Genomic DNA, 115,343 nt, shown 5'->3' on the forward strand with positions numbered 1-115,343 from the left:
AAGATAAATAAATGTAACAAACATATTAATTTTGCGATACACCCTCTTTCGTAAGAAAGAGACAGGGCTTTGAGCGAGAGCGAAAAGACCAGCACTGTGCAATTTTCAGAGAATATTTATATTCTCAATCTGGTGATTATGGCATGAAGGTAACACCCGTTCCCATACCGAACACGACGGTTAAGCTTCAATGCGCCGATGGTACTGCAGGGGTAACCTTGTGGAAGAGTAGGTTGTCGCCAGGTAACAAAAAAACACTAAGTTTATCTTAGTGTTTTTTATTTTGCATAAAAGTACACAAAACAAACATCTTATTGACACTTATCTGACATTGTTATTGGTTATAATTAGAACTTAGATATAATTAAAATAAATTAATGAGGTGACGATAAATTGAAAAATGCATCTATAAAAATTAAAATATTAACAGCATTATTAACAGCAGGTATATATTTATCTTCTGTTAGTACAACTTTTACTGCAACAGCTAATCCATTGTATATCAATGCAAAGGCACCTTTAGTAAATGAATATAAAGAAATTGGGACTAGAATACAACAGAGTTTACAACCAAACTCTGATATTATAATTACTAATACTTTAACGAAAGATCAAGCCAATAGAATTAAAGCTGTTTTAAATAAATCAGAAGTAGTAAAAGAAGTAAATACTGAGATTACTAAAACTTTAACTAAACAAGAAGATAAAATATATAATACTAGCAAGAGCCAATATATAAACCCTATAATTTCACTTTTAGATAATGGTACTATAACTGAGCCTCAAGCTGAAAAAATCCTTATGAAACAGTTACATCTATATCATGACAGAATGGTTATATAAGAATAGCTTATTCATTAGATGCAAGAAAGCCAGCAAAGGGATAGAACGAGTATGAGTACTATGGAACTAGTGGATCAAACATCAACTATAGGAGGCGTTCTAGAGGCTATTTTTATTATAATGAAATGTAAAAAACACATACTAAATTGGCACATTATCAAAATTATCTCCACTTAATACTAATATGTCACCATTTTTAATAAGTGTTGCTCCCTTAGGATGGATTATTTTTCGTTTACGTTTTATCATTACAACAAGAACCTCATCAGGTATATTAGCAGCCAATATTGTTTTATTAACCCAAAAACTTTCAGGAGAAATTTGCAATTCATATAATCTTGTGTTTAATTCTTCCTGATAATCATTAAATGTTTTTAATACAACTGAAGTATCATCAACAAGACCTAGTTTCTTTGCAATTGGTGCTATTAAAGTCCCTTGAAGTGATACAGAAAATAATGCTATAAAAAATACTATGTGGAAAATGTCAGATTGCATAACCGCTTGACTTGTTACGGCCAGTATAGCAAAAACAATAGATGAAGCACCTCTGATTCCAACCCAGGATATAAACAATTTATGTTTTAAAGGAATCTTGAAGAAACCAAGTATTCCAAATGCCGCAATAGGTCTTGCTATAAAAATAAGAAATAATGAAATTAAAATTCCTGGCACTAAAAGTGATTGCAAATGTGAGGGGAAAGATAGCAGTCCTAATATAAAGAAGAGCATTATTTGCATTAGCCATGAGACCCCATCTAAAAATTTAACCAAACTTCTTTTATTTTTGATTTTACTATTTCCAATTATAATACCTGCAATATATACACTTAGGTATCCATTGCCACCAATCCACGAACTTACTGAGTATGCTAAAACAGCTATTGCCATGACGAATACGGGATATAGTCCTTCTATTTCGAAGTTAACATTTTTTAATATCCATGCACTTATTTTTGCTAGGACAACACCGATAAGTAATCCCAATAATATTTGAAATACTAGAAGGTGTAGTATAGATTGGATTCCTCCATTTTTCATTAAACTTAAAATTGTTATCGTAAGCATATATGCAAATGGATCATTACTTCCACTCTCAATTTCTAGCATTGAGGCTAGTCCACCTTTCAAATTAAGTTTTTGAGAACGTAGAATAGAGAAAACTGAGGCAGCGTCGGTAGACGATACTATAGATCCAATAAGTAATCCTTCTAAAACTGATACTTTAAGAACTAAGGTGCAAAATAATCCTGTAAGACCTGCAGTTACAACAACCCCTAAAGTTGACATTGCTACAGCTTTACTGGCAACTGGTTTTGCTATTTTCCAATTCGCACAAAAACCTCCATAAAAAATTATAAGTATTAGTCCAAATGAGCCCACCTGTTCTGCCATACGGTAATCTTCAAAGTTAATTCCGACAATTCCCTCCGAACCAAATAACATACCTAGTAGAATAAATATAAGTAGCGAGGGAACTCCAAATCTATATAAAACTTTGCTTGAAAAAACACAAATTAGTACAACAACTGATGCTATAATTAGTGGCATTATCATATGTTAATCACTCCCTTTCTGTAGCTTATAATTTGATTAGGATTATTAGAAAAAAAAATAAGGATACTAATCCTCATTTATGCCTAAAGATAAGCATTCATTTAATAAATTTAAACCGTCGACAATTCTATTTTTTTTGTATTCATCTATCTTATTTAACGTTGGAATAATGTTGTCAGCAAGTGACTTCGATACTTCATTCATTATGTTTTTAGCATATTGGGTCATTTTAATATTTACACAACGCTCATCTTTTGAGTTTCTAACACGTTCTATAAATCCACTCTTTTCCATGCGTTTGCATAATGGAGAGAGATTACTTTTTCCCACGTAAAGATGTTTACATAAATCAGTAATATTTTGTTCTCCATTTTTATTTAATTCTAGAAGTACGCTAGCTTGTACTGATGTTAGACCGTATGGTTCATAAAAATCATGCAGAATCCCATTAAGCTTTCCATTAACTGATTTTAATACATCAATAAGTTTTTCTTGAAATTCAACATCAATCATAATTATCTCCTTAAAAAATATACTTAACATATGAACTATTCACATGTTAAGTATACCATAATATGACTACTTTATCAATTATACTTAATGTAATACACGGTAGGAGCAGTATATATAAAATTAATATATAGCTACAACAAAGTCTATATTATACATTTTACTTTTAAAGTGGGTGTTATTTTGGTAGAATGAAAATAGCGTATAACTGGTCTATTGGAACTGAGGGAAGATTTGAAAATAATGATTTTGGATGATAGAGTTAAATATTTAAATAGTAAAAAAGTAATTGATAATCCATATGTTATTTATTGGATGCAAAGTTCTCAAAGAATAGAGTATAATCATGCCGTAGAGTATGCGATAATACAGGCAAACGAACTTAAAAAGCCTTTGATTGTGTATTTTGGATTAACTGATAACTTTCCGGAAGCCAGTGAAAGACATTACTACTTTATGTTAGAGGGATTAAAAGAAGTAAAAATAGAGTTAATGAAAAGAAATATTAATATGCTAATTAGAAAAATATCTCCTGAGATAGGAGCAATGGATATATCATCTATAGCAGCTGTGATGGTTGTTGATAGAGGGTATTTAAAATAGAGAGGTTAGAGTGATCTGCTGGCGCAGAATGCGAAATGCCAAGTAGTACAGGTAGAGACTAATGTTATTGTACCTATAGAAACAGCTTCTATAAAAGAGGAATACACTGCTGCTACACTTAGAAACAAGATAAGTAAAAGGCTTGAGGAATATACAGTGCCTCTTAACGTTAGAGTGTGCGATTTGTTTTCTATTAATTTAAATGTTCCATATGATGAGTATGATATAGATGATATAGATAAAGTCATGTTTAATAACAGTTAAGAGAGTTTCGTGTTTTGTGGGAGGTACTAGCAAGGCTAAGCTATTACTAGAGGATTTTATTTCTAATAAATTATCTGATTATTGTGAACTTAAAAACGAACCTTCAGAGGGATATTCATCTAATTTGAGTCCATATCTATATTTTGGTCAGATTTCACCATTGTACATATATAGAAGATTAATAGATGTATATGTAGAAGATAAAAAAGCTTTTCTAGAAAAATTAATAATTAGAAGAGAATTGAGCATGAATTTTGTTTATTATAATAATGAATATGACACCTATAATTCACTTCCCAACTGGGCAAAAAACACTCTTGAAAAACACTCGTTGGATGAGCGAGAGTTTATTTATTCACGAGAACAATTAGAACAAGCTAAAACTCATGATCCATATTGGAATGCAGCTCAAAAAGAGATGAGTTTCACAGGTAAGATGCATGGTTACATGAGAATGTATTGGGGGAAAAAAATATTAGAATGGAGTAAAACACCAGAAGAAGCTTTTAGTACGGCAATTTATTTGAATAATAAGTATCTTTTAGATGGGAGAGATGCAAATGGTTTTGCTGGAGTAGCTTGGTGTTTTGGAAAGCACGATAGAGCATGGGGTGAAAGGTCTATATTTGGTTCGGTTAGATTTATGAATGATAAGGGATTAAAAGAAAGTTTGATATGGAAAGATATCTTAAAAAAATCAAATCAATTTGATTAAATATTTTGCCAAGTACTGATTCAGAAAAAACCGAGCAAATGTCATTGTTTCAAAATTAAATCAGCTGTAGACTATATTTTTTTATAATAGTTAGTTTTTTTAAAAAAACAGTGGATAAATATTGAAAAAATTAGTATAATCTAAATAGAAATGAATTAAATGTCTAAAGTGTGAATGAGAGGAATATATATGATTGAACCACTACTCCTAGCCCTTATTTTTGCGAAAGTAAAAGGGTACAAAGTAAGACCACTTTTTAAGGAGTGGGCAATGTATCCTTTGTTTGCATTTGTAATAATGTATGTAATTTTAGAGGTTATGCTATTTCAAGGTAATTATAGATTTATAAAATATGCTGGTACTTTTCACTATATATATCTTTTAACATTTTTGGGTTTGATTATTAAATATAAACTTAATGTTAGCGCAATTATAGGGTCAGTATTTATTCTTATTGGAACTGTCTTAAATAACACTGTTATAGCAGCTAATAATGGTAAAATGCCTGTATTTCCGACTTTATCATACTTAACTGGTTATGCAAAACCAGATTCTTTTATGAAAGTGAATGATATACATATTTTGGGAAGTGATGAAACTAAACTTAAGTTTTTAACAGATATATTTGATGTTGGTTACAGTATTATGAGTATTGGGGATATATGTATAAGGGTTTTTGTTTTTATTCTTATTTTTAATACTATAAAGGTTATTAATAAAACAACGATACTAAAAGTTGAAGTCTAACAAGAAGAGTAAACAATATTTTAATTGGTTATTTTTAAAAATATATCTTATTTTGTGATAATAATGATATAATTGTAAATAAAAACATATATATATAGATATTTAGAAGAATATAGGGGAGAAATAGAATATGCTAAAACTAACGTTGATAGAGTTTTTTTTTAGAGGTCTGCCGGAAGGCTTTTTATTTATGTTTGGAGTCTATGTTTTTTCAAAGACAGTTATTAATTTAAAAAGATATATACTATCAAGTATAATTTTAGTTGGTGCAATTTATCTAATAAGATTATTACCAATTCAATATGGTGTACACACTATTCTTAATATTATAATGCTTATTATATTAACAGTTAATATAAATAAAATTGGTATAATTAAATCCATACAAACAAGTCTTATGGTAATGATTCTGGAATTTATATGTGAAGGGATTAATGTTTTTATAATACAGTATATATTTAAAGCAAATATTATATATCTTTTAAGTGAACCTACATTAAAGATACTATATGGTATTCCATCGTTATTGATTTTTACAGCTATAGTAGTAACGTACCATTTTTATGTTGCTAGAAAGAAAAAGTTAAGCGAGGTATTAAATGGAAAAGTTATCTAATAAGATTGCCAATAAAGTAGCAGCAGAATTATCTCTTGATGAGGATAATACACAAGTGATTGCTTATGGGACTTTTGCTTTAATGCAGATGTGCTTTTCTATAATTCTTGTATTTATATTTGGATTATTGTTTCATGTAGCTTTTGAAGCTCTAATAATTTCCTTTACAGCTGCTATTCTTAGAAAATATTCTGGAGGGGTTCATGCAAGCTCACCAGGAATTTGTAATTTTATAGGTATAATTACATGCGTAGGTCAAGCGGTATTAATATCACATTTAATAAATTCAGTGGTTAATTTAAAATTAATTATAATACTGGGAATTATAATTTTTATATGGTCCTATTATATAATTTGCAAATTGGCCCCAGTGGACAGCATTTCAAAACCAATAGTTAAAGAAGGAAAAAGAAAGCGGATGAAGAAAGGATCTATAATACTTTTAGGTGTATATTTAATCATCATAGTATTTTTTATCCTGTTATATATAAATAGTGGTAAAAGAAAATTTCTTTTTTATACTCTATGCTTATATTCAGGGATATTATGGCAAGCGTTTTCGCTTACAGCTAAAGGACACTTATTAATAGGGAAAGTAGATACCTTTTTAAATCATAAATATTAAGAAAAAGGGGGGAAGTATTATGAGAAATTTAAAAAAACATCTATTCACATTAATTGCAGTAGTAACTACTCTTGTAGCAACATCTGTTGCATCTTCAGCATGTTGGTGGTATTTCTATCAACCAGAAGAACCAAAATGTCTAAGAGAAAAGTAATAAAAAGATGAGGTCAGTTTTACTGATCTCATTTCTTGATTATAATGAATTTGATGAGGTAGTGATATTATGGGCAATTTAGTAAATGATAAACAGAAAAAAATTGATGAAATAGTATCAATAATAAAATTAGCATCAATATTATTTTCAGGTATAATATTTTTTAGATATGTTTTTAATGGAAATAACTTAATGCAAATCACGGAAATAGCCTATTTTAATCCTTTGTCGTATTTTGGCGTAATATTGGTATTGATAATAGTTTTAGTATATTTTTTATGGTCCTTTTCGATTGTTAAAAAAATAGATGATAAATATAGTAAAATAGTACAAGTTTCTGAAAATTGTTTTTTTATTTTGATGTTTATTATTCTTATACTTTATTCAGGTAAAAATACAAGTGATTATAAATTTATATTTTTATTTATTATAATTGCGTCTACTATACAACAAGGTATGAAACAAGGTATGATATTGGCATGTATATCTTCAGTATTTATTTTAGGATTAGACCTTATATATGCACCTAATGAAGTAATTAATCAAGTCTTTCAAAATGATTTGATTTTAGCTGGAGTATTCATTCTTACAGCATGGCCATTAGGATTTTATGTGAGGATTGAAAATGAACATATAAAAGTACTTGAGGGTATGGCAAATGTAGATAGTCTAACAGGAACTTATAATCATAGGTTTTTTTATGATGCTCTAGAGGAAATAATGAATAAATGTGAGAAAGAAACGAAGCCTGTTGCAATGATGTTAATGGATATAGATTATTTCAAAATCTATAATGAAGTTAATGGACATCAAATGGGTGATGAAGTACTTAAACTTATGGGAGCTATACTTAAGAATAGCTTTAGAGAAAATGATATAGTGGCAAGATATGGTGGAGAAGAATTTGCAATAGTTCTTCCAAATACTTCTGAGTCGGATTCTATTAGGCTCGCAGAAAAATTGCGAAGGAATATAGAAAAAACTTATTTTCTTGGTGAAGAAAACCAGCCAAATGGTAAACTTACAGTCTCAATTGGGATATCAAGTTATCCTGATAAAGCTAAAAATGATATTGAACTTTTTAAAAGTGCGTATGATGCGCTTTATAGGGCTAAGTTTTTTGATAAAAATAGAGTGGAAACTTATACTTCTATATTAGATGAATTAAAAGTTGATATAGAAGATGAACATATAGATATTATTACCTCAATAAAAACTCTGATAAGTGTTATCAATGCTAAGGATAAATATACATATGGTCATGTTGAAAGGGTAGTTACTTATAGTAGGTTACTGGCGGATAAACTTGAACTAAAAGGGAAAGATAAAAAGGATTTAATATATGGGGCTTATATGCACGATATTGGAAAAATCAATATTCCAAAAGAAATATTAAATAAGAATATGCCATTAACATCAGAAGAGTGGGAAATAATGAAGCAACACTCAATAAATGGAGTAGAAATTATAAAATCAGTTGATTCCCTTAAGGAAATTATTCCTCTAATATTGCATCATCATGAAAGATATGATGGGAATGGGTATCCAGATCATTTAACAGGCGAGAATATACCTTATCTTGTGAGGATTCTCACGGTAGCAGACAGTTTTGATGCAATGACTTCAAGTAGACCTTACAATAGAAGAAAAACTTATAAAGAAGCTGTTGAGGAACTTAAGAGATGTAGTGGTATTCAGTTCGATAAAGATATTGCTGATGCATTTATCCAGGTTATCATGGAAAGTAAGAATATTTTTGGTAATATTAGTGATTAAAAATTTAAAATAATTATATATTAGCTCCTCAGGAGATGATTTAACACAACTTTTACATAACAAAAATTGTTATATGATACAATACTCCTATTAAGTAAGTTATATTGGAGGTATTTATATGATAATTAATTATGCTCATAGGGGTGCTAGTGGCTATTTTCCAGAGAACACAATGCTTTCATTTGAAAAAGCACTAGAACTTGGGGCGAATGGAATTGAGACTGATGTTCAAATGACTTCAGATGGAGTTCTTGTTCTAATTCATGATGAATATGTTAATAGAACTACCAATGGGGTAGGACTTGTAAAAGATTTCACTTATGATGAGTTAAATAATTTGGATGCAGGGTCTTGGTTTGATAAAAAATATAGTAGTGAAAAAATACCTACTGCTGAGGAATTAATTATTTTTGCAAAAGAAAACGATATATTATTAAATTTAGAGATTAAAAATGGTGTGATTATATATCCTGGTATTGAGGAAAAACTTATAGAAATGTTGCATGAATACAAATATCAGGATAAAGTAATATTATCTAGCTTTAACCATTATTCTATGGTGACTTGTAAAGAGATTTCTAAAGAAATAAAAACGGGACTTTTATACATGGCTGGCCTTTATCAGCCGGAATTGTATTGCAAACATACTGGAGCAGACGCTTTACACCCTCTTTTTTATTCAATTAATAAAGAGATTATTGATAACGCTAAAAAAGAAGGAATTTTAGTAAATCCGTTTACTGTAAATGAAGAAATTCATATGAAAAATTTGATTGCGGCTGGAGTTAATGGTCTAATTACTAATTATCCAGATAAATTAAAGCGAGTATTAATGGATATTAAAAAATAAATATTTATTTCATTTTACACTAAGAGTCCTCTTGTTTATCCAAACAAGAGGGCTTTTTTTAATTATTTTAGCTCCGTAGGAGATATTTTAACTTAAAGTTAACAGTAGTTACATTTGTCCTTAACACAAATTAAATATACTAGTAACCGTAGTGAGTTTTTATATTAAATTTAAAAATTCTACGAGGGGGATTATAGTGAGTGAAACTATCTTAAAAAAACAAGGGACATCTAAGCTACAATCTGAAAATATTAAGACAAGCCTAAGTACAAAATTAGAACCATATTTATTTTTACTACCAAGTCTATTATTGTTTGGTCTGTTTGTTTATTATCCATTTTTCAAAACTTTATATATGAGTTTGGGACTAACAAATGCTCATGGAAAATTTCAAGAATTTGTTGGACTTCAAAACTACATAGAAATATTATCTTCACAGGATTTTATAAACAGTTTAATTGTTACAATGAAATTTGTTATATTTACAACAATCCCATCTTTAATAATAGGACTTTCATTAGCACTTCTTGCTAATAATAAAGTGAAAGGTCTTAATATATCAAAGGTAATGTTTGCAGTTCCTATAGCAGTATCTTCAGCGTCTGCATCAATTATTTGGGGAATAATCTTTCATCCAAGTATTGGTATGCTAAATACTATTTTAAAAACTAATATTGGATGGTTAGTAGATCCAAATTGGGCTCTACTATCTGTATCTTTTGTAACCATTTGGATGAATATTGGAGTTAATTTTATATTTATTTTAGCAGGTTTAAAAAATATTCCAAAGGAAATACTCGAAAGCTCATCTATAGATGGAGCAAGTTACTTTAAAAAAATATTTAATGTCATAATTCCCATGATATCACCTACATTATTTTTTATGATTTTTATGGATATTATGAATGCATTTCAATCATTTGGACAAGTAAATATATTAACAAGTGGTGGACCTGGAAATTCTACAAATGTGTTGGTGTTTTCTATCTATAGAGAGGCATTTTTTAATGGAAGATTTGATACTGCGTCTGCACAGTCAATTATATTATTTATATTTATGTTTATTATAGCAATGCTTCAATTCGGATATGAGAAGAAGGGAGTGCATTATTCATAATGCTAGATAAAAAAAGTAACATAATTTTGCTTATTTCCAATCTGGTCGTTGGATTAATTATAATTTCACCGATTTTATATGCACTGTCAGTTACATTTATGACGCCAGATCGGATGTTCACAATGCCTCCGAAGTTATTACCTAAGAGCTTTTATCTTGGGAACTATAAGGCTGTAATTGATACAGTACCTATATTTAGATTTATTATTAATAGCTTTATAGTATCTATTGCTGTAACTATTGGTCAAATTATAACATCTAGTCTTAGCGCTTACGCCTTCTCATTTTATGAATTTAAGGGGAAAAAACTTTTATTCATTGTTATAATAGCTACGATTCTGATACCAGGGGAAGCTATTATTATTTCAAATTATTTGACTATAGGGTCTTTAAAATTATTGGATACATATGCCGGACTAGTATTACCTTATTTAACTTCGGCCATGGGGATTTTTATGATGAGACAATATTTTTTAACGGTTCCTAACGAATTAAGAGAAGCTTCTATATTAGATGGATGTACTGGATTCCAGTTTTTAACTCGAATTTTTATGCCTATATCAAGGCCTATAATTGGGTCTTTAGGAATTTATATATTTTTATCAACATGGAACCAATATATGTGGCCTCTACTTATCACAAGTAAACCAGAAATGAGGACAGTACAAATTGGCATGAGCATGCTTCAATCTGCAGAAACACAATCATTTGGAATGATGCTCGCAGGAATTATAATAATTATCATTCCAGCTATATTTATATTTATAGTTGGGCAAAAACAGTTAATCGATGGAATGACATCAGGGTCTGTTAAAGGTTAAAGAATCATACGTATTTTAAGGGGGAGTTATTAATGAGGAAAAGATTGATTTCAGCAGTACTTGCAATGGTATTAGGAGCTTCAATGATCAGTGGTTGCGGTAGCACTGCTAAACAAGAAAAGGTTAAAGAAGGGCCAGTTGCAATAACATTTTGGCACGGCATGGGTGGTAACCTAGGGGTCGCACTTGATAAATTAGTAAAAGATTTTAATGATTCACAAACAGACATTATTGTTACAGCTCAATTCCAAGGAGATTATGATGCTGCACTTAATAAATTAAAAAGTTCACAAGTTAGTAATTCTGGCCCAGATGTTATGCAGGCTTATGATATTGGGACTAGATATATGATTGATAGCAAAGCTATAGTTCCAGTACAAGATTTTATTGATAAAGAAAAATATGATATTTCAAGCTTAGAGCCAAACTTGCTTGCTTATTATACAGTAGATAAAAAATTGAACTCTATGCCTTTTAACTCATCAACACCAATACTTTACTACAATAAAACTGCCTTTAAAGAAGCGGGATTAGATCCAAATACTCCACCTGAATCTTTAACTGATGTCTACAACATGGCAGAAAAGCTTGTAAAAAAGGATGCTTCGGGTAAAGTAACTCAGTATGGATACTCGATGCCTATATACGCTTGGTTATTTGAACAGTTTATGATTAAACAAGGTAAAGATTATGCTAATAATGGTAATGGAAGAGATGGAGCTGCAACTTCAGTGATGTACGATAAGAATGGCGGTGGACTAACTTTACTAAATCAATGGAAAAAGCTAGTTGATTCTGGAAATGTAGGAAACTTTGGAAGGAAGACTGTAGATACTCAGAATGCATTTATGGCCGGAAATACAGCAATGTATTTAGATTCAACAGCATCTCTAAGTGCAGTTTTAGGTGGAGTAAAGGGTAAGTTTGAAGTGGGAACAGGATTTTTACCTAAAGTTAGTGATTCTGACAAGGGTGGCGTTTCTATAGGTGGAGCTTCCCTTTGGGTAATGGACAAAGAGGATGAAGTAAAGCAACAGGCTTCTTGGGAATTTTTAAAGTTCATGGTATCTCCAGAGGAACAAGCATATTGGAATGCCAATACCGGATATTTCCTAGTTAATAAAAAGGCTTATGATCTTAAAGAAGTTAAAGATAATTTGGTTAAATATCCACAGTTTCAAACAGCTATAGATCAATTACATGCATCTAGTCCAGAATCAAGTGGAGCGTTACTTGGCATATTCCCAGAAGCAAGAGCTGCAACTGAAACAAATATTGAATCAATGCTTGCAGGGCAACAGTCACCACAAGAAGCATTGGACAATGCAGCAAAAACAGTTAATACTGCAATTGATAAATATAATAGAACTAATAAATAAATCAATGATTTGGATTATAATATAGATTCATACAAGATGTAAATTTTATTAAAAATATAATTAACGACAAAGGAAAGCTACTGAATATAAATTTCGGTAGTTTTTCTAGTTAAAATTAAAATAAATTTGTAAATTGTTATCAAAGCGCATAGAAAAATGGTTAATATTTTATAGAATAATAAACATTTTTGTAGAGATAATAATAATGGATAGTTTATTAAATAAAACAAAAGGGGATATGAAATTATGAAAAACAAACGGGACGACAGAAGCGATAATGTAGATAAAATTCAAGAAAATATTTGTAATACTATTGAAAATTTTAACATTACTGAGGAAACTATTTCAAAAACAGAAAATGAAGAAAGCAAAAAAACACTAGAAGCAAAGAATGATAGAAGAGAACAATCTATTGATGGCATGAGATCAGAAATTAGAGATGAGGCAATAGATAAGAAAAACGGATATAGATAGAGTAGAAATGGAACCTTAAGATAAAACCTGTAGACTAGAGATTTTGAGAAAATGTTTAGTCTATAGGTTTTTTTTAATATCAGATATAATTTCTTTAATTATATCTTTTATTTGCAGATTCCTTGTACCTGGTATATAGATACCATGTTTTTGTAGTGGAATTATATATTTAGTACATTCCATATTAAATACTGACATAGCAATAATAGGGGTAATTTCTCCGTTTATACCACCACTGCATATTATCCCAATTGGGCCAATTATACTATCAACTTTATTTGTTTTACAGAATGATAAAATCGATTTTTCACCAATTATACCTTCATTTGCGCCAGATTTTATCATAGTTGAGGTGGCAAATTTATTTGTACCAAGTGCAATGATATAAACATCAATGCCAATTTCTTTACGAATTTTTTTTATGATTGTTTGACCAAGACCTGCGCCTTGTGCATCTATAACAGCAATTTTCAAAAGTATACCTCCAAAATATATAATTTATAATAAGGTTATTATTATTTCTATATACATATTTATTATACTATAATAAATATGTATATAGTATTTTTATGTTAAACAAAATAATAACTAGGTAAAATAATATGATTATGGAATTGTAATATAAATCAAACGCTAGAAAATGGAAAGTTGTTTAATGAAATTTATATATACAATTTACAAATAATATGATATTATGGAATCGTATACTACGAGGGTGTACAATGTATTTTAAAATTAAATATACAAATTTTATTAATAACCACGAAGGTTGATTTCTGTAGAACAGTTATCAATTTTTGTGGTTTCATTTTTTTTAATAAATTAATAGGGGGAGTTAAAATGCACATTCCAGACAATTATTTGAGTCCAGCAACTTGCGCTGTAATGGCAGTAGTTATGGTTCCAATATGGAAAACTAGTGTAAAAAAAGTTAAGAATGAATTAACAAAAAAAAGAATACCATTAATGGGTGTAGGAGCAGCGTTTTCATTTATGGTTATGATGTTTAATATTCCACTTCCAGGCGGAACTACAGGGCATGCTGTGGGAGCGACATTGGTAGCTCTTCTTTTGGGGCCGTGGGCAGCTTGCATATCAGTAACCATTGCACTACTGGTGCAGGCAGTTATTTTTGGTGATGGTGGCATATTAGCTTTTGGTGCAAATTCTTTTAATATGGCATTTATAGCGCCTTTTATAGGTTATTATACCTATAATTTAATAGCTCAAAGAGTTAAAAGCGATAAAGGAAGATATGTAGCAATTTTTATTTCGTCATATATAGCAATAAATACTGCTGCATTATTTGCATCCATAGAATTTGGTATTCAGCCTTTATTGTTTAAGGATGCTTTAGGCATGCCACTTTATTCTCCATATCCATTGAATATATCAATTCCAGCAATGGTGTTGCCACATTTAGCCGTTGCAGGGGTTTTAGAAGGAATTATTACGGCAGGTGTATATGGATTTGTTAAAAAAGTTTCACCAGGAATTATTGTTGATGGTTTAAAATTAAAGATGAAACCTATATATGGATTGCTCATAGGGATGATATGCATTTCTCCACTTGGACTACTAGCAACAGGGACAGCATGGGGAGAATGGGGAACTGATGAAATTGATTCTGTATTAACTAATGGTAATGCCTTAGGGTTTATTCCAAAAGGAATGCAAAATGGATTTAATTTTAAGACAATAATACCAGATTATTCAGTTAGCGGAATTTCAGAAATTATGGGTTATATATTATCAGCTATAGGTGGAGTTGCTATTATAATAATTCTATTCAAGTTAATTAGCGGCATTAAAAGAAGCCAGCAAAAGAGTGAGTTTTAATTATTATTTCAATACAAGTGGTATAATAACTTAAAGATATAAGTGTAAGATTTATATTATTAAGGGAGTGATTTTTTTGATAAAACTTGTATTAATAAGACATGGTGAAAGCGTTTGGAATAAGGAAAATAGATTTACAGGTTGGACAGATGTAGATTTATCAGAGAATGGCTTAATTGAAGCAAGAAAAGCTGGCGAAATACTTAAGAAAAATGCTTATATATTTGACTTAGCATATACGTCTGTATTAAAAAGGGCAATTAGAACACTTTGGATTGTATTACATGAGATGGATTTAATGTGGATACCTGTATATAAGTCATGGAAACTTAATGAAAGACATTATGGCGCATTACAAGGTTTAAATAAGGCGGAAACAGCGCTTAAATATGGAGAAGAACAAGTTTATAAATGGAGAAGATACGTAGATGTAAGACCACCAGAACTTTTAAAAACTGATGATAGATATCCTGCAACTGAGCTAAAATATAAAGAATTAAGAGATGAGGAGATCCCTACCACGGAAAATTTAGATGACACTATAAAGAGAGTAATGGTTGAATGGTTTCAATATATAGTACCTCAAATTAAGAAAGGCAAGAAGGTTATAATTTCTGCACATGGAAATACATTAAGAGCCTTAGTGAAGCATCTTGATGACATATCAAGTGACAATATCGTAAGCCTTAATATACCTACTGGAATTCCTCTTGTATATGAGTTAGATGATGATTTAAAACCTATTAGGCATTATTATCTAAGGATGGATGGTGAATTGCCTCAAGATGAAATTTCTAAAAACTTTTAGACTCCATTAATTAAAAAGGTATAGCAAAATTTTGCTATACCTTTTGTGATGTAAGGCGATTTATAGCTTTTATAAAAATTATCTATTAAATAAATTCATTATAATATTTTTTAGTAAAAGTGATGAAATATTGGCTACTTAAGAATGTCTGCGTGTATACTATAAGGAAAAAATAAGAATACTAATAGTTGGTTTCTTAAATATTGTCTAATGTCTTAAAGGAGGAAATGACATGGAAAGAGGTAATTCAAAATTAGGTTATTTTTTATCTTCATTTATAGGTATATTAGTAGGCGCTGGATTAATTTTAGTAATGATTCGATTTACTCCAGTTGTAAAAGGTGCAAGCACGGACCAAAAGATAAGCGCTAAACCTTCAGTAGTGCAGCAATCTACTATTCAAAAAACAGGTACTTCAACTATAAGTATAGTTGCCAAAAATTTAATGCCAGCTGTAGTAGGTGTAACGTCTACAATCAATCCAACTCGAACTTCAAAAGGGGAAACAGGGGTTGGTTCTGGAATAATAGTAGATAAAAAAGGGTATATACTTACTAATAATCATGTAGCGAGTAAACAAGCAAATGATATCTCGGTTTCTTTATTCGATGGAAGAGATTTAAAAGGAAAGGTTGTATGGTTTGATGAAAGTCTAGACTTATCAATTTTGAAAATAACTGGAGAAAACTTAATCGTTGCATCACTTGGTGATTCTAAATTACTTACTGTTGGTGATACCGCAATTGCTATCGGAAACCCACTTGGACTTACATTTCAAAGAACAGTTACTTCAGGAATCATAAGCGCTATAAATAGAACTATTGGTGAAGAAGGCGGATTATTTATGGAGGACTTACTTCAGACTGATGCTTCAATTAATCCTGGGAATAGTGGCGGACCACTAATTAATATTAACAGTCAAGTAGTTGGGATTAATACTGCAAAAGTAACGAGTGCTGAAGGGATGGGGTTTGCTATACCTATAAATATAGTAAAACCTATCTTAAAGAGCATAGTAGAAAAAGGAACTTTTGTAACTCCTATAGTAGGAATTCAAGGAATAGATAAACAAATGGCAGGTTTTGTCGCAGATATTAAAGTTGAAAATGGTATATATGTTTATGCAGTTAAAAGTGGAGGTGCCGCTGATCTTCAAGGAATAAAAAAAGGTGATATAATTTTAGCTGTCAGTGGAACTCCTGTAAATACTATGGTAGAATTCAGAACAATTCTTTATAGTATTGGAGTTGGCAATACTGTAACCCTAAAAGTTAAAGCGAGTGATCAAAAGGAAAGAGATGTAACTATAAAACTTGTAGGTGAAAAATAATAATAACTATTCACTAATAACTATTGACTAACAATAAATATGTGTTATAATTTAGGTAATAAGAGATAACCATAAGAACATATTAAATAAAAAATGTTTTTACTTAAAAATAACAATATAAGTTTAAATAAGTTAATATACAAAATGGAGGGATAATAAATGACAATATACGATTTTAAAGCAATTACAATAGATGGTGAGGAAGTTTCATTAAATCAATACAAAGGAAAGGTCCTAGTTATAGTTAATACTGCAAGTAAGTGTGGGTTTACACCACAATACGAAGGGTTAGAGAAACTTTATGAGAAATACAACAAGGAAGATTTTGAAATACTTGGTTTCCCTAGTAATCAATTCGCAGGTCAAGAACCAGGTGAAAGCGGTGAAATAAAAAAATTCTGTGAAATTAATTATGGAGTGAGTTTTCCATTGTTTGAGAAAAATGATGTAAGAGGTGAAAATGCTCAGCCACTATTTAAATATCTTACAGAGCAGACGACTTTTGAAGGGTTTGATTTTAAGCACCCTACGGGAAAAAAACTTAATGACATTCTTACTGAGAAGTTTCCAGAATTCCTAGAGGGTAATTCAGTAAAATGGAATTTCACAAAATTCCTTATTGGCAGGGATGGCAACATAGTCTCAAGGTATGAACCTACTATTGAGCCGGAAGCAATGTCTACAGATATTGAAAAATTGCTAAGGACTTCTAAAGAAAATGTTAGTCCATTAGTTAATAAAAACAGTACCGATAATGAAATTTACACTGGTGAAGATGATGAAGAAGTCTTAAATTGTGAAGGAAGCCCTTGTAACTTTTCGTATAATAATAAAATTGATTAATTAGTAAATAAAAAAAGAACACCAATTTATTAATCGGTGTTCTTTTTTATTTATTTTTTTTATGGTTTTACTGTTACATCTGAGTCATCAGAATTGAAAATATCAACATCAAGTTCTTTTTCTGAAGCTGCAACAAGGCATGTACCGATTGCATCTCCTGTAATATTTAGCATTGTTCTCCCCATATCGAGAATTCTATCAACTGCAAGTATAAGTGCAATGCCTTCAATAGGAAGTCCTACCTGGGTAACAACCATACTGAGCATTATAGTTCCAGCTCCAGGCACTCCAGCTGTTCCAATTGATGCAAGTGTAGCAGATAATATTATTAGAATTTGGCTTGATAAACTAAGCTCTATTCCATATACTTGTGCGATAAATACAGCGCCAACTCCCTGCATTATTGCAGTTCCATCCATGTTTATTGTAGCACCAAGAGGAATAGTGAAACTAGCAATGCTACTTTTAACACCGAGTTTATTTTCACATGCTTCAAGATTTACTGGAATTGTTGCACTACTACTTGATGTTGAAAATCCAAACATCATTACAGGCCAGAATTTCTTGAAGAATTTTATGGGACTTAAATGCCCTATAAGTTTTAATGAACCAAAATATGTAACTAAACAATGAATTATAAGTGCAAAATATACAACTCCAATTAATTTAACAAGACTTACAAGAATATCAAGTCCTTGAAGCGATATAACCTTTGCTATAAGTGCAAATACTCCATATGGAGCAAGTTTCATAACTGTTCCTATAATCTTTAGGAAAACATCATTAAGTTGATTACAGATATTAAGAAGAGGCTTCACAGGTTCTCCTATAATACTAATTGTAACTCCCAGAAAAATGGCAAAAACAATGATTTGAAGCATATCTCCCTTCACGAGAGCATCAAAAGGGTTTGAAGGAACCATATTTACAAAGATATCCATAATAAATGGTGGTTTAGTTGTTTGGACTGTTGCATTTGATGGAATTACAACTCCGACACCTGGTTTAAGTAGGTTTGCAAAAAATAGACCAAAAACAACTGCAAATGATGTTGTTACCATATAAAATGCAATTATTTTCCCACTAACTCTACCTAGTTTTTTAGTATCTCCAATACTTGCCGAACCGCAAATAAGAGAAAAGAAAACTAATGGTACTACTACCATTTTAATTAAGTTAAAAAAGATGCTTCCAACAGGGCTTAAGATCCATTTATTAACGCCTAGATTAAAGCCTTTAGGTAATAAAATATTTGATACGATTCCATAAATAATACCAAGAATAAGAGCAACAAAAATCTTCTTGGTAAGATTCATTTTAAATAATTTCATGCATTTTCCTCCGTGTAAGTTTGATTTATATTAATTATATTAATAGATATTAATATTTTATCAAAAAAACGAATAAACGTCAATTACATAAATTATATAATAGAATATTCTGAATATTATTTAATATTGTATAATTTAGACAATTTATCAAAAGCAGGCAAGGAATTTTGTATTCTCTCAAGGGAGATGCAGTAAGATAACCTAGCATGTCCTGGGCACCCAAATGCTGATCCTCCTACTAGTAATAGGTTAAATTGTTTTGCATCTTCACAGAATTTTTTATCATCTGCTATTGGGGTTCTGATGAATAAATAAAATGCACCTTGTGGTTTTACGCATTTAAAACCTATTTTTACAAGATGGTTGTATAAAACATCCCGATTCTTCTTATATATACTCACATCAACTTCGGCATCAAGGCAGTTTGCAACAACCCTCTGGAAAAGTGAGGGTGCATTTACAAAACCTAGAATCCTGTTGGCTACATTTAATGATGTCATTATATCATTAAAGCCATCCATGTTTGTATTCGCAACTACATACCCTATTCTCTCACCTGGTAGTGACAATGATTTACTATATGAATATCCAATAAATGAATTTTTATAGTAATTTAAAATATATGGTACAGGTACATTATCATAAACTATTTCTCTATATGGTTCGTCAGATATAAGATATATGCTTATTCCAAGTTCCTTTTCTTTTTCATTAAGAACTTTTGTTAAATCTTGTATAACTTTTTCGGAGTAGACAACTCCCGTTGGGTTATTGGGTGAATTGATAATAACAGCTTTTGTTTTGCTATTTATTTTACCTTTTAATAACAACATATCAGGTTCAAATGTATCAATATTGGTAGGTACAACTACAAGCTTTCCATTATAATTATTTACATAGTTTCTGTATTCTCCGAAAAATGGTGAGAATACTATGACTTCCTCTTCAGGGTTTAGTAATGTTTTAAATAAAATATTTAATCCACCAGCTGCGCCACAGGTCATAACTATGTTACTATATGTAATATTTACATTATATTTTTTATTTAAAAATTGGGCTATTTTAGTTCTAACATCCTCATATCCAGAGTTATTCATGTAGCCGTGTAATAGTTTAGGTGCAGTTTGATCTAATATTTTCTTGATTTCAATTTTAATACTTTCAGGTGGTGCAACGTTTGGATTCCCTAAGCTGTAATCATAAACATTTTCTTCACCATAAATATCAGATAATCTTTTACCTTCTTCAAACATAGCTCTAATTATAGAACTAGTAGCTACTAAATCTTTCATTTTGTTAGATATCATTTTAACTCTCCTTTTTATCCATATAGGACTTAATCATAATAATCTTCTTAATAGTATACATCATTTAAGGTTAGTTGTGGGGTTAAGAAATAAAATCGAGGTGTAAATTCAGAACAAAGGAGATAAGGAATATTCCAGATAAAAAAGAAATTAATAATAGAAAACCTAAAAATACATTTAAAACATTATAGGAAATGAAGAAAATAGTGCATAAGGTAATAAAACAAGATATAATAAAGTTGAAACTAGTAATTTAATAAGTTTAGTTATTACATGGAAGCAATAATCTAAGATTATAAAAGGGCAAGAAGATAATGCAACTAATGAAAATCAATCAGTGTAGCGTTTGTTACACTATATAAGAAGGAGTTTTATTACAATGAATAAATTACTTAAAGAAATTGAGTATAATAACGGGGAATTCCCAGAGGCACAATTAAAGGAAATAATAGACCACAAGGAAGAATTTATACCTGATTTACTTGAAATATTAAAAAATGCTAAAGAAAATTATGAAGAAATTTTAGAAAAACAAGATTATTTTGCACATATATATGCAATATTTTTGCTAGCACAGTTTAGAGAAAAGAAAAGTCTTAAGCTAATTATAGATTTAATTAGTATACAAAATGAAATTTCTGATGATATTTTCCGTGAGTACCTTACAGAAGATTTACACAAGATTTTAGCATCAGTTTGTGGCAGAGATACTGAGCCGCTAAAAAGACTAGTGGAAGATAGTAACGTTAATGAATATGTTAGAGGCGCTGCTATTAAAGCTTTTCTTGCACTTTTAGGTGAAGGTGTTATATCTCAAGGAGAAGTTATTGAATACTATAAAAGCTTATTTAATGGAAAACTTGAACGCGAATATTCACAAGTTTGGAATGAGCTTATATACGATTCTTGTGACGCTGATCCTAAAGAGTTATATCACCATATAGTGAAGGCATATGAGGATGAATTGGTAGATGAGGAATGTATCGAACTAGAAGAAGTAGATGATGCTATTAAAATACATGATGTTTCTAAATTTTCTAATTTAAAAGATGAAGGATATTCATTCCTTAACGATACTATAGAGGAGTTAGGATGTTGGTCATGTTTCAAAAAAAATGATGTAAAGACTAAATCTGAATTCATGATAGGAATTAGTAAGATGAAGAAAAGTAAAAATAAAAATAAAACTAAACAGGTTAAATCCACTAAAAAGAAGCAGAGAAAAAAATAATAAGTATCATATCAAATTAGATGTTTAAAGCATATATAATGTTTGGTAGGATATTAAATAAAAAAGTGCGAAGATTATCGCACTTTTTTATATGTTAGATATTAGGATTAACATGTACCATGCAATGTTTAATCCTATTGTCTAAACTTTCGGTAGTGTTATGAACTCTCTCTGCAATATCATGAGCTTGGCAAACTGATAAATTCTTATCGACACATATTTCTACGTCTACATATAATCTATTACCATGAACTCTAGTCTTTAACTCATCTAAGCTTATAACCCCTATAGTTTCTTCAATTTTATTTTTTATATTTTGTATAGTATTTGCATCTGCGCAGTGATCAACTAATTGATTAATAGCTTGTTTGTAAATGTTTATAGCTACTTTGCTTATTATAATACATATTACAAGGGATGCAATTGGGTCGAGTATTGGGTAACCCATTCTAGCTCCTGCGATTCCAATTAATGTCCCAATTGATGAAAATGCATCGGATCTATGATGCCAAGCATCGGCCATAAGTGCGGAGCTATCAATTTTTTTAGCACCCTTAAGAGTATACTTATACATCCACTCTTTTGTTATTATAGAAAGTATAGCCGCGTACAAAGCAATCCTTGTAGGAATTACAGTTGTTCCATTCAAAATACTTTTAATACCATTAAATCCAATTAATAAGGCGGTAATTAATAAGATACTTGCCAGTATTTTAGCCATAACAGGTTCCATTTTCTCATGTCCATATGGATGAGATTCATCAGCCGGTTCCTTAGCAAGTTTTAATCCTATCATTACAGCAATTGTACTTAGAACATCAGAAAGGGAATGTATTCCATCAGCAATCATAGCACCACTTCTACCTATAATACCTGCGAGTAGTTTAACGGCGGATAGTATAATATTAACAAATATTGTTATTTTAGATACCTTTAAACCAATCCTAAATCTTTTTTCATTATTCATCAATACACCTCATTTTTAATTGATAATATAATTTTAGAATTATATCAATAGTATATGATGGTTTCATAGGATTTGTAACACTTTTTATTAGACTAATATTATTATCAATTGAGAATAATATTCATAGATAATACAAATGAAAAATCCTAACTATTCATAAAATACTTATATGAATAGTTAGGATACTTAAGTGAAATATGCTAAACCAATTAGATCTTTTGGACGTCTTTGGTTCCAAAGCAAATCTAAATTAATTTCCCGGCGTTCACCATAAGTTGAGACTGAAATATAATATACATTATCTTTAGCATTAAGATGGAGACCTGTTATAGTCATCCAATGCCAACTATATTCTTTGAACTCCTTTATTGGATGTTTAAGAACTAGGAGGGCAACTGGGAGATCTAGAGATAAAGCTTTATTTATAAAGCTTATAGCGCTCTCGATACTAGCAGACCTATCATCTAAAATATGGGGAGTTAAAGATACACCTCTTGTTATTGAAAAATCCAAAACATTGTCGCAGAATTGCTTAACTGACGTAAGTCCAAAGAATCCTGGTTTCACATACTTTCGAATATCAATCATGTGCTCAGTAAAATCTTTCTTATTTACAATACCCTTGTACGGATATAAAGAATTATATTTATTAGGAAAGGTAATAGACAAATATGCAGTTATATTAGCAGCAACAACAGGACCACAACCGCTAAGTTTATGAAACCTCTTTGGAAACCAGTATTGACTGCCACCATAATAGGAAATATCTGAGTCATATATACAAAATTGGATATCCTCAAGGTGAGTATAGTTAGGGTTAACGAATCCTTCCATGGTTATCACCCCTTTTTATGATTATTAGTTTGGGTTTTAGGTAACTTCATAGCTGAAAAAATTTTATACCTATTATCTAATATACTATAGTTTTTATTAGGTGTAAACAGGGTAAAGATGGCATGTACATAAGATAAAGTATTTTTATTTACTATAGTATATTCACAATTAATAAATGGCTGATACTTTTTATAAAATATTTGCGTTTTATTTTAGTAACTTATAAGAAAAATATGTTTCAAAACGATTAGGGTCTAAGTAAACTTTAAATTGATGATAGAACTAACAATAATTATGCTATTTGTTACACATACTATAATGATTTATAATAAGTATAATTAATTATCATAAAACTGAATGGAGGTGTACAAATGTCAAATTCAAAAGACAAATTTGAAAGTACTAAGGATAAAATTTTGGGAAAAACTAAAGAAAATGTTGGAAAAGCTACTGGTAGCGAAGAAACCGAACTTAATGGCAAGGTTCAGTCGCAAAAGGGAGAGTTAAAAGAGAAGTTTGGTGAAGTCAAAGAGAAAGTTTCTAAAAAAATTAACGATGCTATGGATGGAAATAAAGAGGAAAAATAAGATGAAAATAATTAAGCAACTATTGGTAGAATTTTATCAATAGTTGCTTTTTAACGAAATTCCATTTTTCTAACTTCTTTCATCTCTTTGACATAGTTCATTATTAACTCCTCAATGACAAAATATTTGTATTTTATGATATATATATTATATCATAATTTTTTTATGTGTTATATAATAATCTTATCATATAAGTTGGAGGTAAGCGGAATGAACATAGATAAAATAGGTATTCCATTAAAAGGTTTTGCTGAATTTAGTAGAAAAGTAGCGGCGCAGGGTGCTGTGCTGTTAAAAAATGAAGAACAAAATCTTCCTATTAGGGAAGGGGAGAGCGTTTCTATTTTTGGAAGAACTCAAATTAATTATTATAAAAGTGGAACAGGTTCAGGAGGTAGTGTAAATGTTGAATACACAACCAATCTTCTGGAAGGTCTTCGAAATAAGAAAAAAATACAAGTCAATGAAGAGTTAGCTACTATATATGAGAGATGGATTGAAGAGAATCCATTTGACAATGGTGGAGGTGGATGGGCTGCAGAGCCATGGCACCAAGAGGAAATGCCTTTAACTGATAAATTAGTATCAGAAGCTAGTTATAAATCCAGTAAAGCAATAGTTGTTATTGGACGTACTGCTGGAGAAGATCAGGATAATTCAGATGCACAGGGAAGTTATAAGTTAACGACCCAGGAAAAAGAAATGATTAAGTTAGTAACTAAACACTTTAAACAGGTAGTGGTTGTACTCAATGTATCTAACATCATTGATATGAGTTGGATAAATGATGAAGGTTACCTAAATCCTATTAAGAGTGTTATATATGTATGGCATGGTGGAATGGAAGGTGCTAATGCCGCTGCAGACGTTCTAGTTGGAGATGTTACGCCAAGCGGAAAGCTTACAGATACCATTGCTTATTCTATTAATGATTACCCATCAACAATTAATTATGGTGGGGAGCTTAAGAATTATTATCAGGAAGATATTTATGTAGGCTACCGTTATTTTGAGACGTTTTGCCCGCAGAAGGTTCAGTTTGAGTTTGGCTTCGGTTTATCTTATACAGAGTTTACGATAAATCCTGGACAAGGACGAATTGTTACAAAGGATAGCAAAGAATATTTTGAAGTGGAAGTTAGCGTGAAAAACATTGGAACAAAATATTCAGGTAAAGAAGTAGTTCAAGTCTATTATGAAGCTCCACAAGGAATGTTAGGTAAGGCAGCACGAATACTAGGAGCATTTACTAAAACTAAATTGATGCAGCCAGGAGAAACACAAATTATTGCATTAAGTTTCCCTGTTAATAGCATGGCATCCTATGATGATAGTGGTGTTTCAGGGCATGCTTCTTGTTATGTACTAGAAAGTGGAGAATACAATTTTTACGTAGGAAACAGTGTAAAGAAGATCGAAAAAGTTTTCTTAAGTGAAAAAAACCGTTACTTAGTTGAAACACTTAAGGTAATAAAGCAATTGGAGCAAGCTCTGGCACCAACAGAAGACTTTACTAGAATGAAGCCAGGTATTCGAAATAAAAATGGATCTTATGAAATAACTTATGTAGAGGTACCTAAGCAAACGGAATCATTAGCCAATCGCATTGAGAAAAACCTTCCTCAATCATTATTGAGTACTGGTGATCAAGGATATAAATTAAGAGATGTTTATGATAAAAAAGTGAGTATGGAAACTTTTATTGCTCAATTAACGGATGATCAACTTGCAACTATTGTTAGAGGAGAAGGAATGAGTAGCCCATGGGTTACAACAGGAACTGCCTCAGCTTTTGGAGGCGTAAGTGATGGTTTATTTAATTATGGAATTCCTATTGCCTGCGCAGCAGACGGTCCTTCAGGTATTCGTATGGAATCAGGGCTTAAAGCTACACAAGTTTCAATTGGAACATTACTTGCTGCAACTTGGGATGTAAAGCTTGTGGAAGAACTTTATGTAATGGAAGGCCAGGAATTATTAAGTAATAACATTGATACTCTTTTGGGACCAGGGTTAAATATAAGACGTAGTCCATTAAATGGTCGTAACTTTGAATACTTTTCAGAAGACCCATTTATAACAGGTAGTTTTGCAGTAGCCCAAACTCAAGGAATTATGAGGGGTGGATCTAATGCAACCTTGAAACATTTTGCTTGTAACAATCAGGAAAAAGCACGTTCTTTTGTTGACTCAATTGTTTCTGAACGTGCAACTCGCGAAATCTACTTAAAGGGATTTGAAATGGCAGTTAAACAAGGTGGTGCCAATTCTATTATGACGTCATATAATCCTATTAATGGTCACTGGGCAGCATCCAATTATGATTTAAATACCACAATTCTGCGCAATGAATGGGGATTTAAAGGAATAGTTATGACAGACTGGTGGGCAAAGATGAATGATGTAGTAAAAGGAGGCGTTGGAGACCGCACAAATACAGGATCTATGGTTCGCGCGCAAAATGATTTATATATGGTAGTAAATAATTATGGAGCAGAAATTAATTCTTCAAATGACAATACAATGGAATCCTTAGAAAATGGTTCTTTATCGCGGGGTGAATTACAACGCAGCGCCATGAATATTTGTGGGTTCTTAATGAATGCACCGGTATTCTTCAAAAATCAGGAGTTTACAGAAGTTGTAGAAAAGTTTGAAGCAAGTAGTGATATTTTGAAAGAAAAAGTAGTAGAACTAACTGAAGATGCATTTGTTAAGCCTTCTTTAGAAGAAAGCACCTATTTAAAAGTGTCAAAGGCAGGCATATATCGTATTATTACAAATATTAAGTCGCCTGGAAGTTTCTTAGCTCAAACAGCTTGTAATATTATATTAAACGGAAAAATGGCAGCCATCATTCAAACTAATGGTACAGATAATGAATTGGTTAAATATAAGTTATTGAAAATTGAACTTGAAGAAGGATTATATGAACTTAAAATTGATGTAATAAAGCCAGGAATACAGATTGATTGGATAGAATTTAAACGAGTTTAAATGAAAAGTGCTTTGATAATAGCACAGGAATTATAGAATTTTGGATAAGAGGTATAGCAAGGGTTTGTTATACCTCTTATTTATGGTGTATTATATTTTACTAATACTAATATTTATAATATAATTAGCATAAAAAGATTAGCTTAGAGAGGATTTTGATTATTTTGAAAAACAAAAATATTTTTAAAAGCAAGAAATTCGTTGCAATTGTTGCCACATTCTGTTGTTTATTATGGGGAAGTGCTTATCCTGCAATAAAAAATGGGTACATATTATTTAATATTTCTCCAAGTGATATATCATCAAAACTTGTATTTGCTGGATATAGGTTTGTGATAGCAGGGATCGTCCTTCTTGTTATAGCACAATTGTCTGGGAAAAAAGTATTTAGCATTTCTATTAAAAATATTCAAAATGTATTTTTGCTAGGGATTATTCAAACAGCAATACATTATGTATTTTTTTATGTGGGAGTTTCAAACACTAGCGGCGTAAAAAGTTCTATAATGAATTCTACTGTTGCATTTTTCAGTGTTATATTAGCTCATTATATATATAAAAATGATAAGTTAACTATGCAAAAAATAATTGGTTGCGTTGTAGGATTTATAGGGGTTATGATTGTTAATTTTAGCGCCGACTTATTGAATTTCTCTTTTAGTTTTAATGGAGAAGGGTTTGTGATAATTGCGGCATTTATATTTTCAGTAAGTGCTATTTATGTAAAAAAACTTACCGAAAGTATAGATGTAATGCTGATAACTGGGTATAGCCTTTTTATTGGAGGCACATTATTAACCTTAATTGGTGTTACTTTAGGTGGTAGAGTAAATCATTTCACAATGATTTCATCATCATTGTTAATTTATATGGCACTACTATCAGCAGTAGCTTTTTCATTATGGAATTTACTTTTAAAATATAATAAAGTAAGTCAAGTATCTATTTATAATTTTTTTACACCGATTTTTGGAGCAATACTTTCAGCTATCTTTCTGGGAGAAAACATATTTGAATTTAAGAACGGTATAGCTTTAATGTTAGTATGTGTGGGTATTTGGATGGTTAATAAACAAAAAATCTATATTAAAATTATTAGATAGTCTCTTGCTATTTTAAGGATCAATTTTTAGAATGTTGTTAAAGGCTTTAAATATTATTATGAATAAAAGTGTTAACTTGAAGAAACTTGATAAAATATTAACATAGTGGTACTATCTTACTGTGATAAAATTATTGTTCCAAGAAATATATTAATGACAAACGATATATAGTGGGACAAGCTATCATTTAAGATGGATTTATGAATTAGCTTGTGGTTTATGATAAATTGATGTAATAGTTAATAGTTTTGTTATATGAATTCTAAATGATAGGTAGTAAATAACTTATACTCATTTTTAAAAGGTCTAAATTTGAGGTTTACAACTTACATTACAATAATAGGAGAAGTGATATATTTGAAGCATTTTGATAATGATATACAGCTTATAAAATATGAGGTAATTAGGGAAGTAGTTAAACTTTCTATTAAAGGAACACTCAAAAAAGAGGGTAAAAACTTATTTAAGGTACTTGTTCCAGGACCTAAAGCAAAAACACGTTGTTGTATTCATAAAGAAAGAGCCGTTATTGGAGAACGAATTAAACTTGCAATGGGTGGAAATAAAAAGAATAAAAATATTATTGAAGTAATAAGTACTGCTTGTGATGAATGTCCTATACAACGTTTCACAGTAACAGAAGGATGTAGGGGATGTATAACTCATAAATGTATTCAAGTCTGTCCTGTGGGTGCAATTCATTCTATAAACAGAAGGTCTTATATTGACCCAAATAAATGTATAGAATGTGGAAAATGCAAAGCTGCGTGCCCGTACAATGCGATTTCTGATGTTATGAGACCTTGTCGTAGAGCATGCAATGCAGGTGCCTTAAGTTTTGATGAAGATAAAAAGGCAGTAATTGATGATGAAAAATGTACACAATGTGGTGCTTGTGTGTATCAATGTCCTTTTGGTGCGATTATGGACAAATCATCAGTTGTAGATGTTACTAATTTATTAGAAAAATCTAAAAAAGATGAAAGTATACATGTATATGCTGTATATGCACCTGCAATTGCTAGCCAATTTACATATGCTAAAATTGGTCAAGTAGTTTCAGGTATAAAGAAAATGGGTTTTGTTGACGTAATAGAAGTTGCACTTGGTGCAGATATGGTAGTTCAAAATGAAACAAAAGAATTTATAGAAACAATTGAAGAGCTTAAAACGATGACAAGCTCTTGTTGCCCTGCTTTTGTTTCATACATCAAAAAGAATTATCCAGAACTCGGTAAACATGTTTCAAGTACAGTTTCACCGATGATTGCAATCTCTAAACTTATTAAAAAAACAGATCCAACATCTAAAGTTGTATTTATAGGACCTTGTACTGCTAAAAAAATGGAAATAAAACAAGAAGATTTAAAGGGAATTACTGATTATGTATTGACTTTTGAAGAACTTCAAGCAATGCTTGATGCTTATGAAATAGATATTTCAGAGTGTGAGGATCTTCCATTAAATAATGCATCTTATTACGGAAGAATTTTTGCAAGATCTGGTGGACTTACAGAGGCAGTAAAACACTTAGTTGATGAGCAAAATGTAAATGTAGAATTAAAGCCTATAAGTTGCGATGGTCTTATTGAGTGTGATAAAGCGTTGAAATTATTGAAATTCAATAGATCAGCCGGTAATTTTATAGAAGGAATGGCCTGTAGTGGGGGATGTATAGGGGGTGCAACTGCTCTTCACCATACTCCAAAAGACAAAAATGAAGTAAATAAATATGGAAAGTTAGCAATGGAAGAAAATGCTATTGAAACACTTAGAGTAATAAAGGTTCAGGAAGTTGATATGCACCGTGGTAAAGACTTTATGACTAAATAAATTGAAATTTATGTTTTAAAAATAAGAAGAGATATAGCAAAATTTTGCTATATCTCTTCTTATTTAATTAACTATGCAAAAATAATTATTTTATTAATTTATTTTCTTTTAAAAATTCTTCTGCAACTATCGTTGGCTCTTCTCCAAGTTTATCAACTTTATAATTCAAGTCTGTCATTTTCTCAACTGATATTTTGCCACCCAATTTATTAATTAAATCCTTGAGTTCTGGATGATTTTTGAGAGTTTTACTACTAATTATTGGCACACAATCATAATTTGGGAAGAAATGTTTATCATCCTTTAACATCTTAAGTTTATATGATTTTAACAATCCTTCTGTCATAAATGCATCTATAACATCTACTTTTTTATTGCCTATAGCTGAATATCTAAGACCTCCATCAATTGAACTAAAGCTTTTAAATTTAAAGTTATATGTCTTAATTATTCCTGGATAACCATCTGCTCTATTACAAAATTCTAATGTAGCACCGAGTGTAAGCTTACTGCCTACTTTTGCAAGATCTGAAATGGTCTCAAGATTATACTTTTTGGCTGTGTCTTGTCTTACAGATAATGTGTAAGTATCATTGAAACCAAAAGGTTTTAGCCAAGTTATACCATAGTTTTTGATGTAATAATCACTTACAACTTTATATGCTTTATCTGGGTCATTAATTGGTGCTTTCTTCATAATACCAACTAAACTCATTCCGGTATATTCAGGATAAATATCTATTTCACCAGTTTTTAACGCAGTATATGCAAGGCCTGAACCTCCTAAATTTAATTTTTGTTCTACTTTTAGATTTGTATTTTTTTCTATTAACGTTGCAATCATGTTACCGAGTATTATCTGTTCAGAACTGTTGTAGCTACCTACCACAATTGGGTCACTTTTTTTACTGTACATGTATGTGCCGCCAGCTATTAATATAATGGCTAAACTGCTAGCTATGATTTTTTGTGTTTTATTAAATTTATGTTTTTTTCTCTTAGACAATTTAATTGTTCCATCTGCTTTTCTAATTCCTGGAGGTGTTACCCCTTGTTCAATTTTCTCTACAATGGAATCCATTAATAGTGCTAGTAAACATGCAGGAATTGCTCCGGCTAGAATCATATTATTATCTACAGTTTGCACTCCTGAGAATACCATATATCCTAGTCCACCTGCACCAATAAATGCCGCAATTGTCATAAGTCCCACAGCAGTAACTGCTGATATTCTTATACCAGTCATAATTACTGGGAATGCAAGGGGTAATTGAACCAGATTAAGGACTTGTTTATTAGTCATGCCCATTCCCTTAGATGACTCAATTACATCCGGATTTATATTCATAAGTCCGGTATAGGTATTTTTTATAATAGGAAGTAGTGAATATAAAAACACCATAAGTATTGCTGGTGCACTACCTATTCCCATGAGTGGTATTAAAAATCCTAATAAAGCTAAACTTGGTACCGCTTGTATTAAATTCGCAACGCCTATAACTGGTCCAGCGAGCTTCTTAACTCTAGATATTAATATACCTAATGGAATACCAACAATAATTGCAATAACTACAGCAAATACCGTGAGTTCAATGTGTTGAAGTGTTAAATCTAATATCTCTGAATGTCTTGAAATTACAAAATCTTTAAAACTAACTATTGAATGTATTATACCCATTACGCCTCATCCTCCTGGTCAATATACTGATTGCTTAAAACAATTAATAAGCTACTTTCAGTAATTAGACCAACTAATTTTGAAGTATTGTCTACAACTGGAACATATCCAATTTTAAGCTCATTCATTAGATTTAAAATGTCTACTAAAGAATCTTCTATATTAACAGTTTTAATTTTTGTTCCCATAATAGTATTTACTTTTAGAGAACCTTTGTAGTTTCTTATAATGTCTTTTATAGTAATGATTCCTTCAAGTTCATCTTGTTTATTAATAATTAATAAACTGTCCACTTTGTTTGCCTTCATGATTTCTAAAGCTTGGACTACTGTTCTGTTACCACTAGTTGTAATTGGCTCTGTAATCATAATATCCTTAGCTTTTATAAAGCCTGGCTGCTGCCATATTCTGTTTTTACCTATAAATTCTTCAACGAAAGAATCAGCAGGATTATTTAAAATTTCTTCTGGAGTATCAAATTGAACGATACTTCCACCCTTCATAATACAAATTCTATCACCAAGTTTAAGTGCTTCATCCATATCATGAGTTACAAAAATAATTGTTTTTTTATACTCTTGCTGAAGATTAAATAATTCATCTTGAAGTTGATTTCTAGTAATTGGGTCTAAAGCACTGAAGGGCTCGTCCATAAGAATAATATCAGGATTTGTTGCAAACGCTCTAGCTACACCAATCCTTTGTTGTTGACCTCCGCTTAATTCACAAGGATATCTGTCTATGTATAATTTAGGATCCATATGGACCATTTCTAAAAGTTCAATTGTCCTTGTATGTATTTGATCTTCAGTCCATTTTTCAAGTCTTGGAATTATTCCAACATTTTCGCCTACAGTCATATGGGGTAAAAGTCCTGTTTGCTGTATGACATATCCCATATTACGTCTAAGTTTAATTGTATCTTCCTTTAATATGTCTTTACCATTTAAGTATATGTTACCTGAAGTTGGCGAAATTAGTTTGTTAATCATTTTTAATGATGTGGTTTTACCACAACCACTTTGGCCTACGATAACAACAAATTCCCCTTTGTTAACGGTAAAACTAATATCTTTAATTACTGCCTGGTTTTTGAAAGTTTTGTGTATGTTCTTGAACTCTAACATGTGATCTCTCCTCAATAATTAATCAGAAGTTAGCTAATTTATATTAATTAGAACTAACAACCTACATGATATCATAGGCATGTCTGTTTGGAAAACACCATAAACTATGAACAAAAGTGGCAGGTCTATCAATAGAAGGCTATAGGTGATATAGGTATAAAAATGAAACATATGCTAGATAATGGTACCATTATTGGCAATTTGGCGATTTATAGGTGTCGAATATAGAATATTTATGGGTAATTTGATTTTTAAATATATATAGCAAGAGCATCCATAATTGGATGCTCTTGCTTTTATGAAAATAATAATTTGAATATTAATTAATTACGATGATCTGAGTTTTTTATATCTACCCCACCAAAAGCCACAAAGCAATGCAGAGTTAAAACGGGTGCGTCTGCGTTAACATAGTTTTTGTTGTAAGTTTTATTTGACCATCCTCCAAAGATGGGAATGCCTTTTACTACAACAATCCAATCTATTGGAACTATTATATTAATCCCACCAAAAGCGGATGTTATATCTATATTTGCACCTTCATTTGTAAGAGAAGCATTGCTTAAATCCATATCAATTCCACCGAAAATTGCAACAAGGTTACCACCACTAAAGTTTTTAGAGGTATTCCTAGTTTTTACACCTGAAAAAAGGGCTAAATTGTCTACTACATCTTGATTAATTTCTCTTTTAATGAATTCATGATTTGTTTTTCTGAAAGTTTTAGGAAATAACATTGACACACCGATAGCTATAATTATGGCAGGCCAAAAAAATCTCATTAGATTAAAACTAAAAATGTTGAGCTCTCGTATTTGAAAGAAAACACCGATGGCAATGAATGTAATACCAGAAGTTTTAGAAGCAGAATTCCTACTCAACTTACTTAATCCAGTTCCTATTAATATAAGTGGCCACCATGTTGCTAATATGTTACCAAAATTCCAAAGTCCTAGTTGATCAAATACCACTCCAAGGCCAACTAATATAAATATGATACCTAAATTAAAATTATTTCTCAAAACAATTCCCCCTAAAATATTCTTTATAATTATTTAAATATAATTAATAGCAGACTTAATTAATTATATGCGTATTATTATACTATAATATGATAGTAATAAATTTTATAATATTTAAATCTTTCAGAATGTAAAGAACTATTGATATTTTAACAAATAATGGTATAGTTAAATGTAAAGAAGGTTTAACATTTAAGGGGGATGAGATATAAAATGTTTATAAAAAAAGATGAACGGGACCAGACAGTTAATCGTATAACAATGCGGTATACTTGTTTTTTTCAAACTATATTAATAGTTGCTTTGTTCATAATATTTACTGTGAATAAGGATTTAAGGCTACTACCGCCATTTATAATATTTAATTATCCCATTTATATTTCCGTGAGCCCAGCAGTAGAATTTATAGCTATATCACAATATATAGTTGTATTTGTTTCCCAGGCAATATTAAATAAACGCTTCGGAGGACCAACCAAACCAATAGTTTCTGAAAATAATAAGATGAGATTTATGGATGAGAGGGAACGTATGGTTTCTGACAAAGCTGTGAAGGTATCTTTTATTTTTTCCAATGTGGTTTTAATCACGTGGAGTATTATCCAGTTTTCTTTAAGTGGTAAATTAGATTTAACGCTTTCAATAATCTTTTTAGAAATAATTTTTTACAATATAATGAAGATAATACTACTTCACCATTATGGAGAGAATATATCATGAAAAATCGGGTAAAAGAATTCCGTAAGCAATTTCAATTAACTCAGGAAGAACTGGCATATAAATTAGGGGTTACTAGACAGACGATAATAGCTGTAGAAAATGATAAATATAATCCGACTTTAGAACTCGCGATGAGGCTATCAAGATATTTAAATACAACAATAGAAGAATTATTTGAATTACCTGAAAAATAATATTTATATAACAGTTGCCTTTAACATAACTAGAAATTGTAATTGTTAAGGCCATAATATGAAACCAATAGTAGCGGATGTTGTTTTTTTCAATTTAGTGACCCAGTAGCTATAGATAAGGCTTGCAGATAAAATTTAGATTGACAATGAATAAAAATAAATATACAATTAAATTTAGTAAAATTAAGTTTAATATAATTAAGTTTAATAAAATTGAACGAGTTCGAAAAAGTAAATTTGTTAAATTAGTATAATATATAGTATAAAAGTGGAGGGAGCAAAAACATGGGATTTTATGATTTTTCAGCAAAAGAAATGGATGGTAAAGATATAAAAATGGAAACTTATAAGGGTAAAGTAGTTTTAGTTGTAAACACTGCAAGTAAATGTGGGTTAACACCTCAATTTGCAGGGCTTGAAGAGTTATATGAGGAATATAATGAAAAAGGTTTGGAAATTTTAGGGTTTCCATGCAACCAATTTGCAAAACAAGACTCAGGAAGTAATGAAGAAATAAATAATTTTTGTCTATTAAATTATGGAGTTAGTTTTACAATGTTTGAAAAAATAGAAGTAAATGGTTCAAATGCGCATCCATTATATAAATATTTAAAAAGTGAAGCAAAGGGCTTAATAAGTAAGGAAATAAAATGGAACTTTACTAAATTCCTAATAGACTCTGCTGGAAATGTAATTAAAAGATATGGACCAACAACTAATCCATTAAATATAAAAGGGGATATAGAAGCTCTGCTAAAAAAATAAAGGTCAAAAATTAAAGTAAGTTATAACATGTAAGGCTCCTCTTTTGAGGAGCTTTTTATGTTTAAAAAGGGATAATGATTAGTAAGAATCATGGCCATGAATAATATTATTAAATTGTGATATAATATATATAAATAGTAATAAAGAAACAATTTGTATCAATTTAATTAAAAAAAATAATAATAATAATAGAGTTAATATATAATTTGTGTATATGGGAGATGAATGTGTATGGCGGAAACAATTATAAGAATACAAAGCATTGAACTTGAGGGTTTTAAAAATATTCAAAAGGGAACTATTGATCTACTAAGTTATCGACAAAAAAACTATTATACTGGTAATGCTGATATAGTTGGTATTTATGGACAAAATGGTTCAGGTAAAACAACTATAATAGACGCATTTAGACTGTTTAAAATAATATCCAGTGGTGAAAAGTTACCTGATGATATTAAAAATTATATACACGAACTAGAAGAAAAAGCAATATTGAAATTTGTTTTTTATGTTGAAAAAAAAGACATAAAGTTTTTAGTGTATTATGAATTTGGTTTAAGGAGAAAAGATGATGGAGCCCAGTTATATAATGAGAAAATAAGTTATTCTCAAGTTAGTGAAGATAAGAAAAAAAGAAAAATTGATATAATAGAATATGTTGTAGATTCAACCAATGCTTCTATTTTACCAAAAATACGGTACAATGAACTAACAAGGAATAATAAAGAAAATGAATTTAATCTTGAAGTTTGTAAAAGACTATCAATAAAGGAGAAAACCTCCTTTATATTTAATGATAGTTTAGAAGAAATCTTTAAAAATAATTCTACAAATCTTGATTATTATTATATTATTAATGCCATAAAACGTTTTGCTAGAGTAAATTTATTTGTGATAACAAATGAACATTCAGCGTCTATTAGCTTAAATTTTATGCCATTAAGTTTTAGAATGGAAAATAGTGAGGGCGTAACAAGTGGTGATATAGCAATTAATTTATTAGGAACATCTAATATAGATAAAAAAAGTTATGATATAGCGGTCTTAATTATAAAACAATTAAATGTTGTATTAAGCACTATCATTCCAAATTTACAATTAGAGATTAATAATTTAGGAAATGAAATATCTAAAACTGGAGAGGAAATGATTATAATACAACTGCTTTCTATTAAAAAGGAAATAAAAATTCCTCTTAAATATGAATCAGAAGGTATAAAAAAGATAATTTCTATTTTAAGTACATTAATTTCTATGTTTAATAATCCCTCAATTTGTTTAATTGTTGATGAACTAGATTCTGGTATATTCGAGTATTTATTAGGTGAATTATTAAAAATAATTGAGCAAGAAGGAAAAGGTCAGTTTATATTTACGTCACATAATCTACGAGCACTCGAGATGCTTCAGAAAGAGTCATTGGTGTTTAGTACAACAAATCCACAAAATAGGTTTATAAGAATAACTAACGTAAAAACTAACAACAATCTTAGAAATGTATATCTACGTGGGGTGGACCTAGGTGGACTTAATGAGTGTGTTTATGAGGAAACCAATAGTTTTGAGATTGCTCATGCCTTTAGAAAAGCAGGTGAGGTTTTTGGGAAAAAGTAAGAAAATAGTCTTATTTATAGTTGAGGGAGTTACAGATAAAAATTCATTAGCTTTAATATTATCTAAGATAATTGAAAAAGATAAAATTGTAAGATTCAAGATTATTAATGGTGACATGACCGCTGAAAATGGAGTTAATGCCAGCAATATACTAACTAAGATTACGAATTATATAAAAGATTTTATAACTTGCGATGTCTATAAAAAAAGTGATATTTTAAATGTAATTCATTTAGTAGATATGGATGGTGCATACATTAAGGATGATTTAATATTGCAAAAAAATCATGAAAACAGTAAAAGCGATGATAGTATTGAGTACAGTACTGAGAATATATATGCTAAAAATATTGAAAATATAAAAAGTCGTAATAAACAAAAATCTCAGATACTTAGCAAATTAGCAGCCACCGATACTGTGTATGGTAATTTGTCCTATGGAATATACTTTTTTTCTTCTAATTTAGAGCATGTAATGCATAATAGGCAGTGTGTATTATCACATGAAAAAAGAAAATATGCACACATGTTTGAAGATAAGTTTGCCCAAAGTCCACTTGCTTTTGTTGAATTTATGAATGACTCAGAATTTGCACTAACTGGTGACTATGATGATACCTGGGATTTTATAAAAAAGGATGTTAATTCTTTAAAACGATATACTAATTTTAATTTATATCTAAATACAATAAAAACAGAATAAATAAGTTAAATGCCGTGAGAGTTAAAACTTTACGGCATTTTTATTATTAATAATCTTTATTTTTTCATCTATAGTAAATTATCCTCTTCAGGTATTTATATTTTTGAATTAAATTAGTAGGGTTATTGTATTAAACTTAGCAAAAACTGTCTACTCAACCCACTGATTTGGCTAGTAATAGATTAAATAAATATTATAATATAGTTAGAGATGAATCTTTTAGAAAGTCATGTGATTGTAAATTTATGATTGGTTGACAATAGGTAGCTCATCATGGAAATAATGGCGTAGATTAGTTTAAAGTTGGACATATCAACTTAGGTATGTTACCAGAAAATAAGGGAGGATTTATATGAATAGAAAAGCACTAATAGTACGTGGGGGTTGGGATGGACATGAACCGGAATTAGTTTCAGAAAGAATGAATAAAGCTTTACAAAATGAAGGTTTCGATGTGGAGATATCAGATACTTTAGATATTTATTTAGATGTTGAACATTTATTAACAAAAGATTTAATCGTATCATTATGGACTATGGGTACAATTACCAAAGAACAATGTAATGGTGTTATGGAAGCAATTGAAAAGGGAGTAGGATTAGCTGGTAGTCATGGTGGAATGTGTGATTCTTATAGAGAAAATGTAGACTGGCAATTTATGACTGGTGGTCAATGGGTTGCACATCCAGGTGGAGAAGTTGATTATGAAGTTAATATTAAATGGTCAACAAGTCCAATAACCTATGGTCTTAAAGATTACAAAATACACAGTGAGCAATATTACGTGCAGGTAGACCCTTGCATAGAAGTTTTAGCCACAACAAATTTTCCTAATCATCCAGGACCATATACATCAAATAGGTTTGTTACTGTGCCAATAACATGGACAAAACGGTGGGGAAAAGGAAGAGTTTTTTATACTTCTATGGGACATCATGATAACGTTTTTGATATTCCAGAAGCAATGACAATGATGGTAAGAGGTATGCTTTGGGCTGCTGATGGTAAAAAAGTAGCGGATGAGAATTCTGAATTTTCATTATATGAAAATAAATAAAATTTGTATAAAGAAGGAGAAGATAATATGAGTATTAAATTAGGAATCATTGGATATGGAGGAATGGCAAGATGGCATCAGTCAAATGCTTCAAGAGCTGGAGTAGAAGTAGTGGCTGCTTATGATATTGAACAAACTCAGGTTGAGGATGCTATAAAAGATGGTTTAAAGGGATATTATAAACTAGATGAGTTTTTAGCTGATGCTAGCATTAATTTAGTTTTAGTTGCAACGCCAAATAATGTGCACAAGGAATTAGCAGTTGCTGCTATGGACGCAGGTAAAAATGTAATGTGCGAAAAACCAGTTGCTATGTCCGTAGCAGAAATTGATGAAATGATTGAAGCTTCTAAGAGAAACAATGTAATATTTACAGTACATCAAAACAGAAGATGGGATAAAGATTATAAGACTATAAAGCATATTTATGAAAGTGGAGAACTTGGAAAAGTATTTTCTGTTCAATCAAAGCTTTATGGTTCTGGAGGACTTACTCATGGATGGAGAGGTGTTCCTGAATTTGGTGGAGGTATGGTGCTCGACTGGGGAGTTCACTTCTTAGATCAATTATTATACATGATACCAGGTAAGGTTACTTCTGTTTATGCTAGGACTCACAGTGTAATTAATCCACTAGTTGATGACTACTTTAATATAATTTTACAATTTGAGAATGGGGTTACAGCTCAGTCTGAACTGGGAACTTTCATGTTAAAGGATACTCCAAGATGGTATATGGCAGGAGATTTGGGCACAGCAGTTATTGAAGATTTTAGTGCAGAAAAAGGATCAATTACAAAGGTTTCAGATTTGGCAAGAAACATCGAACCTATCATAATTCAAACTTCAGCAGGTCCTACAAGAACTTTTGCACCACAACCTCCTGAAACAAAGGTTGTGATTGAATTGCCAAATGTTGATACAGACTGGGTAGAACTGTATAAGAATGTTGCTGCGACTATAGAGGGTAAAGAAGAATTAATAGTTAAACCTTGTGAAGTTAGAAGGGTAATTTGTTTGATAGAAGCTGTTTTTGAGTCAGCTAAAACCGGTAAGGCAATTCAATTTGAAAGTTAATTGTAATATTATATTTATATTTGATATATAGAAATTAAAACTGGGCATAAACAATTGGGAGGTATAGGGAATGCGTAAAATAAAAGTTGGAGTGGTAGGCTGTGGATGTATAAGTGATATTTATCTAACAAATCTAAAAAGTATGTTTAGTAATATTGAATTAGTAGGTTGTGCTGACCTAATACAAGAGAGAGCAACTGAGAAGGCACAAAAATATGAAATAAAGTCATATCCAAATGATAATAGATGCGCTGCTATATATGAAGATAAAGAAATTGAAATAATAGTTAACTTAACAACTCCACTAGATCATGTTGAAGTTTCTTTAAGAGCTCTGGAATATGGAAAGCATGTACACGGAGAAAAACCGCTTGCAGTTAATCGTGAAGATGCGAAAAAAATCATTGAACTTGCCAAAACTAAGGGATTAATGGTCGGATGTGCTCCAGATACGTTTTTAGGTGGGGGACTTCAAACTTGTAGAAAGCTAATAGATGATGGATGGATAGGAACTCCTGTGGCTTTAACCGCTTTTATGACTTGTCATGGACATGAAAGCTGGCATCCAGATCCAGAGTTCTACTATAAGGTAGGCGCTGGTCCTATGCTCGATATGGGACCATATTATGTTACTGCACTGGTATCACTACTGGGGCCAATAAAAAGAGTTACTGGATCTACAAAAATAACCTACTCCGAAAGAACAATTACAAGTGAAAAGAAATTTGGTGATAAAATAAAAGTAGAAATTCCAACTCATGTTGCAGGTATAATAGATTTTGAAAATGGTGCTATTGGAACACTAATTACAAGTTTTGATGTTTGGGATGCACATTTACCGAGTATTGAGATTTACGGTAGTGAGGGTTCATTAAGCGTTCCTGATCCTAATACATTTGGAGGACCAGTTTTAGTTAAAAGAGCAAATCAAAAAGAATGGATGGAGATTCCACTTTCTCATAATTTTTCAGATAATAGTCGTGGAATTGGAGTAGCAGATATGGCTAATGCAATTCGCAGTGAAAGAAAAAACAGAGCAAGTGGTGAACTTGGATATCATGTTTTAGATGTCATGCTTGGTTTTCAAGATGCGTCTGAATCAGGACTACACTATAATTTAATGAGTACATGTGAAAAACCAGAAGCGCTGGAGATGGATGTAAAGTTTGAATAGAATATAAGTTCATAATACTTGGGTAAATGGATTAGCTATTTTATTAAGCAGAGAGAATTTTGTTTTAAGCAACATTTAATTTATGACGGCTACTATTTAGTATCCGTTTTTTTTTACGTTAAGCTCCAGTTGAATTTAAAAGACATTACCTTAGGGTAATTAAAAAGAGCGGTAGACAGTTTTTGCTAAGTTTGATATTATTAATATGATATATTTTGAGGAGGTCTAGGATGGAAGCATTTCATGAAAATAGATCATACAGAGAAGGTATTAATGTATCAATTAGTAAAAGTAATAGCTTAGAATTTCTAGCCCATTGGCACGTTGATATAGAAATAATATACGTTTGCGAAGGTAGCATCCGTGTTGGAATAAATAATGAGAGTAGAGTACTTACAAAAGGTGAAATAGCAATTTGTTCTAGTGGTGATATTCACTATTACGATAGTATGGGGATGGAGAGCTCTAGTATAATGTTAATATTTAATCCAGAACTTATCGGATGCAAGAGTGGATGGCCTGAGGAAAGTATATTTACATGCCCATTTATTAATAGTGAATTAAATATTCAAAATGGTAAGTCAACCGAAATTTCAAGTAGAATTTTAAAATTGCTTAATTATATTTATGAGGAAATAAATCAGGAAAATCAGTGTTATGATTTTTTTGTCACAAGCAAGATTTTTGAACTTTGTGGTATATTACTTAGATATTTTCCTTCAAGCACTTTAAATGTAAAAAAAGATAACAGGAATCTTTCGCTGATTAAGGCAATGAAGAGGACCATTGAATATATTGAAAATAATTACAGTGAAGATATTACACTTACGGTCGCAGCTAAGAAAGCAAATTTAAGTATGTTTTATTTTTCTAGAGTATTTAAGGACATCTCAGGAATGAATTATAAAACATATTTAAATTTAGTAAGGGTTAATAAGGCAGAGGTTATGATAAAAATAAGTAATAAACCTATTACAGAAATTGCATTTGAGTGTGGGTTCAATAGTATTAGAACTTTCAATAGGGTTTACAAAACAGTAAAAGGAACTATACCGTCTAATGGAAGATGATGGTGATGAACGCATTCAGGTCTTGTGATTGGTGGCACAGACTCTGTTGCAATAGACACCATTGCTGCGCGCTTTTTAGGATTCAAAGTTGATGCAATCAGGTATTTGTGGGATTTAAAAAACATGAATTATGGGGTTGGAGAAGTTGAACAAATGAATATCCGCGGAATGTCACTAGTAGATGCAGAAAAAGCTTTTAGCAAGGCTGTATATGGTCAGGAATTTTCAGTAGACTAAATATGTATGTGAATTTAGATGAAGACGTACTTCATCTTTTTTTTTGTGCTTAATATGTGGACAAGTCGTAACTTTGGTTATATTCTTAGTAGTATGTAAATTATAAATTATCTAAATCTATTTTTAAAAGGGGATAATATTGTGATATGTAAAACAATTGATTTATGGGGCGAGTTTCCTTATGAAAACAAAGGGAATGATAGTTTTAGACCGACATTAGATACTTATATACTTAAAGGAAACAAAATAAGGGGAGCAGTTTTAATATGCCCAGGTGGGGCTTATTCATTTACATCACCAAGAGAAGCAGAACCTATAGCTATTAAATTTAATGCGGCAGGTTTTAGTGCCTTCGTATTGAATTATAGCGTTGCTCCAAACAAACAACCACAATCGCTGCTAGATGCATCAAGAGCAATGTCTATAATTAGAGAAAACTCAAAAGCGTGGGATATTGACGTAAATAAGGTTGCAGTTTGTGGATTTTCAGCAGGTGGGCACTTAGCTGCAAACCTTGCAGTTCATTGGTACAAGGATTGTTTGAAAGATATACCGGGAATTAATCCAGGTAACAACAATCCTAATGCTTTGATATTATGTTATCCTGTAATAACCTCAGGGAAATATGCTCACGCAGGTTCAATATGTAATTTAATTGGAGAAGATGGTGATAGGTCATTAGAGAGAGAAATGTCACTAGAACTTGAAGTTTCTAAAAAGACACCACCTACTTTTTTGTGGCATACATTTACAGATAATTCAGTACCTGTTGAAAATTCATTATTATTTGCCCAAGCTCTCAGGAGTGAAAATATTCCTTTTGAGCTACATATATTCCCAAATGGGCCACATGGTTTATCACTTGCAAATGATGAAACTACTGAGGATGGTGGTGAGGTGTATCCCAATGTCGCTGTTTGGATAAATTTATGCATTACGTGGTTAACTAATCAGTTTTTTTAACTTGGGTTGGTAATAAAATGTTAACAATTTTGACACTAAAATGCAATATTTATTTGTTAGTATTGTAAATAGAATAAGCAACAATGTAAAAATGTAGATACAAAACATGTCAGACCAAAAAATTACTGACAAAAATTATATTTGGCAGTATTGAGTTGGAATTATATACAGCCTTTAGGGGCGGAAATGGAGTAAATTATTATGAAAAGCAAAACTAAAAATCCATCTAAAAACTCAGGAAAATTTATTATTTCAATTATTTTATATATTGTCGCTTCAATTGTAGCAATCATTGGAGTTGCATTATTAGTTAATAACATATTATTATTTAAAAGTACTCTTAGTCAATATGTAGCACAAGGGTATAGTGCTGAAACTGTTATTAATGAATTAATGAAATCACAATTACTCCCTGGAATATTTGAACCAGTTGCTGTATATGGTGGTATATCACTTTTACTTTTAAGTGCAGGAAAAATCAACAAAAAGGTTACAAAATGTCTAACATTGTTAACAAAAGTTGAGATTCGTAATGATATTTTTCAAGAAAATATATTAGAGCAAAACAATGAATCAGAAGATGCAGGGTTAGAAGTTGCAACAGAGGGAAATGTTGTTGATACGCAAGTAGAAGAAACAGCTCAGCAGACAGTAATTGCTGAAGAAGATATTAAAGCATAATTTAGGATTAACCTAGATACAACAAAAAGACTTGCCATTATCAGTTTATACTGAGGCAAGTCTTTTTTTAGTTTATTTTGATTTATATCTTTATGGGTTTAGTTATTTAGGCAAAAGATCAATCTAAATAATAAACATGGCGACTATTGTAGTAATTACTAAACCTATAATTACAGGCTTAATGTTCTTTTTGGCAAGTTCAAAGGGATCAACACCACAAATGGCGGCTACTGGGATTACTGCCCAAGGAATTATTGTACCGCCACCCACCCATATTCCTGCAATTTGCCCTAGTGCTGTAAGGGTTGCTATGCCTCCACCTAAGCTAGTTGAAAAAATTCTAGCAATAGAACCAACGAGTGGAATGCCAGAAAATCCTGATCCGTCAAGTCCAGTAATTGCACCAACAAGTGTTATAGTACCAGCTGAAACGACTTTGCTCATTGGAACTACATTTGATAGTGCAACGCCTAAGTCGTTGACAATTCCATTTGAGTTTACTGGAAGTATTTTTCCGAAGATATCATTGATGGCTGAATCTCCTAAATAGAAGAAAGCGGCTATAGGAATAACAATGCCAAAGATTTTGAATCCAAATTGCAAACCTTTTACAAGATTATCTGTGATTTTCTCAAGCGAATCCTTTTTATACGTAAATATTGAAACTAAACTTAATACAAATACAGCGGTGCCACCAATTAGAGCTGTTGCATCTCCACCTTGAAGTTTTGAAGTATACATTATATAGATGTCTATGCCGAAAAGAACTAGTATTAGAAATGCCAAAGATCTTCTTGTATTTTTTGAGGAAATTAGCATTGTATCTTTTTCATTACTCACACTTAATTGGGTTTGGGAACTACCAAGCATCACTCCTGACCTAATGTCCTTTCTAAGATAATAAAATGCAACAACAGTTGTAACTAAACCCATTGTGATTACAAGGGGTACGCTTGCAGAGATAACACTTGCGATAGGTATGCCAGCTCCACCAGCAGTAAGTTTAGGGGCTGCTTGAATTATATAATCACTAGACAACGCAATACCATGTCCAAACAAATTCATTGAAATTGCAACTCCCATAGCCGGTAGACCAGCTTTTATAGCAATAGGTAAAAATAATGCACCAACAAGAGCTACAGCTGGTGATGGCCAGAAAAACCAAGACAAAATCATCATAACGATGCCGATAACCCAATATGCAACCCAATAATTCTTAATAACCCCCTTAAAAGGAGACACTATTTCATCATTTATGCCAGATGCAACAAGTGTATTGCTCATAGCAGTTACAATTGATATTATGAAAATGGTGGGCATTAGCTCTTTTGTTGCATAAACAAAGCTATTGAATACACCCATTGTAGACTTTGAAATAGAACCTGTACCAGCGAGGCCTAAGATAAAGATACCTAATATACATATAAGTGTTATATCCTTTTTCTTCACCATGGCAAATATTATTATAATAATGAAGGCAAGATATATATAGTGTAGAGGCGTTAGCGTTAAATTAATCATCTGCTACTCCAATTAGTATTATTGTAATACTAGTTTATGAAAAAAACATACAATTGGTTCTTTGTATTATGTAGGTATTTGTAATATTTTTTTCGAATGTAGTACATGGTAAATAATGACAAAGAATTATAGTAGATTATGTTATTATAATAAAACAAAAATAGGGGAATAATAAAACAAATGTTTAAAAGCAAAAAAATATAGTTTGAAAATGAAAAATATAGTTTGAAAATGAAAAATATAGTTTAAAAATGAAAAATAAACAGAAAATATACTAGAATTATTATTTTTTTTATATTAAAATGAATTATATATGTGAAATTTTTTACCTTTAGGAGGTTGCTGTGAGAAAAAGAATATATTTAATATTCACATTCATTATTTTAATGTCCCTTTTGGGATGTTCACATTCTAAGACAATTACAATAAAAGAAGAAACCAATGTTGCCCCACAGGTTGTAGTTGAACATCTTATTGCAGAGGAGAATTATGGTGAGACGACCTCAATACCAGCTTTTGACAAGAATGCTGTAATGCTGAAAGCGGGCAAAAGTGTTCCAATTTTAATGTACCACTCCATTGCTTATGAAAAGGATAACCCTGTTCGACTTCCTGTTAAAAATTTAGAGGAGCAGTTTAAATATTTAAAGGATAATGGTTATTATACTATTACGCTTTCAGATTTATATAAATATTTTATGTCGGATACCCCAATACCTGAAAAATCTGTAGTACTTACTTTTGACGATGGTTATGTAGATAACTATACTGCGATGTTACCAATGCTTAAAAAGTATAGTTTTAAAGCAACGATTTTTGTTATTACGGGAGCTATTGATAAAAGTGCCAACTATTTGACATGGTCGCAGCTTATAGAAATGGAGAAGTATGGTGTGGATATTGAAAGCCACACAGTAAGCCATGAAAATTTAAAAGATATGTCTAAGGATAAGCAACTTGAAACTTTAATTAAATCTAAAAAAGATTTGGAAAAAATGTTAAATAAACGAGTGAATTATTTTTCATATCCTTTTGGTGGGTATAATGAAACATCCATTGAGGCTGTAAGGAAAGCTGGATACACAATGGCCATTACAACTGATGGTAGGTGGGCATCTAAGAGTGATGGCATATTTTCGTTACATAGGGTATATATAAGCGGATTCCATGATATGAAGGAATTTAAAAAACGATTAACTAATACAAAGTAAATCGTTTTTTAAAAATAATTAATATTATATCTATTTTATATCTATTTTTGTGATTTTATCAACAATATTCCACCAAGTTTTTCCAGCATTTAAAGGCAAATCATTACCTGACTCATCAGTTAGAAGAGTTTGAGAGGTGGCATCTTTTTTAGACCAATGCATTTTAGTGAACTTACCATTACTAATAACATAACCATCACCAGAGCCTACAAGTGCTATGTCTAAACGGTAGTTATCAGCTTGCGTCTTAATGGTGGTAACTTGTACTACTATATTTTTTACGGTTAAGGGAAGGTTATCTTCTTTATTATTGGCAGGTTTTCCATCCATGTTTTTAGAGTAATTACCGTCACTATATGTGTAACCAGTGCTGTAGGTACTATTCATTTTTAAAAGTATATTAGAAGCACTTTTGAGTTTATCATTATCCCAATAAGTTTTATCAAATTTTAATTTTACAATAGGAGTCTGAACGTAATCTTTTGTTTTAATTAGTGCTTTTAATTTTTTGCTTGAGGTATAAAGGTTATGAGGAGCTACCCTTTTTTTGTTACTGTTATCTCTCAAATATGTAGAAGCATTTTTCATTTCATTCAAACTTTTCATATTTTCATTTTTTATCTCGTCAAGGGCCTCTGCACTTCCACCACAATGAGCAAAAGGTAAATTATATTCTTTTGCAAGCTCTAAGAAATAAGGCCTTGCACTTCTAATTGGTCCGATTTTATTTGCGGTGTCCTTTTGAAATAATGCCATAAATCTTGGAGTACCACCCTCTGCCATGGTCTCATAAATTATATCTGCAGCATTTAGTCCAGATTGAGGCCTTGCAGCTACAGAGTTTTCTACTATAGCAAGCAGGGCAATATTCTCTGATATTTCTTTTGTTACCTCTTCACCAGTATAGGGGGAGAGGTATTTCTGAGCTATAGGCTCAGGAGTTTTTGTTTCCGTAGGCGTCGTTTTGCTTGGCGCAACGACTGTTTTAGTTTTTTTTGCACAACCAGCAGTTAGAAAACTTAATGAAATAATTAAACATAATAACTTTACCTTGTTTTTCAAATTAAACATCTCCTATGTAAATATTATAAATTACAGCTTGAAATAATTTTCTTTATTTTACACTATTCTAAGCAGCATGTACTAAGTATCGTTCTAATACTTAATAATGTCTATTATAATGTAAAAAGTTATATTATAATAGATATTAACAAAGATTATGGATTAAAAGTTTTCTAATATTAAAAGTTTTATATTAAAAATATTTCAAGAGGTGATTTTTATGTATGATGTAATTATTATAGGCTCAGGAGTAGTAGGAGCGGCTATAGCAAGAGAACTTTCAAGATATAATATTAAAATCTGTATTTTAGAAAAAGAAGATGACGTGGGATTGAAAGCGTCAAAAGCAAACAGCGGTATAGTTCATGGTGGATATGCTGCTAAATATGGTACATTAAAAGGAAAGTTATGTGCGAAAGGTAACAAAATGTATAAAAAGCTTAATGAAGAATTAAATTTCGGGTATAGGCAAACTGGAGCTTTAGTAATTGGATTTAATGAAGAAGACGAGAAAAAGATAAATGAGCTTTATGAAAATGGTCTAAAAATAGGATGCGATGATTTAGAGATAATAAGAGGAAACAAGCTAAGAGAACTGGAACCACACTTAAATAGTGAGGTGAATATAGCACTTTATGCTAAAAGTGTAGGGGTTACCTCCCCTTATGAATTTACCATAGCATTAATAGAAAATGCAATAACTAACGGCGTAGTGCTAAAACTTGGAAGTGAAGTTAAGTCTATAGAAACATTAGAAAATGAATTTATTATTCATACTTGCATGGAAGATATTAAGGGAAGATATGTTATAAATGCTGCGGGGCTTAATAGTGATGAAATATCTAATATGGTTGGACTGGATTATTTTACAATAATTCCAAGGCGGGGCCAATATATTCTAATGGGAAAAGATCAGGGTCACCTTGTAAACACTGTTATTTTTCAGGTGCCTACAGATAAAGGGAAAGGAATATTAGTTACTACTACATATCATGGTAATTTCATGATAGGACCTAATGCGGAAGAGGTGAGTAGCTTAGGAGATGTATCAACGACTACTGATACTCTAAAAGAGGTTATTAAGGGTGCTAGAAAATCTGTACCTGATTTTAAATTAAGAGGAGCATTAACGTCTTTTTCCGGTATAAGAGCCATTAGTAGTACAGCAGATTTTATCATTGAGGAAAGTAAGGTCAAAAGATTCATAAATGTGTGTGGGATAGATTCACCAGGACTTACGTCATCGCCTGCAATTGCTGAGATGGTTGTAGATATACTAAAGAATTTAGAAAAGAATCTAACGCTTAAAAATAATTTTATACCTTATAGAAAAGGAATAATAATAAAAAAAGATGGTAGTTTTGGTGGGGAAATTGATGATGAGGATCCGAAAAAAAATATAATATGCAGATGTGAGAATGTTACGGAGTCAGAGATTGTGGATGCTATTCACAGAAATATACCAATTAATTCAATAGATGCAATTAAAAGACGTACAAGAGCAGGAATGGGAACTTGCCAGGGAAATTTCTGTAAACCAAGAGTTAGAGCTATAATAGCAAGAGAATTAAATATCAGTGAAGATAAAGTAAGCCAGCGAGGAAGTAATAATTTAGAGGCACCAGTTAAGGCTGATATAAATATGATTAGAAAATTTAAATATTAAGATTAATAAGTTTAAGTATCAAATACTGGTTAGGAGGAAAAATACTAAAATGGATAGATTAATAAAGATTAATAGTAAAAAGGATATATTTGATATATATAAAAATACACCGATAAGTGTTTTATTAGAATACCATAACTTACGAATACCATATGAGGCGTTAACTAGCCCACAGATGTTAATAGGAATGTGTATGGATAACAGAAAATATCTTCATATACCCAACAACTTTGCATTTATAATTCGTTCAGGTGGAGGAACTTTGCGCTTTAGTGAATTTAAGGTTTCTTATTCAATAGCCATAGGAGGAATTAGAACTATTGCGCTCATTGCCCATAATCATTGCGGAATGGTTAATTTGATGTCGAAAAGAGAGCAGTTTATTGATGGGCTTGTTGATATAGTTGGATGGGAAAAACAAAGAGCGGAAGATCATTTTATGAACTTCGCTCCAATGTTTGAAATAGATAATGAAATAGTGTTTGTGCTTGAAGAAGCTAAAAGGTTAAGAAATAAATATCCTAATATTTTAATAGCTCCACTCTATTATAATATTGATGACAATTTGTTATATCTAATTAAAGAGGACTAATTGTGTTATCTTTTACAGCTATTTTGGATAAACGTTTTAGTGGCAAAATTGCAATAACTATACATGTAATAATAGTTTCAAGGCTCATATATGAACCGTTGTATAAAAGTGAGTATAAATAAACAGATGTTCCTTTGGGAGTATATTCTGCAAAAAATACTACGCCTGATATAAAATGGCATGCAAATCTTGCTACCATTGCAAGGACCACTCCAATAAGAATTCCTTGTAAATTACGTGATTTAAAGTAACCAATTATACCTATAGCCATAAAAGGTAGTGGATAGTCAAATAGTACTTGCACTGGGTGGAGTGCAAAGGGGTTTATTACAAAATTAATAATTCCAAGTAAAAAGCCTGATAAAAAACCAACTTCAGGTCCGTAAAATAAAGATATGAGTACAATTGGAACCATGCTTCCGGCAGTAACGCTACCACCTTGAGGTAGTTTTAAAATAGTGATTAATTGTAATACAGTAGCTAAGGCGATAGATATACCTATTAGAGTTATCTTTTGGGTAGTAAATTTAATTTTTCTAATCTTTAAAACAGCAAAGATTAATAAAAGGACCCCCAATAGTGCGAAAATACTAGTAGGACTTTTTGCGATTTCGGTGATGCTTTTGCTAAAAATCATTTTAATAGCCTCCAGGTATTGTGCTTAAGATGTATTCTGGCAAAAACAAAAAAACTATATTCACAGAGGAATATAGTTAATGTATTTTACATTACAACCGCTTTCCTCCGCTGGTATTATCCAGATCAGGTATAAGGGTCAATGAATTAAATATTCATATCTCAGCCACAAGGCACCCCTAGCACATATATTATTATTTCTTTTTATTATATAACAGCATATTACATTTTGCAACTAGCAATGAATGACACATAAATTGTGACTTGCTTTTTACAACAAGGAGTGTTACCTTTTAAATGATATTAAATTAACAAATGTATTAACAAAGTTATCGTTCTGAATGCATGAGGGTTCGTCCCGAGTGAGAAGGCGAGAGAATAGGTAAGTGTTATCAAAGAGTATACTTTTATGTGTTGCATCTTTGGTTTTAACATACTATCCTTGTGCCTTTCAGGGCGTGGGGATTTTTTGTTTTTATAAGGAAAGGATTTTGCTAATGGATACAAGAATTGCTTTAATAGGAATAATAGTTGAAAACACAGACTCAGCTGAAAGGCTTAACTCTATTCTACATGAATACAGGCAATATATTGTAGGTAGAATGGGTATTCCATATCCCAAACGTCAGATTTCAGTAATAAGCATAGTTGTGGATGCACCAAATGATGTTATAAGTGCCCTATCAGGTAAGCTTGGAATGTTGCCAAATATAAGTATTAAAACACTTTATTCAAAAGTACCGCCAGTTGTATAACAATAAAAATATAGTCATAAATGATTAAGTTTATAGAAATTAAAATAATAAAATTAAAAAAGGAGATTATGTTATGTATGATAATAAGTCTAAAAATGCAACAGAATTTATTGATGACAATGAAATTATGGAGTCAGTTGCGTATGCTAAAGAAAATAAAAGTAATAGGGAGTTAATTGATAGTCTCATAGAACGTGCTAAAGATTGCAAGGGGTTAACTCATAGAGAGGCTGCAGTACTTTTAGAATGTGATCTAGAAGATGAAAAAGAAAAAATGTTTAAACTTGCAAAGGAAATTAAGAAAAAACTTTATGGTAACCGTATTGTAATTTTTGCGCCTTTATATCTTTCAAATTATTGCGTAAATGGATGCGTATATTGTCCATATCATGCTAAAAATAAGACAATATCTCGTAAAAAGCTAACTCAAGAGGAAATAGTGCAAGAAGTTATAGCACTTCAAGATATGGGACACAAGAGGCTTGCTCTAGAATCAGGGGAAGATCCTATGAACAACCCTATTGAATATATTTTAGAAAGTATAAAGACAATATACAGTATTAAACATAAAAATGGGGATATTCGTAGGGTAAATATTAATATTGCAGCAACAACTGTAGATGAGTACAAGCAGCTTAAGGAAGCTGGAATTGGCACCTATATACTTTTTCAAGAGACTTATAATAAAAAAAGTTATGAGGAGCTTCACCCAACAGGTCCAAAACACAACTACGCATATCATACTGAGGCTATGGATCGTGCAATGGAAGGCGGAATTGATGATGTTGGAATAGGTGTTTTATTTGGCTTAAACATGTATCGTTATGATTTTGTTGGATTACTTATGCATGCAGAGCATTTAGAAGCAGCTAAAGGTGTGGGTCCACATACAATTAGTGTTCCACGTATTTGTCCTGCTGATGATATTGATCCAAATTCTTTTTCAGATGCAATCTCAGATGAGATGTTCGAAAAAATTGTGGCAGTTATTCGAATTGCGGTTCCATACACTGGAATGATTATTTCTACTCGTGAATCACAAGCAACTAGGGAATGTGTGCTAGATTTAGGCATATCTCAGGTAAGTGGAGGTTCATGTACAAGTGTTGGGGGATATTCTAAAGAAGAAACAAAGGAAGATAACTCAAAGCAATTTGAAGTAACAGACACACGTAAACTTGATGAAATAGTAAATTGGCTTTTAGAACTTGGTTACATTCCAAGCTTTTGCACTGCCTGTTATAGAGAGGGACGTACAGGGGATCGATTTATGAAACTTGTAAAGTCAGGTGAAATCGGAAACTGCTGTCAGCCAAATGCACTAATGACACTTAAAGAATATTTGGAGGATTACGCATCCGAGGATACTAAGAAGAAGGGTGAAATACTAATTAAAAATGAGATTCCAAATATAAAAAGCGAAAAAGTTCGAGAAATTGCAAAAGAGTATTTGAAAGAGCTTCATGATGGAAAAAGAGATTTCCGTTTCTAATATATATAAATAATACTGAAAAATAATATTTCTACTTTAAAAACCTATGTGATAGACATTTTCAAAAAGTCTATTACATAGGTTTTTAATTTTTAAGGCATAACTATATATGAAGATAAAATAATATTATTTATTAAAATAAAGATTTAATAGAATTACAATGAAACAAAAATATTGTTAACATAATGTAGCATTATTAAAGGGGTGTTATTTATGAAAAAAAGATTTGTTATAGTTGTTTTAACATTACTGGTATTATCAACAATAACATATACATCAAAAGGTATGACTAACGAAAAGTATGTTTTTAAAGAGGAGACAATTCAAGGTGTTAAACTTAGCGAGAGAAATGCTAAGATTTATAAAATGGAAAACAAAAATTTTGAAGAGTATATTAAATTATTAGGCATAAGTAAAAAAGAACTAATAAAAACTATTGGAGAAAAACCAACTACTATAGATGAAGGAGGATTTGAATTTTTTAATTATGGGATTAGAGTATGGTTTGAAGGTTATGGAAAGGGTCCAGTAGAGCAGGTTTATACTGATAAAAAAGATGTTGATTTTAAGGGCGTAAAAATTGGAGATAAAATAAGTAAATTCAGAAAAGTATTTGGAAAACCAGTAAAGGAAAATACCACTTCTGCATACAGTAATTTTGAATATAACGGAATAATATTGTCTGTATATTATGATTCAAAGACAGGGAAAACATTCGCAGCATATATTTTAAGTCAGCTTGTAAAGTAAAATAATAATGATATATGATTGAATATAATATTAATAAATATAAAAGCTGCTGATATATTAATATCAGCAGCTTTTATATACAGTAATCAAATGCTATTAAATTGTAAGGTGTCTCCTGATAAACATAATAATTTAACCAGTTAACAAAAAGAAGGTTTGAATGGCCTCTCCATTTTACAACAGGTGTTTTTGATGGATCATTATTTGGATAATAATTATCTGGAACGTTTATATTTAATCCATTTGCGATATCTCTATCATATTCATATTTTAATGTTAATGGATCATATTCAGAGTGTCCAGTTATAAAAATTTGGCGACCATGTTTTGCTGATACAATGTAGATTCCAGATTCATCAGATTCTGATAATATTTCAAGTTCATCTATTTTGTCAATATCAGCTTTTCTTATTTCAGTATGTCTTGAATGGGGAACATAAAATTCATCGTCAAATCCACTTAAAAGTTTAATGTTTTGTCGCATTATTTTATGTTTGAAAACTCCAAACATTTTCTTGTCTAGTTTATGTTTTTGAAGTCCGTAATGATAATGAAGTCCTGCCTGAGCACCCCAACAAATATGTAAGGTGGAGAATACATTACATATACTCCATTGCATGATTTGTTTAAGTTCTTCCCAATAATCTACTTCTTCAAACGGAAAAGATTCAATTGGGGCCCCGGTTATTATCATTCCGTCAAATTTAGAATCTTTTATTTCATCAAAAGTATTATAGAACCTGATTAGATGCTCCTCAGATATATTTTTACTTGCATGGCTTTTGGGGTGAAGAAGTACTATATCAATTTGAAGCGGAGAGTTACCAAGAAGCCTCAAAATTTGCGTTTCAGTTTCAATTTTTGTGGGCATAAGGTTTAAAATTATTATTTTTAAAGGCCTTATGTCCTGGTGGAATGCTCTGCCTTCAGTAATTGTAAAAATATTTTCTTTACTTAAAGTTTTAGACGCTGGGAGATTATCAGGTATTTTTATTGGCATTTAGATCCTCCTTTTTATTAGGCACCTTCTAATTTTAATATATCAGGTGCCTAAGTTAGTTTAGAAACTATTTAACTGATTTTTCTAGAGCCTGATTTAAATCATATATAATATCATCAATGCCTTCAACTCCGATTGAAAGTCTTATAAGATCTGGAGTTACTCCAGCAGCTTTTTGCTCCTCGGCGTTAAGTTCTGAGTGGGTTGTGCTTGATGGATGAATTACAAGTGATTTTGCATCTGCAACATTTGCAAGTAGTGAGAATAATTCTACACTGTTAATAAATTTTTTACCAGCTTCAAGCCCACCCTTTATTCCAAATGTGAATATTGATCCTGCTCCATTTGGAAGATATTTTTTAGATAAATTTTTATATTTACTGTCTTTAAGTTCAGGATAATTTATCCACGAAACACTTGGATGTTTACTCAAAAATTCAACTACTTTTCTAGCGTTTGAGACATGTCTCTCAACTCTTAGTGATAATGATTCAAGTCCCTGAAGGAATAAGAATGCACTTTGAGGACTAAGCGTTGCACCTGTATTCCTTAATAGTTGAACTCTAGCCTTTAAAGCAAATGCTGGAGCACCTAAATCAGCGTATACAAGGCCGTTATAACTCTTATCTGGAGTTGTAAAATCAGGAAATTTACCGCTGCCTGCCCAGTCAAACGTTCCTCCATCAACTATAATTCCACCAATGGTAGTTCCGTGTCCTCCTATAAACTTTGTTGCAGAGTGAACAACAACATCAGCGCCAAACTCAATTGGACGGCAAAGGAAAGGAGTTGCAAAGGTACTATCTATAATAAGTGGGATTTTATTTTCATGTGCAATATTTGCTACTGCCTCTATATCTAAAACATTTATTTTTGGATTTCCTATTGTTTCACCATAAAGTGCTTTTGTTTTATTTGTAATAGCTTTTCTAAAGTTTTCAGGATCATCTGGGTCAACAAATGTTACGTTAATTCCAAGTTTTCTAAGTGTTACATTAAATAATTCATAAGTACCACCATATAAAGTACTTGCAGCTACGATCTCATCGCCTGAGCTTGCTACATTAAGTATTGAATAGAATATTGCAGCTACGCCTGACGCTGTAGCTAGTCCTGCAACACCACCTTCAAGGGCAGCTACTCTTTTCTCAAAAACATCTGTAGTTGGGTTCATTATTCTTGTATAGACATTTCCAGGTTCTTTTAACTGAAATAAATTTGCAGCATGATCTGCATTTTTGAATACAAAAGATGATGTTTGATAAATAGGAACCGCTCTTGAACCTGTAGTAGGGTCAGCGACCTGCCCTGCATGTACCTGTAATGTCTCAAAACTTAATTTACGATCACTCATAATAAATTCTCCTTTTATTATAATTATTTTTTTCTAAAACAAAAGCTGCTATCCTATAAGGAGAGCAGCATGATTAACTTTAATAAACAATAAAATTGTATAATAAAATTTGCTAACATCCTTATCTTTCAGATTTTATAATCTGATGGAATTGACACCATTGCATTCTTTTAAAAATGCTGGTTGTCGGGCATCATCGGGCCAGTCCCTCTGCCGCTCTGGATAAGTTGTATTTAGTTATTAGTGACAAGTATATTACTGAAAATTGCAATTGTCAAGCATTTGTGAATATTTGATGAAATTATATGGTTGTGACACTTTTAAATAATGTAAATGAAATAAAAATAAATGAAATGGACATTGCGCCACGTGTAATCATCACTTTCTCATTATATTATTATACTGCAAGTGACAAAGGAATTGTAAACGTAAATGCGGACCCTTTACCAACTTCACTCTCTATATGAATTGAGCCACCATTTTGCTGGGTAAGATTTTTACAAAGAACTAGACCGAAACCTGTCCCTTTTTCATCTTTAGTACCTCGAACAACATTGTTTTTAGTTATATCAAAAAGAGTCGCTATCTTCTCTAAAGACATTCCTAGCCCATTATCAATTACAGTTTGATATAACTTTATCGGTGGCAACTCTTGTTGAAAGTAGACAAATTGAACTTATATTTGATACTGATGTAGAAGAAAAATTTACTGCTTGTGACTTAGATAAAATAGAAACAATAATATTTAATCTTTTATCTAATGCAACAAAGTTTACTAATGCTGGTGGTAAGATTACTGTAAATATATTTGATAAGGGAGAGTATATAATTATTTCTGTTAAAGATACAGGTATTGGAATAGAAGATGCGGATAAGCAAAAGGTCTTTAAAAGATTTTTACAAGTTGAGGATACTTCACATAGAAATAACGAAGGCAGTGGTATAGGATTGTCTTTAGTAAAATCCTTTGTTGAAATGCATGGGGGTGAAATAACTATAGAAAGTACTTATGGCATTGGAAGTAATTTTTCAATTAAACTTCCAATATTATTAATAGATGAAGTAGAGGGAAAAAATGAAGACAATGTTATCGAAAGCTATGTACATAAAATGAATATAGAGTTTTCAGATATATACTCATAATATAATAAAATTTCAATTTAATACAATTGTCTCGAGTGAAAACTGCTGAAAAATATTTTAGCAGCTTTTTGTGTTGTCAGAATGTGAGACGTATCATTGTCACAACATAAGAAAAGTAGAGTAATATAAAGTGTAAATATTATTTTTGGAGGTACTTATGTACGATTATCGTTGTAAAAATTGTGAAAATCTTGGACAGTGTATGCCCATGATGAATATGCCAATGTCAAATATGCCTATGAATATGCCTATGATGAATATGCCAATATATGAAAATTATATGCCAATGTGTGAGGAGGATGATGAAGATTTAAAAAGCATGTATCCTAAGGTTTATATCAGAATGTACCCAATGGTTAAACATCATTACGATATAATCGTAGCAAAATACGGTAAAATGTATTGCCCTAGCAAGGATGAGATGGATTCGATTTGTAAAGAAATATGTGATAAATATAAAGAACATCATCGTAGTAGTGAAGATGAAATTGAAGATGATTGCAATGATGATGATATGAGGCAAAGAGGTCGCTTTGGCGGTGGACTTGGAGATGTTGCTAGAATACTGCTTATTGGTAATTTACTCGGTGGAAGAACTAATTTCGGATGGTAGTTTTATAAGCGTAGAATACTTTGGATATGGTGGAAACACATAGTTCTATCTACAAAAAGAACTGCTGAAGATATTTTAGCAGTTCTTTTGTCGTCTAAATATAGTACAATTAGGGTAATAGTGATTGTAAATAGTGAATAGATTTTAAAAAAGTAGGAGTGGCACGACCTGTATTTGCGGATTTGGACCTGAAATGTTATGATGTATATAATTATAGGACTACTATTTAATTATAATTAAGTATTGAAGGAGATATTATGCGCAAAAGTGGAAGAACACCATTAATGAGAGCAAAAAAAATTGAGAAAGAATTGGGTATCACAGAGATATATTTGAAACTTGAAGGAGCAAACCCATCAGGACATAAATACGACCGTATTGCAGAAGTTTTAGTAAGAGACGCAGTTGCTACTGGGTTTAAGGAGATTTTAGTTGATGGCTCTTATGCATACATACAATCAGTAATGTTATTTGCAAAGATTGAAGAGATGGAGGTTAAAGTTCCTTTATTTAAGCAAGAGAAGTGGAAAATATCAAGACTGGACAAATCCATATTATTTGATCTTCGAGATAAAAAAGGAACAGTTACCCGTTTACAGTTAAGAGATATAGCAGAGGAAAACAGCATGTATTTGATGTGCGAATGGAATCTAAACAATATTATTAGTCATCTTGTCTTAGAGGATATGATGAAAGAGTGTTTAGAACGAATGGATTTTAAGGTTGATACTATTACGCTTCAATTAGGATATGGATATACACTTTCAAGTGTATATAGTGGATTAATTAAAAGTTGGGTAGAGGAAGAATTATCTAAAATACCGGAGTTACTATGTGGTTCAAGCCCATCATGGCAGGAAGTGCTGGATCTATATGCTAAGAAAATGCACATAGGTCAAATGGAAAGCAGCAACACTCAAAGTAATGAGAATAACACTTCTAAATCAGATTTGCAATTATCTGAAAAACATTCGGATATTGCCAGTGCAATTATGAAAATTATTATGGAAACGCGAGTAGAAATGATAGGTATTGAGGAAGATGAACTTAAGCAAGCAGCTACAATGTTACGAGAACTTGAAGGCGTTATGGTTTCAAGAAAAGAATCGTATGCAATGGCAGCCTTTATAAAAAAATCAAAGCAAGGTCATCTAACTAATGGAAAACATTTGATTATACTAAATGATGCTAGAAGTGAAATTGAAGTGTGTGAAATTAAGAGTTTCAATGATAAAAGCAAAGATGATTTAATCGAAATGACACGAACTTGGCTAGCAACCTATAATGATTCGGTAGGAGAGACAGTAGATGCTATAGAAAAAGCTATGAAAGAAGGCTTTTTATTAATAGCAAAACGAAATGGTGAAGAACAGGGCATATGCATTGTTGTATGTATGGGGTTTAAAAGCTTTATTCCAACTTATCATTTAGCGTATATTGGTGTTAAATCAGGGAATAAAGGTCGTGGCGTTGCATCCGAACTTATGGGGCGTGCAATTGAACTTACCGATGGTAACTTGTCCCTTCATGTAGATCTTGATAATAAACGTGCTAAAAATCTTTATCGTAAGATGGGATTTAACCATGTATATGACCGTATGATATATAATCATCCAAAGGAATAAATTACAATAAAAGAGGCAAATCACTGAAATACATTTCAGTGATTTGCCTCTTTTTAAACATTTCTTATTACTCTACAAGGGTTTCCTACAGCAACAACGTTAGCTGAAATATCTTTGCAAACTACGCTGCCAGAACCTATTACACTATTATCACCAATAGTTACTCCAGGATTTATTATACATCCACCACCAATCCAAACATTGTTACCTATTGTTACAGCTTTGGTATAATCAGCATTTTTCGGTCTTAAATTAGGGTCAATTAGATGAGTTGCAGTAAATATACTCACATTAGGAGCGCATAATACATTATCACCAATTTTTACTAGTCCATCATCTAAAATTAAAAAATTAAAATTGGCATAAAAATTATCACCTATTTCAATATTAAATCCGTAGTCACAATTAAATGGGGGCTCTATCTCAAATCCACCACCTATTTTTCCAAATAGCCGATTAATTAAATCTATTCGCTGGGTTGCTTCCTCAGGGTCCGTATTATTATACATTTTTGTAAGATGCCTAGCTTCATTTCTTAAAAGTATTAAATCTTTATCATATGCATTATATATTTCACCATTTAGCATCTTTTGTTTTTCACACATTTTATACACTTCCTTTTAATATACACATTTTTAATCTAGTTAATATCGGATAGATTATTAGAATTGATATAGTTTTTATTTTCGTATACCATACCCACCATATATAGTTTTGGCATCTACTAGCGAAATAACGGCATTTATTCCCGAATTTTGTATTAATCTTAATATTTCAGATCTTCTTTTTCTTTTAACATGTAATATAAGCATTTTTTTTTCTTCTTTTATACCTTCGCCATCAATGATAGTAACTCCTACATTTTGGGCTCTTAACATCTGAGCCAGTGTCTTGCCATCTTTAAGAGATACTATTGCATTTATAGTAATTAGCCCTAGTGCTAATTTTTCTTCTAAAATACAACCTATGTAATTTCCACAAGCAAATCCTGATGCATAAGTAACCATTTTTAATGGTGCTTCATTAATGCCGTCAAGCATTGTACCAATTACGTATAACCATATAAGTACCTCAAAAAAACCGATAATAGAACCATATAATTTTTCACCGCGAGTAATAAGCACTATTCTAATTGTAGTTAAAGAAACCTCAATGATCTTAGCGAAAAAAATAAACAAAAAACCAAACATACACAGATACCTCCTAAAAATATTTGTTGCTTGTACATTTTATATAATATAATACTGCGCCATTTAAGGGTACATTACAATACCTATTCTTAAAAATTTATATATATAACTAATAATTAATTTAATTGTAATTTTTGAAAACTGTTTTATTAAGTAAGAGGGGGTTTTAGTATTACATTATAGATGGTTAATAGTTGACAAGTCAACATAATTTCGATAAAATAAAGTTTACTTGTAAACTGGTTAAAAAAATTAAGAAACTAATGGATTGGTTCATTTAAGTGAACGGGAGAAGCTTATTACTATAGGATTCATTGAGTAAGGTTCTAGTTAATATAAAAAACATGAAAATACAAGAATAAGAGGAGAATGAAAATGGATTCAGTAGATAATAGTAATTATAAAAATAGATGGTTAATCTTATTTATAGTTGTTATGGTAACTTTTATGTGTACATTAGATAGTAGTATTGTAAATGTAGCATTACCAGTGATGGCTAAATCTTTAAATGTAACATCAGCAGGAATTCAATCGGTAGTAACAAGTTATTTAATTATAATCTCAGCATTAATATTAGTTTTTGGAAGGCTAGGAGATATGCTTGGCAAAACAAAGGTATTTAAATTTGGAATAGCAATATTTACGATAGGTTCATTATTTTGTGGAGTAACAAGTTCTCTTTCAATTTTAGTGATTGCTAGAGTGATACAGGCAATAGGTGCCGCAGCTACCATGGCAAATAGTCAAGGGATTATAACTGGAGTGTTTCCGTCAAGCGAGAGAGGGAAAGCACTAGGAATTACAGGAACATTTGTGGCCCTTGGTGCCATGGTAGGACCGGCAATAGGAGGATTCATAGTAGATGCTAGTAGTTGGGAATACATATTTTTAATAAATGTACCAATAGGTATAATAACTTTATTTTATGGAGTTAAAATACTTCCTAAAGCACATAAAACAGAGAAGGTTAAATTGGATGGAGCTGGAGCGATATTATTTATATTTTTTATAGTTCCTTTATTTGTTGCGCTAGGAAAGGGACAAGAAATCGGATTTACTCAGCCTACAGTTTTACTTGGATTTTTAATAGCAATAATTTCTTTTACTGCATTTATTATTGTGGAAAAGAGACTTAAAAATCCTTTATTGCAGTTGGAAATTTTTCAGAATAAATTATTTTCATTAAGTATATTTTGCGGATTTATATCATTTGTATCATTATTTTGTTCAATTATTATTCAACCTTTTTTTCTGCAAGATGTTCTTGAATATTCACCTGCCTTTACTGGATTAATACTTATGATAGCTCCTTTGGTTTTAGCTGTAGTAGCACCAGTTAGTGGACATTTATCAGATAAAATAGGATCTGAGATTCTAACTTTTATAGGTCTTGTGGTTACAAGTTTGGGGTTAATATTGATGTCTACTTTGAATGAACAAACTTCGCTAATAAGTATGGTGTTTTTTATAGTGGTTATGTCACTTGGAAATGGCTTATTTCAATCACCTAATAATTCATTAATAATGTCAACAGTGCCAAGAGATAAGCTAGGTATTGCAGGTAGTATTAATGGACTTGTAAGAAACCTAGGAATGGTATGTGGAATAGCATTATCGACTACACTCTTATATAATAGGATGAGTCACAAAATTGGATACCGTGTAACTAATTATATAGTAGGGCGAAATGATGCATTTATTTATGGTATGAGAATTGTATATATAACTGCAGCTATTATTTGTATAATTGGAGCTATTATAACATTTTTAAGATTGTATAGTATTAAATCTAAGTCTAAACCTGAGAATTGAATAAATATTAAAAATACTAATAAATAAAAAATTAAATCCTAAAAAACTTATTTTTCAGGGTTTAATTTTTTTAGTTTATTATAATTATTTTTTTAATTCTTGTTTCCCTGTAACCTTACTTGTACCATCCATCTTAAATGTAGATTTCGCTTCATCTGTAGTAAAATATACATTTCCATCAACAGTAGCATCTTTTAACTGAAAGTCGGTTGCTGAAATATAAAGGTCACCTTTGAAAGTGCCATGTTCAATACTACCTTTAGGACTATTAAAAGTTATTTTTGGGGCAGTCAAAACAAATCTTGCACTTACTTTTCTATCTTCGTCTTGAGAGTATAAGGCTACCTTACGTTGAATAACATCTTTACCAGCATCATCTTTTTTACCGTTTTTATATTCGCCCTCTACTAAAAGATCTTTATCAATAGATAGATCTTTTGTTAGCGCAATAATCCATGTTCCCTCGCTACTAATAGCTTTTTCGAAAGCAGCTTGCGTATCTACTATGGAAGCTGTGGCTACTACATTTGGGGTTGTTTCAGCTGGAGTTGTTTGTTTTGGAGTTACTGCTTGCTTAGAGCAACCTACAAATAATACAGTTAATAGTGCTGATGTTAATAATACAATTTTTGATTTCACTATAAAACCTCCTTTAATTAAAAAGTAAATCAAAAATAGTATAGATAATATTTTTATTGATGGATTTTATGGTATAATTTTCATAGGTATAACAGATAATAAATTGTAAATAAAACAAATTAACTATCTAACTTGTATATAAATCAAATAGAATAAATAAGTGTAGGTAGCTAAACTATAATTGAAAGGAAGTGAGTTTTTGGTGAATAAAGGTGATTGCTTAATACTTATTCACTAGAGATAAATTATGAATAATGAATTATTAGAAAAATATGCTCTTTTACTTATAAAGACAGGGATTAATATTCAGCAAGATCAAATGCTAATAATTAATTCACCTATAGAGTGTGCTTCATTTACTAGAATCGTTTCTAGAATTGCATATGCAAAGGGGGCTAGGGATGTAGTTATAAATTGGAGAGATGAATTGTCCTCAAAGATTAAATTTATGAATGCCCCAGAAGAGGTTTTCTCAGAATATCCAGATTGGCAGAGAGATTTTTATGTCTCTAGTGCACGAAGGGGTGCTGCTTTCTTAAGTATCTCAGCCTCTGACCCCGAGCTTATGAAGGATGTTAATCCTGAAAGAATGTCGAAAGCAAATAAGGCTGCTAGTACTGCAATAAAGGAATACAGAGATAGACTTATGAGCAATAAAAATGTTTGGTGCGTTGCATCAATTCCTACTGTAGCTTGGGCAAAAAAAGTGTTTCCAGAATTATCAGATACGCAGGCGACTGAAAAATTATGGGATTCTATATTCAAAACAGTAAGAGTGGATACGCAGGATCCTGTTGCTGCATGGGAAACTCATAAAGGCAACCTAAAGAAGAGTATGGATTTTTTAAATTCAAATAACTTTAAATATCTACAATATCAAAATTCATTAGGGACTGATCTTAAAATTGAACTTCCAGAAAACCATTTATGGCTTGGGGGATCAGATTTTACTCCTGGTGGAATAGAATTTATAGCTAACATGCCAACTGAAGAGGTGTTTACACTTCCTAAAAAAGATGGGGTTAATGGTATAGTATTTAGCTCAAAACCTTTAAACTACAATGGAAATCTAATTGATAAATTTTCTATTACTTTTAAACATGGGAGAATTGTGGATTTTGATGCTCAAGTTGGTTATGATATATTAAAGACCATCATTGAAACTGATGAGGGATCACATTATCTTGGCGAGGTAGCATTAGTACCATATGATTCTCCAATTTCAAATTCAAATATATTATTTTATAACACACTTTTTGATGAAAATGCCTCTTGTCATTTAGCTATTGGAAAAGCATATCCAGTATGCATAAAAAATGGTGAAAATTTAAGCGATAAAGTACTAGCACAGCAAGGAGTTAATGATTCATTTACGCATGAAGATTTCATGGTTGGAACAGAGGATTTACAAATAACAGGGATAACAGCGGATGGAAAACAAATTTCTATAATTGAAAATGGAAATTTTGCATTTTGATGACTTTCCCTCTGAAGTGTCGTTAAATCTAAAAAACATATTGTACATGTATTAATAATATGTTAATATAAGTATATAATAGTAATGAATAATTGCTATGTGAAAGAATCTAGTCTGATAAACAACATATACTCTTTTATTTAGGAAGTTATTGTTAATCAAATTTAGATCTTAATTTTCAAATAAAGGAGGAATATTTATCATGGAAGACAAAAATTTAGTATGTAAAGACTGTGGAAAAGAATTCGTATTTACCGAGGGCGAACAAGCTTTTTATAAAGAAAAAGGATTCGAAAATGAACCACAAAGATGTGTTGATTGCAGAAGAGCAAGAAAACAACAAAACAATAACTCATCTTTCTCAAGATAGTTAAATAAGTAAGTATAACCTATGGGACTTTGGTCTTGTAGGTTTTTTTTAAATTAAAATTAGCTAAGATTGGAGCAATAAATATGTATATTAATGAAACAAAATTAAAAGTAAGGTATGTTGAGACAGATCAAATGGGAATTGTGCATCATTCAAATCACTACGCTTGGTTTGAAGTAGGTAGAACAGAATATATAACAAAAATAGGAATGACATATAAACAAATGGAAGAGAATAATATTATGATACCCGTGATAGAGAGTTCTTGTAAATACATAGAAGGTGCAAAATATGAAGATATAATCATAATTCAAACATATATCAATGAGTTAAATGGAGCAAAGGTAATATTTAATTATAATGTTGTTCGGGAAATGGATGGAAAAATTCTAGCTAAAGGCAGTACAACTCATGCCTTTGTCAACGAAAAATTTAGAGTAGTAAATCTGAAAAAGGTTAATCCTAATGTGTGGGGTAGACTCCAGAAAATCTTTGACGTTGGAGTAGAAATTTAAAAAAGTAATAGATGTTGCAATATAATAGTTTTTTTATTGGATTATGCTAACAAAAGTATATAATGCGCAGAATGCGTTTGAACAACACTTAGCAATTCTTAATTTATTTATTTTCAGATGCGTAAAGAAAAATACATGTTTGAGCAAAGCGAGTTTGTATTTTTTAGCAGCTGTAAATAAAATAGATTTTAGAATTACTTAGGGGCGTGAACGCAATTTAGCAATATATACTTTTAGTTATAGCATAATCTAATAAAAAGTGATTACTTGTAATAGTAGATTATTATGAATTATTTAGTAATCTGTGAGAAATAATGTCTTGGGATAAAACCTTTTTTGATACCTTCTGTGACCAAAAGATAAGTTGCAGTTGTATCAAATCTAGCATCATGAAAATTTGCAGTATCTCCAAAATATTTATTGCTTTTTAGATTTATATTAGTTTCATTAAGTTCTAAAAATTTAATGGTTTCTGCTAATTTTGGGTTTTTGTATCCTCCACGTGATGTATAAAGTTTGCAAATATCTTTATAATATTTCATTGTACAAAATGTGTGTTTGGGGTTTAAGCTACGGCCACAAGCTTCAAGTTCGTGAGTTAAAAACTTTATATCAAAATTAACATTATGCCCTATAAGTATGTCTGCAGTTATAAAATCATCAATAAAATCTTCGTAAGAATCCTCAAAAGTTTTGCCATCACTTAGGTCAAACAAATCATCTATACTGAAACCATGAACATCTTGCGCAGATGGTTCTACATAATCCACCGTAAAAAATATATTTTTACCTGTTGTTTTTGTAGGTTTAAACTGAGTATCAACAAGTATGTAACTTAATTGACATATGTTTCCTGGCCTTATGCCAGTAGTTTCCGTATCAAAAAAAATCATTTTCATTAAAGGACCCTCCTGTAACTATAAAAGTAATGTTATATTAATTATAACATAGATTTTATACCTTTATATATTATGGGATGTTGTATATAATATTTATAAAACCTTCTTTAGGTTAAAAGGAGTTAAAATATATGGTTCAATTGCTAAAGAGTCTTACTGATAATTTAGGGTATCTAATTCTTATTGCTTTTTTTGTTACTAGGATAGGAAGTTTAAAGAAGATTGTTCAAAAAGATGAATTAAAAAAAAGGGATTTAATTATGCTCTCAATAATTTTTGGAGCATTTGGAATTTTGGGTACCTACACAGGAACAGACGTTAATGGAGCAATTGCTAACACTAGAATTATTGGCGTAATGGCAGGGGGCATATTGTATGGTCCTTTTGTAGGAATACTTTCAGGGATTATAGCTGGAGTGCATAGGTTTCTTGTAGATACGGGAGGAATTACAACGGTGCCATGTACAATAACTACTATAATCGCAGGAATAGTTGCAAGCGTGTTATATAAAAAATCAAATGAAACTTATAAGTGGGTGTATGGATTAATAGGTGGGCTTTTAATTGAAATTTTAGAAATGCTTTTAATACTTGCAATGGCGCATCCTTTTAGCAGCGCTTTAAGAATTGTAAAAAGTATATATTTTCCTATGAGTTTCGCTAATGCCATAGGAATTGCAATCTTAATAGTATTAATACAAAAAATATTCAAGGAAAAGGATCAAATTGCTGCAAAGCAAGCACAAATTGCTTTAGAGATTGCTAATAAAACATTACCATATTTCAGAGACATGGATGAATATTCTTTAGAAAAAATATGTGGAATAATAAGAGAATCTATTAATGCAGACGCGGTATCTATAACAAACAAGGAATACATATTAGCTCATGTTGGGGTAGGATCCGATCATCATATAAAAGGGCATAGGATTATAACAGAAGCTACTAAAAAAGTTATTAAGAGAGGGAACTTGTTATCATTAACTAATGCAAAGCAGATAGAGTGCCCTAACTTGAAGTGTAATCTGAGATCTGCCATTATTGCTCCGTTAAGAGAAGGAGATGAAATGATAGGCACATTAAAAATATATTATTGCAAACAAGATGCAATTTCATATAGAAACGTAAATTTAGCCTTAGGATTATCTCAACTTATTTCTACACAATTAGAAATAAGTAAACTTGGAGAAGCAAAGCTTATGGCAAAAAAAGCTGAAATAAAGGCATTACAAGCTCAGATAAGTCCTCATTTTCTATTTAATGCACTAAATACTATAATTTCATTTATTAGACTTGATCCAAATCGTGCAAGGGAGTTAATTATAAATTTATCTACTTATCTAAGATATAATTTAGAAATAGGAGAGAAACCAGTAGACATATACCTTGAACTAGAGCAGGTTAAAGCGTACATAGAGATAGAAAAAGCAAGGTTTGGTGAAAAAATTCATATAATTTATAATATTCAAGATGATTTAGATGTGAAAATTCCAAGTCTTATTATTCAACCAATAGTTGAAAATTCCATAAAACACGGTATTCTAGAAGGCACAGGTACAGGAACAGTGACAATTGAAATTAAAGGACTTGATAGAGACAATACCATGATAGTAATTGAAGATGATGGAGTTGGAATATCAAAAGAAATTATAAAAAAAGTATATGAAGGTAAAATGGAAGATAATAAAATAGGTATTTCAAATGTTCATAAGAGATTAAAATATATTTATGGTGAAGGACTAAAAATAGAAAGGCTAACAAAGGGTACTAGAATTTATTTTAGTGTTAAAAAAATAAGGGAGTGATGATGTGAACTGTATTATCGTTGATGATGAATATCCTTCAAGAGAGGAATTAAAGTATTTCATAAACAATTTTAGTAATATTAAGATAATGGACGAATTTGATGATTCTATTAAGGCGTTAGAGTATATTGAAGCAAATAAACTAGATGTAATTTTTTTGGATATTAATATGCCTAAATTAGATGGTATGGCATTAGGTAAAATTATTAATCACTTCCCGAAACATGCCCTTATAATTTTTATTACTGCTCACAAGGATTATGCTGTAGATGCATTTGAAATTCAGGCTTATGACTATATATTAAAGCCGTATTCGCAAGAACGTATAGTTAGTATTTTAAAAAAGATTGAGAAATGTTCAGATGAAAAATGTGTGAATAATAAAATAACCCTTTGGAAGGATAAAAAGATGATGGTAAGGAATATAACTGATATTTCTTATTGTGAAGCAAGCGAAAGAGAAACATTAATTTATATAAATGAAGTGAAGTATTATGTAAATAGTAGTATTTCGGAATTTTATAAAAAACTTCCAAAACAATTTTTTTTTAGAAGTCATAGATCATATATTATAAATACAGATAAAATAACGGAAATAATTCCATGGTTTAACAATACATTTATGTTAAAAATGCAAGGTGAGAAAATAGATATACCAGTAAGTAGAAGTAATATAATTGAATTTAAAAGAATAATGGGCATATGAAAGCATTTCATGTGCTTTTTTTGTTTCTTCATGTTTGAAATCGTATTCAACATGAAAAATACATTATAATTTAGTTAACAAATAATAATTTACTTAATATAAACAATTTATTAATAAAAATTAGGAGGAGTTCAGATGGTATCGTTTATTTTAGCAATTATAGCTCTTATAGTGGGTTATTATATTTATGGAACAATTGTAGAAAAAGCTTTTGGTGCAGATGAATCAATCAAAACTCCAGCAGTAAGGCTAGCTGATGGTGTAGATTTTGTTGAGTTGCCTGAATGGAAAATTTTCTTAATTCAGTTTCTTAACATTGCAGGTTTAGGGCCTATATTCGGCGCAATCGCAGGCGCAATGTGGGGACCAGTAGCATTTTTATGGATTGTTCTTGGATGCATTTTTGCAGGTGGAGTTCATGATTACTTTGCAGGAATGTTATCAGTAAGACATGATGGTGCAAGTATTCCAGAAGTTGTAGGCCAATACCTTGGAAAAGGCTTTCAGAACTTTATGAGAGTGTTTTCAATAGTAGTTTTAATATTAGTTGGAGTAGTTTTCGTAATGGGACCAGCAAGTATATTAAAAGGTTTAACAGGAATAAATGTTACAATATTAATATATATAATATTTGCATATTATATAATTGCAACAATGGTTCCAATAGATAAACTTATTGGAAAAATATATCCTATATTTGGATTTTGTTTATTAATTATGGCAGTTGGTGTTGGTGGTGCTTTGATTTTTGGAGGATATCATATTCCAGAAGTAACAATATCTAATTTGGTTAATATGCATGCAAGCCCTGGTAAAAATCCAATATTCCCTATGTTATTCATAACTATTGCATGTGGAGCTATTTCAGGATTCCATGCAACCCAATCACCTCTAATGGCTAGATGTATATCTAATGAAAAACAAGGTAAAAAAATATTTTACGGCTCAATGATCGTAGAGGGAATAGTTGCTTTAGTTTGGGCAGCAGCTGCTATGAGTTTCTTTGGTGGAGTTGGAGAGTTAAATGCTACTATGGCAATAACAGGTCATAACGCAGCATGGGTTGTAAATGAAACTTCAATTAATTTACTTGGAAAAGTTGGCGGAGTACTTGCTATACTTGGAGTTGTGTTTTGTCCTATAACGTCTGGAGATACAGCATTTAGGAGCGCAAGATTAACTTTAGCCGATGCATTTAAATTTAATCAAAGTCCTATTAAAAATAGATTTGTAATTAGTATTCCACTATTTGTGATAGGGTTCATCTTAACTAGAATGGATTTTGCAGTAATATGGAGATATTTTGGATGGTCTAACCAAACTTTAGCTACCATTGTATTATGGACAGCAGGTATGTACTTGGCTACTCTGGGTAAAAAACACTGGATTGCAACTGTGCCAGCTACATTTATGACTGCAGTATGTGTATCATATATATTAATTGCACCTGAAGGATTTCAGTTATCTCAAGGTATTTCATACTCAGTTGGGGTTATAGGGGCAATTGCAGCAATGGTAATTTTCTTAGTTGCAGCTAAAAAGGTAGAAGTTAAAAAAATAAATAACAACGTTAATATATAAAATTTTTTCTAATTTATTTAAATTTACTATTAAAATGCCGTTAACATAAACATTTGTGTTAACGGCATTTTTCTGGGGTTTATCTAATATTAAAATATTTTAGATGTATAGCTATAACCTTGACGTTAAGGTTATAGTAACGTATAATACTTAATCGGAGGTGAAGTATGGATACAACATATTATAAAATTGAAGAAGTTGCAGTTAAAACTGGTCTTACAAAAAGGACATTAAGATATTATGAAGACATTGAACTTATAACGCCTAAAAGAACTGAGTGCTCTTATAGACTATATTCCCAGGAAGATATTGATAATATTAATAGAATAAAGGATTTAAGAGAGAGTTTAGGTTTCTGCTTAAAGGATGTTAAAGTTATTATAGAACTTGGGAATGATGTTAAACAAATTTATAACCAAGATGTAAAAGATGTTTTTTTGATAGAAAAATCTATGAAAGAAATTAAACTGCAAATAACTTTACTTGAAGAGAAACAGCTTTCTTTAACAAATTCAAAAGAAAAGTTTAAAATAGCGTTAGAAAAACTTGAAGAAATTAGAAATTTAAAATAATGAAATTTATAGTAGGAGTGAACAAATGGATAAATCTAAACAATTAGGAGAAATGAAGGTATCAAAGTTATTAATGAAATTTTCAATACCTGCAATAGTAGGTATGCTTGTAAATGCATTATATAATGTAGTAGATAGGATTTTTATAGGAAATGGAGTTGGATCTTTAGGAATTGCGGGCATTACAATTGCTTTTCCAGTTATGCTAGTTATGATGGCTTTTTCTATGCTTATCGGAATAGGTGCTAATTCATTAGTATCAATTAGATTAGGTCAAAATAGAAAAAAAGAGGCCCAAGGAATTTTTGGCAATGCTGTTAGCTTGCTAATACTCAGTTCTTTGACACTAAGTATTATAGGACTTGTAGGACTTGAACCTTTACTAAAGCTGTTAGGAGCGAGCGTGCAAATATTGCCATATGCAAGGGATTATCTAAGTATTATTCTTATAGGTGGAGTATTCCAATCTATTGGAATGGGTATGAATAATTTTATAAGATCTGAAGGCAGCCCCAAAATAGCAATGTATACTATGTTAATAGGTGCATTAATTAATACTACTTTAGATCCGATTTTTATATTTGGGCTCAATTGGGGAATGAAAGGAGCTGCATTTGCTACAATTATATCTCAAGCGGTTTCTGCAATTTGGGTTTTCAGGTATTTCCTTAGTGGAAATAGTTTATTAAAAATACATAAAAATGATATGAAATTAAAAATTCCTATCACTCGTGGAATTCTTGCTTTAGGTGCTGCACCATTTGCAATGCAAATTGCAGCTAGTATACAAAATTTTATTTTGAATACTAGCTTAGCGACTTATGGAGGAGATATTGCAATCTCTGGAATGGGTGTTGTAATTAGTATTATGACACTTATGGTTATGCCTATTTTTGGTATTACTCAAGGGGTTCAACCTATTATTGGGTACAACTACGGTGCAAAGAAGTATGATAGGGTAAAAGAAGCATACAAATTAGCAGTAATATTTGCAACGAGTATAGTCATGGTTGGTTGGATTATTACGAGGTTATTCCCAGAACAACTAGTTTCTATGTTTAATGGCAAAGATGCCGAGCTTATCGCTTTTGGAACTATAGCAATTAAGAGGTTTATGATATTTTTACCTTTTATTGGGTTTCAGGTTGTTTCATCAAATTATTTCCAGGCCGTGGGCAAACCAAAACATTCAGCATTACTTGGTCTTTCAAGACAGGTGTTAATACTGATCCCTGCGCTAATTATATTACCTAAGTTTTTTGGATTAGAAGGCGTTATATCTGCAGGTCCATTGGCGGATATTTTTTCAACAGTGCTAACTGGAATATTTATTTTCATTGAAATGAAAAAACTAGATGAGCGTCATAAATCAACTATTTTATGTGAGAAAGAAAAAGAAACGCGGGGCATAGCCGATTTAGGTAAGGGCATAAAAAACTGATTAGAAATTAGAATTTCTAATCAGTTTTTTATTTTATTCTAAGTATTTCATTTGAAAATCACAAAATCAAGTATTGAGACAAATATAACATTTATACTATTTTCTGTGTTCAACTAAATCAATAGCTCCAAGAACAATGTGAGCTAATCCGAAACCAATAACTCCTGCTTCAATCATAGGAAGCATATTTTTTTTCTTCATATTACCTTTTGAAAATGATGCTCCGGCTGCTGTTACAACTGTACCTAACATTGTTGGAATTAATCCTTCACGCATATTAGAAAACCTCCCTTTATTTAAGGCACGATCAAATAAATAACAAAATGGATTATATTTATTTGATCGTGCCTAATATAACATTAGCTTTTACAAATATATGATTTTTAATACTTGAAATTATCGAAAATATATTAAATATTTTAATAATAAAAAAGAAAAAGATAAATAAAATATTCTTTTTTAGAATAAAAGTTATCTTCTAGGTAAAAATATAAATATTGTAATAAAACATTACAATACCTTATTTAAATTTAGGGAGGTTAAGTTATGGCTAAAAAAGGAATGAGCAGACCTGGTTCACAAGAGGTTCAAGGTAAAGGTGATAAAAACAAGAAAAATAAAAATAATGATGCAAAAAATGTTCCGCTTACAGGAAAAAAATAACTTGCGTAGCTGTAAGAAATTATAACTGTAATTAATTTATAAAGTAAGTAATTAAGCAGCATCTTGAATAATTATTCAACATGCTGCTTAATTAATATTAGAGATTTAAATTAATTCTATAATTTATGTAGTTTATTCGTATAATCCAAATCCAGTAATAACTAGCATATTCCAATCGCTTTCTTCGTTTTTAACCCAAGTATATTCAATACATAGTTCTTTTAACCAGGCGTTGAGTCCACTACTTTTTTTAGAAACATTCGAAGATTGTCTTCCGAAGTTCTGTTTTATTATTTCAAGTAATTCTTGTTGTTCTTCTTTTCCTAACTCTTTATCAAGCATTTCTTCTATAATATCGCAAGAAATCTCGTAACACTTTTTATCGTCAACATAGAGTTCGTCAGCGATTAACTGTCTTTTGTTGTTTAGAGTATTCTGAACTTCAGTAATTTCTTTTGCATTTGTTAAATATTTTTTAGCTATGTTCATTGCAGCAATTTCATTATCTATTTTAATTATTGTTCTTTCCAATTTTGCATTTCTCATTTTAATTTTCCCACTTTACATTTTTTATTTAATCATTAATTAAGGCATTTTAAAATAAGAATTAGTAGATATGCTAGTCTATTTTAAAGATGACTAATGATAATAAGTCAATTATATCATAAATTCACTATGTTGCGAAACCTGGTTAATTAATTTTAGATTCTAATTGCTCAATTAAAATATATTATATGAAAAAGTTAAATTAAAACACAATTGTTACGAAATAATTATAAATGGAAATATATCTTTAAATGGTGTAAAATTAGATTAATGAGTACATAAAATATCATTTAAATTTTAAAAGTATAGAGATTTATAGAAACAAATCAAATCAACATTTTAGGATGAGATTGGGAGTGTACATATGACCAGTAGAAAAGAATATTTAAAAGATGTAAAAAGAATTGTTGTGAAGGTAGGGACTTCAACATTAACTCACTCTACGGGATTATTGAATTACAAACATATTGAAAATCTTATAAGACAACTTGCAGATGTTCATAATCAAGGAATTCAGGTAGTGCTAGTAACTTCAGGGGCTATAGGAGCTGGAATGGGAAAACTAGGACTTACAATAAGGCCAGAAACAATACCAGAAAAGCAGGCAGCGGCGGCTGTTGGGCAAGGCATTTTAATTCATATGTATGAAAAATTTTTCTCAGAATATGGGAAAACTACAGCACAAATCCTTTTGACTAAAGAGGATTTTGGTGATGATGCAAGACATTTAAATGCTCACAATGCTTTTTTGATGTTGCTATCACAAGGGGTTATTCCTGTAGTAAATGAAAATGATGCCGTAATAGTTGATGAAATAATGGTTGGAGACAATGACACATTATCTGCAATGGTAACTAAATTAATAGATGCGGATTTACTTATTATACTTTCTGATATTGATGGGTTATACGATTCAAACCCTAGAAAAAATCCTCAAGCGAAAATTATTTATAATGTATCAAAAATAACAAACGAAATTAGAGAGTCAGCAGAGGGGGCGGGAACAGAGCTTGGAACTGGTGGCATGGAAACTAAAATTAAAGCAGCAGAAATTGTAGTAGGTGCAAATGCATCTATGATTATAGCAGAAGGTTCAACGCCTAATGTTATTACTGATATATTAGAAGGAATAGAAATAGGTACATTATTTGAAAGAAACAAAAAAATGTGAATTCTAAATAGAATAGCATAATAAATAAAATAACATAAGTAATATAATAAGTCTAAAGAATGGTTAGTTTAAGATATAAGCGTTCTATTAGTAGTAGGAGGAAAAATAATGGACTTTGATAACTATATTAATAATATAGGCTTGAGAGCAAAAAATGCTTCTAGAATTATGACCACCGTTAGTACAAACTTGAAGAATGATGCACTACTACAAATGGCGAAGGCATTGGCATGTAACAAAGAAACTATAATCAAAGCTAATATTATAGATATGGAACTGGGCACGAAAAATAATTTATCGGATGCAATGCTAGATAGGTTGATGATTAACCAGGAGAGAATCGAGAAAATGGTTCAGGGACTTAAAAATGTGGCTTCACTTGGCGATCCAATAGGAGAGGGAATAAAAAGATGGAAAAGACCAAATGATTTAGATATTTCTATGGTAAGAGTTCCACTTGGAGTTATAGCAATGATATATGAGTCCAGGCCAAACGTAACTGTCGATGCAGCAGCTTTATGTATAAAGGCAGGAAATGTAATAATCCTTCGTGGAGGATCAGAGGCTATAAACACCAATATGGCACTAGCTAAAGTTATTATAAAAGCCGCCACTTTAGCAGGGCTTCCAGAAGGTTCAATTCAACTTATTGATATGATTGATAGAGAACTTGTAAATAAATTAGTAAAACTTAATGAATACGTGGATGTAATTATTCCAAGAGGTGGAAAAGGACTTAAAAAAGCTATCATAGCAAATGCTACAGTGCCAGTAATTGAAACAGGATCAGGAATTTGTCATATATATGTGGACGCAGAGGCAGATTTAAGTATGGCCCAGGAAATAATAGTTAATGCAAAAACTCAAAGACCTGGAGTATGTAATGCAGTAGAAACTGTACTTTTGCATAAAAATATTGTAAATGAATTTTTACCAAATCTTTCTCTTAAACTTTATGAGCTGGGGGTAGAAATTAGAATATGTGAAAAAGGAATAGGAATTATAAAGGGCGTAAAAGCTGCAAGTGAGGAAGATTGGTCTACTGAATATTTAGATTTAATACTTTCAATTAAAATTGTAGATTCAATGGAAGATGCAATTGATCATATTTTCAAATATGGAACAAAACACTCAGAAGCTATAATAACTACAAATTATGTAAATTCTCAGAGATTTTTAAAAGAAGTGGATGCATCTTGTGTATATGTAAATGCGTCTACAAGATTTACTGACGGCGCAGAATTTGGATTTGGCGCAGAAATAGGTATAAGTAATCAAAAACTTCATGCTAGGGGGCCAATGGGACTAGAACAACTTACAACTACAAAGTATCTTATATATGGAGATGGGCAAGTTAGAAAATAAGGATAATAATTTATTTTGTATAAAATAATATTTGAATAAAAAATAAGCAGGAATATATTCTTGGCTTATTTTTTAAAATTATTTTTTGTACATACTTTTAAGCATTCACAGCAACCTTTAATTGTATTTGGAATGCAACGATATGGATGAAAAGTATTATTCTCAAATGCTTTGGCTGGACATGCGGTTATACATTGTTCACAATCTGTGCAATGAACTATACTCTCTTTAATCAAACTTTGTTCTAAAGGTGCATTTGTAAAGGTGGCTGCAAAAAGGAGTCCAGCTCCGTAATCCTTATTTACAATAATGCCATTTCTTCCCCATTTTCCAAGTCCTGCAGAAACCGCTAATGGACGGAAATCACCATATATAGACATAATGCTTTTATTGTGACAGGTATAGCCTTCAGATTTAAGGATTTTAGAGGTTATATTTTGTACATGCTTACTTATAGCATATTCCTTATTAATCATTTTTGCTATGTTTAAAGGCTGATTAAGAAACCACTTATCTGTAAAAGGAAAACCAAACATAATTACTGGGTCTACTATTCTTATTTTTGTAAAACCAACTAACAAGGCACCTTCAGCTATAGCTTTTTTGGTTATATAATCAGATAAATCATTTTGTTTTTCCATGGAGTTCCTCCTAAGACATGATTGTTATTAAGTATACATCTTCATTAGTTTCCGCATACTATAAAACAATATGCATTATTATTTGAAATATATATAGAATTATAAATTTTTTATTACAAAATATGCGTATATATGAATAAATATTCAACATTATGCATGCATAATCTAATCTTAAAATACTGATTCATAATTTTTTTTAATTAAAATGGCTTAAATAAACACTTTAAAATTTCAAAAATTTATTGAGAGATCTATTGACTTATGCATTTAAATTCAATATAATGTATATATAGAATTAAATGATTTGTTCTATTAATTCAGGAGGTAATATAAATGTCAAATATTCAATTATTTGGATCAAAAAGAGAATTAGTAGGTTTTATTTCAGAATATCTTATTAAACATGATGATACTATAGCAATTATAAAAAAAGATTTAAGAAAAGATGTAATTAAATCATTATTAGTAAATGAAGATTTTAATGTATTTAAAGACCTTTCTGACATAGATGAAAATGTGCTATTTTTAATTAAGACTGGTGATAAAGAGCAAAACAATTTAAGTCTTAAAATTTGTGATGCACATAATCAAAAAACTAAAGCTTTTAAAATGGTGGATATTGACAATATATTACTCATAGACGGTGTAATAACTGATGATGAAGTCGGGAGTATCACTTATTATAAAGAAATTACTAAAATGAGATTGCAATAAATATATTAAATCATCTCCTGCGGAGCTGAAATGTCGTTAAAGTTTCACAAAAGAAAAACATCCTATGTTTTTATTGTAGGATGTTTTTCTTGCGTGTATAGGGATAATTATAATTGTGAATAAGATATAAAGCATAGAATAGTTGTAATAATACACTTAAATGAAGTAATATATAAATAAGTAGGATATAATAGACTTTAAGTAATGTGGATAAATAAAATTATTATTATAATTTATTTAAGATGATAAATATAAATTTAGATGTAAACAGTGAGGTTGGTAATTATGTCAGATAAAAGCACATTAAATGAGCAAGTTAGTATTAGAGAAAAAATACAAGTAAAAATTAAGAAACCTAATAATTACTTGGTAATCATTCATAATGATGATTACACAAGCATGGAATTTGTTGTACAGGTATTAGTTGGAGTTTTCAAAAAACAGGTTGTGGAGGCCACAAAAATCATGTTTGATGTGCATAAAAAAGGTAGTGGCGTTGCTGGAATATATAGCTATGACGTTGGCCTTACTAAAATTGATCAAGCAATGAGAATGTGTGAAGAAAGTGGATTTCCACTGAAATTAACATTAGAAAAGGAGTAATTATGCAATTAGATAATATAGTAAATGAAATTATTACTGCAGCTTATAATGAAGCTCAGATGTCAAATCATGAATATTTTACGCCAGAACATATTCTTTACGCTTCTTTATTTTTCGAAGAAGGAATTGATATAGTAGAAAAAAGTGGTGGTAACGTTAAAAGACTAAAAAAACAGATAACTAAATTCTTAAAGGAAAATATAGAGATTGTAGAAGATACAGAGCCAATTCAGACTATTGGAATTCAGACTATTTTATCATCAGCTGCAGATCATGTCATGCTTTCTGGTAAAGAACTAGTTAAGATAGGCGATGTGATAGTTGCTATGTATGATGATGAGGAAAGTTTTGCTTCTTATTTTCTGCGTGAGCAGAAAATGAAAAGGAGAGATCTTCTGAATTATATAGCTCATGGCATATCTGTAGTAGATTCCTATGGTTTTGATTCTACTACAACCGGGGACTCAGACGTGCAAGGAGGATTTGCTGGTGATGATGAAGAGATAGAATATATTTATGATGACGAGGACGAGGACGATGACGAAATGGATAGTCCAAAGGATGACGTTAACTTTTTAAGCAATTTTACTGTTGAGTTAACAAAAAAAGCCGATAATGGAGAAATGGACCCTCTTATAGGAAGGCAGGATATTCTGCAAAGAACATTACAAGTATTATGCAGAAGACTTAAAAACAATCCGGTTCATGTAGGAGAACCTGGGGTAGGTAAAACTGCCATAACTGAAGGCCTTGCACAATTAATTGCCCAAAATAAAGTTCCAAAGTTACTTCAGGGAAGTAAAATATACTATTTGGATATGGGATCTTTGCTTGCAGGTACAAAGTATAGAGGGGATTTTGAAGAACGGATTAAAAAAGTGTTAAGTGAAATTAGTAAAGAGGAAAAACCTATAGTTTATATTGATGAAATTCACACCATAGTTGGTGCAGGTGCAGTATCTGGAGGATCTATGGACGCTTCTAATATTTTAAAACCTTTTCTTGCAGATGGTAAGGTGAGATTTATTGGTGCAACCACTTATGATGAATACAAAAAGCATTTTGAAAAAGATAGTGCACTAGCTAGAAGATTTCAAAAGATTGAGGTCCCAGAGCCTTCAACAGATGAGACGTTTGATATTCTTATGGGGTTAAAAGATAAATATGAAGAGTATCATAAAGTGTCGTATACGGATGAAGCTTTAAAAACGGCTGTAGAATTATCTAGCAAGTATATTAAGGATAGATTTCTCCCAGATAAAGCTATAGACATTATGGACGAAGCTGGTGCTTATGCAAGGCTTTATGCGCCTGATAATGATGAAACTATTATTATTACGGTAAATGCTGTAGAAAAAATAGTGGCTTCTATTGCAAAAATTCCAGAGCAAAGTGTGTCTAGTAATGAAGTAGAGACATTAAAAAATTTAGACCTAAATTTAAAGAAACAAGTTTTTGGGCAATCTGAGGCTATAGACAATTTAGTTAGGGCTATAAAGAGATCTAGAGCTGGCTTTAACGAAGAAGAGAAGCCAATAGCATCTCTCTTATTTGTAGGGCCTACAGGAGTAGGTAAGACAGAAGTTAGTAAACAACTCGCGAGTAGCCTTGCTATTCCACTTATTAGATTTGATATGAGTGAATTCCAGGAGAAACATACTGTTGCAAGACTTATTGGTGCACCACCAGGATATGTAGGGTATGAAGAAGGTGGACTATTAATAGAAGCAATGAAAAAAAATCCTTATTGCGTGCTACTTTTAGATGAAATTGAAAAAGCTCACCCGGATATACTTAATGTGTTATTACAGGTTATGGATTATGCTACTTTAACAGATAACACTGGTAAAAAGGCAGATTTTAGAAATGTAATTTTAATAATGACTTCGAATGCAGGAGCAAGAGAAGCTAGCAAAAATATAATTGGTTTTGGAGACCGGATGGAATCAGGAGGGGCAATTATTAAAGAAGTGGAACGATTATTCTCACCAGAATTCAGAAATAGGTTGGATAATATAATTGCATTTAATAAAATAGATAAAGTTATGGCTCTTCAAATAGCTAAAAAAGCAATGAAACAATTTGAAGAAAAACTTTTAACTAAAAATATAAAATTAAAAGTTACAGATAATTTATATGTTTGGTTAAGTAAAAAGGGATTTTCAGAGGCCTATGGAGCTAGAGAAATTAATAGAGTAGTTCAACAAGAAATAAAGACTTATTTTGTTGATGAAGTGCTATTTGGAGATCTTTCCAAAGGTGGCAATGCAACGGTTGATATTGTTAATGATAAACTTAAAATAACTAAAGATAAATAAAAAAAGTATATATTACGCGTATTGCAATACGCGTAATATATACTTTTTCCTTTATTTTCTTGGAATAACTTCTGTCCAGTAGCCATCAGGGTCCATAATAAAATATATGCCCATAGGTTTGTTTTCGTAGCAGATACATCCCATTTCCTTATGATATGCATACGCCTCATCAAAATCATCTGTAACTACGGCAAGATGAAATTCATTTTCACCTAAATTGTAAGCTTGCGTTCTATCATTCATACAAGTAAGCTCTAACTTATGTTTAGTTGTTTCATCACCTAAAAATACAAGAGTAAAACTATCATCAGTTGGATGGAATCGTTTAGTTTCTATAAATCCTAAAGCCTCTTTATAGAAATGAACACTTTTTTCTAAATCCAATACATTTATATTATTATGATCAAAAGAAAATTTCATTTAATATAACCACCTCTTTAAAAAAATTATCTAACTACATATACTATACCATGATAATATTGTTTTGATAAAATAAAAGTGATAAAATAAGGGAATATAATCATCATTTTTTTAAATATAAGAAATCTAGATAGTTCGTGCTGTACTAGATATATGAAGGAGAGATAGTTTATGAAAGAAATTGAAGCAAAAGTATATTATATTTATCATAGTGGGTTTGCCATTAAAACTAAAAATCACTTTTTAGTATTTGATTACTATAAAGAACCTACAATAAATAGTAAAACTCACCAAACTTATCAGAAGTCTACACTGCTTTCACCTAAAAACATAAAAAACGCTAAGAATATTTATGTATTTTCATCTCATAGCCATGCGGATCATTTTAATTCTGATATTTTGAAGTGGGAAAATTATAACAGCGAAATCAAATACATTCTTAGTGATGACATAAAAATAGGTGAAAATAAATCAAATTATAATTTCATGAAGGAAGGTGAAGAAGAATTATTTGATGATGTGTATGTAAAGGCTTATGGATCAACTGATATTGGGATATCTTTTTTAGTAAAAGTAGACGGATTAACAATTTTCCATGCTGGAGATCTTAATTGGTGGCACTGGAAAGAAGATAGTATAGAGCAGTTAAATGAAGCTGAGACCTTATATAAAGCTCAGATTGGAAAACTAAAAGAAGAAAAAATTATAGATATAGCTTTTTTTCCTGTGGATCCAAGACTTGAAGAATTTTATTGTTTAGGCGGAGAATATTTTGTAAACACAATTCATCCAAAAGTAATAATACCTATGCACTTCGGAGATGATGTTTCTATTACTAAGGAATTTGCGGGTAGAATGAAAAAAATAGATGTAAAAGCAGTTGAAATAAATTATCCAGGAGAAGAAATAATATAATAAAAAATATATTTAATTTATTTGGATAAAAATATTCATTTATGTCCATAATTTAAATAACCAAATAAAAAAGCACCACTTACAGTATTTTTTAGTCCCCCTAAATTAATATTGCGTGTGGTGCTTTTTGTATGGAAATTAATTTTGCCTAAACGATGTAAATAAATATAAGATGATTTGTGAGAATAAATAATTATTATGTTTACACTATATAATAATTGTGATAACTTTATTTAAGATAACATAAAGTAATAAATAAAAATTAAAAAGTAGAAAGTAGGGTAAAGTAATGAGGTCAGGAAGTAAAAATGAAAATATATTGAATTATATATATATTATTATCGGGACTACAATACTCGCAGCAGGTGTGAATATGTTTTTTGCGAAAGTAAAATTAGTAACTGGTGGCGTATCGGGTCTTGCCATTGTTATAGAATATATTATGAAAAAAAATTATGAAATCGAGATACCTTTGTGGTTTACCAACATGGCAGTAAATATACCTTTACTTGCTATTGCTTTAAAACTTAAAGGTAAAGCTTTTGTAGGTAAATCTATGTTTGCTGCAGCTTATTTATCTTTTGCACTGTTTTATACAAGTTATATACCAGCTCCTGATGTAGATCTATTGATTGCTAGTATATTTGGCGGCGTGTTTGTTGGTACAGGCTTAGGATTTGTATTACGAGCATCAGCTAGTACTGGAGGAACAGATCTTGCTGCAAATATTATTAAGGTTTATTTGAAAAACGTTCCAATAGCTAAAATTATATTGGTGATCGATTCAACTATAGTGTTAATAGGTGCTTTTGTATTTGGAATTGAAAAGGCTATGTATGCACTAATTTCCATATATATTGTTGCTAAGGTTATAGATAATATTCTTGAGGGAATAAATTTTTCCAAAGCAGTGTTTATTATCTCAGATTATTCTAAAGAAATAGCTGAGGTTCTGATGAAAGATTTAAATAGAGGTGTTACAGGAATACATGCTACAGGAATGTATACAAAGGGAGAAAAACAGGTATTATTTGTTGTAGTTGGTAAGGATGAAATTGTTCCTCTTCAAAAAATGGTCAAACAGATAGACAGTAAAGCGTTTATTACTGTTGCTGATGTGAGAGAAGTTTTAGGAGAAGGATTTACAGAATAAAGGAAGTTTTAAGACAAAATTTCCAAAGTATATTTAAAAGTATTCATGCACACACTAGATTTAGAAAGGGAGTGTTATACATGAATGATAGATTAAATGACAAACCAGTTACGTTTGATAATCCAGAAAAACTTACAGAGGGAGTTTCTTTAGTAGAAGGCGATGTTACAGCAAAAAGTTTCATCAACGAAGTTGATGGTAAGGTAAAGGCTAATATAGTTATTGAAAACAAGGCAACAGGAGAAATAGCTAAAAAAGATGAGGTTATTGGTGAAATTGTTGAAAATGAGGATGGAAGTTCAGATTTGCATTCAAATTCAGATTCATATTTGGATTCAGGGCTTCCTTTAAATCCAGGTATAGTTTCAGGGGTTGGTATAGGTATGGGATCAGGTGTAGGACTAAACTCAGGTATAGGACCATCGCCAGTCATAGGTTTGGATTAGACATTAAATTAATATTTTATTTTAATAGATTTTTAACAGGCAATATCTTTAAAGTATATTTTGAAATATTTTTATAATAAACCTAGAAAGGGAGTGTTATTCATGAATGATAAATTAAATGGCAAACCAGTCACATTTAATAACCCAGAAAAACTTACTCAGGGAGTTTGTTTAGTGGAAGGCGATGTTACAGCAAAAAGTTTCATCAATGAAGTTGATGGTGAGGTAAAGGCTAATATCGTTATTGAGAATAAAGTTACTGGAGAGATAGCTAAGAGAGATGCAGTTATTGGTGAAATAGTTAATAACGAAGATGCTGATGTAGAAGAGTTTGATGGCGAAGAAGAGTTTTAAATAATCAATTACATTGAGGCTGAAGTACAATAGAGTTACCAAAATTAAATATTAGAAATAATCATAATATATAATCTTACTATATTGAGTATACAAAGACAGAAGCTTACTCTTTAGCATATAGATATATATTGTGGTTATTTTTTTATGTTTATATCAATTTAAATATATTAGTATAAAAAAATAAAGTAATAATAAAAATTTGACAATTATTATTAATAATATTATAATTTAAATGTATATAAATGATAATTAGTGCATATACTAATGTTTATCATATAAAGACTATGAAGAGAAGAGTAGATATAGAATAGAGTTTTAGCGAGTTGGGTATGGTGAAAGACCAATACGAAGTTTATATTAAAGAACATCTCAGAGTCTCTAACCGAAATCCCTAAGGAGTTTAGGCTTAGACGGGTCCAATCCGTTAAATGTTGGATAGATCGAATTATAATTTGAATTATCGAATATATAATTCTGTACTAATTAAAATTGTCATATTTTATGGCAAATTGGGTGGCAACGCGAAATTATAGCTTTTCGTCCCTTTATTATTAAGGGATGGAAGGCTTTTTTATTATCTAAAAAAGTATAAAATTATAAGGAGGGCAATTTTATGGAAAAATTGTTAGTAAAACAAATTTATAGAGAAAAGGAAAAATACGCAGATGGAGATATATCTATATCTGGATGGATTAGGACTTTAAGGTCTTCTAAAGCATTTGGATTTATAGAGGTTAATGATGGAAGTTTTTTTAAAAATATACAAGTAGTTTTTGAGGAAGAATTAGAAAATTTTGCAGAGATAGCTAAATTACCTATAAGCTCTTCCTTAACTATAGAAGGGAAATTACTTTTAACGCCAGGTGCTAAACAACCATTTGAAGTTAAAGCTACTAAGATAGTAATTGAGGGAATGTCTAGCAGTGATTACCCATTACAAAAGAAAAGACATTCTTTCGAGTACTTAAGAACTATTGCACATTTAAGACCAAGAAGTAATGCTTTTTCAGCAGTCTTTAGAGTACGTTCACTAACTGCGTTTGCTATTCATGAGTTCTTCCAAAAGAGGGGTTTTGTATATACTCATACACCAATAATTACAGGGAGTGATTGCGAAGGTGCTGGTGAAATGTTTAGAATATCTACACTTGATTTAAGCGATGTGCCACTAGGGGAAAATAAGAAAGTTGATTACTCGAAGGACTTTTTTGGTAAAGAAACTAGTTTAACAGTAAGTGGACAGCTTGCAGCAGAGGCTTTTGCTCTAGCATTTAGAAATGTATATACTTTTGGTCCAACATTTAGAGCAGAAAATTCTAACACTGCAAGACATGCAGCTGAGTTCTGGATGATAGAACCTGAAATAGCGTTTGCAGATTTAAATGATGATATGAAACTTGCAGAAGATATGATGAAATACATAATAAAATATGTTATGGAAAATGCACCAGAAGAGATGGAATTTTTCAATAGTTTTGTAGACAAAGGTTTAATTGAAAGGTTGAATGGTGTTGTAAACTCAGAATTCGGTCAAGTGTCATACACAGAAGCTGTAGATATATTGCAAAAATCAGGAAAAGAATTTCAATATCCAGTAACTTGGGGTTGTGACCTTCAAACTGAGCACGAAAGATATTTAACAGAAGAGGTATTTAAAAAACCACTATTTGTAACTGATTATCCAAAGGAAATAAAATCTTTCTACATGAGAATAAATGACGATAATAAGACAGTTGCAGCCATGGATTTACTTGTACCAGGAATCGGAGAAATAATTGGTGGAAGTCAAAGAGAGGAAAGACAAGACATTTTAGAAGCTAGAATGGAAGAATGCGGTCTTAACAAAGAAGACTATTGGTGGTATTTAGAACTAAGAAAATACGGCGGTACTAAACATGCTGGATTTGGACTTGGATTTGAAAGAGCTATTATGTATATTACAGGTATGAGTAATATAAGAGACGTTATCCCATTCCCAAGAACAACTGGGTCTGCTGAATTTTAAAACAAAAAAAATTATATTCAACCACATTTCAGCTCCGCAGGAGATGATTTAATATATAATGATTAAGTAGCCTTTTACTATAAAAATAGGGGCTACTTTTATTTATAAATAAGTAAACTTAACAAAAGTGGAGCGTGATATATGTATATTATGTTTTGTCATTAAGAAATTCAAATAGTTAAAGGGGGGAGGGAATTATTATGAAAACAATTATTAAACAATATATTTTAATAACTATTGGTATAGCGCTAGTAGCTATAGGATTTTACTTTTTTTTAGTTCCAAACGACTTAGCAGTAGGGGGCGTTAGTGGCCTTGCAATGGTTATAAACTGGTATATACCAGGTTTAACTATTGGCGGCATAATGCTTATATTAAATGTAATTCTATTCATTGTAGGGTTCATATTTATAGGAGCTAATTTTGGAGTTAAAACAATATATGCTAGCTTTGGGTTATCGGCAATGATATGGGCTTTAGAAAAAGGTTACCCTATGACTGGTAGTATAACAAATGATATATTTCTTGAATTAATATTTGGAATATTAATTGGGGCCGTAGGGATGGGAATGGTGTTTAACCAAAATGCCTCCACAGGAGGTACTGATATAATAGCAAAAATACTTAATAAGTACTTTCAGATAGATATAGGTAAAGCTTTACTAGTAGCCGATTTTTTTGTAACAGTACTAGCAGCGGTAGCATTCGGACCAAGAATAGGTATGTATGCGCTACTGGGTGTTATTATAAATGGCTTTACTATAGATGCTGTTATTGCAGGATTAAATAATTGTAAAAAAGTTGAGGTTGTTAGTTCAAAAGGTGAGGAGATAAAAAGGTTTATTATAGAAGTACTGGATAGAGGGGCAACTTTATATACGGCCAAAGGGGCTTATACTAATGATCAAAAAGAAATTATAACCACTGTTGTAGGTAAAAAGCAGTTCATAAGATTAAAAAAATATATAAAAGAAATTGATAAGAAAGCATTTATAATAACATATAACGTACATGAAACTGTTGGGGAAGGATTCAAGGATATAGATGAATAAAAAGGAAAAAATACAAGCTACTGACTTTTGTCAGTAGCTTGTATTTTTTATAAATAATTATGTTCGTTCTAACTAAGCTTCAACTGGAGCGCCTGTAGGGCAAACAGCTGCACAAGCTCCGCAATCTATACAAGTATCAGCATCTATAACAAATATTGAATCTCCTTGGCTTATTGCGTTAACTGGACATTCAGGTTCACAAGCTCCACAGCTTACACATGCATCAGTAATTTTATATGACATAATAACTAACCTCCTCTTAACTAATTTACTACGTACATGATATCATAATTGGACTGAAAAATAAAGCGTTTTTTAAAAATGGGAAATAAGTGTAAGACATTAAACAAACTATATAAGATACAACAATATAACAATTATGTTGATTTTATTTAAAATAACTAGTTTTGCTTTTATTTTGGCTTAGAATTGTATAATTTTAGAATTTTAAACATCAAATATACTATGAAAATAAAAAACCATAGATTTTATTCTATGGAAAATTAACATGGCATTCATAATGTGTAGTTAATTATAATTGTAATATTAAATGAACTGAATCAAATTAAATTATAGTTACAGCTAAAACTAAATTTAAATCAGTTCATTTAATACTCATGCTAGTTAGTAACCTTTAGCTGTATCTATATTAATGATGAGCTCATCTAATTAGCTGTGAGTTAATAACTATTAATAATATTATGTGTAGGATTATAAAATAATATTCAAAATAAAATAAAAAATATCAGAGTAGTTATATAAAGTTTTGGTTGATGAAATTTCAAATGGCAAAGTGAACGATCTAGTTTTTGACACTTACCAATAATGTATTTCATAATGTATACAAATTAGATTATGATCATGTTTTCCAGATAGAACAGGAAAATATAAAATAGGAAGTAAACCTATTTTATATTTTCTTTTGTAGAAAAATTGTAAACCCTCTTTTAAATTTTACTCAAAGGAAATAGTAAATTCCAAGATATAATTTTGTGCTTTCACTTGTTCACTCTCGACAAGCATAGTGCTCCAGCCCATATCACTTCCTATTCCGCTATGTGCAGCATCAATATGCAAATAGCTTTCATTTCTTCTTATAAGTTCATGCTCATGTTTTGCATTTTTGTAATCCTCGATGGTATTGTAGTGTACATCAAAGTGGAATGGGACTAATGCTGTAATTTTTATAATTCTCCCATTACCGTTTATTAAAGTAATCCAACGCGTTTGCTCATGTCCACCATTTTCTGAAGGAGGAATAAAGGGAAAGTGCTCACCCTCAACGCTATTTTGAAATACTCCAAGCTTTGCAGAGTGTTTTCTATCACTGTAATTTTCCACAGGTCCAAGTCCAAAGTATTCTATAGTATCAAAATGTTCAGGGATTATAAGTTCTAGTCCAACCCTTGGTAAATCTTTTAATGAAGGATCTATATTAAAAATAGTTTGTACTTTTATTTGGCCATCACCATTAACGGTGTAATTAGTTACAACAATAATTCCAAAATGATTTGCTGAAAATTTAATTTCTCTCACGACTTCAATTATAGCTTTAGTTGTTCCTAGAGGTTGAACTGAAATTTTTTTAAGTGTGGTGATAACATTCTTACTGTCAAACTCTTCCCATATTGATGACCTTCCCCAGCCATCCCCTGCATCTATTCCTGTCAAAGGACGTGTTAAGCACTCCTTTGGCCCAAGATTTAGATATTCACAGTCATTTTTAACATGAGAAAAAATAAGCCCTGTTGTTTTGTCAAAAGAGGTAGTAAAATCACTACCAATAATTTTAATTATATCCATATGGTTTTCTATAGAAACTTTATTTTCTACTATTTTAGTTTCAGTTATCTTTTTTAATTCATATTCATAGACACCACTTGCAAGTCTAAACTGATAGCATCCTATTTCATAGCCTGCAGTAGCGTAAGCAGATTCTTTTACATATTTTACAATGAATTCTACAGTGTATTCACAATTTGGTTTCTTATTGATGTTATCTGTGAAGGTAGCTTCTGCTGCCTCTCCTGCTTTTAAATATGGAAGCTCAAATAAACCCGTCTCTATAATGTATCCGTTTTCTCTAACTGAGAAGGTGACATCATATTGATTTGTATCCAAAACGATATTTCTATTTTTAATTGTAAAGCAGCCCATGTTTTTTTCTGAAATCCACGTATTTTCTTGGGATAGCTCTTCAAAAATGATAGGGCAATAAATTTGCTTAACTTCCAGAGCTATAGGTTTTGGTGTCAAATCTGGTAACACTATACCATTATTAGTCATGAAGCCTGGACATTCCCAGTCTACTATACTCTCGCTAAAATCGCCTCCATAACCAAAAAATTGCGTGCCATCAGAAGTTTTGGCAATTAAACATTTATCCTGCCAGTCCCAGACATAACCACCTTGAAACCTTTTGTAGTTCTCTACTAAATCATAAAATTTATACATGCCTCCACCAGAATTTCTAATTTGATATAAGTACTCCACTAGGACAATAGGCCTTATATCTGAGGCATCGGTAAGCATTTGTAAGATGTTTTTTTGAGTGGCATACATATTTCCTCTAACGTCAGAAATATTCTTTCCTGGTTCTCCTGCTTCATATTGGCATAAACGAGAAGGGTCATATTCCCTTATCCAACCGGCCATTCCTGCATGGTTGGCACCTACTCCACTTTCATTTCCTAGGGACCAAGAGTAGATAGAGGGATGATTTTTATGGGTAAGTACCATTCGAATAGCTCTTTCCAAGAAATTAGTTCCCCATGCAGGGTTATGCGATAAAGCACCAAATACTCCGTGGGTTTCTAAATTACATTCGCAAATAAGTAAAATTCCATATTCATCACATAAGTCGTACCAAATCGGATCATCTGGATAATGGCAGGTTCTAACTGAGTTTATATTAAGTCTTTTCATCAGCTTTATTTCTTCCACCATGTGTTTAAAAGTCACACTGCGGCCACCGTAAGCTTCATGCTCATGGCGATTTACGCCTCTTACAATTAATCTATTTCCATTTAATAATATAACACCGTCCACAATTTCAATTTTCTTAAAACCAATTTTGCAACTTTCAAAATCAACTTCCTTATTACTAGGAGAAAGTAAAGTAATGACCACTTTGTATAACGTAGGTGTCTCAGGAGTCCACTGCTTTATGTCTTCTACTTTGATGTTAAATCTTGCAGTATTGGAAGTAGGGGTCTCATAACTTCGGTAGGCACCTTGAGAGTTTATTTCAGAAATTTTACTGGACAATAAATGATTTTCAATAGTAAATACATCTAACCTAACCTTGTAATCTGCAAAACCGTTAAAACGATTTATTGTTACATCAGCTTTCACCTCTCCAAAGCCATAGTATAGATTAGGTAGGGCATCTATCTTAAAGTCAACAATTCTTGTTTTAGGTTTTGCATATAATGAAACAGAACGGAAAATTCCAGAAAGATACCAGTAGTCCTGATCTTCTAGATAAGTGCTTTCGGCAAAACGCATTACTTGCACAGAAATTATATTTTTACCTTGTTTTATAAAATCTGTTATGTTAAATTCACTAGGCAATTTACTATCTTGTGAATATCCAACCTCTTTACCATTAATCCACAGATAGTATGCTGTTTCCACTCCTTTAAAATGAATAAATATTTCTGATTCTAGCCATTCTGAAGAAATATTGAATTCTCTATAGTAGCATCCAGTTGGATTTTCTTCTGGAATGTACGGAGGATTTGGTAAGCCACGAGACGCGGTCTTGGCTTTGGGATGTATGATTTGTTTATCTTTGCTGTAATAATCCCATGGTAATAATGTATTAGTGTAAATTGGGTCACCAAAACCTTGAAGTTCCCAGTTGCCGGGGACGTTAATATCTTTCCAGTTTTCGTGATTATAATTAGTTTCAAAGAATGATTCTGTCTTTGTTGGTTTTGTGTAATAGGCAAATTTCCAAATTCCATCTAGAGAATTTGTCCAACTAGACAAAGTTCTATCACAACTTAGTGCTTGAGATGCATTTTCATAAGCACCCCAGGGAGCGTGAGACTCTTCTCTATTAATAGAAGTAACATTTAAATTTTTCCAATCATTTTTTGTATGAAACTTTTGAAAGTGATTCATATAGGCCTCCTTTATAACTGATTAAATATATTTCTCTAAAATTAACTATAGGTTACTTAGATTATAATACTTTTAAATATAAAATAAAATTTGCAATATTGCTAACATTGATATAATATATTGCTAATAGAGAATTACATTTCATTATTAATAAAGCAAGGACGAGGATTATTCTAATTACCATAAAAACAAATAAATTAATATTAAGCTAAATAGATATTATATATTTTTAAATTGTATTAGGAGGAAATATGTTATGGTGGGAAATGATGCTACAGTGGAAACTACTTCATACTATAAAAATTCGTTTTATACACCGCCGAATATAATAGAAAAAGAATCTCGAAACGTGATTTTAGGCAACCTTCTACTCACTTGGGCAGGATGTTATGAAAAAGCTTATGGTCATGTGGTAAATAATCGCATACTTAAGGATTATGTTATGATTTATTGCGTAGATGGTCAAGGTTTCCTAAGATTAGATGGAAAGCAATGGATTATAAAAAAAGGGGATTTATTTGTTTGTCCTCCTAATATTCATCATTCATATGGTGCGAATAATAAGGATCCCTGGACTAAATATTGGATACACTTCAGAGGACAAAGTGCAAGTGCTTATATAAAGTTGCTTGGTATTTCAGATTCATCACCTGTAATTCAGTTAGGTAATAATGCTAAAATCCTATCTTGGATTCAGGATATTTTTAGAATATTAGGTATGGGTTATACCCAAAGTAATTTGATATTTGCTAGCGCTTACCTAACCAATATTTTAAGCTATATAATAAGTTTGGCTATGAACTCAGAATTAAATAAAACTGATAATATCAATGTTGAAAAGGTTATCACCTATATGCTGGATAACGTGGCTAATAATTTGACTCTGGATCAATTATCCGATTATGCAAAGGTATCTAGATTTCACTTTGTTCGTGTATTTAAAGAAAAAACAGGGTATACGCCGATGGATTATTATATTCGATTAAAAATACAAAAAGCTTGTGAGCTTTTGGAGTCTGCTGTTGATACAATAAGTATAATAAGCTCAAGTTTAGGCTTTAGTAATCCGTACTATTTTTCTACTACTTTTAAAAGGATTGTTGGACAATCTCCTAAATACTATAGGGAGATGGTTCATCATCACTAATATCTAATAACCATAGATCCTTTATATAGTAATAGAAGGTTAAGAACTTAAGATAAATAAACAGAGAAAATATGGAGCAGATGTTCCTTGGAGAATTAATTATACTATAGAAAATTTAGAAGGAATAGGAGTTTTAAAAAATATAGTTTGCCTACTGGGCTAGAAGGTAAGGTGAAATCTAATTTAACAGGGGGCAAACTAAATGTACCTACAAAAGAGTAGTTTAGATGAAGAAACTTTAATAGATCATCTTAAAACCTATAACAAGGTCACAGGTATCTTATGCTTCTATATTGATGAATTCGGACAAACGATTCATTCTGAAGGAGAGCCTTGTCAGTTTTGCATTAAATTTAAAGAATTAAGTGGAGATAAATGCACATGCAATGAGTCTCATCTTTATGCTAGTAAACAATCAGAGAAAATTGGTGAACCATATATATATTTTTGCCCTATTGGATTAGTCCATTATGCAACTTCTATAGTTATTGGGGGGGTCTTAAAAGGAGCTTTGATAGGTGGGCCTGTAAGAATGAACACCTCTGATGATTTTATGGTAGATGATTTAATAAAAAAACATAATTTCAATTTAGGAAGTAGGGAAACACTGCAAAAATATGTTAAAAATACTCCTATTGTTGAACCAGAAAAAGTTAGGTATTTGGCACAACTACTGTATATTATTTCAAAGGATATAATGTCATCTGAAAGTATTATACTTTCCGAAAGAAAGAAGTTTTATGCTGCGCAGGCGGCAATTAATGAAGAAATACAAAATGTAAAACACAATGAATATTCTGAACATATATCAAATTACTATCCTGTAGAGCTTGAAAAAGAACTGATATCAAAAGTTAGAGTCGGCGATAAAAAAGGAGCTAAAATTATACTAAATGAGCTCTTAGGACATGTTTTGTTCAATAATGGTAATAATATTGAAATAACTAGAGCAAGAGTATTGGAACTTATGATTGTGCTTTCTAGAGCTGCAGTTGAGGGAGGAGCTGATTTGGAAATGGTTTTTGGCCTTAATTTTAAATACTTAAACGAAGTGTCTACATTGAGCAATGTTGAGAAACTTTGTGCGTGGATAATAAAGGTTTTAGATAGATTTAGTGAATGTATGTATAACATCGAAAATGTTAACAATTTTCATATTATAAAAAAATCTATGGAGTTTATTAATGATAATGTTAGTAATAATATATCCTTAGATAGTGTAGCGGAATATGTGTACTTAAGCCCATCATACTTTAGTAGACTATTTAAAAAAGAAATGGGAATAAATTTTATTGATTATCTAAATAAAGTCAGGATTGAAGAAAGTAAAAAATATTTGACTGACTTGAGTAGCTCATTAAGTGATATAGCCCATAACGTGGGATTTACAGATCAGAGCTATTATACGAAAGTATTTAAGAAAATTGAAGGGATTTCTCCTGGTCAATACAGGAAGATGACTTAAAAAAGATAAGACTATTGACACAAATGCGTCAATAGTCTTATCTTTTTTAAACATTCTAGCAAAATTTTACTGAAAAGTATGGTTTATAATAATATATTACTAAAAAGTATCGTCTTTGTACAATACACATTGCATGAAAAGGTTTATATTTATATTATATTATTAGAATGTAAAACATAAAACTTTAGGGTGAATTAATTATGGATTTAAATGAATTCTTATTATTAGTACAAAAGGGTAATACAAAAAGGTAAAAGCCTTGTTAGAATGATGCTTAAAGGTGCAGGTATTGAAGTTTATGATATTGGTGTGGACGTTTCACCGCAGGCTTTCGCAGATAAAGCAGAAGAAGTAGGAGCAGATCACTATACCGAAGACGCTGCAACAGCTGCAGAAGTTAAAAAATTATTATTAGCAAGCTAGTTAATATAAATAAAAAAATAGTGAAGTTATACTAATATGAAGGAAGTGAGGAAAGGTATGAAAAGAAATATGAAGAACTGGGTTTCAGAAATCCTAGCATCCCAGAAAAGATTAGCGATGCCAGTTATGACTTATCCAGGGCTAGATTTTATTAATAAGAACATTATGGATGTTATAACAAATGGAAAAAATCAAGCAGAGTGTATAGAAGTTCTTGCAAAGAAATATCGTTCAGCAGCGGCTGTTACTATAATGGATCTCTCTGTTGAAGCAGAAGTATTTGGTAGTCCTATAAGATTTACCGATGATGAAGTGCCAGCAGTTACTGCACCTATAGTAGTTGATGAAGAAACAGCTAAAGCATTAAGGGTGCCTAAAGTGGGGGAAGGGCGTACTAACGTTTATATTAAAGCAGCAGCATTAGTTACAAACAATGTAATTGATAGACCAACTTTCGCAGGAGCAATAGGACCATTCTCACTTGCAGGAAGACTTTTTGATATGACAGAAATAATGATTCAAGCTATGATAGAACCTGATATGGTTCATATAGTTCTCGCTAAATGCACTGAGTTTTTAATAGAATATATTGGAGAAATGAAAGCAGCAGGAGTTAACGGGTTAATACTAGCAGAACCTGCAGCAGGGTTAATTTCACCTGAAATGTGTCAAAGTTTCTCTTCTGATTATGTTAAGAAAATTGTTGATGCAGTTCAAGATGAAAATTTTATGATTATACTTCACAATTGTGGAAATACTGTAAAGCTTGTTTCTTCAATGGTTTCAACAGGTGCTATGGGTCTTCACTTTGGGAATGCTGTAGATATGGAAGAGATAATGCCACAAATTCCAGAGGATATAATTGCTTTTGGTAATATTGATCCTGCTAGAACATTTAAAAATGGAACCGTTGAAGATATGAATACATTAACTAAAGAATTATTAGAAAAAACAGCAAGATATAAAAACTTTGTTTTGTCTTCTGGTTGTGATGTTCCTCCAGGAACTCCTCTTGATAATGTGGATGCATTTTTCGATACTCTTGAAAAATTTAATAGTAGCAAGTAATTTTTGCGGTGTAAAACCGATACAGCCCCAGTTACTATAACGAAGACGAATCCCGATAACTGTTTTTTACCTAGAAGGTGGGTGACTCATAAGTCAGGAGAACTGCCTATATTAAAATTATTCTTCGGTGGGAAGGACTATTGTAAAAGTATTATACTTAGATCTTATTTATAATATAATTAAAATATATATGTTATAAAAGGGAGGGTTAATATAATGAGTATTAGAACAGAATTTGATTATAAAATAGAAGAAGATGAAATAATAAGATTGTTTGGTTATAAGGATTGTGAACCTAGTCAAGAAATTTTAGATTCCGTAAGAGAAGAAATAACAAATTGCGATGCCTATATTAAACCTCAAATATGGTTTGAAAAAATAAATATTAAGAATATCGAAAAAGGTAGAGTTATTTTAGAAAATTCTATTGTTTTTGAAGGTGAATTTATTGCTAATAAATTAAAGGGTTGTAGTTATATAATAGTATTAATTTCAACTATTGGAGTAGAAATTGATAAGATTATACAAAGCGCCTTTGATGATGATAATTATTTAAAAGGAATGATTGTGGACAATATTGGTATAACCTCTGTGGGGCAAATAAATAAAATCTTCTGGAATAGTCTTGTGGATGATCTAAAAGGGACTAATTATGGGATTACCCAAAAACTATCTCCAGGTGATACAACTTGGCACGTAAATGAGCAAGCGAGAATATTTGATTGTTTCAAGGAAATAAAACTCAACGTAGAATTATCAGAGTCTTCTTTAATGATTCCCATCAAGTCAACTACAGCGGTTTTTGGATTTGGTGAGGGAATTGGAATCTGTAAATTAGAGCATATTTGCAGTGAATGTAATATGCAAACCTGTAACTATCGGGTGGATAAAAATATTAAAGTAAAGGTAAAAACTGAGAATAAGATTGTTTCTATAAAAGCTTTTAAAGGACAAAATTTACTCAAAGCTCTTGTTGAAAACAATATTAGTATTCAGCATCCATGTAACGGCAAAGGGACCTGTGGAAAATGTAAGATTTTAATAACTGGTGGGAACCAAAAAATTAGTAAAGAGGATATTGCTCACTTAAACCCTCAAGAGATAGAAGAAGGTATTCATTTGGCATGTTCATATAAAATAGTTAATGATATAGAGGTAACGATTATTTCTAAGGAAGATAATATAGATGTGCTAACAGTTGGACAAGAGATTTCAGTTACTGTTAAGCCTTATGTTAATAAAGAGTTTTTTAAATTAGAGGTACCTAGTATTAATGACCAAAGAGATGATGTGCATAGGCTAAAGGATGCGTTACAATTAAAGGAAATATGTATTAGTAATAAGATTTTATGTAATTTAAGTAAAATTATTAGAAAAAATGAGTTTAAAGTTACAGCCTGTATATATAAAAATACATTAGTAACATTAGAAAGCGGAGATACTTCTAATATACTATATGGAATTGCAGTAGACATAGGGACTACTACAATAGCATGTTATTTAGTGGATATGGTAAGTGGACGAACTTTAGATACAGCATCTCAGGTTAATGAACAAAGAGCCTATGGAGCGGATGTGATTTCAAGAATTAGCTATACAATAGAGAATTTAAATGGAGTACAAGTTTTGAAAAGCTTAATAGTAAATCAGATAAATAGAATGGTAGAATCACTATGTTTAAATAATAATTTAGTAAAAGATTATATTTATAATATGACAATAGCAGGAAACACGGTGATGGTTCATATGCTTTTGGGAATTTCTTGTAAAAACATATCTATGGCACCTTACATTCCTGTACTTACAGAGGACATAGATTTTAATGGTGAAGAAATTGGAATTAATATAGGCGGAATAGTAAGCATTTTACCTGGTATTTCAAGCTACGTTGGAAGTGATATAACGGCTGGAATATTGGCCAGTGGAATGGTAGAATCTGAAAACTACTCCATTCTTTTGGACCTTGGTACAAATGGCGAGTTAGCCCTTGGAAATAATAGCGGAATCGTTGTTTGTTCAACAGCTGCAGGTCCTGCGTTTGAAGGCGCTAATATTAAATATGGTATAGGTGGGGTCAAGGGAGCTGTATCAAAAGTGGATCTTTCAAAACAGAAAATCTACAAAACAATTGGAGATGAACTTCCCATAGGGATATGTGGTTCAGGAGTACTTGACGCAGTGTCTGAATTGCTTAAGTATCAAATTGTTGATGAAACTGGAAGAATGGTAGATGCAGAAGAAATTTTAGATATAAACCTAGGGGAAAGAATAGTCACTATTGATGGAATGAAGCAATTTCTTATTGAAGACAATGGAAATAAGAATTCAATCTATTTTACCCAAAAGGATATCCGAGAGGTACAACTTGCAAAAGCAGCAATAAGTGCAGGGATAAAAATATTAATCTCTGAGATGGGTATAAGCTATGAAGAAATAGAAAAGATATATGTAGCTGGTGGTTTTGGTAACTTTATGGATATAAAGAGTACAATTAATATTGGAATGTTACCTAAAGAGCTAGAAGATAAAATCTATTCTATAGGTAACAGCGCTGGTAGCGGTGCTAAAATGTATTTATTATCACAGGAGCAAAGAGAAAAAGCACTACAAATAAAACAAGCTACCACGTATGTAGAATTATCTAATAGACCTGATTTTCAAGAATATTTTATGGATTCAATTATGTTTTAACAGGGAGAAAATATAAGTACCTATATACAGTTGGATTTACAGAACAGAGCTAGTATACGGAAGTATTTAAGAAAATTGAAGGGTTTCTCCTGGTCAATACAGGAAGATGACTTAAAAAAGATAACAGCAATATTTTACTGGAAAGTATGGTTTACAATAAGATATTACTAAAAAGTATCGTCTTTGTACAATACACATTGCATGAAAAGGTTTATATTTATATTATATTATTAGAATATAAAACATAAAATACGAGGAGGAATTATAGATATGGATTTACAGGAACTTTCACTATTTGTACAAAAGGGTAATGCAAAAAAGGTTAAAGAAATGGTCAATTTAGCACTTGAAGAAAAAATTGATCCTGAGCAAATATTAAATGAAGGTTTAATATCAGCTATGAGTGAGGTTGGAATTAAATTTAAAAACAATGAAATTTATGTCCCAGAGATGTTAATTGCTGCTCGTGCTATGAGTGCTGGAATGAAAATTCTTGAGCCAATTCTTACTGATTCAGGAGTTAAACCATTAGGTGTTGCAGTTATAGGAACTGTTAAAGGCGATTTACATGATATTGGTAAAAACCTTGTTAGAATGATGCTTAAAGGTGCAGGTATTGAAGTTTATGATATTGGTGTGGACGTTTCACCGCAGGCCTTTGCAGATAAAGCAGAAGAAGTAGGAGCTAAAATAGTTTGTCTATCTGCTTTACTTACAACAACAATGCCTTCCATGAAAGATGTAATTGACGAGTTTACTAAACGTGGTATTAGAGAAAATTATATATTCATGATTGGTGGCGCACCAATTACAACTAATTTTGCTAAAGAAATAGGCGCAGATCACTATACTGCTGACGCTGCAACAGCTGCAGAAGTTGCAAAATCATTATTAGCAAGCTAATGGATGTAAATATAAGATGGAGGCATTAAATATGAATTCAAGAGAATTAGTTCTAAGGGCTTTGAAAAATGAGGAAGTTACGAGAGCTCCTTGGGTACCTTTTGTTGGCTGCCATGGTGCAAATTTAATAGGAGTAAACTGTGAGGAATACTTCAAGTCGGTGGATAATATGGTTAAGGGCGTGTCTAAAGCTTATGAACTTTATAGACCAGATGGGCTTCCAGCATTATTTGATTTACAAGTTGAGGCTGAGGCTATGGGATGCAAGCTTCAATATTCAGAAAGCAATCCACCAGCGGTTATATCACATCCTCTTGAAGATGGAATAGAGTTAAAGGATTTAAAGATTCCAACAGAAAATGATGGAAGATTTCCAATTGTTTTAGAAGCTACAAGAAAAATTTGTAATGATTTAGGTGATAAAATTGCAATTTATGGACTTATAACAGGACCATTTACATTGGCACTCCACTTAAAAGGTACAGAGATATTCTATGAAATGATGGACGAGCCTGAAAAAATTAAAGAACTTATGATCTTTTGCCAAGAGGTCTGCACTAATACTGCTAGAATGTATATGCAGGCAGGAGTGGATGTAATTGCAGTAGTAGATCCTATGGTTTCGCAGATATCTCCAGACAACTTTGAAGAATTTGTTTCACCATATATTATTCCATTATTTGAATATATAAAGAAAAATGAAAAACTAAGTTCTTATTTTGTATGTGGGAATGCCACAAGAAATATAGAACCTATGTGTAAATGCAAGCCAGACAGTATTTCTATTGATGAGAATGTTGCACTTGATTTTGCTAAGAAAATGTGCTCGAAATATGGAGTATCTTTGGGCGGGAATATTAAACTTACAGTTACAATGTTGTTTGGAACTCCTATGGATAATATCAATGATGCTAAAAATTGTTTACAAATAGGTGGAACTAAAGGTTATATCCTATCACCAGGATGTGATATGCCTTTTAATACACCGATTGAAAATGTTAAGGCTGTTACCAGTGTAGTATACGGTGAGGTTTCAGAATTTTTAGGAGCAGAGGGAAGCCTTGAAGGTATTGAAGTGCAACTTCCGGATTACAAAAATGAACCAAAAGTAATTATAGATGTAATAACTTTAGATTCAGCATCTTGTGCTCCATGTAAGTATATGGTTGAGGCAGTTAATTCAGCGGTTATAGGGCTTGAGGATAAGGTAGAGTGGAAGGAATATAGTGTTAAGGAAAAAGAGTCTGTAGTTAGAATGATAAAACTTGGAGTTGAAAATATACCTACTATATGTATTGATGGTGAGATTAAATATATAAGCATAATCCCATCTGTCGAAGAATTAAGAAAAGGTATAGTAGATGTAATAAATAAAAAAGGATTATAGAATAGGAGGCAGAACATGAGAGTGAAAATAAATGTAGTTATGCTGCAGAATCCATGTTCTGCTTGTTTTATTATAGGTGGACTTATAACAGAAATGTTTACTAAATTGCAAAAAAAAATGGACTTTATTGATATTGAATACATGCGACTTGAAAATTTTAAAAATATTCATAGCATAGAAGGTTTAGAAGTAGAGAGCTTTCCAGCTATAATTATAAATGGAGAGCAGACAACTGCGGGGACAATAGCAGATAGAAGAGAAATAATTAAAAGAATTGAGTGGGAGAGTGAAAATGGTGAGTACTGAATTAATTGTCGTAGGTGGGTTTTTAGGCGCAGGTAAGACGACTTCTATATTAAGTATAGCAAAATATCTCCTAAGTTCAGGGAAAAAAGTTGGTATAGTTACTAATGATCAAGGCAGTGATTTAGTTGATACGAACTTTTTAAAAGCTTCTGGCATGTCAGTGCTTGAGGTAACTGGTGGCTGTTTTTGTTGTAACTTTGAGGAGTTTATAAACAAAGTACAGACCTTAGCAGAAAATGAAATGCCTGATGTGATTTTAGCAGAACCCGTGGGCAGCTGTACAGATTTAATTGCAACGATTTTTAAACCTATAGAACTAAAATATATGGCAAAGGTATTATTAAGACCTCTTAGCGTAGTGGTAGATCCAAAGAGGATTAAAAGACTTTTAATAGAAGAGAATTCAGGTTTTCATTCAGAGATAAACTATCTGTTTGCAAAACAGTTAGAGGAAGCGGATATAATTGTTTTAAATAAAATTGATTCTTTAACTTCAGAGGAAATAAGACGAATTACAGATTTTATTAGCATTAAATTTAAATCCGCAGATATAGCTTGTGTTTCGGCAAAAGATAATTTGAACATAGATGGATGGATCAACACAATTTATAATGTAAATGCTACAAAAGCAAGGACATTAGACATTGACTATAAAATGTATGGGGATGCAGAGGCAAGGCTTGGATGGCTCAACTTAACTGCTAGTTTAGATTCAGACGTAGCCGTGGATATAAACTATCTTATAGAAAAAGTAATGAACGAGCTTAAAGCAGACTTCATTATAAATAATTTTGAAATAGCTCATTTAAAAATATACGGTGTTTCACAACAGGACTGGAGCAAGGCAAGTATAACAAGCATATATGAGGAACTGGATTTCAGTAAAAAAGCGGATAAAACTTCTTCAAGATGGAATATGATAATTAACGCTAGAGTTGATGCAGAGTCTGAAGCACTAAAGTCTTCATTAGAAAAGATATTTTTTAGAGGAGTTGAAACAGAGGATATGAGGATTCTAGATTTAAACATGGAGTGTTTTAGTCCCGGGAAACCTAATCCAACTTATAGAATGGCGTAATGCATTTATAAAGAAACTTGTTATGAATTAATACAAGATATCAATGGTGATTTATATAAAATTATGTATCTTACAAATGAAATGGTCCTAATTTAAGAATGAAGCTTTTGTATATGCCCAGTTAGTATTGGAAATATACAGTGAAAATTATGGCAACAGCTTGTTTTATTTAAAGTAAAAATTGGATACAAGAGTGTTGATTAACTCCAACATTCCTGTATCCAATTTTTTTATTATACATAAAAAGGTATTTGTATAAGTTGGTTATTTCATACCAAATATTTCTTCCTTCAGGTCTAGATAGTATAAATAATCCTCCGGCTTAACGTTTGGTGGGCAGCGGTGATCACAAAAAGGAATATAACCACCTCTTTCAACAAGAGGTACTAGTGATTCCATATAGTCTTTTATGGCTTCTCGTCCTTTACCCATCTCAAGTTTATTGAAACCACCCATTATTCTTAAATCAGTACCGTATTTAGCTAATAATTCAGCAGGATGCGTACAACCGTTTACTTCGAATGGGAAAAGACAATTGATGCCACCTTCCATTAGGTAAGGTAGAATAGGTCTGACATCACCATCACAATCTGTATACCAAATGTCTATATTATATTTTTTTAATTTTTTATTAATTCGAACATATCTAGAGGTAACAACATTTTTGAAGAAATCAACACTCACAATAGGACCATTCTTAAAACAAATATCCTCCCAGCCTGAGGCAAAATCAAAATCAAAATGAGGGAGTATCTGATCCAAAAAATCTTCTACAATTAGACAACAGGTTTCTACCATATCCTCAACCATTTCAGGATAGTCAAAACATGCGTAGGCAAGACCCTCAAAGGTAAGCATGTCTCTAATTTTTCCTATCATTGAGCCACAATCAACTCCAAGTGGATACTGACGAGTAGTTGGATGCAGGCTCTTTAGTTCTTCTATATTAACCTTTCTTGATGGGTCATCTACTCTGAAGTTTTGAGATTTACATTTTTCCCAATCTTCAGGGGTTATTATGCTAGATTTTATGAAATGAGGCATAGTATCATGTCCGTCATTTGGTACCTCTGCAAGTAGTCCATCGGAATTCATTATAATTTTCTTATCGCCTATAACCTCTATCACTTTTGTCTCATATCCAGGACTCATCCAAAGATTTCCAGAAATTGTTTTCAATATATCTAAATTGAAAAACACATCTGCATCTGAATTGTTTGTTATACCATTTTCTTTAAATAGTGGCCATTGCGTAAAATTTTCGTCCCAGTAACCAAATTCCATATTGAAACATCGATCCACTGGTTTATAATGCATTTGGTTATTAAAGCGTTCTCTATCTGTCATTGTTCCTTTCCATTTAGGTCTGCATGGTTTAATATTCATAATAAGTACCTCCTAAGTTATTCTTTAAAATATAATATTATGTTATAATTATAAAGTACATATACTCGAATTTCATCCTATAATATTGATATAAAATATAATAATATTGGTATAAATAGAGGGGGGTGTTTTATGGATGTTCAGGGATTGGAGAAAGTAATAGACTCAAATGAATATACACCTAGTGCATTAAGTAAAACGATGTTTTATTATATACAGAGTTATGGTCATTTTTTTGTAATAATAAGTATTTCACTAGTAGAAAAAACTATAATGCGTTTTTATTAATCCAAACTATTAATGGAAAAGGAATTCTAAAATACAGGGATAAGTCTTATATAATTGAAAGAAATCAAGTTTTTATAATAGATTGTATGGAAGAACAATATTATGCAACATATGGACAAGAAATTTGGGAATTTGAGTATATTCATTTTAATGGTAGCGAGAGTAGAAAGTATTTTGAGAGAATAATTGAAAATGGAGGTCCGGTTCTAAACTTCTGTGCTGATAGTATTATTTACTCCAATATACAGAAAATAAATAAAATGATAACTAAAAGGGATACAAGAGTTGATATTATATTTTCTTGTCTTATTGTTGAAATATTAACAGAGTTACTTATGTTAAGCTATAATTTTAATAGGAAGGAAGATTTAATTGAAGAATATGTAAAGAAGGCTATAATAATTATAAATAAGGAATATTGTAATAAGATAACTTTGGATTATATATCTAAGGCGATAAATATTAATAAGTTCTACTTAACAAAATTGTTCAAAAAATATACCTCAGAAGGGTTGTATGAATATTTAACAAATTTTAGAATCAATAAATCGAAGGAACTTCTAAGAATAACTCAAATGCCAATATATGAAATTTCGGAAAAAGTAGGATTTTAAAGTGTAAGTAATTTTATCAAGACATTTAAGCAAAATGAAGATATCACTCCACTTAAATTTAGAAAGTTGTGGAATTGATATGGAAAGATCATAAATGCTATAGAAGTGTTTTTATGGAAGCTATGTTATTTGGTCACTTATTAACAAATACAGCTCAAATATTCTCAGATGTTAGAACATACTGAATTCCAGATGCAACTTCTTGGCATGCAGCAAATGATGATTACTTTAGAGGTGGTGGATTTTCTTCTAAATTTGTAACAGAGGGTAATATGCCTGTAACAATGAGCAGAATTAAGCATTTACTGATGTATATTCAGTTAAGAATAATTGGGGTGCAATGGTGCAATGTTTTGAGGTAAATGATTTGTTTCACTCAATAATCCATTCACTTTAATCTCATATAAACTTCCCTTTATCCTAATTTATTTATATCTCTATCTATATGTACCGTCTAATATTACAAGGCTGTATAAACCTAAAAGATGTATTTGCCATTATCAGTCAACTCATACTATTGGAACCACTGGTGGAAATACTAATGATATGATTGAATCATTAAGAATGACTGAAAAAAATATCATAAATCCAGCAGTAATTGCTAAAAATAACAAAGGACTTTGGTCTGAGGAAGCAGAAACATATTTATTAGAGAATTGGAAAATTAATAACTAAAAAAAATCATCTAATCAGAGTCTGATTAGATGATTTTTGTGGTTATGAAGCTATAACTAAATTATTTTTGAAATAGTTTCATTGCTCTAGCAACAACATTTTCTGCTGTAAATCCAAATTCTTCAAATAGTACTTCAGCTTTACCTGAAGCTCCAAATCTATCAATGGAAATAACATCTCCATCTAGACCAACATATTTATGCCAACCCAGTGAAGCAGCAGCTTCAATTGCGAGTCTTGTTCTTACAGATGATGGTAATATAGATTCCTTATATTCTTTTGATTGCTGCTCGAACAATTCAAGACAAGGCATACTTATTACTCTAGCTTTAATGCCTTGTTCATTTAAGAGTTTAGCTCCTTCATAGATGAATTCTACTTCAGAACCGGAAGCCATTAAAATAATATCAGGATTTTGACCTTGGGCCTCATATGTTTTTAATACATAGGCACCTTTTAAAGCTTCTGTAGATGTCTCTTCATATAAAGGAAGATTCTGCCTTGTTAATATTAATGCAGTAGGTGTTGTTTTAGATGTAATTGCAGAGTACCAACCAACAGCTGTTTCTCTAGAATCAGCTGGTCTAAATACATTAAAGTTTGGTAGAGCTCTAAGTGCTGCAAGATGTTCTATTGGTTCATGAGTTGGACCATCTTCTCCAACAGCTATACTATCATGAGTTAAAACATAAACAACAGGAAGACCCATAAGAGCTGATAATCTCATAGCGCCCTTCATATAATCACTAAATACAAAGAAGGTTGAAACAAAAGGTTTAAGACCACCATGTACGTATATTCCATTTGCTATAGCGGCCATTGCATGTTCGCGTACTCCAAAATGAAGATTAGATCCATTTCTATCTTCCATAGAAAAATCTCCCATACCCTTCATATATGTTTTATTAGAAGGGGCAAGATCAGCAGATCCACCTATAAGATTTGGAATATTTTTAGTTAATACATTTATTATAGCTCCAGATGAGCTTCTTGTTGCTGCTTTGCCTTCAAATTTCCACATGTCTTCCACTTTAAGTAAATCAGTAGAAATTTCTCCACTTTGCCATACCTCATATTCTTTAGCAAGTTCAGGATTTTCTTTGCTATAAGAAGCATAAAGAGTTTTCCAAGCGTCTTCTTTTTTAGCAAGTTCTGATTTTACATTTTCCATATGCTTAGTTACATCAGTTGGAACAGTAAATGGTGCTAGGTCCCAGCCCATGCATTTTTTCATTTCAGTTATATTATCTTCTCCAAGCGGTTCACCATGTGCTGATGATGTACCTTGTTTTGCAGCACAACCAAATCCTATAATAGTTTTAATTTTAATAAAGGTAGGTTTATTAAGTTCTAGTTTAGCGGATTCAATAGCTTTACCTATTTCATCCATGTCATTGCCATCTGCTACATTGATTACCTGCCATCCATAAGCATCAAATCTTTTGCCTACATCTTCAGTAAATGAAATATCTGTAGATCCTTCTATTGATATGTTATTAGAATCATACATTACAATAAGTTTAGAAAGCCCTAATGTACCTGCAAGAGATGCTGCTTCTCCAGAAATTCCTTCCATATTGTCTCCGTCACCACATATAGCATATGTATAATGATCTACTATAGCATGTTTTTTTGTGTTGAATTTTGCTGCAAGATGACTTTCTGCTATTGCCATGCCTACAGCATTAGCAATTCCTTGTCCGAGAGGGCCTGTAGTAATTTCAACACCATTTGTATGATTATACTCAGGATGACCAGGTGTTAAACTCCCAAATTGTCTGAAATTCTTTAAATCTTCAATAGTTAGACCATATCCAAAAAGATGGAGAAGCGAATATTCAAGCATTGATCCATGACCAGCTGAAAGTACAAATCTATCTCTATCCTGCCATTTCGAATTAGCAGGATTGTGTTTCATATGATTTGCCCACAATGTGTATGCCATTGGTGCCACCCCTAGTGGAAGTCCTGGATGACCAGAATTTGCTTTTTGTATTGCTTCAGCGGATAGAACCCTTATAGTATCTACGGTTAGTTGTTCAATGTTACTCAATGTACATTCCTCCTTGTTGTTTATGTTAATTTTAATGGGTTTTGTAATTATTTAGAATAGAATTATTCTTATATTAAAAATTTTAGTTTAATTTACGTATCTCATACATTTTATCACAAACAAACATATATATGAAGAAAAGTTGAGTAAATTAGTTGTACAATAAACTTAAACTTAATAGGGAAGGATCATTCTATTTAAATATTACTAAATAGAATGATCCTTCCCTATTTTTTTAAAAACATTATTCAAGAACTTTATCAGTGGTTTTATTCATTTTATCTTCAATTTCTAGTAGTAATTTTTGTTGATAATACATTATTAAATAACATATAATGCTAGAAACAAATACTAATACAAAGGTAGTAATTTTGAAAAATATAAAACCTACAACCACAAAACTAGAAAGACACAAAAGTGTAATATTAAATTTACGAATAGTATAGTATGCAGCAGTTTTAACAACATCTTTCCAACCTAAATAAAATCTTGAAATTATTGGGAATATGTACAGACTCATTGAAAATATAAAAAGCATAACTACAAAAACAGAAATAGTTAAAATTCGTGGGTAACCACTTGAAATAAAAAATCTGATATCAATAAAGAGGACACATAGTAATATTATTTCTAATGCTCCAAAAAACAATGATTGAAAAAAGTTAGTCTTATAAGCTTTAAAAAAATCTTTTGTAATATTTAAATCTTTTTCCCTTATCAGTTTACCCATAACACTAAAAAGGGCTGTTGCTGCAGGTGCTATAGGAATACAACATAAAATAATAATGGTAGTAAACCCCTGTGGTAATGTATTTGTACCATTAGACATAACTACAAGGAACATAAATAGTAGTGGAATATTTAGAAGTAGAAAGTATAAATTACCCAAGAAGAACCAAAATATATAATTAGTAATTGTGTATATAGGTCCTTCACCAAATTCCCTTTTTTTAGCCATTTTCCCCTCCAACTGCATTTATCAGATGCATTTATGTAAATTATTAAAATAATTTAATCAGTAACTAAAATATAACATAAATTTTACAAAATGAAAATAGGTAGTATTTATGAAAAAGATAATTAGATTTTGGTGTTTTCTACAGATTAATATAGTAAAACAAATAAACATAATGGAGAATTTTATTATTTAAACAATAAAATTCTCCATTATATTTTTCAGGGTAATCCAAAGTAATTAATTACTTTGGATTACTTTAATTTATGGATTTAGGTTAATAATCAGATTATTAACAGATTTACGTTTTAATTTTGATGGAGGACAGCCATAATACTTTTTGAAAAGTTTGCTAAAGTGATACACATCAGGATAACCAACAGATAATGCCACTTTTTTTATAGATTGATCGCCCACCTCTAAAGATTGTTTAGCCTTTGAAAGTCTAAGTTTTATTAAGTAGTTTATTGGTGAACTACCAGTGCTTTCTTTGAAAAGTTTAGAAATATAAGTGGGACTAAGATACATACTTTGTGATATTACGTCTAAAGAGAGACTATGCATAAAGTTTTCGTCTATAAATTCTAAAACTGTATTCACTATAGTAGTATTATCATAACTTTCAAGATTAAGTATACCTTTTCTTTTTAACGTAGAGCTTTCGAAAGTTGCATTAAAAAGAATGGAAAGAAGTTTAATACCCAGACCTTTTAGAGATAATTGTAGGGAAGGTTGGTTTTTACTTTGCTCAGAGATAACATCTGAACAAAATTTTAAAAGTTCATTTTCATAATTTGATACATTAATAATTGGTGATACATGATTTTCAAGAAAATGATTAGGCAAAAGCCCTTTTATGTGAAGGTTTTGGAAACCTACGTGAAATTCATTGATTTCACTACCTGAGGCGATAATTTTTCCATGATACATTTGAGGGTTGATAACAAGCAAATCTCCTTTTTTAACAATATGTGGAACTCCACATATGTTGTAGGTACACGTGCCAGATAAAATATATATTATGGACAGAAAATCATGACAATGATAAGTAACATCACTTTTATCATTAAATTTTTTTGTGAAAGTATATAACATTTTAGGGTTGAAATTATCTAAATCAATTTTTAAATCACACATAATCTACCTCTGCAAAATTATTCTATATTATAAGTATATTATAGGTCTTTGCAAAAAATTAATCAAACTATAATTAAGGTCTTATTTATTTAAATAAGAGGACTTTATTTATTAATACAAGAATGAACATTATATTAGAGCGAAAACTACATTTTATTATTTAAACATATACATGATAATAGTATAGAGAAAAAAATTATGGGGTGGTAATTATGGCTTTTAATTGGGTGTGGAAGTATGCAAGAAAGTACAAAGGTAAAATAATAGTGGGTTTTTTATTAGTTATTATATGTTCAGCTATGAACATGGTGGCACCGTATTTATCTGGAACAATTGTAGATAGGATTATTATAGGAAAAGAGAAAAATTTATTAGTTCCATTGCTACTATTTATTTCAGGGATAATATTGCTAAGGTCAATATTAAGGTATACTTTTTTAATTTTGTTAGAAAAGATGTCTCAGGATTCTATATTTGATATTAGAAATGATATCTATAGCAATCTTCAGAAACTAGATTTCGATTTTTTTGATAAAACTAGTACAGGAGATATAATGAATAAAATGACAGGTGATATTGATGCAGTAAGGCATTTTCTTGCATGGGTAGGGTATAACGTTATAGAGAACTCATTTATATTTTTATTCGGAATAGGAATTATGTTTTCAATGAATTATAAACTTACATTGATTTTACTTATGTTTACGCCTCCAATAGCTTATTTTGCTAGAAAGCTTGCAATAGAAGTAAAACCAACTTTTTTTAATGTAAGGCAGCAATTTTCAAGGCTTAATTCTGTAGCACAGGAAAACATAAGTGGTAATAGAGTTGTAAAGGCTTTTGCTAAGGAAGAATTTGAAATAGAAAAATTTGGAAAAGAAAATGCAGAATTTAGAAAAAGAAACATCGATTCAGCAAAAGTTTGGGGAAAGTATCTTCCAATTATAGATTCTTTGTCTATAAGTCTTAATATAGTACTTATTCTTGTAGGTGGAATTATGGTAATTAACAAAAATATTACCATAGGAGATTTAGTTACCTTTAATGCTTTAATATTTACAATTAATAATCCAATGAGAATGGCTGGTTGGTTAATTAATGATATACAAAGATTTTCAGCATCTGGTGAGAAGATAATGGAACTTATGTATACTCAGCCTAAAATTAAAAATTCAAAACATCAAGTTCAAGAAGACAGGATAAAGGGTAATATAGAGTTTAAAAATGTAAACTTTAATTACGGTGATGAGGCAGTACTTGAGGATATAAATTTGAAAGTTAGTCCAGGTCAAACTATTGCAATTATTGGGCATACAGGTTCAGGTAAATCTACTTTCGTAAGTTTACTTTGTAGGTTCTATGAATGTACAAAAGGAGAAATATTTGTTGATGGTCATGATATAAAAGATTTTAATTTGCGAAGATTACGCAAAAACATAGCAGTAGCTATGCAAGATATATTCCTATTCTCTGATACTATCGAAGGAAACATCGCCTATGGGTTGCCTACTGCATCTATGGATGAAGTAAGATGGGCAGCGAGTATTGCAGGTGCGGATGATTTCATAAACAAGATGGAGGAGGGCTATGATACCATTGTTGGTGAACGAGGAGTTGGGTTATCAGGTGGGCAAAAGCAAAGGATTTCCCTTGCCAGAGCACTACTCAAAAATCCATCGATAATAATACTAGATGACACTACTTCTAGCCTTGATATACAAACTGAAAATAATATTAGACATTCACTTGATAAATATTTCAAAGATAAAACTACATTTATTATTGCACATAGAATATCTTCAGTAAAAAATGCAGATATGATATTAGTACTAAATAATGGAAGAATTGTAGAACGAGGAACTCACAGTGAACTTCTCACAAGAAAAGGTGAATATTATAATGTTTATATTAATCAGTTTGGGAATTTTGATGATGCAAAAGGTAAGGAGGTAGTTTAAATGGCTAGAAATAAATATGATGTAGACGAAAAATTAGAATCAGAATTTAATATGCAGCACGTCAAAAGGCTTATGAAATATATTACGCCATATAAGAAGAAAATGGGTATAACTATAGTGATTATGTTAATAGCATCAGTTGCAAACCTTATTGGTCCGTATCTTATTAAAGTAGCACTAGATAGTAAGATACCTAATAAAGATATAACAGGACTTATAATATTAAGTTTAATATATTTTGCAACGGTTATAATTAACGGACTTTGTTTAAATATTAAAATAAAATTTATGACGGATATGGGGCAGAGTGCAATTTTAAATATAAGAAAAGATTTATTTACGCATTTGCAAGAACTTCCATTTAGTTATTACGACAGTAGGCCACATGGTAAAATCTTAGTAAGAGTAGTTAACTATGTAAACTCTTTAAGTGATCTTTTATCAAATGGTATTATCAATTTAATAACAGACACTTTTACTTTGTTTGTTATTATAGGATTTATGTTTTTAATTGATGTTAGACTTACACTTATTGGTCTCATTGGACTTCCAGTGCTTGCAGGGGCTGCTTTTGCAATTAAAACAATGCAGAGAAAAGCATTTCAAGTTTTAAGTAGTAAATCCTCAAATTTAAATGCATATATTCATGAAAGTATATGTGGTATGAAGGTTACTCAATCTTTTTCTAGAGAAAAAGAAAATTTAAAAATATTTGATGAACTCAGTGATAACTATAGAAAATCTTGGATGCATGCTGTGAAAATTCAATTTTTGATGGGACCTTTTGTTGATAATATTGGTAATTTAGTAGTGGTAGCCGTATATATGTTGGGAGTGGCTTGGATTGCAAGTGGTGCTATCACAATTGGTGTACTTATTGCTTTCATAGCATACGTTGGAAGGTTCTGGGGACCAATAAATAATATTGCAAACACTTACAATTCTATTATAAATAATATGGCATATTTGGAAAGAATATTTGAGACTATGGATGAGGAACCTAATGTTAAAGATTTACCAGAAGCGTTTCAAATGCCTGAAATAAAAGGGCAAGTAGAATTTAAAAATGTTGATTTTTCTTATGATGATGGCCATAGAATATTAGATGATATAAGTTTTATTGCTAGGCAAGGAGAGTCTGTAGCACTAGTAGGCCCCACAGGCGCAGGGAAAACTACTATTATTAATCTAATAAGTAGATTTTATGACCTTGAGAGTGGAGCAGTGCTTGTGGATGGAATTAGCGTTTGCGATGTGCAACTTAACTCATTAAGAAAACAGATGGGCGTAATGCTTCAGGATTCATTTATATTCTCAGGTTCAATAATGGATAATATAAGGTATGGCAAGCTTAATGCAACAGATGAACAGGTTATGAATGCTGCAAAAGCAGTTAGAGCTCATGAGTTTATAGTTACACTAAGTGAAGGGTACAATACACAGGTACATGAAAGAGGTTCAAGACTTTCAGCTGGACAAAGGCAGTTAATATCATTTGCAAGAGCTTTACTTGCAGATCCAAAGATTTTAATATTAGATGAAGCAACTTCAAGTATAGATACAAAAACAGAAATGCTGCTGCAAAAGGGGCTTGAAGAACTTTTAAAAGGAAGAACTTCGTTTATAATAGCTCATAGGCTTTCTACCATAAAGAATTCAGACAGAATAATGTATATTAATCATGGCACAATAGTTGAATCAGGAAATCATGATAAACTTATGGAGGCTAAGGGTGAGTATTATGAACTTTATATGAGTCAATATAGAATGCTTGAAGCTATTTAAGGATAGTATTAAGTGATAATTTCCTGGAGAACTTTCAAATTGGCATATTGATTTCGAACTTACTTACGTTGAAAAAGGGTGTATTACTGTGGGAGTTAACAATGATAAGTATATTTTAGAACAAGGAGATATTGACATCTTAAATAGTGGCGATATTTATTACTATGAAAATACAAATGTACATTCAAAAGTTATGATATACAGACAACATGATGGAGGAGCATGAATTTGATTGGAGTTATTTACTATTGAAGTTTATGGCAATGATATTAAAGGTATATAAAAAACAAATAGTCTCCATCTAAAGATGGAGACTATTTGTTTTTTAGATTAGTTACTTGAATACCATTAGTAAACTTATAAAAGTTTCCCAGAGCTAATAGTCTCAAGCATTGCCTCAATATTCTCAAGAGGAGTATCAGAAAGTATTCCATTTCCGGCAGCAAGAAGCAACCCACCTTCTTTTTTGTATAGAGTGTCAATAAGCTGCGTAACACCTGCCTTTACTTCTTGAACTGTTCCTTCAGGTAGTAAGTGCTGAACGTCTACTCCTGCAAGAAATGTTATTTTATCACCAAAATTAGCAACTGTTTCTGCCTCATCCATGCAACCCTTTTGTATAGGATGGAATACATCTAATCCAGCCTCTATTAAATAATGCATTATCTTAGTATTATCACCACAAGAATGAAGAAAAACATGCATACGCTTCTCGTGAACATATTCAATAAACTCTTTATAAAAAGGAAAATATAATTCTTCAAATATTGCTGGAGACATCATAAGATTTGTTTGGTGTCCTAAATCATCAGAAGTGAATATACCATCAAAACCTAACTCAGCAAAACGGTCTATTATTACTTTATAAAAATCAAGCAAGTGTCTGCAGATTAGTTTTAGGCCATCCATATCATCATAATAGTCCATCATTAGGTTTTCCATACCTCTTATTGACCATAAACGTTCATGAAACAATTTCCAAAAACAACCTAATTTGTACCTATTTCCTGCGGACTCAATCTCATTTTTTACATTATCAAAAGAGGTGTGTTCATTGGGATTAGGTAAATCCTTAAGAAAAATGTCTAGCTCTGACCAATCTGAGAGAAGTTCAGTTACTTCACCTATGCTGTGTTTTGCTACGCCAGTATAATCTTCCTTATAGCCCCATCTATATGATGGGGTATTTGTTGTAGACTTTGATTCTCCTGGAGCATTGTAGAAAACCCTGAAAATATCATCTGGATATTTTGATGCCATCTCATTTAATTTGTCACCATACTTATCCTCGAGTCCATTGCCCCACCATTTATGAAAAACTAAAGGGATTTTAGTTCCTCCTTTTCGTTCAATAGCATTTATTACCTCTTGTCTTGAAAGCGATTGTCTTATCATTTTATAATCCTCCTCATGTTTTCAAAATCATAATGTGTATACTTTATATTATATATTGATAAACAACATGTTTCTATACAATATATTATTTAGTTTTTCAAAATCTTATGATAAAATATAATTATAGAATTTAGAGAGGTGTAGTGTATGTTTGAAAATATACAAAATGTAAAAATTAAAAATAATCAGATTAATCCTACGTTATTATACGCTTCATTATTTAACAAAGGTATGAAAATGTCAAAAGAAAATAAAATAGCAAAAAGATATGTATACGATTATGAAATAGAATTTTTATTAGATAGCAAAGGTTCAATGATTATAGAAGATACTATATATCCTATTAGTAAAGGAGACTTAGTTTTTAGAAGACCAGGGCAGCTAGTGAAGGGAGTTATGCCTTATAGCTGCTATTTAATATGTTTTGATATGACGAGTAATTCAGCAAAAACGAGAGAAAGTTATATTTTTGATAAGAATCAACAGTTTCAATTTTATTATTTGAATATGATGCTAGATGCTATTCCACCTGTGTTCCATCCGGAATCTAGTGAAAAATACCATCAATTATTTGATTCTGTACTGATAGAATTTATAAATTGTAATGAGTTTTCTTCTGTGTTATTAAAATCATTAATACTTCAAATAATATTTGAATTTCACAGAGATGTTATAAATCCCATAAGTAGTTTAAAAATTCCTTGCGTAGCACAATACAAAATGCTTGAAAATGTTATAGAGTATATACAAAATAACATTCAAAACAAATTAAGTCTTAATGAACTATCAGACATAACTAAGCTCAGCCCAAATTATTTTCACAAAATATTCACTAAGGCTATGGGGACAACTCCAAATGGATATGTTACAAAAATAAGGATTGATAAAGGTAAGGAATTGTTAGTAAGAACTGGTAAATCAGTCGCAGACATTGCGGTTCTATGTGGTTTTGAAAATACACCTTATTTTAGTTATTTATTTAAAAAACAAATATTTCTCACGCCTGGAGAGTTCAGAAATAAGTATCAATATTTTTAGAAAAAGTATATACGTTTTGGCAATACTTACCTTGCTAATTTGGATTGTGATGTAAATGAGTATAAACTTAACAAAATTCATCCTAAGAGTTCAAACAAATGTGAGAAATTTTATATTAATAATTCATTGAGTGAATGGAATTGTGCTCTTTTGTTGTCAATTACCTCCTGATGAGCAGTTTGCAACTTCTATGAAGATGTTGCAGCTCCGCAGGAGGTGATTTAATATGACTTTCAATTAAGTTACTAACAATATAGTTAAAATAAGAGATGTAATAATTCAGTTAATTTTGCAACATTACGCGAATTAATGTTATAATTGAAATTGTTTACAAAATGGCCATAAAATAAACTCCAAACTGACATAATTAGGTGATATTATGTCAATGGTTGAATAATTTATGTAAAAGCTAGAAAGAAATGTTTAAAGGGGTGAAGAAAATTGATACAAATGGAAAATGTAACAAAACGTTATGGTGATCAGGTAGCGGTAGATGGACTTAATCTAACAGTGAAAAAAGGTGA

At 31.0% G+C, this 115,343-nt stretch carries 109 protein-coding genes, 1 rRNA gene, 2 pseudogenes, 3 riboswitches and 1 other annotated feature (1 of these 116 running past the window's edge); of the genes and pseudogenes, 81 read left to right on the forward strand and 31 right to left on the reverse strand.

What is annotated here, in order from left to right; translation table 11 throughout:
• The first annotated feature begins 128 nt into the window (after positions 1-128).
• Both rrf and ACREVX_RS05350 read left to right on the forward strand, forming a co-directional pair.
• Positions 129-245: ribosomal RNA gene (gene rrf / locus ACREVX_RS05345) — 5S ribosomal RNA — on the forward strand.
• A 148-nt stretch (positions 246-393) separates the two neighbouring features.
• Complete coding sequence (locus ACREVX_RS05350) at positions 394-843, forward strand: hypothetical protein (protein WP_431543135.1); 450 nt, start codon at positions 394-396, stop codon at positions 841-843.
• 141 nt (positions 844-984) lie between these two features.
• Here the strand turns inward: ACREVX_RS05350 and ACREVX_RS05355 are convergent, their stop codons facing one another.
• Positions 985-2,400 (reverse strand): potassium/proton antiporter, encoded by a 1,416-nt coding sequence (locus tag ACREVX_RS05355; protein WP_431543136.1) that lies wholly within the window; start codon positions 2,398-2,400, stop codon positions 985-987.
• Between the two features lie 66 nt (positions 2,401-2,466).
• Complete coding sequence (locus ACREVX_RS05360) at positions 2,467-2,913, reverse strand: MarR family winged helix-turn-helix transcriptional regulator (RefSeq protein WP_431543137.1); 447 nt, start codon at positions 2,911-2,913, stop codon at positions 2,467-2,469.
• Positions 2,914-3,153: 240 nt separating this feature from the next.
• Between ACREVX_RS05360 and ACREVX_RS05365 the strand changes: the two genes are divergently transcribed.
• The 12 genes from ACREVX_RS05365 (at position 3,154) to tlp (ending at position 13,051) form a co-directional block, all read left to right on the forward strand.
• Complete coding sequence (locus ACREVX_RS05365) at positions 3,154-3,513, forward strand: deoxyribodipyrimidine photo-lyase (RefSeq protein WP_431543291.1); 360 nt, start codon at positions 3,154-3,156, stop codon at positions 3,511-3,513.
• A 280-nt stretch (positions 3,514-3,793) separates the two neighbouring features.
• Positions 3,794-4,492: a hypothetical protein gene (locus ACREVX_RS05370; RefSeq protein ID WP_431543138.1), complete on the forward strand. Its 699-nt coding sequence runs from the start codon at positions 3,794-3,796 to the stop codon at positions 4,490-4,492.
• Between the two features lie 189 nt (positions 4,493-4,681).
• Positions 4,682-5,239 (forward strand): DUF5317 family protein, encoded by a 558-nt coding sequence (locus tag ACREVX_RS05375; RefSeq protein WP_431543139.1) that lies wholly within the window; start codon positions 4,682-4,684, stop codon positions 5,237-5,239.
• A 130-nt stretch (positions 5,240-5,369) separates the two neighbouring features.
• Positions 5,370-5,855: a hypothetical protein gene (locus ACREVX_RS05380; protein ID WP_431543140.1), complete on the forward strand. Its 486-nt coding sequence runs from the start codon at positions 5,370-5,372 to the stop codon at positions 5,853-5,855.
• On the forward strand, positions 5,839-6,480 hold the full coding sequence (locus ACREVX_RS05385; protein ID WP_431543141.1) for an accessory gene regulator ArgB-like protein: 642 nt from the start codon (positions 5,839-5,841) through the stop codon (positions 6,478-6,480). The genes ACREVX_RS05380 and ACREVX_RS05385 overlap by 17 nt, the downstream gene beginning before the upstream one ends.
• Before the next feature lie 19 nt (positions 6,481-6,499).
• A complete protein-coding gene (locus tag ACREVX_RS05390) occupies positions 6,500-6,634 on the forward strand; it encodes a cyclic lactone autoinducer peptide (protein WP_431543142.1) in 135 nt (44 codons plus the stop codon).
• Between the two features lie 69 nt (positions 6,635-6,703).
• Positions 6,704-8,410, forward strand: coding sequence for a bifunctional diguanylate cyclase/phosphohydrolase (locus ACREVX_RS05395; protein WP_431543143.1), 1,707 nt, complete (start codon positions 6,704-6,706; stop codon positions 8,408-8,410).
• Between the two features lie 118 nt (positions 8,411-8,528).
• Entirely contained in the window at positions 8,529-9,260 is a 732-nt protein-coding gene (locus ACREVX_RS05400) for a glycerophosphodiester phosphodiesterase (RefSeq protein WP_431543144.1), read from the forward strand.
• A gap of 196 nt (positions 9,261-9,456) precedes the next feature.
• A complete protein-coding gene (locus ACREVX_RS05405) occupies positions 9,457-10,377 on the forward strand; it encodes a carbohydrate ABC transporter permease (RefSeq protein WP_431543145.1) in 921 nt (306 codons plus the stop codon).
• Entirely contained in the window at positions 10,377-11,198 is an 822-nt protein-coding gene (locus ACREVX_RS05410) for a carbohydrate ABC transporter permease (protein WP_431543146.1), read from the forward strand. The genes ACREVX_RS05405 and ACREVX_RS05410 overlap by 1 nt, the downstream gene beginning before the upstream one ends.
• Positions 11,199-11,230: 32 nt before the next feature.
• Positions 11,231-12,577, forward strand: a complete 1,347-nt coding sequence (locus ACREVX_RS05415) for an ABC transporter substrate-binding protein (RefSeq protein ID WP_431543147.1) — start codon at positions 11,231-11,233, stop codon at positions 12,575-12,577.
• A 246-nt stretch (positions 12,578-12,823) separates the two neighbouring features.
• The gene (gene tlp / locus ACREVX_RS05420; RefSeq protein WP_431543148.1) at positions 12,824-13,051 is read left to right on the forward strand and encodes a small acid-soluble spore protein Tlp; all 228 of its coding nucleotides are present in this window, start codon (positions 12,824-12,826) and stop codon (positions 13,049-13,051) included.
• Positions 13,052-13,111: 60 nt separating this feature from the next.
• On the opposite strand, the gene ACREVX_RS05425 is transcribed toward tlp, so the two are convergent.
• Positions 13,112-13,525: a DUF3842 family protein gene (locus tag ACREVX_RS05425; protein ID WP_431543149.1), complete on the reverse strand. Its 414-nt coding sequence runs from the start codon at positions 13,523-13,525 to the stop codon at positions 13,112-13,114.
• A gap of 366 nt (positions 13,526-13,891) precedes the next feature.
• On the opposite strand from ACREVX_RS05425, the gene cbiM reads away from it, so the two are divergent.
• The 4 genes and pseudogenes from cbiM to ACREVX_RS05445 all read left to right on the forward strand — a co-directional run.
• Complete coding sequence (gene cbiM / locus ACREVX_RS05430) at positions 13,892-14,890, forward strand: cobalt transporter CbiM (protein ID WP_431543150.1); 999 nt, start codon at positions 13,892-13,894, stop codon at positions 14,888-14,890.
• A 76-nt stretch (positions 14,891-14,966) separates the two neighbouring features.
• Positions 14,967-15,698: a 2,3-diphosphoglycerate-dependent phosphoglycerate mutase gene (gene gpmA / locus ACREVX_RS05435; protein WP_431543151.1), complete on the forward strand. Its 732-nt coding sequence runs from the start codon at positions 14,967-14,969 to the stop codon at positions 15,696-15,698.
• A 232-nt stretch (positions 15,699-15,930) separates the two neighbouring features.
• Positions 15,931-17,028 carry a S1C family serine protease gene (locus ACREVX_RS05440; protein WP_431543152.1) on the forward strand — a complete coding sequence of 366 codons (1,098 nt, stop codon included), beginning with the start codon at positions 15,931-15,933 and terminating at the stop codon, positions 17,026-17,028.
• A gap of 159 nt (positions 17,029-17,187) precedes the next feature.
• Positions 17,188-17,730 (forward strand): annotated as a pseudogene (locus tag ACREVX_RS05445) (glutathione peroxidase); the annotation flags it as partial.
• 200 nt (positions 17,731-17,930) lie between these two features.
• Here ACREVX_RS05445 and ACREVX_RS05450 read toward each other — a convergent pair.
• Complete coding sequence (locus ACREVX_RS05450) at positions 17,931-19,202, reverse strand: dicarboxylate/amino acid:cation symporter (protein WP_431543153.1); 1,272 nt, start codon at positions 19,200-19,202, stop codon at positions 17,931-17,933.
• A 116-nt stretch (positions 19,203-19,318) separates the two neighbouring features.
• Positions 19,319-20,509 carry a pyridoxal phosphate-dependent aminotransferase gene (locus ACREVX_RS05455; protein ID WP_431543154.1) on the reverse strand — a complete coding sequence of 397 codons (1,191 nt, stop codon included), beginning with the start codon at positions 20,507-20,509 and terminating at the stop codon, positions 19,319-19,321.
• A 379-nt stretch (positions 20,510-20,888) separates the two neighbouring features.
• Between ACREVX_RS05455 and ACREVX_RS05460 the strand changes: the two genes are divergently transcribed.
• A complete protein-coding gene (locus tag ACREVX_RS05460; RefSeq protein WP_431543155.1) occupies positions 20,889-21,740 on the forward strand; it encodes a DUF1186 domain-containing protein in 852 nt (283 codons plus the stop codon).
• A gap of 94 nt (positions 21,741-21,834) precedes the next feature.
• On the opposite strand, the gene ACREVX_RS05465 is transcribed toward ACREVX_RS05460, so the two are convergent.
• Positions 21,835-22,707: a cation diffusion facilitator family transporter gene (locus ACREVX_RS05465; protein ID WP_431543156.1), complete on the reverse strand. Its 873-nt coding sequence runs from the start codon at positions 22,705-22,707 to the stop codon at positions 21,835-21,837.
• A 186-nt stretch (positions 22,708-22,893) separates the two neighbouring features.
• Positions 22,894-23,541, reverse strand: a complete 648-nt coding sequence (locus tag ACREVX_RS05470; protein WP_431543157.1) for a hypothetical protein — start codon at positions 23,539-23,541, stop codon at positions 22,894-22,896.
• Between the two features lie 371 nt (positions 23,542-23,912).
• On the opposite strand from ACREVX_RS05470, the gene ACREVX_RS05475 reads away from it, so the two are divergent.
• The 4 genes from ACREVX_RS05475 to ACREVX_RS05490 all read left to right on the forward strand — a co-directional run bounded on the left by ACREVX_RS05475 (position 23,913) and on the right by ACREVX_RS05490 (position 30,061).
• Positions 23,913-24,128 (forward strand): CsbD family protein, encoded by a 216-nt coding sequence (locus ACREVX_RS05475; RefSeq protein ID WP_431543158.1) that lies wholly within the window; start codon positions 23,913-23,915, stop codon positions 24,126-24,128.
• Positions 24,129-24,338: 210 nt separating this feature from the next.
• The gene (locus tag ACREVX_RS05480) at positions 24,339-27,125 is read left to right on the forward strand and encodes a glycoside hydrolase family 3 protein (protein WP_431543159.1); all 2,787 of its coding nucleotides are present in this window, start codon (positions 24,339-24,341) and stop codon (positions 27,123-27,125) included.
• A gap of 164 nt (positions 27,126-27,289) precedes the next feature.
• Positions 27,290-28,228 (forward strand): DMT family transporter, encoded by a 939-nt coding sequence (locus ACREVX_RS05485; RefSeq protein ID WP_431543160.1) that lies wholly within the window; start codon positions 27,290-27,292, stop codon positions 28,226-28,228.
• Positions 28,229-28,585: 357 nt separating this feature from the next.
• Entirely contained in the window at positions 28,586-30,061 is a 1,476-nt protein-coding gene (locus tag ACREVX_RS05490; protein WP_431543161.1) for a 4Fe-4S dicluster domain-containing protein, read from the forward strand.
• Between the two features lie 85 nt (positions 30,062-30,146).
• Here the strand turns inward: ACREVX_RS05490 and ACREVX_RS05495 are convergent, their stop codons facing one another.
• The 3 genes from ACREVX_RS05495 to ACREVX_RS05505 all read right to left on the reverse strand — a co-directional run bounded on the left by ACREVX_RS05495 (position 30,147) and on the right by ACREVX_RS05505 (position 33,888).
• Positions 30,147-31,739, reverse strand: coding sequence for an ABC transporter permease/substrate-binding protein (locus tag ACREVX_RS05495; RefSeq protein ID WP_431543162.1), 1,593 nt, complete (start codon positions 31,737-31,739; stop codon positions 30,147-30,149).
• Positions 31,739-32,866: an ABC transporter ATP-binding protein gene (locus ACREVX_RS05500; protein WP_431543163.1), complete on the reverse strand. Its 1,128-nt coding sequence runs from the start codon at positions 32,864-32,866 to the stop codon at positions 31,739-31,741. Before ACREVX_RS05500 ends, ACREVX_RS05495 begins: the two co-directional genes overlap by 1 nt.
• Positions 32,867-33,189: 323 nt before the next feature.
• The gene (locus ACREVX_RS05505; protein WP_431543164.1) at positions 33,190-33,888 is read right to left on the reverse strand and encodes a LiaF transmembrane domain-containing protein; all 699 of its coding nucleotides are present in this window, start codon (positions 33,886-33,888) and stop codon (positions 33,190-33,192) included.
• Between the two features lie 213 nt (positions 33,889-34,101).
• Between ACREVX_RS05505 and ACREVX_RS05510 the strand changes: the two genes are divergently transcribed.
• From ACREVX_RS05510 to ACREVX_RS05565, 12 genes are all read left to right on the forward strand, one after another.
• The gene (locus tag ACREVX_RS05510; RefSeq protein WP_431543165.1) at positions 34,102-34,608 is read left to right on the forward strand and encodes a hypothetical protein; all 507 of its coding nucleotides are present in this window, start codon (positions 34,102-34,104) and stop codon (positions 34,606-34,608) included.
• The gene (locus tag ACREVX_RS05515; protein WP_431543166.1) at positions 34,605-34,802 is read left to right on the forward strand and encodes a helix-turn-helix transcriptional regulator; all 198 of its coding nucleotides are present in this window, start codon (positions 34,605-34,607) and stop codon (positions 34,800-34,802) included. The genes ACREVX_RS05510 and ACREVX_RS05515 overlap by 4 nt, the downstream gene beginning before the upstream one ends.
• Positions 34,803-35,087: 285 nt before the next feature.
• On the forward strand, positions 35,088-35,567 hold the full coding sequence (locus ACREVX_RS05520; RefSeq protein ID WP_431543167.1) for a glutathione peroxidase: 480 nt from the start codon (positions 35,088-35,090) through the stop codon (positions 35,565-35,567).
• A gap of 231 nt (positions 35,568-35,798) precedes the next feature.
• The gene (locus ACREVX_RS05525; RefSeq protein ID WP_431543168.1) at positions 35,799-37,181 is read left to right on the forward strand and encodes an AAA family ATPase; all 1,383 of its coding nucleotides are present in this window, start codon (positions 35,799-35,801) and stop codon (positions 37,179-37,181) included.
• Positions 37,168-37,884 (forward strand): hypothetical protein, encoded by a 717-nt coding sequence (locus tag ACREVX_RS05530; protein ID WP_431543169.1) that lies wholly within the window; start codon positions 37,168-37,170, stop codon positions 37,882-37,884. Before ACREVX_RS05525 ends, ACREVX_RS05530 begins: the two co-directional genes overlap by 14 nt.
• A gap of 352 nt (positions 37,885-38,236) precedes the next feature.
• Positions 38,237-38,941 (forward strand): ThuA domain-containing protein, encoded by a 705-nt coding sequence (locus tag ACREVX_RS05535; protein ID WP_431543170.1) that lies wholly within the window; start codon positions 38,237-38,239, stop codon positions 38,939-38,941.
• Positions 38,942-38,968: 27 nt separating this feature from the next.
• On the forward strand, positions 38,969-40,018 hold the full coding sequence (locus tag ACREVX_RS05540) for a Gfo/Idh/MocA family protein (RefSeq protein WP_431543171.1): 1,050 nt from the start codon (positions 38,969-38,971) through the stop codon (positions 40,016-40,018).
• Positions 40,019-40,088: 70 nt separating this feature from the next.
• A complete protein-coding gene (locus ACREVX_RS05545) occupies positions 40,089-41,192 on the forward strand; it encodes a Gfo/Idh/MocA family protein (RefSeq protein WP_431543172.1) in 1,104 nt (367 codons plus the stop codon).
• A gap of 230 nt (positions 41,193-41,422) precedes the next feature.
• On the forward strand, positions 41,423-42,262 hold the full coding sequence (locus tag ACREVX_RS05550) for an AraC family transcriptional regulator (protein WP_431543173.1): 840 nt from the start codon (positions 41,423-41,425) through the stop codon (positions 42,260-42,262).
• A 24-nt stretch (positions 42,263-42,286) separates the two neighbouring features.
• The gene (locus ACREVX_RS05555; RefSeq protein ID WP_431543174.1) at positions 42,287-42,499 is read left to right on the forward strand and encodes a hypothetical protein; all 213 of its coding nucleotides are present in this window, start codon (positions 42,287-42,289) and stop codon (positions 42,497-42,499) included.
• Between the two features lie 141 nt (positions 42,500-42,640).
• Entirely contained in the window at positions 42,641-43,462 is an 822-nt protein-coding gene (locus ACREVX_RS05560) for an alpha/beta hydrolase (protein WP_431543175.1), read from the forward strand.
• Positions 43,463-43,663: 201 nt separating this feature from the next.
• Complete coding sequence (locus ACREVX_RS05565) at positions 43,664-44,143, forward strand: hypothetical protein (protein WP_431543176.1); 480 nt, start codon at positions 43,664-43,666, stop codon at positions 44,141-44,143.
• A gap of 123 nt (positions 44,144-44,266) precedes the next feature.
• Here ACREVX_RS05565 and ACREVX_RS05570 read toward each other — a convergent pair whose 3' ends face one another.
• Complete coding sequence (locus ACREVX_RS05570) at positions 44,267-45,664, reverse strand: hypothetical protein (RefSeq protein WP_431543177.1); 1,398 nt, start codon at positions 45,662-45,664, stop codon at positions 44,267-44,269.
• A gap of 344 nt (positions 45,665-46,008) precedes the next feature.
• Between ACREVX_RS05570 and ACREVX_RS05575 the strand changes: the two genes are divergently transcribed.
• Entirely contained in the window at positions 46,009-46,875 is an 867-nt protein-coding gene (locus ACREVX_RS05575; protein ID WP_431543178.1) for a polysaccharide deacetylase family protein, read from the forward strand.
• Between the two features lie 30 nt (positions 46,876-46,905).
• Here the strand turns inward: ACREVX_RS05575 and ACREVX_RS05580 are convergent, their stop codons facing one another.
• The gene (locus ACREVX_RS05580; protein ID WP_431543179.1) at positions 46,906-47,937 is read right to left on the reverse strand and encodes a DUF3048 domain-containing protein; all 1,032 of its coding nucleotides are present in this window, start codon (positions 47,935-47,937) and stop codon (positions 46,906-46,908) included.
• A gap of 220 nt (positions 47,938-48,157) precedes the next feature.
• On the opposite strand from ACREVX_RS05580, the gene ACREVX_RS05585 reads away from it, so the two are divergent.
• Both ACREVX_RS05585 and ACREVX_RS05590 read left to right on the forward strand, forming a co-directional pair.
• A complete protein-coding gene (locus ACREVX_RS05585) occupies positions 48,158-49,603 on the forward strand; it encodes an NAD(P)/FAD-dependent oxidoreductase (RefSeq protein ID WP_431543180.1) in 1,446 nt (481 codons plus the stop codon).
• Between the two features lie 49 nt (positions 49,604-49,652).
• Complete coding sequence (locus ACREVX_RS05590; RefSeq protein ID WP_431543181.1) at positions 49,653-50,195, forward strand: carbonic anhydrase; 543 nt, start codon at positions 49,653-49,655, stop codon at positions 50,193-50,195.
• Here ACREVX_RS05590 and thiT read toward each other — a convergent pair.
• On the reverse strand, positions 50,182-50,832 hold the full coding sequence (gene thiT, locus ACREVX_RS05595; protein ID WP_431543182.1) for an energy-coupled thiamine transporter ThiT: 651 nt from the start codon (positions 50,830-50,832) through the stop codon (positions 50,182-50,184). The two genes, ACREVX_RS05590 and thiT, sit on opposite strands and share 14 nt — an antisense overlap.
• Positions 50,833-50,917: 85 nt before the next feature.
• Positions 50,918-51,022: riboswitch (TPP riboswitch) on the reverse strand.
• A gap of 306 nt (positions 51,023-51,328) precedes the next feature.
• Here thiT and ACREVX_RS05600 point away from each other — a divergent pair.
• The 3 genes from ACREVX_RS05600 to ACREVX_RS05610 all read left to right on the forward strand — a co-directional run bounded on the left by ACREVX_RS05600 (position 51,329) and on the right by ACREVX_RS05610 (position 53,828).
• On the forward strand, positions 51,329-51,586 hold the full coding sequence (locus tag ACREVX_RS05600) for a TM1266 family iron-only hydrogenase system putative regulator (protein WP_431543183.1): 258 nt from the start codon (positions 51,329-51,331) through the stop codon (positions 51,584-51,586).
• Between the two features lie 73 nt (positions 51,587-51,659).
• Positions 51,660-53,078, forward strand: coding sequence for a [FeFe] hydrogenase H-cluster radical SAM maturase HydG (gene hydG, locus ACREVX_RS05605; RefSeq protein WP_431543184.1), 1,419 nt, complete (start codon positions 51,660-51,662; stop codon positions 53,076-53,078).
• A 213-nt stretch (positions 53,079-53,291) separates the two neighbouring features.
• Positions 53,292-53,828 carry a hypothetical protein gene (locus ACREVX_RS05610; protein ID WP_431543185.1) on the forward strand — a complete coding sequence of 179 codons (537 nt, stop codon included), beginning with the start codon at positions 53,292-53,294 and terminating at the stop codon, positions 53,826-53,828.
• A 73-nt stretch (positions 53,829-53,901) separates the two neighbouring features.
• Here ACREVX_RS05610 and metA read toward each other — a convergent pair whose 3' ends face one another.
• The 3 genes from metA to ACREVX_RS05625 form a co-directional block, all read right to left on the reverse strand.
• Positions 53,902-54,828, reverse strand: coding sequence for a homoserine O-acetyltransferase MetA (metA, locus tag ACREVX_RS05615; RefSeq protein WP_431543186.1), 927 nt, complete (start codon positions 54,826-54,828; stop codon positions 53,902-53,904).
• 67 nt (positions 54,829-54,895) lie between these two features.
• The gene (locus tag ACREVX_RS05620) at positions 54,896-56,185 is read right to left on the reverse strand and encodes an O-acetylhomoserine aminocarboxypropyltransferase/cysteine synthase family protein (protein WP_500861854.1); all 1,290 of its coding nucleotides are present in this window, start codon (positions 56,183-56,185) and stop codon (positions 54,896-54,898) included.
• A gap of 115 nt (positions 56,186-56,300) precedes the next feature.
• Positions 56,301-56,411, reverse strand: a riboswitch (SAM riboswitch).
• Positions 56,412-56,579: 168 nt separating this feature from the next.
• The gene (locus ACREVX_RS05625; RefSeq protein ID WP_431543188.1) at positions 56,580-56,831 is read right to left on the reverse strand and encodes a sensor histidine kinase; all 252 of its coding nucleotides are present in this window, start codon (positions 56,829-56,831) and stop codon (positions 56,580-56,582) included.
• On the opposite strand from ACREVX_RS05625, the gene ACREVX_RS05630 reads away from it, so the two are divergent.
• The 3 genes from ACREVX_RS05630 (at position 56,825) to ACREVX_RS05640 (ending at position 59,563) form a co-directional block, all read left to right on the forward strand.
• Entirely contained in the window at positions 56,825-57,325 is a 501-nt protein-coding gene (locus tag ACREVX_RS05630; RefSeq protein ID WP_431543189.1) for a sensor histidine kinase, read from the forward strand. The genes ACREVX_RS05625 and ACREVX_RS05630 overlap by 7 nt on opposite strands.
• A 157-nt stretch (positions 57,326-57,482) precedes the next feature.
• Entirely contained in the window at positions 57,483-57,938 is a 456-nt protein-coding gene (locus tag ACREVX_RS05635; protein ID WP_431543190.1) for a hypothetical protein, read from the forward strand.
• 257 nt (positions 57,939-58,195) lie between these two features.
• Complete coding sequence (locus ACREVX_RS05640) at positions 58,196-59,563, forward strand: pyridoxal-phosphate dependent enzyme (RefSeq protein ID WP_431543191.1); 1,368 nt, start codon at positions 58,196-58,198, stop codon at positions 59,561-59,563.
• Between the two features lie 53 nt (positions 59,564-59,616).
• Here ACREVX_RS05640 and ACREVX_RS05645 read toward each other — a convergent pair whose 3' ends face one another.
• Positions 59,617-60,168 (reverse strand): sugar O-acetyltransferase, encoded by a 552-nt coding sequence (locus tag ACREVX_RS05645; protein ID WP_431543192.1) that lies wholly within the window; start codon positions 60,166-60,168, stop codon positions 59,617-59,619.
• A 75-nt stretch (positions 60,169-60,243) separates the two neighbouring features.
• Complete coding sequence (locus ACREVX_RS05650) at positions 60,244-60,753, reverse strand: DUF2179 domain-containing protein (RefSeq protein WP_431543193.1); 510 nt, start codon at positions 60,751-60,753, stop codon at positions 60,244-60,246.
• 375 nt (positions 60,754-61,128) lie between these two features.
• Between ACREVX_RS05650 and ACREVX_RS05655 the strand changes: the two genes are divergently transcribed.
• The gene (locus ACREVX_RS05655) at positions 61,129-62,565 is read left to right on the forward strand and encodes an MFS transporter (RefSeq protein ID WP_431543194.1); all 1,437 of its coding nucleotides are present in this window, start codon (positions 61,129-61,131) and stop codon (positions 62,563-62,565) included.
• Positions 62,566-62,649: 84 nt separating this feature from the next.
• Here ACREVX_RS05655 and ACREVX_RS05660 read toward each other — a convergent pair whose 3' ends face one another.
• Positions 62,650-63,204 (reverse strand): hypothetical protein, encoded by a 555-nt coding sequence (locus ACREVX_RS05660; protein ID WP_431543195.1) that lies wholly within the window; start codon positions 63,202-63,204, stop codon positions 62,650-62,652.
• Between the two features lie 247 nt (positions 63,205-63,451).
• Between ACREVX_RS05660 and ACREVX_RS05665 the strand changes: the two genes are divergently transcribed.
• The 3 genes from ACREVX_RS05665 to ACREVX_RS05675 all read left to right on the forward strand — a co-directional run bounded on the left by ACREVX_RS05665 (position 63,452) and on the right by ACREVX_RS05675 (position 65,566).
• Positions 63,452-64,681, forward strand: a complete 1,230-nt coding sequence (locus tag ACREVX_RS05665; RefSeq protein WP_431543196.1) for an aminopeptidase — start codon at positions 63,452-63,454, stop codon at positions 64,679-64,681.
• Positions 64,682-64,883: 202 nt separating this feature from the next.
• Positions 64,884-65,051 (forward strand): zinc-ribbon domain-containing protein, encoded by a 168-nt coding sequence (locus ACREVX_RS05670; RefSeq protein WP_216308854.1) that lies wholly within the window; start codon positions 64,884-64,886, stop codon positions 65,049-65,051.
• Positions 65,052-65,134: 83 nt separating this feature from the next.
• The gene (locus tag ACREVX_RS05675; RefSeq protein WP_431543197.1) at positions 65,135-65,566 is read left to right on the forward strand and encodes an acyl-CoA thioesterase; all 432 of its coding nucleotides are present in this window, start codon (positions 65,135-65,137) and stop codon (positions 65,564-65,566) included.
• A gap of 290 nt (positions 65,567-65,856) precedes the next feature.
• Here ACREVX_RS05675 and ACREVX_RS05680 read toward each other — a convergent pair whose 3' ends face one another.
• A complete protein-coding gene (locus ACREVX_RS05680) occupies positions 65,857-66,465 on the reverse strand; it encodes a 3'-5' exonuclease (protein ID WP_431543198.1) in 609 nt (202 codons plus the stop codon).
• A gap of 131 nt (positions 66,466-66,596) precedes the next feature.
• Here ACREVX_RS05680 and ACREVX_RS05685 point away from each other — a divergent pair, with 131 nt between their 5' ends.
• The 5 genes from ACREVX_RS05685 to ACREVX_RS05705 all read left to right on the forward strand — a co-directional run bounded on the left by ACREVX_RS05685 (position 66,597) and on the right by ACREVX_RS05705 (position 72,570).
• Positions 66,597-68,270, forward strand: coding sequence for a LytS/YhcK type 5TM receptor domain-containing protein (locus ACREVX_RS05685; RefSeq protein WP_431543199.1), 1,674 nt, complete (start codon positions 66,597-66,599; stop codon positions 68,268-68,270).
• A 4-nt stretch (positions 68,271-68,274) separates the two neighbouring features.
• A complete protein-coding gene (locus tag ACREVX_RS05690; RefSeq protein WP_431543200.1) occupies positions 68,275-68,976 on the forward strand; it encodes a LytR/AlgR family response regulator transcription factor in 702 nt (233 codons plus the stop codon).
• Between the two features lie 135 nt (positions 68,977-69,111).
• On the forward strand, positions 69,112-70,557 hold the full coding sequence (locus ACREVX_RS05695; RefSeq protein WP_431543201.1) for a carbon starvation CstA family protein: 1,446 nt from the start codon (positions 69,112-69,114) through the stop codon (positions 70,555-70,557).
• A 167-nt stretch (positions 70,558-70,724) separates the two neighbouring features.
• Positions 70,725-71,129 carry a MerR family transcriptional regulator gene (locus ACREVX_RS05700; RefSeq protein WP_431543202.1) on the forward strand — a complete coding sequence of 135 codons (405 nt, stop codon included), beginning with the start codon at positions 70,725-70,727 and terminating at the stop codon, positions 71,127-71,129.
• Between the two features lie 25 nt (positions 71,130-71,154).
• A complete protein-coding gene (locus tag ACREVX_RS05705; RefSeq protein ID WP_431543203.1) occupies positions 71,155-72,570 on the forward strand; it encodes an MATE family efflux transporter in 1,416 nt (471 codons plus the stop codon).
• A 96-nt stretch (positions 72,571-72,666) separates the two neighbouring features.
• Here ACREVX_RS05705 and ACREVX_RS05710 read toward each other — a convergent pair whose 3' ends face one another.
• Positions 72,667-72,846, reverse strand: a complete 180-nt coding sequence (locus tag ACREVX_RS05710) for an asparagine synthase (protein ID WP_431543204.1) — start codon at positions 72,844-72,846, stop codon at positions 72,667-72,669.
• Positions 72,847-73,365: 519 nt separating this feature from the next.
• Positions 73,366-73,779, reverse strand: coding sequence for a hypothetical protein (locus ACREVX_RS05715; protein ID WP_431543205.1), 414 nt, complete (start codon positions 73,777-73,779; stop codon positions 73,366-73,368).
• A gap of 364 nt (positions 73,780-74,143) precedes the next feature.
• Between ACREVX_RS05715 and proB the strand changes: the two genes are divergently transcribed.
• Positions 74,144-74,950, forward strand: coding sequence for a glutamate 5-kinase (proB, locus tag ACREVX_RS05720; protein ID WP_431543206.1), 807 nt, complete (start codon positions 74,144-74,146; stop codon positions 74,948-74,950).
• Positions 74,951-75,058: 108 nt separating this feature from the next.
• Positions 75,059-76,315 carry a glutamate-5-semialdehyde dehydrogenase gene (locus ACREVX_RS05725; RefSeq protein ID WP_431543207.1) on the forward strand — a complete coding sequence of 419 codons (1,257 nt, stop codon included), beginning with the start codon at positions 75,059-75,061 and terminating at the stop codon, positions 76,313-76,315.
• A gap of 65 nt (positions 76,316-76,380) precedes the next feature.
• Here ACREVX_RS05725 and ACREVX_RS05730 read toward each other — a convergent pair whose 3' ends face one another.
• Positions 76,381-76,956: a 4Fe-4S ferredoxin gene (locus tag ACREVX_RS05730; RefSeq protein ID WP_431543208.1), complete on the reverse strand. Its 576-nt coding sequence runs from the start codon at positions 76,954-76,956 to the stop codon at positions 76,381-76,383.
• A 333-nt stretch (positions 76,957-77,289) separates the two neighbouring features.
• Between ACREVX_RS05730 and ACREVX_RS05735 the strand changes: the two genes are divergently transcribed.
• From ACREVX_RS05735 to clpA, 3 genes are all read left to right on the forward strand, one after another.
• A complete protein-coding gene (locus ACREVX_RS05735) occupies positions 77,290-77,670 on the forward strand; it encodes a hypothetical protein (RefSeq protein WP_431543209.1) in 381 nt (126 codons plus the stop codon).
• 285 nt (positions 77,671-77,955) lie between these two features.
• The gene (locus ACREVX_RS05740; protein ID WP_431543210.1) at positions 77,956-78,273 is read left to right on the forward strand and encodes an ATP-dependent Clp protease adaptor ClpS; all 318 of its coding nucleotides are present in this window, start codon (positions 77,956-77,958) and stop codon (positions 78,271-78,273) included.
• Positions 78,274-78,275: 2 nt separating this feature from the next.
• Positions 78,276-80,591: an ATP-dependent Clp protease ATP-binding subunit ClpA gene (clpA, locus tag ACREVX_RS05745; protein ID WP_431543211.1), complete on the forward strand. Its 2,316-nt coding sequence runs from the start codon at positions 78,276-78,278 to the stop codon at positions 80,589-80,591.
• A gap of 51 nt (positions 80,592-80,642) precedes the next feature.
• Here the strand turns inward: clpA and ACREVX_RS05750 are convergent, their stop codons facing one another.
• Positions 80,643-81,011 (reverse strand): VOC family protein, encoded by a 369-nt coding sequence (locus ACREVX_RS05750; protein WP_431543212.1) that lies wholly within the window; start codon positions 81,009-81,011, stop codon positions 80,643-80,645.
• A 171-nt stretch (positions 81,012-81,182) separates the two neighbouring features.
• Between ACREVX_RS05750 and ACREVX_RS05755 the strand changes: the two genes are divergently transcribed.
• From ACREVX_RS05755 to ACREVX_RS05780, 6 genes are all read left to right on the forward strand, one after another.
• The gene (locus ACREVX_RS05755; protein WP_431543213.1) at positions 81,183-81,926 is read left to right on the forward strand and encodes an MBL fold metallo-hydrolase; all 744 of its coding nucleotides are present in this window, start codon (positions 81,183-81,185) and stop codon (positions 81,924-81,926) included.
• Positions 81,927-82,215: 289 nt separating this feature from the next.
• Positions 82,216-83,079 carry a YitT family protein gene (locus ACREVX_RS05760; protein ID WP_431543214.1) on the forward strand — a complete coding sequence of 288 codons (864 nt, stop codon included), beginning with the start codon at positions 82,216-82,218 and terminating at the stop codon, positions 83,077-83,079.
• An 80-nt stretch (positions 83,080-83,159) separates the two neighbouring features.
• Entirely contained in the window at positions 83,160-83,525 is a 366-nt protein-coding gene (locus tag ACREVX_RS05765) for a hypothetical protein (RefSeq protein WP_431543215.1), read from the forward strand.
• 102 nt (positions 83,526-83,627) lie between these two features.
• Positions 83,628-83,879: a hypothetical protein gene (locus ACREVX_RS05770; RefSeq protein WP_431543216.1), complete on the forward strand. Its 252-nt coding sequence runs from the start codon at positions 83,628-83,630 to the stop codon at positions 83,877-83,879.
• A 278-nt stretch (positions 83,880-84,157) separates the two neighbouring features.
• Positions 84,158-84,430 (forward strand) — a binding site (T-box leader).
• A gap of 65 nt (positions 84,431-84,495) precedes the next feature.
• Positions 84,496-85,887 carry an asparagine--tRNA ligase gene (asnS, locus tag ACREVX_RS05775; protein WP_431543217.1) on the forward strand — a complete coding sequence of 464 codons (1,392 nt, stop codon included), beginning with the start codon at positions 84,496-84,498 and terminating at the stop codon, positions 85,885-85,887.
• A 200-nt stretch (positions 85,888-86,087) separates the two neighbouring features.
• Positions 86,088-86,939, forward strand: coding sequence for a YitT family protein (locus ACREVX_RS05780; RefSeq protein ID WP_431543218.1), 852 nt, complete (start codon positions 86,088-86,090; stop codon positions 86,937-86,939).
• A gap of 72 nt (positions 86,940-87,011) precedes the next feature.
• Here the strand turns inward: ACREVX_RS05780 and fdxA are convergent, their stop codons facing one another.
• Both fdxA and ACREVX_RS05790 read right to left on the reverse strand, forming a co-directional pair.
• Positions 87,012-87,182, reverse strand: coding sequence for a 4Fe-4S ferredoxin (gene fdxA, locus ACREVX_RS05785; RefSeq protein ID WP_431543219.1), 171 nt, complete (start codon positions 87,180-87,182; stop codon positions 87,012-87,014).
• 711 nt (positions 87,183-87,893) lie between these two features.
• Positions 87,894-91,067 (reverse strand): glycoside hydrolase family 2 TIM barrel-domain containing protein, encoded by a 3,174-nt coding sequence (locus ACREVX_RS05790; RefSeq protein ID WP_431543220.1) that lies wholly within the window; start codon positions 91,065-91,067, stop codon positions 87,894-87,896.
• Positions 91,068-91,323: 256 nt separating this feature from the next.
• On the opposite strand from ACREVX_RS05790, the gene ACREVX_RS05795 reads away from it, so the two are divergent.
• From ACREVX_RS05795 to ACREVX_RS05835, 9 genes and pseudogenes are all read left to right on the forward strand, one after another.
• Entirely contained in the window at positions 91,324-92,214 is an 891-nt protein-coding gene (locus tag ACREVX_RS05795; RefSeq protein WP_431543221.1) for an AraC family ligand binding domain-containing protein, read from the forward strand.
• Positions 92,215-92,416: 202 nt separating this feature from the next.
• Positions 92,417-93,679, forward strand: coding sequence for a PocR ligand-binding domain-containing protein (locus ACREVX_RS05800; protein ID WP_431543222.1), 1,263 nt, complete (start codon positions 92,417-92,419; stop codon positions 93,677-93,679).
• A gap of 267 nt (positions 93,680-93,946) precedes the next feature.
• On the forward strand, positions 93,947-94,102 hold the full coding sequence (locus ACREVX_RS05805; protein ID WP_431543223.1) for a hypothetical protein: 156 nt from the start codon (positions 93,947-93,949) through the stop codon (positions 94,100-94,102).
• Between the two features lie 126 nt (positions 94,103-94,228).
• Positions 94,229-95,140, forward strand: a pseudogene (locus ACREVX_RS05810) (uroporphyrinogen decarboxylase family protein); the annotation flags it as partial.
• A riboswitch (cobalamin riboswitch) is annotated at positions 95,108-95,294 on the forward strand. (Overlaps the previous pseudogene by 33 nt.)
• A gap of 92 nt (positions 95,295-95,386) precedes the next feature.
• Entirely contained in the window at positions 95,387-97,861 is a 2,475-nt protein-coding gene (locus ACREVX_RS05815; protein WP_431543224.1) for an ASKHA domain-containing protein, read from the forward strand.
• A gap of 270 nt (positions 97,862-98,131) precedes the next feature.
• Positions 98,132-98,764 (forward strand): cobalamin B12-binding domain-containing protein, encoded by a 633-nt coding sequence (locus tag ACREVX_RS05820; protein WP_431543225.1) that lies wholly within the window; start codon positions 98,132-98,134, stop codon positions 98,762-98,764.
• Positions 98,765-98,795: 31 nt separating this feature from the next.
• Positions 98,796-100,151, forward strand: a complete 1,356-nt coding sequence (locus ACREVX_RS05825; RefSeq protein ID WP_431543226.1) for a uroporphyrinogen decarboxylase family protein — start codon at positions 98,796-98,798, stop codon at positions 100,149-100,151.
• A gap of 15 nt (positions 100,152-100,166) precedes the next feature.
• Positions 100,167-100,457, forward strand: a complete 291-nt coding sequence (locus tag ACREVX_RS05830; protein WP_431543227.1) for a thioredoxin family protein — start codon at positions 100,167-100,169, stop codon at positions 100,455-100,457.
• Positions 100,444-101,535 carry a GTP-binding protein gene (locus ACREVX_RS05835; RefSeq protein ID WP_431543228.1) on the forward strand — a complete coding sequence of 364 codons (1,092 nt, stop codon included), beginning with the start codon at positions 100,444-100,446 and terminating at the stop codon, positions 101,533-101,535. The genes ACREVX_RS05830 and ACREVX_RS05835 overlap by 14 nt, the downstream gene beginning before the upstream one ends.
• 264 nt (positions 101,536-101,799) lie before the next feature.
• Here the strand turns inward: ACREVX_RS05835 and ACREVX_RS05840 are convergent, their stop codons facing one another.
• Positions 101,800-102,921 (reverse strand): uroporphyrinogen decarboxylase/cobalamine-independent methonine synthase family protein, encoded by a 1,122-nt coding sequence (locus ACREVX_RS05840; protein ID WP_431543229.1) that lies wholly within the window; start codon positions 102,919-102,921, stop codon positions 101,800-101,802.
• A 132-nt stretch (positions 102,922-103,053) separates the two neighbouring features.
• On the opposite strand from ACREVX_RS05840, the gene ACREVX_RS05845 reads away from it, so the two are divergent.
• The 3 genes from ACREVX_RS05845 to ACREVX_RS05855 all read left to right on the forward strand — a co-directional run bounded on the left by ACREVX_RS05845 (position 103,054) and on the right by ACREVX_RS05855 (position 104,498).
• On the forward strand, positions 103,054-103,209 hold the full coding sequence (locus ACREVX_RS05845; protein WP_431543230.1) for a hypothetical protein: 156 nt from the start codon (positions 103,054-103,056) through the stop codon (positions 103,207-103,209).
• Between the two features lie 8 nt (positions 103,210-103,217).
• A complete protein-coding gene (locus tag ACREVX_RS05850) occupies positions 103,218-103,823 on the forward strand; it encodes a helix-turn-helix transcriptional regulator (protein ID WP_431543292.1) in 606 nt (201 codons plus the stop codon).
• A gap of 546 nt (positions 103,824-104,369) precedes the next feature.
• Positions 104,370-104,498 (forward strand): hypothetical protein, encoded by a 129-nt coding sequence (locus tag ACREVX_RS05855; RefSeq protein ID WP_431543231.1) that lies wholly within the window; start codon positions 104,370-104,372, stop codon positions 104,496-104,498.
• A 61-nt stretch (positions 104,499-104,559) separates the two neighbouring features.
• Here the strand turns inward: ACREVX_RS05855 and tkt are convergent, their stop codons facing one another.
• The 3 genes from tkt to ACREVX_RS05870 form a co-directional block, all read right to left on the reverse strand.
• Entirely contained in the window at positions 104,560-106,551 is a 1,992-nt protein-coding gene (tkt, locus tag ACREVX_RS05860; RefSeq protein ID WP_431543232.1) for a transketolase, read from the reverse strand.
• A 244-nt stretch (positions 106,552-106,795) separates the two neighbouring features.
• Positions 106,796-107,509, reverse strand: coding sequence for a YesL family protein (locus tag ACREVX_RS05865; protein ID WP_431543233.1), 714 nt, complete (start codon positions 107,507-107,509; stop codon positions 106,796-106,798).
• Positions 107,510-107,770: 261 nt separating this feature from the next.
• Positions 107,771-108,643 (reverse strand): AraC family transcriptional regulator, encoded by an 873-nt coding sequence (locus ACREVX_RS05870; protein WP_431543234.1) that lies wholly within the window; start codon positions 108,641-108,643, stop codon positions 107,771-107,773.
• 209 nt (positions 108,644-108,852) lie between these two features.
• Here ACREVX_RS05870 and ACREVX_RS05875 point away from each other — a divergent pair, with 209 nt between their 5' ends.
• Genes ACREVX_RS05875 through ACREVX_RS05885 form a run of 3 tightly spaced genes read left to right on the forward strand, consistent with a single transcriptional unit; the run spans position 108,853 to position 112,612 of the window.
• Positions 108,853-110,601 (forward strand): ABC transporter ATP-binding protein, encoded by a 1,749-nt coding sequence (locus tag ACREVX_RS05875; RefSeq protein WP_431543293.1) that lies wholly within the window; start codon positions 108,853-108,855, stop codon positions 110,599-110,601.
• Complete coding sequence (locus ACREVX_RS05880; RefSeq protein ID WP_431543235.1) at positions 110,602-112,386, forward strand: ABC transporter ATP-binding protein; 1,785 nt, start codon at positions 110,602-110,604, stop codon at positions 112,384-112,386.
• Positions 112,387-112,432: 46 nt separating this feature from the next.
• Positions 112,433-112,612: a hypothetical protein gene (locus ACREVX_RS05885; RefSeq protein WP_431543294.1), complete on the forward strand. Its 180-nt coding sequence runs from the start codon at positions 112,433-112,435 to the stop codon at positions 112,610-112,612.
• Between the two features lie 131 nt (positions 112,613-112,743).
• Here the strand turns inward: ACREVX_RS05885 and ACREVX_RS05890 are convergent, their stop codons facing one another.
• Positions 112,744-113,781 carry a uroporphyrinogen decarboxylase family protein gene (locus tag ACREVX_RS05890; protein ID WP_431543236.1) on the reverse strand — a complete coding sequence of 346 codons (1,038 nt, stop codon included), beginning with the start codon at positions 113,779-113,781 and terminating at the stop codon, positions 112,744-112,746.
• Between the two features lie 147 nt (positions 113,782-113,928).
• Between ACREVX_RS05890 and ACREVX_RS05895 the strand changes: the two genes are divergently transcribed.
• Positions 113,929-114,819 carry a helix-turn-helix transcriptional regulator gene (locus ACREVX_RS05895; protein ID WP_431543237.1) on the forward strand — a complete coding sequence of 297 codons (891 nt, stop codon included), beginning with the start codon at positions 113,929-113,931 and terminating at the stop codon, positions 114,817-114,819.
• A 441-nt stretch (positions 114,820-115,260) separates the two neighbouring features.
• Positions 115,261-115,343: the start of an ABC transporter ATP-binding protein gene (locus ACREVX_RS05900; RefSeq protein WP_500861853.1), read on the forward strand. Its footprint extends 868 nt past the window's final position; only the first 83 of its 951 coding nucleotides appear in the window; it begins with the start codon at positions 115,261-115,263; the stop codon falls past the right edge of the window.

The organism is Clostridium sp., assembly GCF_050717545.1.
In the GTDB taxonomy this organism is placed as follows: domain Bacteria; phylum Bacillota; class Clostridia; order Clostridiales; family Clostridiaceae; genus Clostridium_AD.

Coding starts and splice junctions, on each gene's coding strand:
- ACREVX_RS05715 (WP_431543205.1), bottom strand. CDS start 73,779: ATGAGAAATGCAAAATTGGAAAGAACAATAATTAAAATAGATAATGAA.
- ACREVX_RS05650 (WP_431543193.1), bottom strand. CDS start 60,753: ATGTTTGGTTTTTTGTTTATTTTTTTCGCTAAGATCATTGAGGTTTCT.
- ACREVX_RS05700 (WP_431543202.1), top strand. CDS start 70,725: ATGGATACAACATATTATAAAATTGAAGAAGTTGCAGTTAAAACTGGT.
- ACREVX_RS05740 (WP_431543210.1), top strand. CDS start 77,956: ATGTCAGATAAAAGCACATTAAATGAGCAAGTTAGTATTAGAGAAAAA.
- ACREVX_RS05750 (WP_431543212.1), bottom strand. CDS start 81,011: ATGAAATTTTCTTTTGATCATAATAATATAAATGTATTGGATTTAGAA.
- ACREVX_RS05695 (WP_431543201.1), top strand. CDS start 69,112: ATGGTATCGTTTATTTTAGCAATTATAGCTCTTATAGTGGGTTATTAT.
- ACREVX_RS05460 (WP_431543155.1), top strand. CDS start 20,889: ATGAATAAATTACTTAAAGAAATTGAGTATAATAACGGGGAATTCCCA.
- ACREVX_RS05830 (WP_431543227.1), top strand. CDS start 100,167: ATGAGAGTGAAAATAAATGTAGTTATGCTGCAGAATCCATGTTCTGCT.
- ACREVX_RS05665 (WP_431543196.1), top strand. CDS start 63,452: ATGAATAATGAATTATTAGAAAAATATGCTCTTTTACTTATAAAGACA.
- ACREVX_RS05465 (WP_431543156.1), bottom strand. CDS start 22,707: ATGAATAATGAAAAAAGATTTAGGATTGGTTTAAAGGTATCTAAAATA.
- ACREVX_RS05705 (WP_431543203.1), top strand. CDS start 71,155: ATGGATAAATCTAAACAATTAGGAGAAATGAAGGTATCAAAGTTATTA.
- ACREVX_RS05395 (WP_431543143.1), top strand. CDS start 6,704: ATGGGCAATTTAGTAAATGATAAACAGAAAAAAATTGATGAAATAGTA.
- ACREVX_RS05495 (WP_431543162.1), bottom strand. CDS start 31,739: ATGGGTATAATACATTCAATAGTTAGTTTTAAAGATTTTGTAATTTCA.
- ACREVX_RS05890 (WP_431543236.1), bottom strand. CDS start 113,781: ATGATAAGACAATCGCTTTCAAGACAAGAGGTAATAAATGCTATTGAA.
- ACREVX_RS05655 (WP_431543194.1), top strand. CDS start 61,129: ATGGATTCAGTAGATAATAGTAATTATAAAAATAGATGGTTAATCTTA.
- ACREVX_RS05840 (WP_431543229.1), bottom strand. CDS start 102,921: ATGAATATTAAACCATGCAGACCTAAATGGAAAGGAACAATGACAGAT.
- ACREVX_RS05755 (WP_431543213.1), top strand. CDS start 81,183: ATGAAAGAAATTGAAGCAAAAGTATATTATATTTATCATAGTGGGTTT.
- ACREVX_RS05450 (WP_431543153.1), bottom strand. CDS start 19,202: ATGAAATTATTTAAAATGAATCTTACCAAGAAGATTTTTGTTGCTCTT.
- ACREVX_RS05760 (WP_431543214.1), top strand. CDS start 82,216: ATGAGGTCAGGAAGTAAAAATGAAAATATATTGAATTATATATATATT.
- ACREVX_RS05880 (WP_431543235.1), top strand. CDS start 110,602: ATGGCTAGAAATAAATATGATGTAGACGAAAAATTAGAATCAGAATTT.
- ACREVX_RS05795 (WP_431543221.1), top strand. CDS start 91,324: ATGGTGGGAAATGATGCTACAGTGGAAACTACTTCATACTATAAAAAT.
- ACREVX_RS05510 (WP_431543165.1), top strand. CDS start 34,102: ATGTTTATAAAAAAAGATGAACGGGACCAGACAGTTAATCGTATAACA.
- tlp (WP_431543148.1), top strand. CDS start 12,824: ATGAAAAACAAACGGGACGACAGAAGCGATAATGTAGATAAAATTCAA.
- ACREVX_RS05525 (WP_431543168.1), top strand. CDS start 35,799: ATGGCGGAAACAATTATAAGAATACAAAGCATTGAACTTGAGGGTTTT.
- ACREVX_RS05770 (WP_431543216.1), top strand. CDS start 83,628: ATGAATGATAAATTAAATGGCAAACCAGTCACATTTAATAACCCAGAA.
- ACREVX_RS05820 (WP_431543225.1), top strand. CDS start 98,132: ATGGATTTACAGGAACTTTCACTATTTGTACAAAAGGGTAATGCAAAA.
- ACREVX_RS05375 (WP_431543139.1), top strand. CDS start 4,682: ATGATTGAACCACTACTCCTAGCCCTTATTTTTGCGAAAGTAAAAGGG.
- ACREVX_RS05360 (WP_431543137.1), bottom strand. CDS start 2,913: ATGATTGATGTTGAATTTCAAGAAAAACTTATTGATGTATTAAAATCA.
- ACREVX_RS05515 (WP_431543166.1), top strand. CDS start 34,605: ATGAAAAATCGGGTAAAAGAATTCCGTAAGCAATTTCAATTAACTCAG.
- ACREVX_RS05440 (WP_431543152.1), top strand. CDS start 15,931: ATGGAAAGAGGTAATTCAAAATTAGGTTATTTTTTATCTTCATTTATA.
- ACREVX_RS05610 (WP_431543185.1), top strand. CDS start 53,292: ATGAAAAAAAGATTTGTTATAGTTGTTTTAACATTACTGGTATTATCA.
- ACREVX_RS05870 (WP_431543234.1), bottom strand. CDS start 108,643: ATGTGTGATTTAAAAATTGATTTAGATAATTTCAACCCTAAAATGTTA.
- ACREVX_RS05710 (WP_431543204.1), bottom strand. CDS start 72,846: ATGCGTGAAGGATTAATTCCAACAATGTTAGGTACAGTTGTAACAGCA.
- ACREVX_RS05545 (WP_431543172.1), top strand. CDS start 40,089: ATGCGTAAAATAAAAGTTGGAGTGGTAGGCTGTGGATGTATAAGTGAT.
- ACREVX_RS05730 (WP_431543208.1), bottom strand. CDS start 76,956: ATGGAAAAACAAAATGATTTATCTGATTATATAACCAAAAAAGCTATA.
- ACREVX_RS05865 (WP_431543233.1), bottom strand. CDS start 107,509: ATGGCTAAAAAAAGGGAATTTGGTGAAGGACCTATATACACAATTACT.
- cbiM (WP_431543150.1), top strand. CDS start 13,892: ATGCACATTCCAGACAATTATTTGAGTCCAGCAACTTGCGCTGTAATG.
- ACREVX_RS05480 (WP_431543159.1), top strand. CDS start 24,339: ATGAACATAGATAAAATAGGTATTCCATTAAAAGGTTTTGCTGAATTT.
- ACREVX_RS05540 (WP_431543171.1), top strand. CDS start 38,969: ATGAGTATTAAATTAGGAATCATTGGATATGGAGGAATGGCAAGATGG.
- ACREVX_RS05415 (WP_431543147.1), top strand. CDS start 11,231: ATGAGGAAAAGATTGATTTCAGCAGTACTTGCAATGGTATTAGGAGCT.
- ACREVX_RS05535 (WP_431543170.1), top strand. CDS start 38,237: ATGAATAGAAAAGCACTAATAGTACGTGGGGGTTGGGATGGACATGAA.
- ACREVX_RS05685 (WP_431543199.1), top strand. CDS start 66,597: ATGGTTCAATTGCTAAAGAGTCTTACTGATAATTTAGGGTATCTAATT.
- ACREVX_RS05385 (WP_431543141.1), top strand. CDS start 5,839: ATGGAAAAGTTATCTAATAAGATTGCCAATAAAGTAGCAGCAGAATTA.
- proB (WP_431543206.1), top strand. CDS start 74,144: ATGACCAGTAGAAAAGAATATTTAAAAGATGTAAAAAGAATTGTTGTG.
- clpA (WP_431543211.1), top strand. CDS start 78,276: ATGCAATTAGATAATATAGTAAATGAAATTATTACTGCAGCTTATAAT.
- asnS (WP_431543217.1), top strand. CDS start 84,496: ATGGAAAAATTGTTAGTAAAACAAATTTATAGAGAAAAGGAAAAATAC.
- ACREVX_RS05800 (WP_431543222.1), top strand. CDS start 92,417: ATGTACCTACAAAAGAGTAGTTTAGATGAAGAAACTTTAATAGATCAT.
- ACREVX_RS05845 (WP_431543230.1), top strand. CDS start 103,054: ATGGATGTTCAGGGATTGGAGAAAGTAATAGACTCAAATGAATATACA.
- ACREVX_RS05600 (WP_431543183.1), top strand. CDS start 51,329: ATGGATACAAGAATTGCTTTAATAGGAATAATAGTTGAAAACACAGAC.
- ACREVX_RS05550 (WP_431543173.1), top strand. CDS start 41,423: ATGGAAGCATTTCATGAAAATAGATCATACAGAGAAGGTATTAATGTA.
- ACREVX_RS05640 (WP_431543191.1), top strand. CDS start 58,196: ATGCGCAAAAGTGGAAGAACACCATTAATGAGAGCAAAAAAAATTGAG.
- ACREVX_RS05725 (WP_431543207.1), top strand. CDS start 75,059: ATGGACTTTGATAACTATATTAATAATATAGGCTTGAGAGCAAAAAAT.
- ACREVX_RS05470 (WP_431543157.1), bottom strand. CDS start 23,541: ATGGAAGGATTCGTTAACCCTAACTATACTCACCTTGAGGATATCCAA.
- ACREVX_RS05805 (WP_431543223.1), top strand. CDS start 93,947: ATGATGCTTAAAGGTGCAGGTATTGAAGTTTATGATATTGGTGTGGAC.
- ACREVX_RS05635 (WP_431543190.1), top strand. CDS start 57,483: ATGTACGATTATCGTTGTAAAAATTGTGAAAATCTTGGACAGTGTATG.
- ACREVX_RS05410 (WP_431543146.1), top strand. CDS start 10,377: ATGCTAGATAAAAAAAGTAACATAATTTTGCTTATTTCCAATCTGGTC.
- ACREVX_RS05520 (WP_431543167.1), top strand. CDS start 35,088: ATGGGATTTTATGATTTTTCAGCAAAAGAAATGGATGGTAAAGATATA.
- ACREVX_RS05780 (WP_431543218.1), top strand. CDS start 86,088: ATGAAAACAATTATTAAACAATATATTTTAATAACTATTGGTATAGCG.
- ACREVX_RS05455 (WP_431543154.1), bottom strand. CDS start 20,509: ATGATATCTAACAAAATGAAAGATTTAGTAGCTACTAGTTCTATAATT.
- ACREVX_RS05815 (WP_431543224.1), top strand. CDS start 95,387: ATGAGTATTAGAACAGAATTTGATTATAAAATAGAAGAAGATGAAATA.
- ACREVX_RS05680 (WP_431543198.1), bottom strand. CDS start 66,465: ATGAAAATGATTTTTTTTGATACGGAAACTACTGGCATAAGGCCAGGA.
- ACREVX_RS05895 (WP_431543237.1), top strand. CDS start 113,929: ATGTTTGAAAATATACAAAATGTAAAAATTAAAAATAATCAGATTAAT.
- ACREVX_RS05500 (WP_431543163.1), bottom strand. CDS start 32,866: ATGTTAGAGTTCAAGAACATACACAAAACTTTCAAAAACCAGGCAGTA.
- ACREVX_RS05380 (WP_431543140.1), top strand. CDS start 5,370: ATGCTAAAACTAACGTTGATAGAGTTTTTTTTTAGAGGTCTGCCGGAA.
- metA (WP_431543186.1), bottom strand. CDS start 54,828: ATGCCAATAAAAATACCTGATAATCTCCCAGCGTCTAAAACTTTAAGT.
- ACREVX_RS05855 (WP_431543231.1), top strand. CDS start 104,370: ATGATTGAATCATTAAGAATGACTGAAAAAAATATCATAAATCCAGCA.
- hydG (WP_431543184.1), top strand. CDS start 51,660: ATGTATGATAATAAGTCTAAAAATGCAACAGAATTTATTGATGACAAT.
- thiT (WP_431543182.1), bottom strand. CDS start 50,832: ATGATTTTTAGCAAAAGCATCACCGAAATCGCAAAAAGTCCTACTAGT.
- fdxA (WP_431543219.1), bottom strand. CDS start 87,182: ATGTCATATAAAATTACTGATGCATGTGTAAGCTGTGGAGCTTGTGAA.
- ACREVX_RS05570 (WP_431543177.1), bottom strand. CDS start 45,664: ATGATTAATTTAACGCTAACGCCTCTACACTATATATATCTTGCCTTC.
- ACREVX_RS05590 (WP_431543181.1), top strand. CDS start 49,653: ATGGATAGATTAATAAAGATTAATAGTAAAAAGGATATATTTGATATA.
- ACREVX_RS05735 (WP_431543209.1), top strand. CDS start 77,290: ATGTCAAATATTCAATTATTTGGATCAAAAAGAGAATTAGTAGGTTTT.
- ACREVX_RS05670 (WP_216308854.1), top strand. CDS start 64,884: ATGGAAGACAAAAATTTAGTATGTAAAGACTGTGGAAAAGAATTCGTA.
- ACREVX_RS05645 (WP_431543192.1), bottom strand. CDS start 60,168: ATGTGTGAAAAACAAAAGATGCTAAATGGTGAAATATATAATGCATAT.
- ACREVX_RS05475 (WP_431543158.1), top strand. CDS start 23,913: ATGTCAAATTCAAAAGACAAATTTGAAAGTACTAAGGATAAAATTTTG.
- ACREVX_RS05390 (WP_431543142.1), top strand. CDS start 6,500: ATGAGAAATTTAAAAAAACATCTATTCACATTAATTGCAGTAGTAACT.
- ACREVX_RS05825 (WP_431543226.1), top strand. CDS start 98,796: ATGAATTCAAGAGAATTAGTTCTAAGGGCTTTGAAAAATGAGGAAGTT.
- ACREVX_RS05565 (WP_431543176.1), top strand. CDS start 43,664: ATGAAAAGCAAAACTAAAAATCCATCTAAAAACTCAGGAAAATTTATT.
- ACREVX_RS05400 (WP_431543144.1), top strand. CDS start 8,529: ATGATAATTAATTATGCTCATAGGGGTGCTAGTGGCTATTTTCCAGAG.
- ACREVX_RS05675 (WP_431543197.1), top strand. CDS start 65,135: ATGTATATTAATGAAACAAAATTAAAAGTAAGGTATGTTGAGACAGAT.
- ACREVX_RS05355 (WP_431543136.1), bottom strand. CDS start 2,400: ATGATAATGCCACTAATTATAGCATCAGTTGTTGTACTAATTTGTGTT.
- ACREVX_RS05365 (WP_431543291.1), top strand. CDS start 3,154: ATGATTTTGGATGATAGAGTTAAATATTTAAATAGTAAAAAAGTAATT.
- ACREVX_RS05585 (WP_431543180.1), top strand. CDS start 48,158: ATGTATGATGTAATTATTATAGGCTCAGGAGTAGTAGGAGCGGCTATA.
- ACREVX_RS05835 (WP_431543228.1), top strand. CDS start 100,444: ATGGTGAGTACTGAATTAATTGTCGTAGGTGGGTTTTTAGGCGCAGGT.
- ACREVX_RS05790 (WP_431543220.1), bottom strand. CDS start 91,067: ATGAATCACTTTCAAAAGTTTCATACAAAAAATGATTGGAAAAATTTA.
- ACREVX_RS05765 (WP_431543215.1), top strand. CDS start 83,160: ATGAATGATAGATTAAATGACAAACCAGTTACGTTTGATAATCCAGAA.